Genomic DNA, 113,186 nt, shown 5'->3' on the forward strand with positions numbered 1-113,186 from the left:
GGTCGAGCGGAAATTGACCCCGAGTTCCTTCGCCATGATCTGCGCAAGCGTCGTCTTGCCGAGGCCGGGCGGCCCGACGAACAGCACATGGTCCAGCGCCTCGCCGCGATTCTTGGCCGCCTCGATGAAGATCTTCAGGTTCGCTCGTGCTTCCGCCTGGCCGGTAAAGTCGTCGAGCGTCTGCGGCCGCAGCGTCGCGTCGACATCTTCGCCTCGCTTGTCGGAAGAAATGAGCCGTGCGGCTTCGGTCATGTCAGAAGTTCCATTCCGGGGATGCGGTCTGCCGTTTTGGCATCAAAAGTTCTGGTGGTCGTGTAGCTGGCGTCATGGTTTCGAAGGGTCATGAATATTTTCGCAAATTCCACGTCCGAACGTTTCGTTTCCGCCAGCGCCTGCAATACGAGCGGCCCATTCTCGAACCGGATGTCCTGACTGTCCGGCAAGTCCGATATGCCTATCATGACCTAGCCTGTCGTCAGCAGCGTGACGCGATCGACATGGCCAGGGCCAATTTCCGGCGGTTGCTCCAGCAATGCCACGACCCCTGCGCTCTGTTCTTCGTCATATTTCAAGAGAAGACGCAAGAGATTGCGGGTGTCGAGTCCGATCATTTCCAACTCGCAGATGATCGATAGTAAGGAATCATGCCGTAAACAAGGACATCACCGCGACAGCTCCTTCAGGCCCAGCCGGATCAGCTTGGCGCTGTCGGCTCCCTCGCCGCCGTTCTTCAGGGCGGCGGCGACAGCGTTGGCCGCCTGATCGCGCGAATAGCCGAGGTTGGTGAGTGCCGAGACGGCATCCGCCACGGGTGCCGGCGCGACCCCTTCTCCGAGTTCCTGCTTGAGGCCGATCGACGCCCCGGCATCGCCGGCAAAGGCGGGCGCCTTGTTCTTCAGCTCCGTGACGATGCGCACGGCGACTTTCGGTCCGACCCCCGGCGCGCGCGAGACGGATGTCTTGTCCTGCAGCGCGATCGCGTTGGCGAGCTCGCCCGGCGTGAGTGTCGACAGGACGGCGAGCGCGACCTTCGAACCCACGCCCTGCACGCTCTGCAGAAGCCGGAACCATTCGCGCTCGAGCGCCGTCATGAACCCGAAGAGCTTGAGCTGGTCCTCGCGCACATAGGTCTCGATGAAGAGCACTGCCGCCTCCCCAGCGGAACCCAGCTTCGATAGGGTTCGCGCGGAGCAGAAAGCGACGTAGCCGACGCCATGCACATCGAGCACAACGTGATCCTCGCCGATCTCGTCGATCGTCCCTTTCAGCTTGCCGATCATTGGATATCTCGCATCTTGGGTAGGTCTCCGGCGTGATCAGTCAACGGTAGGAAAATACGATTGGCACCAAAGGGCACATCAGGAACAAACCTATCCGACCAGCGCCGCCAGCCGCCCGGTGATGCTCTGCCTGTTGTGCGCGTGGCAGATGGCGATGGCGAGCGCGTCCGCCGCGTCGTTGCCCTTGAACTCCGCCTTCGGCATCAGGACTTTCAGCATCATGTGGATCTGCTGCTTCTCGCCATGACCGACGCCGATCACCGCCTTCTTCACGGCGTTTGGCGCGTATTCGGCGACCTTCAGGCCCGCACGCGCCGGCACGAGCATGGCGATGCCGCGCGCCTGGCCGAGCTTCAGGGTGGCGGTCGCGTCCTTGTTGACGAAAGTCTGCTCTACCGCCGCCTCGTCAGGCTGGAAGCTGTGCACGATCTCCGCCAGACCATCGTGGAGTTGGCAAAGGCGCGACGCCAGGTCCATGTCGCCGTCGGACGTCACCGTACCGGACGCGACGAACCGCAGCGAATTGCCGAGCGTCTCGATGATGCCCCACCCGGTGCGACGAAGCCCGGGATCGATGCCGATGATGCGAATCGTGCCTTGCATGAAGCGACCCTATGCGTGATTGCGCCAACCTGCCAGCGAAAAGTGAACAAAACAAAAACATCCACACAGACCGCGTGTCGGATTACGCGCCTCTGGTCTGCAGGTCGCAATCAAATCTTGGATTTCAGAAAATTGAACCTACATGGGGCTGAATTCAGATTATCTCACGCTGAGGTCAGCCATGGTGCCCTTTTCAATCCTTGATCTTTCACCGGTCATCGAGGGCGGCACCGTCGCCCAATCGCTTGCCAACTCCCGCCGCCTCGCCCAGGAGGCGGAAGCCGAGGGCTACAAGCGCTTCTGGCTTGCCGAGCATCACGGCATGCGCGGCATTGCGAGCGCCGCGACCTCGCTTGTCATCCAGCATGTCGCGGCTGGAACGAACCACATCCGCGTTGGCTCCGGTGGGGTCATGCTGCCAAACCACTCACCGCTCGTGATCGCCGAGCAGTTCGGCACGCTCGCCGCGCTTTTCCCCGATCGCATCGACCTTGGCCTCGGCCGCGCCCCCGGCACCGACATGAACACCGCCCGCGCGCTCCGTCGCAATCTCGATGCGGCCTCCAACAGCTTTCCGCAGGATGTCGTCGATCTGATGGCGCTGCTCGGTCCCACCCAACCCAACCAGCAGATCGTCGCCGTGCCCGGCGCGAACAGCAACGTGCCCGTCTGGCTGCTCGGTTCCAGCCACTATTCGGCGCACCTGGCGGGCATGCTCGGCCTGCCCTTCGCCTTCGCATCGCATTTTGCGCCCGACATGCTCCTCTCCGCTCTGGAGATCTACCGCGAGCGCTTCGAGCCGTCGCAGTATCTCGACCGGCCGCACGCCATGGTCGGCGTCATGGGTACTGCGGCCGATACCGATGCCGAGGCCCAACACCTGTTTACCTCCATGCAGCAATCCTTCGTCGCGCTGCGCCGGGGCACGCCGACCGCCTTTCCGCCGCCGGTGGAGAGCATGGAGAACTTTTGGAGCGACTCCGAAAAGATCATGGTCGAACACACGCTGCAGTATGCCGTCGTCGGCGGGCCGGAAACCATACGCGAGAAAATCGCGGGCTTCCTCGACCTGACCAGGGCCGACGAGCTGATTGTTTCCATGCCGGTGTTCGACATGGAGGCACGGCTGAGATCGGTGCGCCTGTTCGCAGACGCCCGGCGGGCGCTGACGCCGGCCGCATGAAATGAGAAAGGCCCGGATCTCGCGGAGAGATCCGGGCCTTCGGATTGCTTCGGAAGCTGGCCTCAGGCCGAGAGCTTCGCCAGAACTTCGTCTGATACTTCGAAGTTCGAGTAGACGTTCTGCACGTCGTCGTCGTCTTCGAGCGTATCGATCAGCTTCATCAGCGACTGGGCCTTTTCCTCATCGACCGGCACCGTGTTCTGTGCCTTCCAGATGGCCTTGACGGTTTCAGCCTCGCCAAGCGTCGTCTCGAGCGCCTTGGAGACGTCACCGATGGCCTCGAAGCCGCAGATGATCGTGTGACCATCCTCATCGGTGCTGACGTCGTCGGCGCCCGCTTCGATCGCCGCTTCCATCACCGAATCTGCATCGCCGGCGGAAAGCTTGTAAGTGATCTCGCCAACGCGGTCGAAGGAGAAGGATACCGAGCCCGTTTCGCCGAGCGCGCCGCCCGCCTTGGTAAAGGTCGAGCGCACCGACGAGGCGGTACGGTTGCGGTTGTCGGTCAGCGCCTCCACGATGACGGCGACGCCGCCCGGGCCGTAACCCTCGTAGCGGACTTCCTCGTAGTTCTCCGCGTCTCCGCCGGCAGCCTTCTTGATTGCGCGCTCGATGTTGTCCTTGGGCATCGACTGCGCCTTGGCGTTCTGGATCGCAAGGCGCAGGCGCGGGTTCATTCCCGGGTCGGCCATGCCGGACTTCGCGGCGACGGTGATTTCTCGTGCGAGCTTGGAAAACATCTTGGAACGCACGGCGTCCTGACGCCCCTTGCGATGCATGATGTTCTTGAACTGTGAATGGCCAGCCATGGCACCCCTGTCTCTATTTGGCGCACGCTGAGCGTCTCTGTCGGAGGCGTCCGCACGCTATGTTCGTCTGTTCGGGAGGCCACGCGTCCCGGTCAGCCGGGTCCGGCAGCTCCAATTTTCGGAATGGCGCCTTATAGTTTCATTGCCGCCATCCGTCCAGCAGGGCGACAAAAAAGGAAGAAGGGGGACTTGGCGAGCCTGCCGGCACGCGCGGCCGGCGCGTTAAACCGCGCTCAGACTCCGGAAAGCACGTAGATCGTAGGCCGGCGCGGCAGCGATGTGGCGGAGACCGAAATCGTTGCGTTCTCCGCGAAGACCTTCTCGAAATCTTCGCCGAACATGTCGAGAAACTGACCTATCGGCGGGCCGCGGCGATGCATCGGCAGGATCAGGGCCGACCGCAGCCGGCTGACGACACGGCTCATGCTTTCAGCACCCATCGTCAGCCCGCCATCGACGGGCACCATCAGGACGTCGAGCCGACCGATGTCAGCATATTGCTTGTCCGTCAGCTCGTGATGCAGATGTCCGAGATGGCCGATGCAGAGCCCCGCAACCTCGAAGATGAAGATGGAGTTTCCATCCGGCTCCATCGCGCCTCCCCAGGCGCGGATGTCGGTGGTCACGTTGCGGATATAGGTATCGCCGACGACCACATCGTGATCGGCGGGTGCGTCGTCGTCCCCCCAGCCGTGGAGGACGAACTCGATGCCCGGCTCCGGCGACAGAGTGTAGTGGCTGGAGTGCGCCTTGTTCATCGTCACGACGGTCGGAAGCGACGGCGGCTTGTACCAGCCATTGTAGTCGGTGGCGATCTTCACCCCCGCGGGCGTCTCGATGAAGAAGGTCGAATGGCCGACATAGGTGATCCTGACAGAGGGGGCGTCCGCCTGGGCGAGCGTCATTCCCTCCCCCTGGAAGCTCGCGAACACCACTCCCGGCAGGCTTCTCGCGATCAGCTGGCATTGACTGACCATAGGTTGCCCATCCTGCGCCCGCACGGCGGACGGGGCGAGCCAGAACTGGCAGAACAGGACAAGTAGAACAAGGAACGGCATCGGCGGCATCAAGCGCTCCGGTCGTCGGCATTCTGGCGCGAACTATGCCCGTCGAGTGCCGTGCGGTCGAGGCTGCGCCATGCCGTCGGCGATCACAATCGTGTCACCATTCCACGGCCGCACGGTCCATTTGCCGGGAACAATGGAATGCATGGGACGTTCCCTGTCCGTACGCAATTGCAACCGCAGGAAGCCAAGGAGCACACGATGTCCAGCCTGACCAAGGCCCGCGAAAACCCCAAGGAACAGCTTTTCGACGAGATCGACAAGGTCAACGCCGGAATGCTTGGCGTCGAGGGATCTCACATGCACATGCAGCCGATGGCTCCGCAGCTTGACCGGCAGAGTGCCACCATCTGGTTCTTCACGAAGACCGATGCCGAGATCGTCCACGCGATCGGACCTGCCTCACGGGCGCATTTCTGCGTCGTCGGCAAGGACCAGGACTACCATGCCTGCCTTTCGGGACGGATTGAGGTGCGCAAGGATCCCGTCAAGATCGACGAGTATTGGAGTTCGATCGTGGAAGCATGGTTCGACCACGGCAAGAACGACCCTCAGCTGACGATGATCGCCCTGCGCCTCGATGACGCCGAGATTTGGGCATCGACCGGAAGCGCGCTGAAGTTCGGCTGGGAAATCGCCAAGGCCAACTTCAACCCCGACGAGGAGCCGGACGTCGGCGTGAAAGCACATGTGGTTTTCAACGAGATGCCGACTGCAGGCTTTCACCGCATGATCTGACGCAAACCGGAGCTCCGGGGCCGATATCGCAACCGCCTCGCGGTTCGGCGCGTTACCGCCAGAACTCCGGGACCGTCTCGCTGAGCCGCGGTCCCAGCCGCAACGGGCCGATCTTTTCCGCAAGCCCGGTGCGATCGGAAATCTCGACGCCGAGGCCACAAATGGTGGCGGGTCCGCTCGCTGCCTCGAAGCGACCCTTCGGCATCTTCGAGATAAAGCGGTTCAGCGGCTCCTCCTTTTCCATGCCGAGGGAGGAATCGTAGTCGCCGCACATGCCCGCATCCGACATGTAGCCGGTACCGCCGTTGAGAATCTGGCAATCGGCCGTCGGCACATGCGTGTGGGTTCCGACGACCACGCTGGCGCGTCCGTCGACAAAGTGGCCGAAGCACTGCTTCTCGCTCGTCGCCTCCGCGTGGAAGTCGAAGATGATGGCATCGGCCTGCTCCCCGAGCGGGCAGGAAGCGAGGATCGCCTCGCCCGTCTTGAAGGGATCGTCGAGCTCGGGGTGCATGAACACCCGTCCCATGACGTTTGCGACCAGCACGCGGGCGCCGTTTCGGGCGAAGAACAGATTGGAACCGCGCCCGGGCGTGCCGACGGGGTAGTTGGCGGGCCGCAGGAACTGGTCGTGGCGGCTCGCGAACGCGACCGCATCCTTCTGGTCCCATACGTGATTGCCCGTGGTGACGACATCGGCACCGGCGTTGATGGTCTCCAGGAAGATGTCCTCGGTGATCCCGAAGCCGCCCGCGGCGTTTTCGCCGTTCACCACCACGAAATCGAGCTTCAGATCGCTGACGAGACCCGGCAACCGGTTCCAGACAGCCGTCCGGCCGGATTTGCCCACCATGTCGCCGAGAAAGAGAAAACGCATCAGACCGCCTGAACCTGAAGATTGAAAACCCGGAAGCCGCTTTCGGTCAGCATGGCGTCCAGCGCCACGTCGTGCGGCTCATCCGGCACAGATGCCACTTCCTGGCAGTCGAATGCAATCCCGATAAGCTTCGGTTCCCTGCCCTTCTTGCGCAGACGGTCGATTGCTCTGTCGTAGTGACCGGCACCGTAACCGATCCGATGGCCCCGCCCGTCGAAGGCCGAAAGCGGCACGAGCAGCACGTCCGGATCAAGAACAGCCGCCTCGGGGCCGGGCCCTGTTGTTCCAAACCCGGTCTTGACCACTGGCTCACCGGGAAGCAGCTCGCGAAAGACGATCGTCTCGCGGTCGAGAATGACCGGCAGGCAGAGCCGCGCGCCGCGTTCCCTCAGCCGCGACATCAGCGGACGCACATCGGCCTCGGAGCGGATCGGCCAGAAACCGGAAATCACCATGCCAGGCTCTATATCGATGCGGTCGCCCGCGTGATCGAGCATGGCGAGGCTGCCCTCGATCCTGGCTTCGGCCGACATCTGATCCCGCAGTGCCAATCGCTCGTTGCGCAGAGCGGCTTTCTGTTCTTTCGGCGTCACGCGTCTCAAATCCCCGGCTGGCTTCTGGCCTTCCATATCGCGCCTGCCGGGTGGAGGGCAACCTCCACGCGGAGCGCAGTCCGGCGCGAGCATAGTGAATCACTGCTGCTTTCGCCGCTCAGGCCGCCTTGGCCCCGACGAGTTCGAGCATGGCCTGCGCCGCGCCTTCGTCGGTGATCAGTGTATTGCAGCCGATCCGCCGGATCGTCGCGCGGATGGCCTGTGCCCGATGCGCGCCACCGGACACGAGAACGATGTGGCGCGCCTTCTTCACCGTGTCGAGGTCGATCGACATGACGCGGTGGCGGATCGGGTGATCGATGGTGTGACCCTCGGCATCGAGGAAATTGCACATCGTGTCGCAGACGCAGCCGGCGGCAACGAGCTCCTTGAGTTCAGCGGGGTCGATGAAATCGCGCGACAGCGAACTCGAAGCCGGGCCGATGTCCCCGCAGCTGACAACAGCGATGTCCATGTTTTCCGCGCGCTCGAACAGGGTCTTCAGCCCGCATTTCTCGATCAGGCTGCGCTTGGTCTCACGCGAATCGACCAGAAGCGGGGCAAGGAACAGGTAGCACTCGGCGCCCAGCTGGCTGGCGAGCCGCCATGTATACTCGATCGGGTTGATGTGATGGGCCTCGACGACACCGCCCAGCAGCGAGACAATCTTCACGCGTTCCCGGCGCGCGGGACGGAAGCTCGCGAGTGATGCGGTGAGCGTTCGCCCCCAGCCGACTCCGATCGTACAATCGTCCGGGATCGCCTCGGTCAGAAACTGCCCCAGCGCCAGTCCGACGCCGTTGGCCGTGGCCTCGGCACTCGCCGCCGCCGGTACAACGATCGCCTCGTCCAGCCCGTAGGCCTTCTCCAGCCGGATCGCGAGCTCCACGCAGTCCCCGATCCCCTCGTTGATCCAGATCTGCACTTCGCTGCGCTTGAGGGCTTCATCCAGCATGCGAATGACCGTTGTCCGGCCGACGCCGAGCTTCTCGGCCACGTCCTTCTGGGTCATCCCCTGATTGTAATAGAGCCAGGCGGCCCTCAGCCTCAGCGAGGCGGATTCTGAGTAGGCCGTGTGCGTTTCCCGCCTGAGTTTTGCCATTTGGGGTTCCCATTGGTCGAGCAGTGATCGCACCCAGCCGGCGCGCATGAGAGCGTCATAGCATATCCAGCGACAATCGCGACATATGTTTGCACGGGCGATCAAAAGTGCTTGACTTTTACCCACCGCCAACACGATAGTCTGGCCTTGCAAGCTGGCGGTTTCTTCCGCCGGCCCACTTCCTGTAACGGCAAGCATGGCGGCGAAAAGGAAGCCGTTCGCTGTGCTGCCGTGACAGGAACCGGTAGACCGCCCAGACGTTTTCATTCCGATGACGGCGTTCAGATAACAGCAACGGGATTTCGAACATGACCTCCAAGCTTGAACAACTCCGCGCCATGACGACCGTGGTGGCAGATACCGGAGATATCGACGCCGTGCGCCGTCTGAAACCGGTCGACTGCACGACGAACCCGACGATCGTTCTGAAGGCCCTCGGCACACCGATGTTCGCAGACACCGTCAGCGAAGCCATTCGCTGGGGCCAGTCCCAGGGCGGCAATCGCGAAGGCGTAGTTTCCGCCGTCGCGGACCGCCTTGCCATTTCGGTCGGCGCAGCACTTTCCGAGCTCGTCCCCGGCCGCGTCTCGACCGAGGTCGATGCAGACCTCTCCTTCGACACCGAAGCCTCCATCGCCAAGGGCCGCGAGATCATCAAGGCCTATGAGGCACGCGGCATCACCCGCGACCGCATCCTGATCAAGCTCGCCTCCACCTGGGAAGGCATCCGCGCGGCGGAAGTCCTCCAGAAGGAAGGCATCGACTGCAACCTGACGCTCCTCTTCAACAAGGCCCAGGCGATCGCCTGCGCCGACGCCGGCGTGTTCCTGATCTCGCCCTTCGTCGGCCGCATTCTCGACTGGCACGTCAAGGCAAGCGGCAAGACCTTCACAGCCGAGGAAGATCCGGGCGTGCTGTCGGTCCGCGCGATCTACGACTACTACAAGTCCAACGGCATCAGCACGATCGTCATGGGCGCATCCTTCCGCAACACCGGCGAGATCGAGGCCCTTGCGGGCTGCGACCGCCTGACGATCAGCCCGGCCCTGCTGGAAGAGCTCGAAGCGGCCCAGGGCACGCTCGAGCGCAAGCTCTCGCCGGAAAAGGCAGTGAAGGTCTCGCCGATCAAGCTCGACGAGAAGGCTTTCCGGTGGATGCTGAACGAGGACGCAATGGCGACCGAAAAGCTCTCGGAAGGCATTCGCGCCTTCGCGAAGGACCTCGGCAGCCTGCGTGCGATGATCGACAAGGAAATGAAGGCGGCCGCCTGACGCCCGCCCCGATCCGCGAGATGAGATTCGGCCGCCCTTCGAGGCGGCCGTTTTCGTTTCAGTCGCGGGCGCGGGCGAAGACCCGCGTCAGCCATTCGATGAACACCCGCACACGCGGCGAAAGCTGCCGGTTGCGCGGATAGAGCAGCGAAACCGGCGTCGGCGTCGGCGGACAGTCCGGAAAAACCTCCACGAGTTCCCCCGATACGAGTGCCGATTGCGCATGATAGCGCGGGACCTGGATCAGCCCCAGGCCGAGCTTGGCGGCCGAGACATAGCTTTCCGCCGCATTGACCATGACGGTCGCGGGCAGCGTCACGTTGCGAACCTTGCCGTCGGCGAAGAACTCCAGTGGCAACAGCGCTCCCGTCGCAGAGGAACGGAAGCCCACCATGACATGCCCGGAGAGAGCGTCGGGATCATCGGGCATCCCGTGCCGCTCGAGGTAGGCGGGCGAAGCGAGCGTCACCTCGTCCAGCATCGCCACGCGCCGCGCGACCATGTCGCTTTCCTGCGGCTCTCCCACCCGCAGCACGCAGTCGATGCCTTCGCGAACCAGATCGACCAGCCGGTCGCCCTCACTCATGTAGAACTGGATATCCGGATAGGTGGAAAGAAACTCCGGCAGGCTGGGCAGCACGAAATGCCGCGCAAGCGTTCCGTGCACGTCCACCCGCAGGAGGCCCTTCGGCTTGACGCCCGCAAAGGCCCCCTCCGCTTCCTCGACATCGGCAATGATTGCAAGGCAGCGCTGGTAGTAGGCCTCCCCATCGAGCGTGGGGCTGACATGCCGGGTCGTACGTTGCAGCAGACGCACGCCGAGCCGGGCTTCGAGTTGCTTGACTGCATCCGTCACGGTCGAGCGCGGCAGCCCCGTATCCTCTGCGGCCAGCGTGAAACTGCGCCTTTCCACGACCCGCGAGAAAACCCGCATGGCTTCGAATCTGTCCATCTGATTGTTCGCATTATTCGGATAGCAATGCCGGATTGTGGCCGATTATCCGCAATCGGAAAAGAGGCATTCTCTCCTCATCGACCAACGAGGTCCGAAACGAAGGAGAACACCATGTCCAGCAACGCAAACCGCACCAGCGAAAGCAAGGTCGCCATCGTCACCGGCGCCTCCCGCGGCATCGGAGCTGCAATCGCCGAACGGCTCGCCGCCGATGGCTTCACGGTCGTCATCAACTATTCCGGCAATGCCGCCCCCGCCGAGGAGCTTGCCCGCAAGATCGAGGTCGCGGGCGGCAAGGCGCTGACCGCCAAGGCCGATGTCAGCGATGCCGAGGCGGTCCGCAGGATGTTCGACGCCGCGGAAACGGCATTCGGCGGCGTCGACGTTCTCGTCAACAACGCCGGCATCATGATGCTCTCCCCGATCGCCGACGCGGACGAGGCGAACTTCGACCGCCAGGTCGCCGTAAACCTCAAGGGTACCTTCAACACCCTGCGCGAGGCGGGCAAGCGGCTCAATGACGGCGGCCGGATCGTCAATTTCTCGACCAGCGTTGTCGGATTCAAGCTCGAAACCTATGGCGTCTATGCCGCCACGAAGGCCGCCGTCGAGACCCTGACCGCGATCATGGCCAAGGAGATGCGAGGTCGAAACATCACGGTCAACGCCGTCGCCCCCGGACCAACCGCGACCGACCTCTTCCTCAACGGCAAGTCGGACGAGGTCGTGGCTCGGATGGCGAAGATGAACCCGCTCGAGCGGCTTGCGACCCCGCACGATATCGCTTCCGTGGTCTCCTTCCTCGCTGGCCCCGACGGCGGCTGGATCAACGGCCAGGTCCTGCGCGCCAATGGCGGCGCGGTCTGAGGACGAACGCGGAGAGAGCGCTCAATCCCACGACCAGCATTTGGCCGCCCCCTTGGGTGGCCTTTCATTTCATCCGTGACGCGGCAGGTGCCCCAACCGACAATGCCGCAACACTTCGCAGCCGCATCTCGCGCAACACAAACAAAGGTTGTAGCCTTGGCGACGAATCTGGAACCGTCCCAGGGAACTGCATGGCTCGCCTTCTGCTGCTGACCGCATTGCTCGTCTTCGCCGTCCTGCCCCAGCCCTCCGGCGCCGCCCGGCAGCACTTCGGCGGGGTGTGGCGGCAGATCCATTCGAACGCCGGCGAATGCCGGACATGCAGGCTCGACATACGGCAGATGGGGCCGTCCCTTGCCATCATCGCGAACAACGGCTGGAGTGCGACGGGAGAGGCCGGCGACGCCGGCAACGCGGACCTTGCGCGCGGGAGCGGCCGCTGGAGGCCGAACACCAGGGCGACCTATGCCGGAAGCCCCTTCGAGATCCGCCTGGTCCTCAACGACGACTATCTCCACATGACGATGCACGTCGCCGCGAGGGAAGGAGGGCGCCGGACGATCCGCGCGATCTTCGAGAGAGCCACGACCTCGGGAACGTGACGCCTGCGGCGCCGACGAGGCAGCGCGAAGGGTCGGAAATGATTGAAGAAAGTGCGATCCACGACGACCGATGGAGATTTACGATCCTGGGTGCCTACAAACGTAGGTGGGCACCGTGTGACCAAGCCCACGAGCCTGGTCAGGGACAGCTCCCTTGGATCGAGTATGGCCCCAGGGATTGTGGTTCCTGTCGGGAAGCGCAGACCGCAGCTCAGATATAGGGGCAAATGCGGCTTCGTACCAGTGGGAAATCGACGTAATCAGTTCGCCGCAGGCTTGCCGTTCAGTTTCGCCGTCATTCCGCGGATCTGGGCGGTGATCTCGCCGAGCGCCAGTGCCAGCGTCTCCTCGCCCTGCGAGACCTCCGCAAGAACGGTCTCGCGACTGTGGCTGAGTTCCTCGACTTCCTTCTCGAGCCGGCCGAGGCGCCGCGTCAGCTCGTTTAACTCATCCATAACCATGATTCCGGCCATCACGGTAAGGCGCAGGTCGCCGATCTCCCCGAACTGGCCTTTGAGGTGACCGACATAGCGGTCGAAGCCCGAGGCGAGGTCCGTCAGGTGTTCCTCCTGCCCCTCCTCGCACGCCATGCGGTAGGCCTTGCCGTCGATTGTTACCGTTACCTGTGCCATCAACAGTGTCCTGGTTCGAGGTCCATCGCGAATGTCGTGGAGCCACTCAACGGTCGAGCACCGCTCGTATCGTTTCCATTGCCGTGACGAGCCTGCGGGAAACTTCCCTGTTCACTTCCTCGAGACGATTGGCCCGGAATTCCGACTGGTCGAGTTCCTGGGCGAGACGCGACCGGTCCACATTCACCCGCCGCACTTCGCCTTCGATTTCACCCTGGTCGCGCTCTCGGTCGAAGCGCATATCGAGAGCGTTGTCGAGGCCATGGACAGCCTTCTTCAACTCCTCGATCGCCGTCCTGAGTGTCTCTCCTGTCATAACAACGCCTCACAGGAACTTTTACGCGAGCACGAATCGCCGCCCCCGGCATCGGCTCCTAAAATGAGACAGTATTCAACAGCGGGCGGAAGCGTCAACAGCGGTAGAACCCGGCACCCGAACGCACCTGTGGATGGCCCTGTTTTCGCGACTGCCTGAACTTTGTTCATCGATCACTTTTGCACCCCCGAATCCGCTTCCAAAACCGGCAAAAACCGCGCAATTCGTTGACTCCCGCGGTGCACCTGCTATGTGTCAGCCGCTTCCTAACCGATGCCTCCCGAAGGCATGGGCCCTGACACCCAGAATCTTACGGAACAGTCATGATCTCTCGCGAAAAACACGACCGGATGGCGAACGCAATTCGCTTTCTTTCCATGGATGCCGTGGAAAAAGCCAATTCCGGACATCCCGGCCTTCCGATGGGAGCCGCGGATATCGCAACGGTCCTTTTCACCCGCTTCATGAATTTCGACCCGAAGGATCCGTCCTGGCCGAACCGCGACCGCTTCGTGCTGTCTGCCGGCCATGGCTCTATGCTTCTCTATTCGCTGCTGTACCTTACCGGTTACGAAGACATCACGATTGATGAAATCAAGAACTTCCGCCAGCTCGGCGCGCGCACGGCCGGCCATCCGGAATATGGCCATGCGGCAGGCATCGAGACCACGACCGGTCCGCTCGGCCAGGGCATTGCCAACTCGGTCGGCATGGCGATCGCAGAGCGCAAGCTGCGCGAGGAATTCGGCGACGACCTCGTCGACCACTACACCTACGTCCTCGTCGGCGACGGCTGCCTGATGGAAGGCATCAGCCAGGAAGCGATCTCGCTTGCCGGCCACCTCAAGCTCAACAAGCTCATCGTCTTCTGGGACGACAACAACATCTCGATCGACGGCCCGATCTCGATTGCGGACTCGACCGACCAGCACGCCCGCTTCCGCGCCTGCAACTGGAACACCATCGCCGTCGACGGCCATGACCCGGATGCAATCGCCGCAGCCATCGAACAGGCGCAGAAGTCGGACAAGCCGACCATGATCGCCTGCAAGACCGTTATCGGTTTCGGCGCGCCGAACAAGGCCGGCACGCACAAGGTTCACGGTTCGCCGCTCGGCGCGGACGAAATCGCCGCAACCCGCAAGGCACTCGGCTGGGAAGCCGAAGCTTTCGTGGTCCCCTCCGACGTTCTCGACGCCTGGCGCCTCGCCGGCCTGCGCTCCACCAAGGCGCACAAGGAATGGGAAGAGCGCCTGGAGAAGACCGAGGCGGAGAAGAAGGCACAGTTCACCCGCCGCTTCGCCGGCGACCTTGAGAGCGGCCTCGACCCGGCCATCCGCGCCTACAAGAAGAAGCTGGCAGAGACCAAGCTCTCCCCGGCAACCCGCAAGGCTTCCGAGGATGCGCTGGAAGTCATCAACGGCGTTCTTGCCGAGACCATCGGCGGCTCGGCCGACCTGACCGGCTCGAACAACACGAAGACCAGCCAGACGGCCTCGATCACGCCGACGGACTTCTCCGGCCGGTACCTCCACTACGGTGTGCGCGAACACGGCATGGCCGCAGCCATGAACGGTATCGCGCTCCACGGCGGCCTCATCCCCTACTCCGGCGGCTTCCTGATCTTCTCGGATTATTGCCGTCCGTCGATCCGCCTTGCCGCCCTCATGGGCATCCGGGTGATCCACGTGCTCACGCACGATTCGATCGGCCTTGGCGAAGACGGTCCGACCCATCAGCCGGTGGAACACATGGCGGCGCTGCGCGCCATTCCGAACCTGCTGATGTTCCGTCCGGCCGACGCCACCGAAACGGCGGAATGCTGGCAGATCGCTCTCGAGAACAAGCATCGTCCCTCTGGCCTCGCGCTGACGCGCCAGAACCTGATGGCCGTTCGCACCGAGTTCGAGGAAGAGAACCTTTGCGCCAAGGGCGCCTATGACCTCATCTCCGCCAGCGACGCGAAGGTCACGATCTTCGCCACCGGCTCCGAGATCGAGATTGCGGTCAAGGCATGCCAGGCGCTGACGGCCAAGGGCGTCGCCACCCGCGTGGTGTCGGTCCCCTGCTTCGAGCTCTTCGAGGAACAGTCCGAGGAGTACCAGAAGGCGATCATCGGCAATTCGCCGGTCAAGATCGCCGTCGAGGCTGGTATCCGTCAGGGTTGGGATCACTTCATCGGTTCCGACGGAATTTTCATCGGCATGCACACGTTTGGCGCTTCGGGCCCCTACAAGGACCTCTACAAGCATTTCGGCATCACGACGGAAGCTGTCGTGGCCGCTGCGGAAGCCAAGCTCGCCTGATCTCCATCGCAGGGCGCCGCCCCTCTGACGGCGCCCTGCCTTCAGCATAGTTTACTTTGACAGGGAGAGACCTGAAATGACCGTGAAAGTAGCCATCAACGGATTTGGCCGCATCGGCCGCAACGTCCTGCGCGCCATCATCGAATCCGGCCGCACCGACATCGAAGTCGTTGCATTGAACGACCTTGGGCCGGTCGAGACCAATGCTCACCTGCTGCGTTACGACTCCGTCCACGGCAAGTTTCCGCACACCGTGACCGTCACCGGCGACACCATCGACGTCGGCCGCGGCCCGATGCGCGTCACTGCGATCCGCGACCCGAAGGAACTGCCCTGGGGTGACGTCGATATCGCTCTGGAGTGCACCGGCCTCTTCACCACCAAGGAGAAGGCGGCTGCGCATCTCGCGAACGGCTCCAAGCGCGTCATCGTTTCCGCGCCCTGCGACAACGCCGACAAGACGATCGTCTTCGGCGTGAACCACGATACGCTGACCAAGGACGACCAGGTCATCTCGAACGCGTCGTGCACGACGAACTGCCTGGCGCCGGTCGCCTATGTTCTCGACAAGGCGTTCGGCATCGAGAAGGGCTACATGACGACGGTTCACTCCTACACGGGTGACCAGCCGACCCTCGACACGATGCACAAGGACCTCTACCGCGCCCGCGCCGCAGCGCTGTCGATGATCCCGACCTCGACGGGTGCAGCCAAGGCCGTCGGCCTGGTGCTTCCGCAGCTCAAGGGCAAGCTCGATGGCTCGGCCATTCGCGTGCCGACCCCGAATGTCTCGGTTGTTGACCTGAAGTTCGTGCCGAAGCGCAGTGTTACCGCCGAGGAAGTCAATGCCGCCATCAAGGCTGCGGCAGAAGGCGAACTCAAGGGTATCCTCGACTACGTGACCGGTCCGCTGGTCTCCGTCGACTTCAACCACGACAGCCACTCTTCGAACTTCGCCGCCGACCAGACCAAGGTCCTCGACGGCAACCTCGTTCGCATCCTTTCCTGGTATGACAACGAGTGGGGCTTCTCCAACCGCATGGCCGACACGGCCGTCGCGTTCGGCAAGCTGATCTAAGCAATGTTCAGGCCCCTCGCCCTCAGGACGGTACGCTGGCGTCCGCTTGAGGGCGAGGGGCTGGAACACCTGACGATTCGCCCGGTGAACGGCGGCATCCGCGCCGAAGGCGTCGTCATCGGCAGTCGCGATGCTGCAGCCTATGGCGTGAGGTACGAGATCGATTGCGACGAGACATGGTATGTCCGTTCGTTCTCGATCGCGGATACCACGGGCCGGCGCCTCGAGCTCCGCTCGGATGGTGCGGGCCACTGGCAACGGCCGGACGGAACGCGGCACGCAGGCGTCGATGGCTGCATCGATATCGACCTTTCCGGTTCCCCCTTCACCAACACTCTGCCGATCCGGCGCCTCGCGCTGAGCCCCGCGCACGGGCGAACGCGCCTGACGATGCTCTACGTGCCGTTCGACACCTTCGAACCTTTCGCCGACGTACAGTGGTATACCTGCCTGCGACCCGAAAGCCGCTATCTCTACGAAGCCGGTGACGGGAGTTTCCGCACCGAGCTTCCCGTGGACGAGGATGGCCTCGTCACCGACTATCCGACCTTGTGCAAAAGAATTTGACGGGAGAAGACCCCATGACCTTCAAGACCCTCGACGACCTCAACGACATCTCCGGCAAGCGCGTTCTCGTCCGCGTCGACCTCAACGTTCCCATGAAGGACGGCAAGGTAACCGACCTGACCCGCATCGAGCGCGTCTCCCCCACCATCCTCGAACTGTCGAAGAAGGGCGCAAAGGTCATCCTGCTCGCCCATTTCGGCCGCCCGAAAGGTGAACCCGTCGCCGACATGTCGCTCGGCCTGATCGTTCCCGCTGTAGCGGGCGTGCTCGGCAAGCCGGTCGCCTTCGGCGCGGACTGCATCGGAGCGCAGGCGGCAAGCGCCGTCTCCGCATTGAAGGACGGCGATATCCTGCTGCTCGAAAACACCCGCTTCCACAAGGGCGAGGAAAAGAACGACGCGGAGTTCACCAAGGCTCTCGCCGCAAACGGCGATATCTACGTGAACGATGCCTTCTCGGCGGCCCATCGGGCGCACGCTTCTACCGAGGGCCTGGCGCACCTGCTGCCCGCCTATGCGGGCCGCACCATGCAGGCCGAACTGGAAGCGCTCGAGAAGGGCCTCGGAAAGCCCGTTCGCCCGGTCGTCGCCATTGTCGGCGGCGCGAAGGTCTCGACCAAGATCGATCTCCTGACCAACCTCGTGAAGAAGGTCGACGCGCTGGTGATCGGCGGCGGCATGGCGAACACGTTCCTCGCCGCCCGCGGCACCAATGTCGGCAAGTCGCTTTGCGAGCACGACCTTGCGGAGACCGCCAAGCAGATCATGATCGAAGCGGCAAGCGCGGGCTGCGCCATCGTTCTTCCTGAGGACGGCGTGGTGGCGCGTGAGTTCAAGGCCGGCGCCGACAACGATGTCGTCGCGATCGACGCGATTCCCGCCGATGCCATGGTGCTCGATGTCGGACCTAAGTCCGTCGAAGCCATCGGCGCATGGATCTCGCGTGCCTCGACGCTCGTCTGGAACGGCCCGCTCGGCGCCTTCGAGATCACGCCCTTCGATGCCGCGACCGTTGCAGCGGCGAAGCACGCCGCAAGCCGCACGAAGGAAGGCGCCCTCGTTTCAGTTGCCGGTGGCGGCGATACCGTCGCGGCGCTGAACCATGCCGGCGTGGCGGACGAATTCACCTATGTCTCGACCGCCGGCGGCGCATTCCTGGAATGGATGGAAGGCAAGCCGCTCCCGGGCGTCGAGATCCTCCAGGCGAAGTAAGCTCAGAAACATCCTGAAAATCACGGCCGCACCTTTCGCGAGGTGCGGCCTTTTTCTTGGCCGAATGCATGCCTCGAAAGGACGCAGGTGCCGGAAGACTTATGCGAAAAGGACCGCGATACTCTCCGGAAATGCCGTGAGCGCGCCTTCCACACCTCGAGAAGCGTGGCAATCGCCAAAAATAGTGATGGAATTTCAAACGATTAAAAAAATTTAAATCGTTTCGCACAATCTGGCCGCGGTTTTAATTACAATTCTCTTCTGTTATCGCGTCGAATGGTTGCAAGGGAGAAACCTATGAGCGAAAGACTGGAAGACATCGCACTGGCCATGGTTGCCAACGGCAAGGGCCTGCTCGCAGCCGATGAATCCACGGCTACCATCAAGAAGCGCTTCGAAGGCATCGGCCTGGAATCGACGGAGACGTCTCGTCGGGACTACCGCGAGATGCTGTTCACCGCCGACGAGGCAATGCGCTCCTACATTTCCGGCGTCATTCTCTATGAAGAGACGCTTTTCCAGAAGGCGGCCGACGGTACGCCGCTTGCCGACGTCATCCGTGCGTCGGACAGCATTCCGGGTATCAAGGTGGATACCGGTGCAAAACCGATGGCCCTGTTCGCCGGCGAGACCGTGACAGAGGGACTTGACGGTCTGGCTGCCCGCCTGGCCAAGTACTACGAGGCAGGTGCCCGTTTCGCCAAGTGGCGCGGCGTCATCGCCGTCAGCGAACAGCTTCCGAGCTACGGCGCGATCAAGGCCAATGCCCAGGCGCTCGCCCGCTATGCGGCGCTTTGCCAGGAAGCCGGCATCGTTCCGATCGTCGAGCCGGAAGTCCTCATGGACGGCGAGCCCGGAAATCATTCGATCGCCCGGTCCGAGGAAGTGACCGAGGAAGTGCTCCGCATCACCTTCGCCGAACTGGCGGACCAGCGGGTGAAGCTCGAAGGCATGATCCTGAAGCCTTCCATGGTGATTGATGGCAAGAAGGTCCGCACGGCGTCCGTCGCCGAGGTTGCCGAGCGCACCGTGCGTGTGCTGAAGCGCACTGTCCCCTCCGCCGTCCCCGGCGTCGCCTTCCTTTCGGGCGGCCAGTCCACCGAGGAAGCGACAGCACACCTTTCCGCGATGAACGCAGGCCATGACCTGCCGTGGGCGCTTACCTTCTCCTACGGCCGCGCGCTCCAGACCGAAGCGCTCAACGCATGGGGTGGAAAGTCGGAGAATGTTGCGGCCGGCCAGCGCGCCTTTACCCACCGCGCCAAGATGTGCAGCCTTGCCGCAAAGGGTTCCTGGAAAAAGGACTTCGAGAAGGCGGCCTGATATCTGAAGCCTGCCGCTTACGAATGCCGACGAACCCGGTCTATTGGCCGGGTTCTTCGTTTTTGTACCCTTCTTTAGTCGCATGCGGCGGCATGGCACTTGCACTCTCGCCGCAGCGGCCTACATTTCAGGTGTGTTCAACGAAATGAAAGGAAGGTGATCCAATGTCTAATGAGATTTCGGACCTCGTCGCAGGCATGGGAAACGTGGTGAGCGAAACGAGGCAGCCCTCGTTCTGACCCAACCTTCCTTCGGACCCATAGGTCCGGGCCTATAGACAGGGCCAAAGCTCATGGAGGGCCGCCACAGAGCGGCCCTTTTTGCTGCGCGCTGACACGCAGGCGTCGCCTGTCACGGACGGATGAGGACGGTCAGCATCATCACCGCAATCGCCCCGACGGCAATCTTCCAGACATCCTTCCGGCGCCTGAGACCCGGCCATCCGATTGGCCGTAGCAGGTGGAGCACCATCACAAGCAGCAGCAGGACCGGCAGGATTTTCGACATACGAGTTCCCTTTTTGCCGTTCCTGTCACAACGGCGACATTTTTCCAAGCGATCAGCGCGTTATTTCCGGAGGAAGCCTCAGCCCACCCCCCAATAAATCGGCACTGGAAATCATGGCCTTAGCGGCATAGTTCTTTCTGATCTCGAATACTGCGGGAACACGATGCGACATAACCTGCTTTCTGTCTTCGCGCTGTTGCTTGGTACGCTGTTCCTGTTTCTCGGCAATGGTCTTCACGGCCTGCTGCTGCCGGTGCGCGGCGCGCTCGAGGGCTACCCAACCACGCTGCTCGGTCTTCTCGGCACATCCTGGGCCACGGGTTTCGTCCTTGGATGCCTGCTCGCGCCGACAGTCGTAAAGCGCATCGGCCATGTCCGCGCCTTTTCCGGGTTCTCGTCGCTGATCGCCATAATTGCGCTCCTGACCGGCATTCTCGTCGATCCCATCTGGTGGGTTGCCTTGCGCGCCTTTACCGGCTTCTCCACCGCCGGCACCTCCATGATCATCGAGAGCTGGCTCAACGAGCGCGCCACCAACGAGAGCCGCGGCGTCATCTTCTCGCTCTACATCGCGATCACCCTGTTCGGTGTGGTCGGCGGGCAGATGATGGTTCCCCTCGGAGACGTGAAGACGCCGATCCTCTTCATGGTCGCAGGCATTGTCTATTGCCTGGCGCTCTTGCCGACCACGCTGTCGACTGCGGCCTCCCCGCAACCGCTGAAGCAGGTCAAGCTCGACATACCCACGCTGTTCCGCACCTCGCCGATTGCGTGCGTGGGCATCGTGCTCATCGGCATCGCCAACGGTGCCTTCGGCACGCTGGGTGCCGTCTTTGGGAGTGACGCCGGCCTTTCGCCGAGTGCGATCGCGGTAATGATGGCGGTGACGATCTTCGCGGGCGCCGTCATGCAGCTTCCGGCCGGCCGCATCTCCGATCGCGTCGACCGCCGCTACGTGCTGGCAGCCCTCTCCGCCATCGGCGCGGTAGCGGGCCTCCTGCTCTTCGTGGTCCAGCCGAACGGGTTCACGCCCCTGCTGATCCTCATCGCCATCTACGGGGCCATGGCCAACGCGCTCTATCCGATCGCGGTCTCCCACGCCAACGACTTTGCGAACCCCGAAGACTTCGTGAAGGTCTCGGGCGGCCTGCTGCTTCTCTACGGCATAGGAACGATCATCGGCCCGACGATTGGCGGCCCGATCATGTCGTCCGTAGGCCCCTACTCGCTGTTCCTGGTCACGGCAATCGCACACAGCCTGATTACCGCCTACGCGATCTTCCGCAGCCGCCGTCGCGCCGCGCGCCCGGCGGCCACCCGCGACGCCTACACGACGATCAACCCCGGCACGCTGACGACGCCTGAGAGCCTGCAGCTTTCTCCCGCGCCCAGCAGTCACAGGCGACCGGCACAGAGAGCGAAGAGGAGCGAGAGTGATGAGCATCAACGACGACGATCGACCCATCAAGCGGCCCGCCCATGACATCGGATGCGACCTGTCCATGCTGTCGGTGGATGAATTGGCGAATCGCATCGAGCTCCTGAAGACCGAGATTGGCCGGCTCGAGGAGGAGAAGCAGCGCAAGGGTGCAAGCCGCGCCGCAGCGGAAGGACTATTCCGCTGAAATCGTCTTGCGAGACGGCCATTTCCGGAGGCTCGGCCCGGTGACGGCAGGCAGGATCAACGTAGAGTTAACCAGGCCTTAAGCTTTATGAGCTATTACTTGCATGTCCGGACTTTCCGGGTTCAGACATCTTCGCCGCTTGGGGATGGGTCTGATTTTTCTCCCTGTTTTACCTTGAGAGCCGCTTGTGCGGCTCTTTTTTTATGTCTTCGTCCGGGCTCCCTCCCTGAAGAGCGTAAACAATTGTGGAGATTAACCTTTTCTTAAGATCTCGCTTGCGCGAAATGGGCTATGGTATCATTCTGTGTGCATGGAACAGCCCGGCGGAACACTACCGTGCAACCGGCGTTACCTGACTTGTGATGCGTTTAACAGGGATAAGATCATGTCCGAACGGGGATTGAATACCGTCAGTTTTGCCGGCCACGCTGCGTCCTCCACGCAGTTCAAGTCTCTGTATGCGGAAGGCATGGGTCTGGTCGAGGAAACCGCGAGCTATCTCGACGGCGCCGGCCGCCAGGCCTCCAAGGTCCTGCCACGCATGGCATCCGTGCTCTACGCCGCAGAATCGATGCGCCTCACCACGCGCCTCATGCAGATGGCCTCGTGGCTGCTTCTGCAGCGCGCCGTCAACAATGGCGAGATGTCGCGCGAGCAGGTGATGTCGGAAAAGAACAAGGTTCGCCTCGACAGCTTCAACGTCGATCGCACCGCACCGGGCTGGGACGACCTTCCGGAAGCTTTCCGCAGCCTCATCGAGCATTCCCTGCGGGTGCAGAACCGCATCGCCCTTCTCGACCGGGAAATCTATCGTCCGCACGAGATGCCGACCTTCGTGCCCGACAACCAGAACAGCGTTCAGGCGCAGCTCAGCCTGCTGCAGACGGCATTCGCCAAGCACTGAGCAACGGTGCGCGTCGAACCTCTCGGACCCGGCCATTGGCCGGGTTTTTTGTTGCCCTCGCCAATGAAGCGGACACCGCGGATCGCCACTCGCCCCATGTTCTCAGACAACAAAAAAGCCCGGCAAAACCGGGCTCTTTCAGAATGCGACAATTTGAAGCAGGCCGTGGGTAACGGCCGCGAGCGCCTATTAGAGGCCGAGGCCTTCGAAGCGCTTCTTGAACTTGGAGACGCGGCCACCGCGGTCCATGAGCTGCTGGTTGCCGCCGGTCCAAGCCGGGTGCGACTTCGGATCGATTTCGAGGTTCATGGTTGCACCTTCGGAACCCCAGGTCGAGCGGGTCTCGTACTCGGTGCCGTCGGTCATCACGACCTTGATGACGTGGTAGTCGGGATGGATTTCAGCCTTCATGACAATGTTCCTGCTTGTTCCGGGGGCCATTTGTCGCATTCCATTGCGGCAGCCGGTCCAAAGACGTAAATGAAGCCGCAGTCGGCTAGAGCTACGGCTTCCCAATTCGATGGCGAGCCTATACATGAAGGCCGTCGCGATAACAAGAGCCGAAACTCAATTCGTGCCGGCAAGTACCGGAATCGAGGATAAATTGAGCGAAGAGAAGCAAGCTGACGCCCCGCAGAAAGTAGGGCGTAAGTCCATCCGGCCGCTGGTCAAGCTCACACCCTACATGAAGCGCTATCGCGGGCTCGTGCTCGGGGCGATTGTTGCGCTGGTTGTTGCCGCCATCACGACGCTTACGCTTCCGATGGCGATCCGGCGTATGATCGACCACGGCTTCTCGCAGTCGGACGCCGGCTTCATCGACACCTACTTCGCCATGCTCTTCGTGCTGGCGCTGGTCCTCGGCATTGCGAGCGCGCTGCGATACTACTTCGTCATTACCCTTGGGGAACGGGTCGTCTCGGATCTTCGCCGCGATGTCTTTTCCCATCTGACGACCCTCTCTCCCGCCTTCTTCGACCGAACCCATTCCGGAGAGATCGTTTCGCGGCTGACCGCCGATACGACGCAGATCAAGTCCGCCGTCGGGGCGACGGCATCTGTTGCCCTTCGCAACATCATCCTCTGTCTCGGCGCTATCGCCATGATGGTCTATACGAGCCCGAAGCTCTCGAGCCTCGTTATCGCCGCCATCCCCATCATCGTTTTCCCGCTCGTGGGCTTCGGGCGCTCCGTACGCCGCCGCTCCAGGGAAGCGCAGGATACGCTCGCCTCCGCCTCCGCCTATGCAAGCGAGGCGATCGGCGCCGCACGCACCTTGCAGGCCTTCAACGGTGAGGACTACGCGCGCGATCGGTTCTCGTCGTCGGTCGAGAAGGCATACTCGGCCGCCCGCTCGGCGATCGTCTCGCGCTCGCTCCTCACGGGCTTCGCCTTCGCCATGATCTTCGGCAGCGTCGTCGCCGTCCTCTGGTTCGGCGCGCAGGACGTTCTGAGCGGCACGCTTTCGGCCGGAACGCTCGGCCAGTTCCTGCTCTACTCCGTCTTCGCCGCCGGCAGCCTGGGCGCGCTCTCCGAAGTCTGGGGCGAACTCTCCCAGGCAGGCGGCGCTACGGAGCGGCTCTCGGAGCTGCTCGCCGAAGAGCCGGCAATCACCGCTCCTGCCAATCCGGTCGCACTGCCGGAGCCAGCGCGCGGGGCCGTGGAGTTCTCCGACGTCCACTTCTCCTACCCGTCCCGTCCCGGCTATCGCAGCGTCAACGGCCTTTCGTTCGCTATCAGGCCGGGCGAGACGGTTGCCGTCGTCGGGCCGTCCGGCGCAGGCAAGAGCACGGTCCTGTCGCTGATCCTGCGGTTCTACGACCCGGTATCGGGCACGGTGAAGTTCGACGGCGTGGATCTGCGCGACGCCGACCCGCACGAGCTTCGCAAACGCATAGCGATCGTCTCCCAGGAAGTAACGATCTTCGCTTCCACGATACGCGACAACATCGCCTTCGGCATGCCCGCGGCAAGCGACGAGGCGATACGGGCTGCCGCACGGGCGGCCCAGGCCGAGGAATTCATCGGGCGCCTGGAGTCGGGCTACGACACGATGGTGGGCGAGCGCGGCATCACGCTTTCCGGTGGCCAGCGGCAGCGCATCGCGATTGCCCGCGCAATCCTGAAGGACGCCCCGTTGCTGTTGCTCGACGAGGCAACCTCGGCCCTCGATGCCGAAAGCGAGACGCTGGTTCAAAAGGCTCTCGACGGCCTGATGGGGCATCGCACGACGATCGTCATCGCCCATCGCCTTGCGACGGTGCTGAAAGCCGACCGTATCCTCGTCATGGATCACGGCCACGTCGTCGAGGAAGGTACCCACCAGTCCCTCATCCGCCAGGGCGGGCTCTACGCAAAACTCGCGCGTCTGCAGTTCGACCACGGCGCGCAGGACATTCTCGCCGCGGTCCGGAACTAGAGCGCGTTGAGAAAGACCCGGGCAGCGGATCCGCGCCCGGAATTGCCTCAAGGCAAGCGGCTCGAGCAGTCTCGCGATTTGGAGAAGGCGGAGATGACCTGATGTCCGCAACTGCGGCCGCAGATGGGGGCCCCGGAATGGAGCTGGTGCCCGTCTCGCCCAGTGCGGAGACCGCCTACTTCTCGGTCAGCTTCAGTTCGATACGGCGGTTCGTGGCGCGGGCGGTGTCCGAGTCCGCCTGATCGATCGGCTGGAATTCGCCGAAGCCGGCTGCGACGAGCCGGTTGGCCGGCACGCCCCTGCTGATCAGGAACTTCACGACAGAGGTCGCGCGCGCGGAGGAGAGCTCCCAGTTGTCTGCATAGCGGCCGGTGCCCGAAAGGGGAACGTTGTCCGTGTGGCCGTCGACGCGCAGCACCCAGTTGATCTCGGCCGGTATCTCCTTGGCGAGATCGAGAAGCGCGGTTGCGAGCTTCGCCATCTCTACCTCGCCGGCAGGGTTCAGCTCGTTGCTGCCGGAGGGAAACAGCACTTCGGACTGGAATACGAACCGGTCTCCGACGATGCGGATGTTTTCGCGGTCCGAGAGGATCTCCCTGAGCCTGCCGAAGAAGTCCGACCGGTAGCGGTTCAGTTCCTGCACGCGTTGGGCAAGGGCCACGTTGAGGCGTCGGCCGAGATCCGCAATCTTGGCCTGCGACGACTGGTCCTTGGCTTCCGATGCCTGCAGGGCCTGTTCGATCGCCGCGATCTGGCTGCGAAGCGCCGAAATCTGCTGGTTGAGGATCTCGATCTGGCTCATCGCCCGGGCGCTCACTTGCTTCTCGGTATCGAGCGATTCCGTCAGCGTCCCGATCTGCGCATTGGCCGCCGCCGAGGCGCCGGACCCCTGGTCAAGAAGCTGCTGCAGGCGGGAACGCTCGCCCTCGGACTGGGCAAGGGAAGCCTGCAGGTTGGCAAGAGAATCCTCCAGATCCTGCTTCCCGCTCTTCTCAAGCGCCAGGAGTTGCGTGAGCTCGTTGATTTGGCTGGTCAGCCGGTTCAGAACATCGTCCTTGCCCGTAATCTCGCGGCTCAGGAAGAACTGCGCCAGCACGAAGACGCAGAGCAGGAACATGATCGAAAGCAGCAGGGTGGAGAGAGCGTCCACGAAGCCGGGCCAGTAGTCTATCGCCCGCTCGCTCCGGCGGTTGCGAGAGAGACCCATGCCTATTCGCCTCCAGCCCTGTCATGAATCTTGTCCTGCAGCCGCTCCTGCTGGCGATCGGATACGCCGGTGCGGCTCGCCAGGCGATCCAGCGTTCGGCGAAGTGCCTTGGCCTCTTCCTGCTGCGATTCGATCCAGTCGCGCAGCATCTGCTGCTCGCTGCGCATGTTCTTGACCAGCCCCTGGATGCCTTCTGCCAGGCTCGCCATGGCAGCACTTGAGCGGCTGTGTCCACCACCCTCCTGCGAAAGCTTGAGGATCTGCTCGGCCAGGGCGCGCATGTCGACCGAGTTGTCGGCAGAAATCTCCGCCACCGCCGGAACCTCCGCGCCGACATCGGTTACCGAGGAAAGCCAGTTTTCGAGTTCAGTATAGAAACGGCTCTGGGCCCGCCCGGCCTGCAGATCGAGAAAGCCGAGAATCAGCGATCCGGAGAGGCCGAAGAGCGACGTCGAGAACGCGGTTCCCATTCCCTGCAGCGGCGTCGACAGGCCTTCCTTCAGGGTCGTCAGGATATCGCCCGAGGTGCCGGCGCCCGCGTCGAGAGACTGGATCACGGTGTTGATCGACCCGATCGTGCCGAGCAGGCCCCAGAAGGTACCGAGCAGGCCGAGGAAGACGAGCAGGCCGATCAGGTAGCGCGAGGTGTCACGTGATTCGTCTAGCCGCGACGCAAGCGAATCGAGGATGGAGCGAAGCGCCGTCGTGGAGATCGCCATCGAGTGACGGCGGCCGATCAGCGCACGCATCGGCGCAAGCAGCACGGGGTTGCGGCCAACCTTCTCGGCGCTTCCTGCGGCACGGAAGGAGTTGAACCACCGGACCTCTGGCCTCAACGCCAGAACATGGTTGAAAACCAATAGGATACCGATGATCAGGACGCCGAGAATGAGGCCGTTCAGACCTGGATTGCTCAGAAATGCGGTATGCGCCTGCCGGAAAAGGATAGCGACGACAAACCCGACAATGATCAGAAAGATCACCATGATCCAGAAGAAGGACATGGGACTCGAGAGCTTGTGGGAGTATTCACTCCCCGACTCGGCCGACGCTCCCCATCCCGACAGTGTCAGCTTTGCCATATGTCCAGAGTCTCCTGCTGCCCTTAACGCCCGGAGACTAGAGGAAGATTGCGCCGAATTGAAGAGGATAGCTTTAACACCATCGCGATCATTTGCGCACATCCGCCGGCGCGGCTGAAGCCGCGCCGGGGCCTAGGCCGTCAGCGCTGCGGCACGGGGCGGTGCACGACCTCCATCAGCGCCTTGTGGATATGTTCGTTGCCTGCAACCATCGAGCCGGTTTCCAGCATGGCGTTGCCGCCGTTGAGGTCGGTGACGAAGCCGCCCGCCTCGCGGATGAGCAGGATGCCGGCTGAGATGTCCCAGGCCGCGAGGTCACGCTCCCAGAAGCCGTCGAAGCGGCCGGCCGCGACATAGGCGAGGTCGAGCGATGCCGCTCCCTGCCGGCGCACGCCGGCGACTTCACCCATCACGTGACGGAGTTCGATCAGGAACTTGCCGTGATTGCCGCGCCCGAGATGAGGAACGCCGCAGCCGACGACCGCATCCGACAGGCTCTTTCGCATGGCGACCCGAAGGCGCCGGTCATTGACGAAGGCGCCGCCGCCGCGTTCCGCGGTGAAGAGTTCGTCGGTGGCGGGGTTCAGGATCACAGCCGCGACGATCTCGCCGTTGCGCTCGAGCGCGATGGAGCTGGCGAAGCACGGTATGCCGTGCAGGAAGTTCGTGGTGCCGTCCAAGGGATCGACGATCCAGCGGTGCGCGCCGTCGGTTCCCTTGATCTCTTCGCTCTCCTCACCGAGGAAGCCATAGGTCGGGCGCGCCTTCAGCAGTTCCTCGCGGATAAGCTTCTCGGCCTTGCGGTCGGCCTGCGAGACGTAGTCGCCTGGTCCCTTGAGCGAAACCTGCAGGTTCTGCACTTCGCCGAAGTCACGCGCGAGCGACTTGCCCGCCTTGAATGCGGCCTGAACCATGACGTTGAGAAGGGCTGAGCGAGCCATGTGGCATGTCCTTTGGTCTATCGGGCAAAGGCGCACGAGCCCTGCCGAGAAGCTTTTCCGATGTCAGTCTGCGCGGCGCAGATAGGTGATTTCATTGGTATCGACGAGAATGCGCTCGCCCGCCTCGACGAAGGGGGGACCAGAACGCGTACGCCGTTTTCGAGAATGGCGGGCTTGTAGGAAGATGCGGCAGTCTGGCCCTTGACGACCGGATCGGCCTCGGCGACCGTCAGCACGACCTGGTCCGGCAGGGAAACGCCGATAGGCTTGTCATCGTAGAGCTGCACTGTGACCATCATGCCGTCCTGCAGGAAGGCGGCGCGATCGCCGACGAAGTCCTTCTGCAGTTCGAGCTGGTCATAGCTTTCGGTATCCATGAACACGAGGCCTTCGCCCTGCTCGAACAGGAACTGGAAGTCCTTGTTCTCCAGTTCGACGCGCTCCACCGTCTCGGACGAGCGGAAGCGCTCGTTGAGCTTCGTGCCGTCGATCAGGTTCTTGAGCTCGACCTGGTTGAAGGCGCCGCCCTTGCCCGGCTTCACCGTATTGCACTTCACGGCGGCCCAGAGCCCGCCATTGTGCTCGATAACGCTGCCCGGTCGGATTTCGCTGCCGCTGATCTTCATGAACTGTTTCCGTAGAGAAATGGATGCGGCGCGGCGCTTGAAATGCGTCTGGCCCGCAACTGCGGCCTCCAAGACCACAAATCCCCCGAAGTTTCAAGCCTCGGGCCTTGCGTTCAGGTGCCACACGCGCGATCCCGCCGCGGGAACGCCGGGCAATCGGACCCTCAAGAAGAGGAGCGGAACTTGTTGGCAGCGTCGATCGCCGCCTTCTGCTGCTCGTCGGTGAGACCCAGATAGAAATCCTCGAGACCCGGATCGTTGAGACCCGCGCGGCGCGACAGAACGAACCATTTCGCAGCCTCGATCGGGTTTTCTCGCGTCCCAATGGCATTGATGTAGAGATGGGAGAGACCGTTCTGCGCGGCAACGTTCCCGCCTTCCGCCGCCCTCTTCATCCAGCGGAAGCCTGCCTCGTAGTCACGCTTTCCCGCCGTCCCGTTCACCAACCAGACCGCGAGGTCGAACTGGGCGGTGTCGTAGCCGGCGCGTGCGGCCCTCAGCAGCCATTCGCGGGCCCGCTTTGTCTTCTCCGGGTCGAGGTTCTTCAGGTTGAGATAGATCTGCGACAGCGCATACTGGGCATCGGCGATCCCCTGCTCGGCGGACTTCTCATAGTAAGGGAGGGCGTCACGAAGACCCTTTTCACCCGGCGAATTGGCGACGAGCACCTGACCGTAGTTGAACTGGGCCGACGGATTTCCGAGGTCGGCCGCCTTCTTCATCATCTCGTCCGCCTTTTTGCGGTCCCGAGGAACAAACTTGCCGTCCATCAGCATGAGGGCGTACCGGAACATGGCAGCAGGATTGCCATGTTCGGCTGCCTGCACGTACCAGAAGGCCGCTTCCTTCTGATTGCGCCTCACGCCAAGCCCCTGCCACAGGACCTCCGCCACGAGCGTCTGCGCCGCCGGATCGCCGAGTTGGGCCCGGGGAAGGGCAAGCTCCATGGCCGTCAGGTAGTAGCCGCGCTGGAATGCGCCATAGGCATCGTCGACCTTGCCCGTGAACGGCTTTTCCTTTGGCAGCTCGGGCAACTCGGCACCCATGCGCTCGAGCACATTGATGCCACTCGACGCGCCATCGGGCTTTTCGCCGTCTTTCTCCCCGGCCTTGTTCGGATCTCCGTCCGCCTGCTTCTCCGCCTCGGGAATAGTCGCGCCGAGCTTGTCCGGTACGGTGACGCGACCTTTCTTGAACTCCTGGGGAAGGTCCGGCTCACCCGCCTGGATCGCCTGGCCGGCCTGCGCCAGAGCAGGCGCGGGGGCGAGCACGGATTGTGCTGCGAGAAGCGCCAGGGCGAGGCCTGCGACGGACGGGGAGTAGGACTTGATCATGCCGCTACTATTCTTCAAACCGTGGCGCTTTTTCGTCAAGAAGCGCGTTCGCCGTGGCCACGACCTGCGCCGCCCGGGAGGGGTCGGCAAAAACCGCCTGGCACAGCGCCACGAACTCCGCGCCCGTCTCGGCGACCGACACCACGGAATCGGGATCGGTTCCGCCCATGACGATGCAGGGGATCTCGACCATCGAGGCCCACCACTCGCCGAGCGCCAGGTTCTTCGGATGCGCTTCCGGCTTGATGTCTCCGCCGATCTTGCCGAAGAAGATGTAGTCGGGCTGCACCTCGCCGATCTCCAGCGACTTGTGACGATCCGTGGCGTTTCCGGCACCGATGATCAGCTTTGGCGAAAATTTCTCCACCGCCTCGGCGACAGAGGCCAGGTCACCCGTCAGGTGCAGGCCGTCCGCCTTGGCGCGCCCCGCGACACGACTGTCTCCCGCGATGAGCGCCGCTGCACCCGCCGCCTGGATCACAGGAACCAGGGCCTCCGCGTGCTTCTGGAAGACACCGTCGTCCAATCCGTACTGCGGAAGGATCACGGAGGCGACATCACCGCCCTTCAGTGCGTCCGCAAGCATCGTCTGGCGGGCAGCCAGGTCATCGCTTTCCGGAACGATCAGAACAAGACGGCAGCGATCGTCGATTTCACTCATCGGCTTTCCAATTCAACATGAGAGGTCACGCAGGCACACCGAGGCTCGTATTTCCCGCACAAAGCCGATAAACCGATTGCCGAACAGGATCAATTGCCCTTGATGGATATCGACCCCACCATATACCTGGCGGCCGTTCCGGCCGTCATTCTTGTCGGATTGACGAAAGGCGGAATGGGCGAGGCGCTTGCCCTGCTGGGCGTGCCCATACTCGCGATGGCCATCCCGCCCGCGCAGGCGGCGGCAATCCTCCTGCCCATCCTGATCGTGATGGACATGGTTTCGCTGTGGATCTGGCGCAGCAGCAACAACCGGCGCCTTATCGAGATCATGCTGCCCGGCGCGCTGATCGGCATCTTCGTCGGCTGGGCGACATCCGCCTACGTGCCGCGCGACGCCCTTCGCTTTATCATCGGCGTGATCACCATCCTCTTCGCGGTGCGGTATTTCTATACTCGCTGGCAGGCGCGCTTCGGCATCCTGGTCGCGCCGAAACCCCACCGCCTGGTGCCGGCCGTCTTGCTCAGCACGCTTTCGGGCTATGGCAGCTTCGTCGCGCATGCGGGCGGTGCACCCTTCCAGATCTACGGGCTGCCCCTGAAACTTCCTCCCCGCGACTATACGGGGGCCGCCGTCCGCTTCTTTGCAATCCTGAATGCGGTAAAGCTCATTCCCTATTTCGCGCTCGGCCAGCTCGACACCGCCAACCTCTACATATCGGCGACCCTCGTCCCCCTCGCAGCCATTGCAACAATGATCGGCGGCTTCCTGATCAAGCGCATGAAGCCGGAAGTGTTCTATCCGTTCATGTACACGATGGCCCTTCTCGCAGGGATCAAACTGGCGGCCGATGGTCTGATGGCGCTCGTCTGACACCATTGCACTCCCTCTCCGGAGGGAGTGCCGCAATGCGGTCTAGAGCGCGTTGTGGCTCATCAGCCTCATTCTGCCAGATGAATTTGTGTCAGGATCGAGGCTTTTGGCAAAGGCGTACCATAACGTACGGCTGCGCCAAAAGCCGACGAGAATGGCGCAAATCCATCCGGCCCAGAGGGTTGGTCGAAACCGGGCGCCCCCGGCGTCGAAGGGTTTGGCCGTAGCTGAGGCTACGACCTTCTCCCTTCTTCTGGCGGATCATCCCGGTTTGGACCAACAGAATGAGGCTGATGAACCGCAACGCGAACTAGTACGGAAGAACTAATGCGGCGATGCACAAATAGCTTGCCGACTTTGTTGCCTTGCCATAAATTTTTTAGCATGGCGAGCACGGATCCCTTTGCAGCGATTGCCGACCCGAACCGCAGATTTCTGCTGGAGGAACTTCGCCGCGCTCCGAAGACCGTCAACGAACTCTCGCAAGGCCTGCCGATCAGTCGCCCGGCGGTCTCGCAGCATCTCAAGGCCCTTCTCGACAGCAATCTCGTCAGCGTGACGTCCAAGGGGACGAAGCGGATCTACGCGATCAACAACAAGGGCTTCAACAGGCTGAATTTCTGGCTGGATCAGTTCTGGGTCTGAGCGCTTTCCGGTACCCGGAAAAAATAGCGCCCCGGCCGCCTGTCCTGACGGCCGGGGCTTCGAACCACTCGGCAACTCTAAAGGAAAGTGCAGCGGGCTTGGGACCCTCGCATGCGGCTCGATCTGTCGAGCCCTTCCCTAAATCTTACTCCTACCCTTCGCGGCCCCTGTCTCTTCTCGGAATGTACCGAACCTGCTCAATGAGTCGTTGAACGAAGTCTTTCAATTTCGTCCTTGATGCGCAGCTTCCTCCGCTTGATGTCAGCAATAAGCTGATCTTCCGAAGAAGGACGTGTCATCGCCGCGTGAAGTTCTTCCTCCAAGGCGACGTGCTTCTTCTCAAGCGTGGCAAGATGAGCCTCAATCGTCATGTGCCAGTTCCTTCCCTTATGTTCGCATCTGTTCTCATTCGTTCCAGATGATCCAGGTTGCAACAATTCGAGTGTGCCATGCTATTTTTCATTTGTCGAAGGCGAAATCGTGGCGAAGGATAACTTCCCGTTACCCCGGCTTTCGTGGTAGGAGCAGCGTTCGAACTGGCGGGTAACGGCATACGGCCGCCATCGGAAATGACGGGGAACGAAGAGCATGGCAGACCAGGAGCAGGCGGAATTGAGGCTTACCGTGGCGCGTTTGCGCCAGGAGCACGAGGACTATGACGCTGCTATCAACGCCATGATCCAGACCGGGTGCGAAGCACTCAGAATCCAGCGAATGAAGAAAAAGAAACTCGTGCTCAAGGATCGCATTTCCAAGCTCGAAGACCAGATCATTCCAGACATCATCGCCTGAACCGGAAACGCCGACGTTGAAGACAACAGAAACGCCACCCGTCGCTATCATCATGGGCAGCCAGTCCGACTGGGAGACGATGAAGAATGCGGCCGACACGCTCGATGCCCTAGGCGTCGACTATGAAGCCCGCATCATATCGGCACACCGCACGCCCGATCGGCTTGTGGAATTCGCAAAGGGGGCGCGGGCGGAAGGCTTCAAGGTCGTCATCGCCGGAGCCGGCGGTGCCGCTCACCTTCCGGGCATGACGGCGGCCATGACGCCCCTGCCCGTCTTCGGGGTCCCGGTCCAGTCCCGGGCGCTTTCCGGCAAGGACAGCCTCCTCTCGATCGTCCAGATGCCTGCCGGCATTCCGGTCGGCACGCTCGCGATCGGCAAGGCGGGCGCAGTCAATGCCGCGCTTCTCGCCGCCGCCGTTCTGGCGCTCGGAGATCCGGAGCTGGCCCACCGTCTTGACGAATGGCGCGAAGCACAGACCGCATCGGTCGCCGAATATCCCGTGGACGACCCCCTATGAGCGCGCGCACGATCGGCATCATCGGCGGCGGCCAGCTCGGCCGCATGCTGGCCATGGCCGCGGCAAGACTCAATTTCCGCACGGTGATCCTGGAACCGCAACCAGACTGCCCCGCAGCCCAGGTTGCCAACGCACAGATCACCGCTGCCTATGACGATCCGGCGGCACTCTCGAAGCTTGCCGAGATGTGCGATGTCGTCACCTACGAATTCGAAAATGTTCCGGTCGCCGCCGCCGACAGCCTGTCGCGCTCGGTACCCGTCTATCCCCCGCCCCGCGCACTCGAAGTGTCGCAGGACAGGCTGGTGGAGAAGCGCTTCCTGAACGAATGCGGCATCGAGACGGCACGCTTCAAGTCGGTCGACAGCCAGGACGAGCTCGAGACGGCGCTCGAGTCCTTCGGTGGCGTCGGCGTGCTCAAGACCCGGCGCATGGGTTACGACGGCAAGGGTCAGAAGCTGTTCCGCTCGCCGGCGGACGACGCCACGGGCGTGTTCGCGGAACTCGGCGGTGTGCCGCTGATCCTCGAAAGCCTCGTTCCGTTCGAGCGGGAAATCTCGATCATCGCCGCACGTGCGATCGACGGAACGATTGCCTGCTACGACCCGGCCGAGAACGTCCACAAGAATGGCATTCTCCACACGTCCACGCTGCCTGCAGGGGTAAGCGAGACCACGGTAGACCAGGGGCGCAAGGCCGCGCGCGCTATCCTTGACCACCTCTCCTACATCGGGGTCATCGGCGTCGAGTTCTTCGTCCTCGGGGACGGGACGCTGGTTGCTAACGAGATCGCGCCGCGTGTTCACAACTCCGGTCACTGGACGGAAGCAGCCTGCGCCATATCGCAGTTCGAGCAGCACATCCGCGCAATCGTCGGCTATGCCCTCGGCGACCCGCGCCGGCATTCGGACTGCGTGATGCAGAATCTCATCGGCGACGACATCGACAATCTCCAGGAATGGCTGGCGCGCCCTGACGTGCTCGTCCACCTCTACGGCAAGACCGAGGCTCGTCCGGGCCGCAAGATGGGCCACATCACCCAGCTTCTTTAGGCCGGAAAACCGCTTGAAATGCGGGATCTCCACGCAAAACCGGCTCCAAGCGGTTGACACGGGAGATATCAAGCGGTACATGCCTGCCAACCTAAAAGCGCGCCCGAAACGGCGCGTTTTTAATTGAGGAAATTTGGGCGATTCGAACTGCCCTTCAGAAACGCGGATCAGAAAAATGAAGATCAAGAATTCGCTCAAGTCGCTCAAGACCCGCCATCGCGAGAACCGTCTTGTTCGCCGTAAGGGCCGTATCTACATCATCAACAAGCAGAACCCGCGCTACAAGGCTCGTCAGGGCTGATGCGACGCGGATCACTTTGGTGATCGTAAAATATTGATTTGAAGTTTGACGCTGGCGGTCTACCATGACCGCCATGCGTTTTTTTGTACTGCCTGTTGTCTCGCTTTTCCTCCTTGCTGGCCCGGTGCTGGCCGAGGATCTCGCGGCCGCTCCATCCGACAATGCGTCTGCCGAGCAAGCCGCCACGTCCCTGACGACACCCGCCGAGCGGCTGAATTCCCTCTTTGTCGAACTGAAACGGGAAAACGACCCGAACGAGGCACGCGACATTGCCGAGCGGATCCGCCTTGAATGGCTGGATTCCGGGAGTGCGACCATCAATCTCCTGATGCAGTGGGCCGACAAGGCGATGGCGGAGAACAAGAACGCAATCGCGCTCGATTTCCTCGATGAAGCGATTTTGCTTGCGCCCGGATACGTGGAGGGATGGAACCGCCGGGCGACACTCCACTTCAAGATGGGCAACTACAGGAAGTCGATGGCCGACATAAACCAGGTGCTCGCCATCGAGCCTCGCCATTTCGGCGCAATCGCCGGCCTGGCGGCGATCCTGACATCCGCCGGCAAGGACGAGCTCGCCCTGGAAGCCTGGCAGCGTTTCCTCGACATCTACCCGTCCGAGAGACAGGCGCAGGAACAACTCGGCGAACTGGCCGAAAAGCTCGCCGGCAAGCGCACCTGACGGAGGCCCTCTGAGGGGCCACCGATGCCGGGGCAGCTAGATGTTCTATTTGTATCTGAAGAGCTGTTGGAAGCCCGCAAGCGGCCCCTCAGGGGCCGCCGCAGGAAGCGCGGCTATCAGACGCCGCTGACGCCGTCGGCGCCGATATAGGCGATGCGCAGCATGTTGGTTGCGCCCGGGGTGCCGAGCGGTACGCCGGCCGAAACGATCACCCGGTCGCCCGGCTTTCCGAAGCCTTCGTTGACGGTGATGCGGCAGGCGCGGTTCACCATGTCGTCAAGGTCCGTCGCATCGTCGGTGACGACGCAATGCAGGCCCCAGACGATCGACAGGCGGCGTGCCGTCTCGATGATCGGAGACAGCGCAAGCACCGGAACTTCCGGCCGCTCGCGGGCGGCGCGCAGTCCGGTCGTGCCCGAGGACGTGTAACAGACGATGGCGGAGAGCTTCAGCGTCTCCGCGATCTGCCGCGCTGCGAGCGAGATCGCATCCGCTCCGGTCGCTTCCGGGGGCGTACGCTGGGCGTAGATGATGCCCGGATAGAGCGGATCCCGCTCCACCTTGCTGGCGATCGCCGCCATGGTGGAAACCGCTTCCACCGGATAGTCTCCCGAGGCGGACTCTGCCGAAAGCATGATCGCATCCGCGCCCTCGAAGACCGCCGTGGCGACGTCCGAGACCTCTGCGCGGGTCGGAACAGGCGCGGTGATCATCGACTCGAGCATCTGCGTTGCCACGACTACCGGCTTGCCGGCGCGGCGGCATGCGCGCGTCAGCTGCTTCTGGATGCCAGGCACTGCCTCGAGCGGCATCTCGACGCCAAGATCGCCACGGGCGACCATCAGCGCATCGGAGAGCTCGATGATTTCGTCGATCCGTTCGATTGCCTGCGGCTTCTCGATCTTGGACATGATGCCGACGCGACCGCGGGCGACCTTGCGGACTTCCGCCAGGTCTTCCGGGCGCTGGATGAACGAGAGCGCCACCCAGTCGACGCTGCCCGTCGCAAGCACTGCGTCGAGGTCGGCGCGGTCCTTGTCCGTGAGCGCGCCGACGCCGAGCAGCGTGTCGGGAAGGCTCACGCCCTTGCGATCCGAAATCCTGGTGCCGGAAACGACGGTACAGACGATCGACTTGCCGTCCGTCGTCTCTGCGCGCAGGTGGAGCTTGCCATCGTCGATGAGCAGCCGGTCGCCGGGCTTGACCGCTTCGAGAATTTCCGGGTGCGGCAGGAACACGCGCGTCGTGTCGCCGGGCTCGTCCCTGTTGTCGAGCGTGAAGGTCTGGCCGGCAACGAGGTCGACCTTGCCCTCGGCGAACTTGCCCACGCGAAGCTTCGGGCCCTGAAGGTCGGCCAGAATGCCGATCGGCCGGCCGCAACGTGCCTCGACCGAGCGAATGCGCTGGATCAGCGTGCGCATCAGGTCGTGGCTGGCGTGGCTCATGTTTATTCGGAACAGGTCTGCACCCGCTTCGTGCAGCTTCTGGATCATCGGCTCTTCAGCAGAGGATGGTCCAAGAGTGGCGAGGATTTTGACTTTTCTGTTCCGCTTCATCAATTCTGGCTTTCTTGCGTACCTGGGGTATCGGAAAGCTGGACCATCCAGCTCCCCTGACGGCCCGTATCGTATTCCTTGAATCCCATGCGCTGGAAACCGCGGGCGAAGCAGTCCTGCACACCGGTGATCTTGAATTCGTTTTCCGCGACGCACATGTTCACGTTGCCGGTCCAGCGGCCACCGCGCGCAGCGTCCTCGGCGTAAAGGTAGTAGTAGCGAGACTGCAGCTCGCCTTCGATCAGCGTGGCGCAGGTCGTTGCCGGAACCTGCCACCATCCTTCGGTTATCCAGCCGTCCTTCGCCCTGTAGCCGATGGCCACGCCGACGAGATTCTGCGTACCGTTGCAAACCCGGAAATCCGCCCTTGCGGTATCGGGAGAGAGGAAGGTCATCAGACCTGCGAAAATGAACAGGGCGAAGGTGGCGATGCCACGCGCCTTCAACCGGGATGTATTATCGGAATATGCTCTCACGGTTTCCAATGGAACTCCGTTGATTTGATCACGCGCTTTTCTGCGACGGCGGGATTGGAATGTCAACGAAACTCTAATCGATTACACCCGCGTCGGCACTACGGCTGGTTCGAAGGGCACCCGCACGCACGCTTCCGCCTTGAAGTCCGATAGCCTGCATGCCATCAGAAGATCACAGGATTGTTTCAGCAGCAGGCATCATGCAGCACCATTCCCCTTTCGAGATCATCGCGGGCAACGCGGGCCGAGGGCTCGTGCTTTTGGGCGATCACGCGACCAATCACCTGCCCGAAAGGTATGCGAGGCTTGGCCTGCCGGAAAGCGCCTTCACCCGGCACATCGCCTATGACATCGGCGTCGAGGGTGTTCTGCGCGAGCTTGCCCGCCGTCTCGACGTTCCCGTCGTCATGAGCCGCTTCTCGCGTCTGCTGATCGACCCCAATCGCGGAGAAGACGACCCGACGCTGATCATGAAGATCTCTGACGGCGCCATCATCCCCGGGAACCATCCGATCACGCCAGAGGAATGGAACCACAGGCTCGATGCCTTTCACCGGCCCTACCACCGGGCAGTCGCCGAAACCATTCAGAAGGTTGGAGAGGAAAGCGGCAAGGCGCCCCTGGTCATTTCCCTGCATTCCTTCACGCCTTCGTGGAAGGGCGTCGCCCGCCCCTGGCAGGCGACCGTGCTGTGGGACGACGACCCGCGCGCCGTCCATCCCCTCATCGCCGCGCTGGAGGAGCCGGGCGACATCGTCGTCGGCAACAACGAGCCCTATGACGGCGCACTGCGGGGCGACACGATGTTCACGCACTGCGTGACGGCCGGCATTCCCCACGCGCTCATCGAGATCAGGCAGGATGAGATTGGCACGGACGAAGGCGTCGTCGCCTGGGCGGATCGCCTCGCGCCCATTCTCGAACGGTTGAACCGGAACGACGAACTGCACACATATCAGAACTTCCCCTCCCGGACCGGCCCCTACCCCGTCAGCGGCACGCCGGACAGAAAAGGCTGAAACGATGACCGAGCTTACGAAGGAACAGCAGATCGCGTTCGAGGCGGCCGCCTTCCGACGGCTGGTCGCCCATCTGCGCGAGCGCTCAGACGTCCAGAACATCGACCTGATGAACCTGGCAGGCTTCTGCCGGAACTGTCTGTCCAACTGGTACCGCGAAGCGGCGAACGAGGCGGGCGTGGGATTGGACAAGGAAGAGTCCCGCGAGATCGTCTACGGCATGCCCTATGAGGAATGGCGGGCGCTTCATCAGAAGGAGGCCTCGCAGGAGCAGAAGGCCGCATTCGAGCAGAACCGCCCGAAGGAATAGAAATCTTCGCGGGTGAAAATGCCACCACGCGACCGATAGGCCTTGATCTTGCCCGAACTTCGCGGCAGATCACGGCACACACCCACTCCACAGTCATCCCCATACAAGGAGAAGAGCATGTCCGATGCCCACGGCGTCGCCCGAGACCAGCTTCGTGCATTCATCGAACGCATCGAGCGGCTCGAGGAAGAGAAGAAGACCATCGCCGACGACATCAAGGATGTCTACGGCGAAGCCAAAGGCGTGGGCTTCGACACCAAGATCCTGCGGAAGGTGATCCAGATCCGCAAGCAGGACAAGGATGAGCGCATGGAGCAGGAGGCTATCCTCGACACCTATCTCCAGGCCCTCGGAATGGTCGACCTGCCCCCGGACGCCGAATAAGGCTTCTTCAAAAGTCGCCGGACATCCGGCACCGATCAGAAAAAACCCCGCGGAACCTGGTTCCGCGGGGTTTTCATATCTGTCTGACGATGCGTTCGATGGGGAACGGCTACCGCGTCAGTTGACGTCGGAAAACTTCCGCACTTCCATGAAGTTGACCGCCGTCCCGCTGAACCGGCCGGGATCGACCGATGTCGGGGTGTTCTGGAAGCCTGCGAGGTACACGGTGGTCGGCGCCTCACGCAGCGACTTGCTCACGAAACGCGGAGCCTTCACCGGCTTCGACAGCATCTCGACCCGGCCCTGCGTCAGTGCCCACTTCGAAATGACATTCTGCGTCAGCTTCGGCTCGGTCCGGATCGCGCCTCGCATCGCGGCGGTCGCATCCTTCTTCTTCGGCCTTGCTCCCTTGACCGGCACTTCTTCCGAAGCGGTTCCGTCGAAGGCGTCTATGCCTGCCAGCGAACGGCTCCGGCCCGTATCCTCAGAGACGAGCGCAGCCATCTCGACCGGCCGCGAACGGTTCGTTGCGGGATCGGCGAGCGCCACCTTGGCCGTCGCTTCCGCGGCCAGCGCATCCGGCTGATCAGTACCTGCCAGCGCTGCCAGTCCGGTACGATCGGCTGAAACGGGGCTCGCAACATCGGCGTTGGCGGCAGCCATCAGCGCGACCTCGGATGCAGGACGGAAGCCCGGCACCGGAACGAAGCCGAGTTCCTCGGAATCCTCGATCTCGGCCGCGGCGGTCAACGTTGCCGCAGCCTCTTCGCGCTTACCGAGAAGGACGGGCACCGGAATCTTGTAGCCGTTCAGGTCGGCATACTCGCTCGTGGGCTCGGCCGCCTGGGGCAGCGCCGCATCGAGCGCTTCAGCCGCTCCGCTGGCCGTCGGCGCCACGAGCGCCAGTTCGGTTGCCGCAGCACTGTTGTCCTTGAACGCCGGCCGGATGGCGGGAACGGGAGCGTTTATGGCGACCTCGGTCTGTACCGGCTCGGCCACAGGCTGGGATTCCGCATCCGCACCCGGATCGGCCGCGTTCATGATTGTACCGGCGCTTGCGCTTGCGGATGCCTTGACGGGCGTGCTTTCCTCGCCCAGCGGTTCCGCGCTGGCGATTGCCGTGGGTTCTTCATCCTCGTCGCCGCCTCCGCCGAAGAGTGCTGCGAAGAAGGTCTTGCGCTTGGGGTTCGCCTGGTCCTTGGATCCGCCGCCGGCGACCTGCACCGAGGAATCGCCGACACGGCGCTTGTAGTCCGCCACGGCCTGCTCATATCCCGGCAATGGCTTGCCGTCGGAAGGCAGGTGCATGGTCTTGCCATCAGGGAACAGCCGTACGAGTTCCTGGCGGTTCATGCGCGGCCAGGCGCGAACGCTGCCGACGTCCATATGGACAAAAGGAGAGCCGGAGGTCGGATAGTAGCCGACGCCGCCCACCTGGAATTTCATGCCGATTTCACGAAGGTTCTTCAGCTTCACGTCGGGCAGGTAGAAGTCCATCGCCTTGCCGAGCATGTGCTGGCTCTTCTTGGCGACGCCCTTCGAGCGCGAGCGAAGCATGGAGTTCGTCGCCGGCGAGCGATAGGCCGAGACGACGTGGATATAGTCGCGCGAACCGCTTTTCTGGTAAACTTCCCAGACGAGATCGAACAGACGCGGGTCCATCTTTGTCGGTTCGTTGCGGCGCCAGTCGCGCAGGAACCGGTTCAACTGCTGAAGACCCTTGGAGTCATAGCGACCGTTGCGCTTGAAAGTGATCTCCGCCTTTTCGCGGGTATGGACGAAATAGAGCTTCAGGCTGCGCGTTCCCGACTGCGCCTCGCTGGCGGAAGGAACCATCGCAGGTAGTGTCAGCGACGCAGCGAGCAGCGCCGTGGTAAATAGCCTCGGAGCCTTCTTGAGTGCAAAATCGCACAGGCTACGAACGGATATCTCCGGGAGCTTTATTGATGCGAACAAATTTGCCAACTCTATCCCCGTCCGACGGACACGACCCGCCTTGATGTCCCACATGACGACCAATTGCGGTAACAGCATGGCAAATCCGCCACAGTTGTCGTCGCTCCCCAGTTATAGTGAACATTCTACTAACAAGGGATAAACGACAACCGGAAAATGGTCGGAGGCTTGGAATATCAAGCGATTTCAGGCCGCATCCTTCAAGGGATGGTCTGGATCGATGCCATAATCCTTCAATTTTCGATAAAGTGTCGACCGTCCGATGCCTAATTTGCGGGCAACTTGACTCATCTGGCCGTGATAAAATTTCAAGGCAAAACGGATCAATTCCTCCTCGACATCAGCGAGTCGGCGCACATGGCCGCCACGATCGACGCTCGAAATTGCGTTTCCTTCGGACTGGGACGCGGACTGTCCCGCTGATTCGGACCCGTCCTCATCATGGCCCGACGAGGCAATCCGCTCACCGGAGACACTCACGCGCAGCGCTTTTGCTGAAGTCCAGGTTGCACCGCTTTCCTCCAGGACAGAGTATCCCGGCATCTGTGCGGCGATCTGCGGGAAGTCGGCGGCGACCAGTTCAGCTCCCTGACTGAGCACGACCGCACGGAAGATCGCATTCTCGAGCTGGCGGATGTTGCCCGGCCAGTCGTAGGCGGTCAGAAGGGCCATGGCGTCGGCGGAAACGGCGAGAGGGCTTGCAAGCCTCTGCTCGCCCGCAATGCGCTGCACGAAGGCACGCACGAGGACCGGAATGTCCTCCTTTCGCCGCCGCAACGCCGGAATGGTGATCGGAAAGACGTTGAGGCGATAGTAGAGATCCTCGCGGAAACGGCCTTCCCTGACTTCCTGGATGAGGTCGCGGTTTGTCGCGGAAATCAGCCGCACGTTGACCTTCTGCGGGAAGCGCGCACCGATCGTCTCGATTTCGCCCTGTTGTACGGCACGCAGCAGCTTGACCTGTACGTCGAGCGGCAGGTCGCCGATCTCGTCGAGGAACAGCGTGCCGCCATCCGCTTCCGCGAATTTGCCGGTATGCCGCTCGGTCGCGCCGGTGAAGGCGCCCTTCTCGTGTCCGAAGAGGATGCTTTCGACAAGGTTATGCGGGATCGCACCGCAATTGACCGTGACGAAGGGCTTGCCGGCCCGGTCGCCGGACGCCTGGATGGCTCGCGCCACCATCTCCTTGCCGACGCCAGACTCTCCTTCGAGAACGACCGGGATGTTGGACTGGGCCGCCCGGCGAGCGAGTTCGAGTACCCGTGCCATCTCGGGACTTGCCGACACGATGTCCTCGAAGTGGACCGTTTCGGTACGCCTGCTCCGGCCGGAACGATTGCGGCCATCGCGCTGGTCCATCTTGAGGGCATTGCCGACCGCAGTCGCCAGCCGCTCCGGTGAAACCGGCTTCACGACGAAATCGAAGGCGCCGGCGCGCATTGCCGAAACGACCGTCTCTATACCGCCCTGCCCTGTCTGGACGATGACGGGAATCGTGGCCTCGCGCTCTGCCAGCGCATCCAGGAAGGCGGATCCGTTCATTTCCGGCATCATGAGATCGAGCAGGATGACGTTGATCAGCCCTCCCTTTCGGTCGAGCACGTCGAGACCGTCACGGCCGTTTTCCGCCATGTGCGGAACATGACCGCTGCGCTCGATCATGTTCTTCAAGAGTCTGCGCTGGACCGGATCGTCATCGATGACAAGAATATGGGCCGTCATTGGAACCTCCTTGCCTGCGGCACGCATCATGCGTACTCAGGTGTCAGTGAACTTCGCGAAACTTGGCAGAAAGGGTTGAATATGCAGTTTTGAGAAAAACTTGCATTTTAACCAATCGGAACCGATCACAGTCCCGGCTTTTCGCGCCTGAAAAAGAAGAGAACCGACCATGAAATGCTTCCCACGTTTCGAACTCGCCGCGCATGCTCCTGCAGATGCGGGAGGCACGGGTGCCCAGCTCGGGAGCTGCCCTCCTGGAACCTGTCGGACCTCTATCCCGGCGCCGCGTCGCCCGAATTCACCGGCGACCTCGCCCGCGCGATGGATGATGCACTGGCGTTCGAGGCCCGCTGGAAAGGCAAGCTCGACGAGGCGGCAGGGACCTCCGGCGAAGCCGGCATTGGCGCAGCCGTGAAGGAATACGAGGCGCTGGAAGAGCTGCTCGGCCGTATCGCCTCCTTCGCGGGCCTCACCTATTTCTCCGACACGACCAGTCCGGCAAATGGCAAGCTCTACGGCGACGTGCAATCGAAGATCACCGACATCTCGACCCACCTCCTGTTCTTCTCGCTGGAACTCAACAGGATCGAGGACGAGCGCATTGCGCGCTGCCTTGCGGGCGATCCGCTGGCGGCACATTACCGGCCCTGGATAGAGGACCTGCGCAAGGACAAGCCGCACCAGCTCGACGACCGGACCGAGCAGCTGTTCCTTGAGAAGTCGATGACGGGAGCGGCAGCATGGAATCGTCTCTTCGACGAGACGATGGCCTCGCTGCGCTACGTGATCGACGGCGAGGAGATGCCGCTCGAAGTTGCCTTGAACCTGCTTCAGGATCCCGACGGCGCAACGCGCAGGAAGGCCGCCGAAGCGCTTGCCGCGACCTTCAAGGCCAACATCCGCACCTTCACCCTCATCACCAACACGCTCGCCAAGGACAAGGAGATCTCCGACCGCTGGCGGGGTTTCGAAGACATTGCCGACAGCCGGCATCTCGCCAACCGCGTGGAGCGCGACGTGGTGGACGCTCTCGCTGCCGCCGTGCGCGAGGCCTATCCGCGCCTTTCCCACCGCTACTACGCGATGAAGGCCAGATGGCTCGGCATGGAGCAGATGGACTACTGGGACCGCAACGCCCCACTGCCGGAGACGCCGAACGCGCTTATTTCATGGAACGAGGCGCGCGAGACCGTTCTTTCCGCCTATGGGGCCTTCCATCCGGACATGTCGGAAATCGCCGGACGCTTCTTCGACCGCAACTGGATCGACGCCCCGGTGCGCCCCGGCAAGGCGCCGGGAGCCTTCGCGCATCCGACCGTGCCCTCGGTGCATCCCTATGTTCTCGTCAACTATATGGGCAAGCCGCGCGATGTGATGACGCTCGCCCACGAGCTCGGCCACGGCGTGCACCAGGTTCTGGCCGGGGGCCAGGGGGCATTGATGTCCTCCACGCCGCTGACGCTTGCCGAGACCGCCTCCGTGTTCGGCGAGATGCTGACCTTCCGGAGCCTCCTGGACCGCACGCGGGACAAGGCCGAGCGCAAGGCAATGCTGGCGCAGAAGGTGGAGGACATGATCAACACGGTCGTGCGCCAGATCGCCTTCTACGAATTCGAACGCAAGATCCACGCCGCACGCAAGCAGGGGGAGCTCACCGCTGACGAGATCGGCGAACTCTGGCTCTCCGTCCAGAGCGAGAGCCTCGGACCGGCGATCCGCATTTCGGAAGGATACGAAACGTACTGGGCCTATATTCCCCACTTCATCCATTCGCCCTTCTACGTCTACGCCTACGCCTTCGGCGATTGCCTGGTGAACTCGCTCTATGCCGTCTATCGCGATGCCGAGACGGGCTTCCAGGAGAAGTACTTCGAACTCCTGAAGGCAGGCGGCACCAAGCACCATTCCGAGCTTCTCAAGCCCTTCGGGCTCGATGCGACCGATCCGTCGTTCTGGAGCAAGGGATTGTCGATGATTGAGGGGCTGATCGACGAGTTGGAGGCGCTCGATAAGGCAGGGTGACCACAGCGCAATAGCGGGTGTCGAACAACTGGGGCGGAATGCAGGGGCTGGGAATATGAGCGAGGATCGGCGCTTTGTCCTCTTCCGGGACGACAGCGAGAACCTGACCACGGTTTTCGCCGACCCCGTGCAGGTGGTCACGGTGCGATCGCGCGCGACCTTCGAGGAGGCATTCGCCACGCTCCAGCAGGCACATCGCGACGGGCTGTGGATCGCCGGCTTCATGAGCTACGAGGCGGGCGATCTCTTCGAGGAGAAGCTTGCAGGCTTCGCGATCGACGGACGCGCGACGCCGCTCATGAGCTTCGGCATCTTCGAGGCGCCCGCAGGCGACCATCCGCTCGCAGTACCTGTCCAGCGCACGGAAAACGAACCCTTCCTCACGGAGCCTCGGGCGGAGTGGGATTTCGAGGCCTATCGGCGCCGGTTCGACCGCCTGCACTGGCACCTGCGCCGGGGCGACTGCTACCAGGCCAACCTTGCCATGCCGATCCGCGCCCACTGGAAGGGTGATCCCGTCGCCGCCTTCTGGTCGCTGATCGAACGGCAGCCGGTGAAGTACGGCGCGCTGGTTTCGCTCGACGGGCCGACACTGCTGTCGCGCTCTCCCGAACTCTTCTTCCGCATCGACAGCGACGGCTGGATCGAAACCCACCCGATGAAAGGCACCGCACCGCGCGGCAAGGACGCCGCCGAGGACGCCGAGATCGTCGCTGCCATGCTCGCCGATCCGAAGTCGCAGGCGGAAAACCGCATGATCGTCGATCTCCTGCGCAACGATATTTCCCGGATCACCGAGGTCGGTACGCTGGATGTGCCGCGGCTTTTCGAGATCGAGACCTATCCCACGGTCCATCAGATGGTGAGCCATGTGCGCGCGAAACTCTCGGCCGATGTCACGATCCGCGACATCTTTGCCGCGCTCTTTCCCTGCGGCTCGGTGACAGGGGCGCCCAAGATGCGCGCGATGGAAATACTGCACGCGCTCGAAAGCGGGCCGCGTGACGCTTATTGCGGGGCGATCGGCCTCATAGCACCGGATGGCACGATGCGCTTCAACGTGGCGATCCGCACGATATCGCTTCACGAGGGCGGAGAGGCAGTCTTCAACGTCGGCGGCGGCATCGTCTTCGATTCGGTCGCGGAGGCGGAATACGAAGAATGTCTGCTGAAGGCCCGCTTCGCCGTGGGGGATCAATGGATATCTCGCTGATAGAGACGCTGCGCTTCGAGCCGGGCCTGGGATATGTCAGGCTCGAGAGGCATCTCGCGCGCCTCTCCCGCTCCGCGGCGGCGCTCGGATTGCACGGGGCGGACGAAGCCAGGGAAACGCTCGAGCGGACAGCGCGCGCCGCCACGTCGGAAGGGCCGCTCCGCGTGCGGCTCGAACTCTTCCCGGACGGCCGGATCGAGATCGCGACGGCGCCCTACGTTCCCCTACCCCCTGAGACCGTCTGGCGGGTGAGGATTGCCGCGACCCGCCTCGATTCCGCAAATCCGCTTCTTCGCCACAAGACCTCGCGCCGCGCCGTCTACGAGGCGGCCCGGGCGGAGTTTACGCCCGACGAGGCAAACGAGGTGCTCCTCCTCAACGAACGCGGCGAGGTCTGCGAAGGCACGATCACCTCCATATTCCTCGACGACGGCTCCGGCATCCTCAAGACCCCGCCCCTCGAATGCGGCCTGCTCGCGGGCATACTGCGCGAGGAACTGATCGAGACCGGCAAAGCCGCAGAAAAACCCCTCCCCGCCTCCGATCTCGCGCGATATCCGCTCTACCTCGGCAACTCGCTGCGCGGGCTTGTGAGGGGAACAAAAGTGCGGTAGCTCAAATCTCTAAATGGCTATCGGAGTATGGGATCACTTCACACTCTGCCTCCATCTCCGAAGAACACGCTAACCGCAACGCGAAATCGTTCTGGAGTAACAAGTCAGACTTTCGATCAATGCGCGAACCTCGTGCAAGAGATCGCTGTCTGTGTTCAGCAGACAGCTGACTTGCAGAGCTTGCTCGTTAGTCTATCGGTCCAGCCGGATTCAACGGCTGAAGCCCCGACCGGCTAACCGCAGTGCACAACGCCGCCTATCAGAGATCAACTCTGAGGTCGAGGGCTTCATGAAGCGGCCACCTCTGATCCGTTAGGAACGTTCGTGACAACACACACAAGTTGATTCGACTTTTTCCTGCGGCAGTCAATGCGGGTGAGCCTGGCGTCGGGGCAAAAGCGCCAAAAAAGTGCCAGCCAAGCCGCTGGTGACATAACAGTCAAATGGCTATGCCCATCATCGTAGCAGGCGATTACATGGTACTGTAGCGGTGATGATGAGGCGCACTTGGATATCACGGTCGGCAGATCCGAAGGCGTGAAGTGCTCCAGGACGTCGGCCGAACACGTAAGGTCCCCGCCGGGGATCTTATCCTTTGTGATGTTGGCCTTTCTGAACAGCACGTTTTTGGGACGTACTTCCAGAAGCGGAGACTTCGCCCAATCTACGGCGAAAACCTTGCGTACCTTGGAGGCCACAGATTTGGAGAAGGCGCCATTGCCGCAACCGATCTCGACAATAGTATCGGGTTTGGCCGCCAAGATCGAAGGCGTTTCGGCAACCAACCAGTTGTTTCCCCGATATCCCGCATCTTCGTCATGCAAGCGCTGGTAGTAGTCGGCGTCGATAGTAGAAAAACTGCTTCGGGGCCGGACTACCGTGTTGGCGATCAGGCTGGTGCGGGGTTCTTCCACCCTCCAGCCCGTTTTCGCCAACAGTTCTGCTTGCCTTGTCTCTGAATCAATAAATGCCTGATCAACTGGAGAGAGCATTCTTCGCCGCCTGGCGCGCTGCATTGTCCGAGCGCATCTGGAGTATGTAATCGATGGCAGCTTCGATCTCGATGAGCTTGCCAGTCTCTGGGTTCAGATAGACGGACTGATCTATGCAGGCCACTTGGAACAGTTCCTCGACCGTTCTTGTCTGTCTGCGTCTTTGGATCGGGCTTCGATCATCAGTCAATCCCCAACCCGAATAGAAAGGAGCCCCGAAAGTTATTACTTTCTTGCCGCGCATGAGGCCTTCAAAGCCTACCTGAGATGAGACGGTGTAGATGGTTTCGCAGCGGTCAATGATGGATCCGATAGTAACATTGTCGGGTAACACTTGAATCGCTTCGATGGTCCGATCTCTGTAAGAGTTCATTTTCCGCTGAATACTATCCGGATGCCGCTTGAAGTAGATCGGCTTGCCGGGGTTCTCTCTAACAGCAGCTTCGAGCATTTGCTGAAAGCTCTCGTCGTTGGCGCCGGCAAACTCGATTGAAGCGTCACCCTTCTTTTGGTCGATCACCAAAACCGCACCAGGTTTCATCGGAAACACGGGGCCCTCAACGTACTTGTTGTATTTGGTGATCTTCTCCGCGCAGATCCGGTCGATGACGGCTCGCGCGCGGCGCCGCTCTTCGTCGCTTTGCGCAAAAGACGGGTCGTTCAGCGTCCGCTCAACCCGCGATGGTTGACGGGCGTCGAAGTAGTATCCGAGATCATCGATCATGAAGCCCAGTGCACGGCGCTCGTTGAGGCTGGCATCTGGGTCAAAGTAGGACGCGAAGCCGCCGAAAAGTGCGACCTCAGTGAAATACAATGGGAGATCGTATAGGTAGGCAGTTTTTACGCATTCCCAGAACATCTCCTGCTTGATGCGCTGAGAAAGCAGGAACACAGCTTCCGGCAGCCGATCGGTGCGGAAGGCGAAGTTCGACGTTCTGGTGACCGTCTTGATGTTCTCGGCGTAGCCGCCTTCCATGTCCTTCCTGCTGACATTGGACATGATCATGCTGTTTGGTGACAGATTCTCTATCGCGGCATGAGCATTGAACGTCGGTGCGGCAGCAGCAGCGCGAGCGACCAGGATGGACTTCAACGTGACGTCGGAGTTTGCCATCGGAGGCGCTTTGGGAAGGCTTGGCGCGTTTTTTTTCGCAACACGATCGATTTGTCGAGCAAGTGTATTGAGTTTCTTCGCTGCCGCCCCGTGTTTTTCCTCCCCTGCTTCGACGCGTTTCTTTAGCTTTTCGACTGCGAGTCTGGTTTTGCGAACTCGACTTAAGCTGACAATAGTCGCGGGCAGAATGACCTTAATATATTGTCCAAAGGATACTTTCTTAGGCACTTTCGCATGCCTGCTCTTGGCGGGTCGTTTCGTCCCGGCCGCCTTATCTTTATTCGCCGCCTCAGGCGTCGTCGCGTCCGCAAGGTCCGGCTTTTCAATTTCGGCTGCGAAGGGCGTTAGCGGAAGGTAGTCAAACCACTCTTCTGACTTGGGGTGCTCAAGGGATATCCAGGGCTTTCTCTTGAGCGTGTAGTGAATGATGGCGGGATCACGAATGGCGTCTCTTGCCTGATCCTTACACATGAAATTTTCGACGCCAGCGACCTGATCAGGCCATCCGTCTACGAACATTGATCCGTGCACATTCCACTTAGGGGAAACGTACTTGATGGAATTGAAGAACAGCTCCGCGAGAATCTGCTGGTCGCCCAGCGTCAAACGATAGCGGTTGCTTTCGAGATATCGCTCAATCAGATCGCTAAAACCGATCGCGCGCATGAGATCGACATTCACCAGAAGCACGCCGGCATTCGGGTGCTTAGCGCTTTCAGGCAAGCCGAACTTCGCATTGTAGGTCCTGGATATCGTATCTTCGACGCCAGCAAAAAGGTTCCCGTCGAATCGAGTTGCGAACAGCTCGTCGATTGATGCCCGGATAATCAGATCACTATCGAGATACAGCACCTTGCGTGCATCGGCCGGGAGCAGCTTGTGCATGAGGAGGCGATAGTACGTGGCGATCGAGATCCCATCCGATGTCTTGATGTTTCTAAAAAGCTCGGCGTCGACAGGGATCTGGTGAAGCGTGAAAGGGTGAATCTTCTTCAAAGATTCGACATACTCTTCCAGCACTGTTGGGAGTACGTGATCCATTAAGAGGAAAACGCGGATGGGCGCTTTGCCTTTGTAGTTCTGGAGAATTGAGGCGAGAGTTACCGACGTAAATTTGATGTATCGCTCATCAGATGCGAAGACAAGGTCGACCGTGTCTTGAGTTGGTTCAATTTTCCCAGCGGCTCGTATGCGTTCAAAAGCCACAGGGCTTATGGCGAGAGACATTCATTGCTCCTCGGGTGTTTGTGCGTGCCGTGCATCTAGCCTGCCACTGTGAAAATTGAAAGAGGCAACACGGGCCACATGTGGCCAAGCCCTGAGTTTTGAGCTAGCTCTGTTGCTATCCAGCGTAGTTGGTTACTCTTGGCGTGCTACCGCGGAGGGCCGAGAGTTTTGGAGTATGAATACGGGCGCCTGCTGCGATGTTGGCTTCGATCGTTTCTATCCCAGATTCAATTCGAGTGACGTCGACACCATCCATAACTTCCAGGTTATAGTTCCACCATTTAAGCTTAGCGAGGGCGCGGCGGTGATCTTCTGGAAATCTCCAGCGGATCATCTTCGCTGGGACGCCGCCGACCACTGAGTATGGCTCGACGTCTTTGGTCACAACAGAAGAAGCTGCAATAATGGCTCCGTCGCCGATCTTGCACCCGCGCATAATGCTGACGCCGCGGCCGATCCAAACGTCGTTCCCTATGACGATCCTGTCGAGATTGCGAGACGACATCCATTTCGATTGAGCGTTCATAGCGAGTTCTTTGTTGCGATCCCAATACCGCTGCACCTGCTCAGATGGAAAGGTTCCGATCGCGTCATACTCGAAAATGATGTGTGCGGAGAGATGATCTCCGGGATGCTGGGTGATACCAAATTGCGCACCAGGGCCAATCATGCAGAAGCGACCAATGCTTTCGACATGGCGGATGACCGACTGCTCGCCGCCAAGAAAGGTGAACGCACCGATGCGTCTAACGTCATAAAGGCCCGCGCGAAGCTCGACCGGCTCTTCAACCACAATTTTGGTGCACCCAAACCGAAGTTTCACGTCACCTATAAGGCGAACGGCTACGGGGGCATCGCTGCTTTCTGTCGTCTCAGTCATCCCCGTTCCATAAACAAATTCATTCCAGCAATGAAGTGGGGGAAGTAGTTTTCAAAGTTTCCCACAACGAACGATGCAGTCGCCCGTCGAGATTCTCAATGTGCCGCGCCTAGATGACATCGGTGACCTCGTCCAAGAATTCTAGGACTTCTTCAAGGTCCGGTTCACACACACCAGCGAAATCATCGCCTGCAACAATCCGGGCGTTCACTTCGGCTACGAGATGTTGATGGTACTTCTCGAGGAGCTTCGTCGCTTTGGTGAGGAGTAGGTGATATTCGGCTGCAAGGGCATTATCAAATTGCGAGATGCTGGACACAGAAACCCCGAGCAAAGTCTGAAAATACTCGTGCGTATTTATCGCCCGTTTGCAACTGTGTCAAAGCTCCCGAAAGAGGGAGATTTCCGCTCTTTCGTGTTCAACCAGTAGTTCACCGATGCCGAAATGTACTGGCACGGGATGTACATCCTAGAGTTGTAAGCTCTCGCGCGCCTAACAAGGAATTCCTAATGAAACTTGTCACCAATCGGCGCGGGTATCTCCTTCGCGCGCCGGACCGAGGTCATACCTAGGCCCGGTCCATCGCGAGCTTCAAAGGGGTCGAGTTCGCCACCCTGGAGTGGGTAGGCTGTTTCAACATTCGACGGGCTTCTGGAGTCTATCGAAAATGTCCCGCCAACCGAAGCCGAGGTTCAGTATTACAATATTCAAGCACTGACGGGTAGAATCCAACGGTGCGGGAATCCCGATTCGAGGTTCCTTTTGCCGGATTTGCGAGCCTTATAGCGGTAGAGGCGAACGAACGCTACCCACTCCATATGCTGGGTCGTTGGTCTGACGGCCAAGGGAATTACTCGGAGAACTGGCGACTGCAGAGTGTTCGCGGCGGTAGGCATTCCGATGGCCAGGTATCACGAGTTCTTCCCCCTCATATCCCCACCACCGAGGCGCCGGCGGTGAGCCCCGCTCCGGCGGCGGTGAGCAGCAGTTTTTCGCCGTCCGCGAAGGGTTTGGCCTGGTTGGCGAGCGAGAGCGAGAGCGGGATCGTCGCGGCCGATGAATTTCCGTAGTGCTCGATGGTGCACACGGTGCACGGCGGATCGATGCCGAGATTGGCTGAGACCGCGTCGAAGATCCGCCTGTTTGCCTGGTGCGGCACGAAGCGGTCTATGCTGGATGCCTCCAACCCGGATGCCGCGAGCGCCCGCCCGGAGCACTCCGTCATCAGGCTGACGGCGCGGGAAAACACCTCGCGGCCGTCGCGCATGGTCATGAGGCACTCCTCGGCCGCCATGCCCGAGGCAAACGGCCGGTTGCTTCCGCCGGATGGAATGGTGATCAGGTCATAGCCCGACCCGTCGGCGGCGAGATCGCTGCCGAGAAGGCCGGTCCGTGGATCGGCGGACGGCATTAGCAGCACCGCGCCCGCCGCATCGGCAAAGAGCACCGCGCTCGCGCGCTCGGCGGGGTTGATGCGGCGGCTCAGTATGTTGGCGGCAACCACGAGCACCGGCCGCGCCTGTGTGCGCACGAAGCCGTCGGCAAGCGCAAGCGCATAGAGAAACCCGGAACAGGCGCCGGCGAGATCGATCGCCCCGGCTCTTTCGAGGCCGAGACGATGCGCAAGCAGCGGCGCCGACGGCGGCAGCAGATGATCCGGCGTCGAGGTGGCAAGCAAGGTGAGCCCGACATCCCGCCTGCTCACCCCCGCATTCTCGAGCGCCATCTCGCCTGCCTTCGCCGCAAGCCCGCTCAGCGTGTCGCCTTCTTCTGCCCAGTAACGTGTGCGAATGCCCGTCCGCCGTTCGATCCAGCCCGCTTCCAGCCCGAGCCTTTCCTCGATCTCCCAGTTCTCGACCCGCCGCCGCGGCACGGCGTGGCCGAATCCCGCAAGCCGGGAGGAACGCGGCGCGCCCATCACCGTCCTCGCGCGAAAAGCACCGCGCCCTCCGCGATCGCATCAAAGGCGCGGTCGAGATCCGCGGCGGTCACGCAATAGGGCGGCATGAGATAGATGACGTTGCCGAGCGGGCGGATGAGGAGCCCGCGGTCCCTGAAAAACGCCCTGAGTTTCGGCCCCGCTTCCGAGAGATAGCCCCCGGAGGGAACGACGAGATCGAGAGCGGCGATCGTGCCGGTCTGCCGGAGGTTCGAAAAGTGCGGATTGTCGGCGAGCCGCGCCAGCCTTTCGCGCTGCATCCCCTCGAGCAAGCGGATGCGTGCAAGCACCGGCTCGCTCTTCCAGATCTCGAGATTGGCGACCCCGGCGGCACAGGCGATCGGGTTGGCGGTGTAGGAGCTCGAATGAAAGAAGGTCTTGCGCCGGTCCGTCGAAAAATGCGCCTCGTAGATCTCGGCCGTGGCAAGCGTCGCCGCCAGCGGCAGGGCGCCGCCGGTGAGCCCCTTGGAGGTGCACAGGATGTCGGGCGCGACGCCCGCCTGCTCGCAGGCAAAGAGGCTCCCCGTGCGTCCCCAGCCGGTCATCACCTCGTCGGCGATCATCAGCGTGCCATGGCGTTCGGCAATCTGCTTGAGACCGGAAAGGAGCCCGGCGGTCGTCATCTTCATGCCGCCCGCACCGAGAACCAGCGGCTCGACCAGAAGTGCGGCCACTTCGCCCTTCCGGCAGAATGCCTCGAAGGCATCGAGCGTTTCCTGCTCGCGGCCCGTTGCGGGAAAAGGCAGCCTGTCGACGGCGAAGAGCAACGGCTCGTATGCGGCATTGAAGACACCACGCTCGCCGGTCGACATGGTGCCGATCGTATCGCCGTGATAGCCGTGTTCCATGACCACGATGCGGTTACGGGGGCGCCCCGTGTTGTGGAAGAAACCGAGCGCCATCTTCAGCGCCACTTCGACGGCGGTGGAGCCGCTGTCCGAATAGAACACATGCGCAAGGCCCTTCGGCGCGATCTCGACAAGACCGCGGGCAAGGACTTCGGCTGGCTCGTGGGTGTATTCAGCAAAGATGACCTGATCGAAGCGGGCCGCAGCGCGCGCGATCGCCTCCATGATCGCGCGGTGACGATGGCCATGGGTGATCACCCACCAGGAGGAGATGGCGTCGAGGATGCGATTGCCGTCCTCGTCGATGAGATAGGCGCCCTCCGTCTCGACGACCTGCCGCATCGGCGGCTCCAGCGCGTGCTGGGTGAACGGATGCCACACGGGCGAGCGGGTCATACGCGGACCTCATGAAAAGCGGCAATGTCGAAATTTTCGTGAAATGCCTCTCTCAGCGCTTCGGCGGTTACGGTTTCGAGTTGCGGCAGGCGCCCGAGCACCCTGACGCCGCCAAGCGCGGCGATGATGTGCTGCGTATCCGCCCGTTCCTCGCCGATGAAGGCGACGCCGAAGACGGGGATCGCCCGGCTTTTCAGCGCTTCCAGTGAAAGCAGGGTGTGATTGATGGTTCCCAGTGCCGTGCGCGCGCAGAGGATGACCGGGGCGCGCCAGCGGGCGAAAACATCGGCGAAGAGCACCCGCTCGGTAAGCGGCACCAGCAGTCCCCCCGCCCCCTCGATCACCAGCGGCGCGTCCGTGACAGGAATGTCCAGGCTTTCGGCCTCGATGGTCACGCTGTCGATCCGGGCCGCCAGATGCGGCGAGGCCGGCGTCTTCAGCCGATAGGCTTCCGGAAGGATTCTTTCGGGGGGCACCCGGCCGAGACGCTCGACGGTCTCGCTGTCCGTTTCCTCCTCCAGGCCGGACTGGACCGGTTTCCAGTAATATCCGGAAAGCGCGTCCGTCAGCGCTGCGGAAAACAGCGTCTTGCCGATGCCCGTGTCCGTGCCTGTCACGACGAAGGCCGTCCTCATGGGGCTTCCTCCGCCATGGCGGATGCAAGCCGGTCAAGCATGCGCAGGATCGTCTCTCTGTCCACATTGAGCGTGATCGCGATCCTCAGCCGGGCCGTCCCCTCCGGCACCGTGGGCGGCCGGATCGCCCGGATGTCTAAGCCTTCCGCCCGCATGCGCTCGGCAATGCGAACCGCCCGGCCATTGTCTCCGATCATCACCGGCAGGATCTGCGTTCCACTCGCCTTGACGCCGAGCCTCTCCGTGAGTGCACTGTTGGCAAACGACCGCAACGCATCGAAATCCGCGCGGCGTTCCGGCTCGTCGGCAAGCATCGTCAGTGCCTCCCGCACGGCTGCGGCGACCAGCGGCGACGGTGCCGTCGAATATATGAAGCCACGGGCGCGGTTCACGAGATAGTCGCAGGCCACGGCCGGTGCGGCGAGCAGCGCGCCCGAAACGCCGAGCGCCTTTCCGCATGTGTGGAGCACGATGACGTTGCCGCGCCGTTCCAGCCCCGCCGCAAGCCCACGCCCGCCGGGTCCGAAAACCCCTGTCGCATGTGCCTCGTCGATCACCAGCAGGCCTTCGTGCCGGTCGGCGATCGCGGCGAGCTCATCGAGAGGAGCGCGGTCGCCGTCCATCGAGTAGAGGCTTTCGACGGCGATCCAGGGTTGCCCCCTGCCCCCCTCCCTTCGCCATCGGACAATCGCGGCCTCGAAGGCCGAGGGATCGTTGTGCGCGACGGAAACCGCCGTGGCCTTGCTGGCGGAAATCCCCTCATGCGCGCTCGCATGGATCAGGGCATCGTGGATGATCACGTCGTCGCGCTGGGGAAGCGTCGAAAACAGCGCCACGTTGGCGGCGTACCCGCTGCTGAAGAAGAGCACCCTCTCCGCTCCAAAGTAAGCGGCGGCTTCCGCTTCCAGCGCCTCGTGTTCGGGATGATTGCCGCGAAGCAGGCGCGATCCTCCCGCCCCGACCGGCACGCCGCGCTCGATCGCTGCGGCGATCGCCGCCTTCAGCCGCGGCGCACTTGCGAGCGCCAGGTAGTCGTTGGAGGTAAAGTCGATACCTGCCTGCGCAACGAGCGCGCGTCGGCGCCCCTTGCCTTCAAGCCCCGCAAGCGTCTTGCGGTAGCGGGCAAGGGCGATGATACCTTCGGCATGTGGCGGCGCGCGCCAGCGGTCTTGCTCGGCCAGGCCGGAATCCGCGTCGGCGATCATGCGGCGTCACCGGGCTGCATCGGCTTCAGGCCAAGGCGACGGAAGAGCGCCGTGTCGTGATCCTCGCCCGGGTTGTCCGCCGTCAGCAGCGTATCGCCCACGAAGATCGAATTGGCGCCCGCAAAGAAACAGAGTGCCTGCATCTCGTCGCTCATCTCGGTGCGGCCTGCGGAAAGGCGAACATGGGATTGCGGCATCAGGATGCGCGCCAGCGCGATGGTGCGGACGAAATCGATCGGGTCCACGGGCGCCGCATCGGCGAGTTTCGATCCGGGGATCGGGATCAGCATGTTGATCGGCACGCTTTCAGGCGGCACAGGCAGGTTGGCAAGCGTGACCAGCATGGAGATCCGGTCATCGACCGTCTCGCCCATGCCGAGAATGCCGCCGGCGCAAACCTTGATGCCGGCCTCGCGCACGTTGGAGAGCGTCTCCAGCCGGTCAGCGAAGGTGCGTGTGGTGATGATTTCGCTGTAGAAGCGTTCCGACGTATCGACGTTGTGATTGTAGTAGTCGAGCCCGGCATCCGCGAGCCTTGCCGACTGGGCCGGGGTCAGCATGCCGAGCGTCATGCAGGTCTCCATGCCGAGCGCTCTGACGCCCTCGACCATGGCGACAATAGCATCCATGTCGCGGTCCTTGGGACTGCGCCACGCCGCCCCCATGCAGTAGCGCGACGCCCCGCCCGCCTTTGCCTGGCGCGCCTCAGCGATCACGCGCTCGACCTCCATCAGCTTCGAGGCCTTGAGCCCGGTCGGATAGTGTGCGGACTGGCTGCAATAGCCGCAATCCTCTGCACAGCCGCCCGTCTTGATGGAGAGCAGTCGGCTCATCTGCACTGCATTCGGGTCGAAATGGGCGCGGTGGACGCTTTGCGCCCTGAAGAGAAGATCGTTGAAAGGAAGATTATAGATAATTCTTGCATCTTCGATTGGAAGTTGCATCTCCGAGATTTTCGGGAGTTCCGGCTGTTGTAGGTCTCCCGTCGTCCGTTCCAGCATTTGCAACCTCTCTCCTGTCGCCGCAGCGGTTATAGATATATCTGAATATTATCTATAATTTTTCGGCACGCGCAGAAAGGCAAGCACCCAAAGGGCGAAAAAGCCAAGCAACACTACCATGGGGAGAGAATTTGACGCACGCGTGAGGGACGACCGCCGCAAAACCCGGCAGAACCGCCGTCCTCCGCGGCAGATTATTTAGCCGACGATCGCGAAGGCGTCGCGCGTCTTTCCGGCGGCATTCTTGATCGGCTTCTGGCCGATCCACTGAACATGGCGCTCGAGAACCGCAGCCGCCTTTTCCACGTTGCCCTGGCGCAGGAAGGTCAGGATCGCCCGGTGATCATGGTCGGTCCGCACTTCCCATTCGGATCGCCAGGTCGCGAACAGGAAGCGGGCACTGGCAGCGTGCAGATCGTCGATCGCGGCGAGCAGCCGCGGCATGCCGCAGGGAGCGAGAACCAGCCGGTGGAAGCGGCGGTTCGCCTCTTCCCAGGACCGCACGTCCCGCGAATTGTCGCCGGCGACCGTTGCCTCCTCCGCCTCGTCGAGGATGGAGGGCGTCAGGTGCGGTGCCGCGTGTCTCAGCGCCAGGACTTCGAGCGCCGCGCGCATCTGCGCGACCTCCCGCACCTCCTTGAGATCGAAGGATGCCACTCGGACGCCGCGCCGCGGTTCGCTGACCGCGAGCCCCTGGGCCTCAAGCCTGCGGAAAGCCTCGCGCACCGGCACATGGCTCGCGCCGAACTCCTCGGCGATATGGTCCTGCCGCAGTTTCGTTCCCGGCTCCAGCTGACCCGTTACGATCCTGTCGGCAAGAATTCGGCTGATGCGCCCGGCAAGTGTGTCTTCGTTGATTGCGATCATTTGCGATTGATAATTTGCGGGCACGAGTCTGTCGAGCCCGGTCTGTACATGCCGAGGCCGGAACCCTCCGTCTCTTCGGGAAGAGCGACATTCTGGACGAGCACATTGCTACCAGCTGTTGCGGGCCACACCTCCACGAAGCCTCCAACGGCGGCATTACATCTCCTGTATTTTCCGTACCTCTTTCGGCGGAGGAGACCACCAAAAAGATGAATCAGACTACTCCGCACCAGACAGAGAGACATGACTCCGTGTCAGCATAGGATTGCCGCCATTCCGACAAGTCTATGTCTCGATTTTGTCGAATAATTTCAAAGACCGTTAAGGCTTGCGGCAAGGTCATCACATTTCGTCTGCAATGCTCCAAAACACGACATGAGAGCATAAGATTTCTGCCTCAATTTTGCTTGAAGCGGTCGGCAGGATGCCGCCCGTTGACATCGACAGTGGATGCACGTCACGGCCTTTGAAACCAGTGCCTGGCTCCACGTCGGGGATAGGTGTTGATCCGGGACAGACTATCGCCCGTGCAGATAGGCACGGCGATCGCCCTCCGGCAGTACCCGACAATACATTTGATGAAGTCCATTTCCGGCACCAGGCATGAAAGCCTGCGCGACGTCGAGGCGTCTGCGTGCGAGATCGCTTGCGCGCTTTTGGCGATCCGGCCGGTGAACGAAAGGAGTGCGACCATGAGGGTCATCGCGCTGCTCGCTGCGGCAATTTTCGCCTTTGCAGCACCGGAAGTAGCCTCCGCCGGCATGCTTGCCCAAGCAAAGCAATATGCGGGCATGCATGAGGTGAAGAACAACGGCCGACTGCGCAAGATGCTCGGGATCAATCCCGCCCGCACTCCGTGGTGCGGTCATTTCATGGGCCTCGTGGCCCGTAAGTCCGGCCGAACGCCGCCCAAGGATTTCACATTCGCCCGGTCGTGGCTGCGTTTCGGTTCCCCGGTCCGCGTTGCCTATGCCAAGCCGGGCGACGTCGTCGTCATACGCAACGGACGCGGCTATCACGTGGGAATCCTCTCCCAGCTGACCAAGAGCGCCGCGAAGCTGATCGGCGGCAACCAGTCGGGACGTGTTCAGGAATCACAATTCAGTCGAGGCAGGATCGTGGCGATCCGACGATGAGGAGCGTCATCGGTGCGTGTCGGCTGGCCAACTCGCACCGGCGAAATGATTCCGCTCGGGTCCGCGAAACGCGGAATGCCCGACAGGCCTGTGTCAGGGCTTCGGAACGACGGTTGCAAGCTTGCGGAACGGCGTCAGGATTTCGAGCGTGCTTGCCACACCGATCGGAACGCGGACGATCGAGCCAGGCTTGATCTTCACCGGAGCGGAGTCGCCCTGCGTGTACATTGCTTCGCCTTCGCACACGACAAACGTCTCTTCGAGCGCCCGTCCGGGGTAGCGGTACATGCCGGGCTCGGCCTTCCAAACTGCAACGATGGTGCCGTTCTCCACGTCGTCCTGCCAGATCGGCCGGCGCCAGGATCCAGAATCACGGCCTTCCGCGGGAACGCCTGGAACGAGATCGACGTCGTCGGAAATATTGTAGATGGGCAGGGTCATGCGCTTTCTCCTTTGATTGCATGAATGGCATGGCGGCACGCTCCGCGCATAGCGGCGCGGGTAGCGGCTGGTCGATATTGAAGGTGGTTCAGGCGTGCGGCGGCAGTGGTGCCCCGGCAAGCCTTGTCCGGACCCAGTCCTTGACACGGTAGTAGCGAAGCGTCAGCGGCGGACCGTAGTTCATGTAGAATGGCGCAGCCGACAGCGGCTCGACCTTCAGGGACAGCTCCTTCTCCGGAACGCCCTTCGCCCATTCGGCCAGAATTCCGCCGAGCATGCTGCCAGTCGGAACCCCGCGGCCGGAAAGCCCGGTCAGCGCGACCACCCCCGGCGCGAGATCGTAGAGCCGCGGTACCGTGCGGTACTGCATGTCGAGTTCCCCGAACCAGAAGTATTCCCAGCGGATCTCTTGCTGGATCTGCGGATGCAGCCATTTCAGCCGGTCGCTCATCACTTTGCGGGTGTAGTCCATGTCGCGACCACGCCGCCCCATCGGGAACATCGAGGCAACGATCCGGCCTTCCGCATTGTACTTGTAAACGTAGATGTCGCCGCGCCCGTCATGGATCGTCGTGTTTTGCGGAAGCACCGAACGACGCTCGTCCTCTGAAAGCGGCTGCGTCGCGGCAACGAACACCTTGTGGATCTTGAAGGTGCGGTCGAGCTTCGGCCAGCCTCCGACCGTATAGGCCCCGGTGGCAAAGATCACCTTGTCGGCGACGACCGTTCCCTGATCCGTACCGACCGCCCAGACACCGCCCTCCGGCTTGCAGGAGGTGACCGGCGAGTACGTGTGGATGATGCCGCCTTCCTGGATCACCGCACGGGCAAGGCCCCGCGCATAGCCGAGCGGATTGAGATGGCCGGCCTCGGAATGGAACCACCCTGCATGGAAGCGTGGACTGCCGGTGATGGCCTGCACCTCGTCGCGGCCGAGCAGGCGCGTCTTCGCGCCGACCGCGTTGTACATGTTGACCTTCTCCTCGAGGCCGCGGATCGCATTGCCGTGCAACGCTCCCTGCACGTAGCCGTTCTGCTGCCACTCGCACTGGATCTGGTAACGGCGGATCATCTCGCCCACGCGGTCGTTGGCGCGGGTCTGGCGGGCGATCAGCCTCTCCGCCCATGGCTCACCGAGCATGCGGCGCAGTTCCGGCAGACTGTAGTGGGTGAAGGTCGGGGTGCAGTGGCCGGCATTGCGCCCGGAGCCGCCGAAACCGATCTCCTCCCGCTCGAGCAGCACGACCTTGACGCCGTCGCGGGCAAGCTCGAGCGCGGTGGTGAGGCCCGTGTATCCACCGCCGACGATGCACACATCGGCCTTGATACGTCCCTCAAGCGGCCGTGTTTCGGGCGCCGCGGTCGCCGTGGCGTACCAGAGCGACGCATCGAAAGGCGAAAACTTGGTCATCGGTTCCGCCCCTCAGTTGAGATCGCTGCGGGCGTCGAGTGCGTCGCGCAGCCCGTCGCCGATGAAGTTGAAGCTGGTGACAGCAAGCGTGATCGCAATGCCGGGCACGATTGCAAGCCACGGCGCGCTGTCCAGGTACTGCTGGGCACCGTTCAGCATGTTGCCCCAGCTCGGCAGCGGCGGTTGGATGCCGTAGCCGAGGAAGCTGACATAGGCCTCGAGCAGGATGGCGCGCGCCACGGTCAGTGTCGCGGCCACGATGATCGGCCCGATCGCGTTCGGCAGCAGTTCGCGGAACATGATCCAGCTGTTGGAGAGCCCGAGCATGCGTGCGGCAAGGACGAAATCGCGCTCCCTGAGGGACCGGACCTCCGCCTCGACCAGCCGCGCGATCTCCATCCAGCTCGTGACCGCGATAATGATGGTGATCATCAACGGGCTCGGCTTGACGAAGGCAGCAAGTGCAAGGAGCAGGAAGATGCTCGGGAAGGAGAGGAACGCATCGACGAAGCGCATCAGCACCGCCCCGACCCGGCCCCCGTAATAGCCGGCAACTACGCCGATCACCGTACCGATGAGCGTGCTGAGCAGCATGGCGAAGAAGCCGACCAGCAGCGATATGCGGCCGGCGTTGAACAGACGCGCCGCGAGGTCGCGCCCGAGCGGATCAGTGCCAAAGATGTGGTAGCCGGTAAAGGGCGGCGCGAAGCGGGCCCTCAGATCGATGAAAAGCTCGTCATAGGGCAGCAGATACGGACCGAACACGCAGGCGAAGGTGAGCAGCACGATCATCACCAGCCCGAGCATGGCGAGCCTGTGGCGAGCGAAGCGCCGCACGGTGCGGCTGCGCCACCAGCGTTCGGGCGGCTGCGGAAGGGCGGAGGAAAGCGTAGCGGTGGACATGGCGTTTCTCCTAACCGAGCCGGATGCGTGGATCGACGAATGCGACGAGCAGGTCGGCTAGAAGGCTGCCGACCAGCACGAGGATGGCGGAAAACATGAGGAGCCCCATGACCACCGGGTAGTCGTTGTAGCCGAGGCTGTCGAGAAACAGCCGCCCCATGCCGGGCCATGTGAAGACCGTCTCCGTCACCAGCGCCCCGCCGAGAATGGTCGGCAGCTGCAGGCCGGCAAGTGTGATCATCGGCAGCAGCGCATTGCCCACCACGTGCTTCATGAGCACCCGGCGAGGGCTCACTCCCTTGGCCTTCGCAGTTCGCACGAAGTCCTGGTTGATGACGTCGAGGGTGGCGGTCCGCATGTAGCGGCTCCAGACCGCGATGTTGACGAGTGCGAGCACGAGGCTCGGCATGATCAGGTGGATCGCGTAGTCCGAAAAGGAACCGTCGCCGATCGTGTACATGTTGCCGGCCGGAAGCCATTTGAGCTTGAGCGAGAAGACGTAGATGGCGACGAGGCCGAACCAGAAGGTCGGGATGGACAGCGCGATCATGGCGCCGACGGTGGCGCCGTAGTCGAAGAGGGAATAGCGCTTTGTTGCGCCCTTGATGCCGATCCAGGTGCCGATCAGGATGGATATCACCGTCGACGTGCCCATCAGCAGGAGGGTCGCGAAGAGGTGTCCGCTGATGATTTCCAGGACCGGGCGGCTGTCCCGGTAGGACTTGCCCCAGTCCCCCTGCACGAGATGCCATATCCAGTCGAGATACTGGATCGGAAGCGGGCGGTTCAGGCCCATCTGCTCGGCGATGCGGTCGAGCGCTTCCTGCGTCATTCCGGGCGTCAGCGTGTACTGGGACAGCGGACCGCCGGGGCGAGATTAAGCACGGCGAAGCCGATCATCGAAACAAGGACGAGCAGCACCAGGCTTTGCCAGAGGCGGCCGAGGAGATAGCGCAACATGAGAGTCTCCCGCTATTGGAGGACACCGGATGGAGGAATTTGCCGAGGATGGTCCCTCCTCCGCGCATGGACGCACGGAGGAGGGACCGCTCGTCTTACGCCCAGTACCAGGTGTTGATGTTCCAGGTATCGATGCGGTTGTTGATGTTGGGCGCGAAGCCCTCGACACCCACCTTGCGGCCGCGCACGGTCGCGTACTGGAACATCGGAAGGAACGGCAGGTCGGCGCGCACGATGTCCTGGAGCTTGAGATAGAGCGCCTTGCGTTCATCGGGAACGAAGAGATTGCCCGCATCCTTCAGCAACTTGTCGACCTCGGGGTTGGCATATTGCCAGGTGTTCTGGCCTGCCCCGCCCTTCGCAGCGCTCGACGTCGACATGAAGTAGTCGGACGTATCCGGGTCGGGGCCAGTCAGGAAGTTCAGGCCGACCACGACGGAATCGAACTGCGACATCATCCAGTATTCGCCCCACATGACGGCAGGCGGCAGGTTGGAGATCGTCATCTCGACGCCGATATCCTTGAACGACTGCTGCATGAACTGCTGCACCTGTTCGCGGATATGGTTGCCCGACGTCGTGGAGTTGGAGAAGGAGAGGCGCACCCCGTCCTTGGCGCGAATGCCGTCGGCGCCCGGCACCCAGCCGGCGTCGTCGAGAAGCTTCTTCGCCTTGTCGAGGTTGTACTCATGCTTGGGCAGGTCCGCATTGTAGTAGAAGGACTGCTGCGGCATGTAGCTTTCGGTCGGCGTGGGCAGGCCGTAGTAGAGCGCGTCGATGATCGCCTGCTTGTCGATGGCGGCATAGAGCGCCTCGCGCACAGCCGGATCCTTGAACTGCGGCCGCTCCATGTTGAAGGTGATGGATTCGATGGTCGCGGTCGGCACGACCTCAACGACCTTGCCTTCGAGCCCCTTGGCCTCGTCATAATGATCCGGCGTGATCCACTGCAGGCCGACGACGTCGATGTCGCCAGTCTTGAACTGGGTGTACATGACCGTCATGTCGGGAATGTACTTGATGATGACCCGCTCGAGATACGGGCCGTCGCCATAGTAGTCGGGATTGGCAAGGAGCTCGATGTGATCGCCCGCCACGCGGCTTCCCCACTTGAACGCACCCGTCCCGATCGGGGCATTGTTGTAGGCGGCCGTGTTCTTGTCCGCCTCGGCGCCGAGCGCGTGCTTGGGCACGATGAAGGTCGAGCCGAGGATCGACGGATAGGGAGCAAATGGCTGCGCCATCTTCCAGGTGATCTCGGTCGGCGAGACGACGGTGATGTCGCGGACATGCTCGTGCCCGGTCCGCCGCCAGCTGTTGAAGTTGGGATCGACCATCAGTTCGAGCGTGAACTTCACGTCTTCCGCCGTGAACGGCGTGCCGTCGTGCCACTTCACGTCGTCGCGCAGCTTGACCTTCCAGCTGAGGCCGTCTGCCGAAATGCCGCCGTTTTCGACCGTCGGCACTTCAGCGGCCAGCGCAGGCGTGAACTTGCCTTCCGGATCGACGTTGAACAGCGGGTCGAAAATCGCGAAGTGGACGCCTTCATCGACCTCGATGTGCAGCAGGTGCGGATTGAAGACCGTCGGTTCCTGCGAGAAGCCGACGACCATCTGTCCGGTCGGCTTGTCGGGCGCGGCGGCCATTGCGCGATCCTTGCCGAGCAGGCCGGGGATCACCAGGCCGGAAGCCCCGGCGAGCGCCAGCATGGAAAGGGCCTGGCGTCGGGTGGGATTGAGAATTGCGTTCGATTTATTCTCGGACATGACTGTTCCTTTGCTGTTGCACTCGACTGCTGTTCCAATTTTGATCTGCCTTCTTGCCGGGCAGTATGTAGTCGCGATGCCGGTCCTCCCGGCCCTTAAAACCCGCTGATCAGCTCGATCTTCGATCCGTCGCGGAAACGGGAGAACCGGAAGGCCTTTGGATCGACGATCGGCGGCCGCCCTGTGACGATATCGGCCATCAGACGCCCCGCCGCCGGCCCGATGCCGAAGCCGTGACCCGAGAAGCCGGTGGCGATATGGAAGCCGGGGATGCGGTCGATCGCGTCGATGACCGGCACCGCATCGGGGTGACATCGATGTAGCCCGCCCAGCGCTGGGCGATCTCGGCCTTTTCGAAGACCGGGAAGGCCTTCTTGAGATTGGCGAAAGCCATGTCGGAAAGCGCTTTCTTAGGCTTGGGATCGAGCACGCGGCAGTACTCGAAGGGGCTTGCCTCATCCATGGCCCAGCGGTTCGGAATGCGGGCCTCGTCGAAGAACCGCCCGCCGATCCGGAAGTTGAGCGACCGCCATTCCTTGCGGAGCGCTGGCAGGAAATCGAGAGCATAGCGGAAGGATTTCGGCACGATGTCGACCACGTTCTCGTGGCCGGAGGCAATCGTGTAGCCGCCGTCCTGGCGCTTGCGCACGGCAAAACCATTGGACCATAGCGCCTGGTCGGGACCGCCTTCGAGCGGCTTGGTGCGCAGCACCGAGTTCATCACCTTGAGTTGGGGCAGATCAAGCCCGAACATGCCGGAGAAGAGGCTCGACCATGCCCCACCGGCGAGCACCACGGATTTGCATGCTATCGCCCCGCGTTCGGTAATGACGCCGGAAATCGCTCCCGCTGCCGTTTCGATGCCGCGAACCGCGCACTCCGTGAGGATCGCAGCACCCTTGGCGCGGGCAGCTTCTGCGATGGCGGGGGCCGCCTTCTGCGGTTCGGCGCGGCCGTCCTCGGCCGTGTAGAGCGCACCCTTGAGGTTCATTTTCGAACCGGGGAACATCTTGTTGAACTCGGAACCGCTCAGCATCCGCGAATTGAGCTGGTATCCGTCGAGATTGCGGTTCCAGCGCTCGTGATTGGCGTATTCCTCGTCAGTCGCGCAGGTGAACATGATGCCCGCACGCTTGTAGCCGGTGTCGCGCCCGATGCGCTGGTCGAGCGTGCTCCAGATACGCAGCGCCTCGGCCATCAGCGGGACTTCGCGCGGGTCGCGCCGCGAGATGCGCACCCAGCCCCAGTTCCGGCTCGACTGCTCCTGCCCGATTCCGCCTTTCTCGCAGAGCGCCACCCGCAGCCCACGCTCGGAGAGTTCGAGCGCCGTCGACGTGCCGATGATGCCGCCGCCGATCACGACGACATCGACTTCCTTCGGCAGTTCCGCATCCCCGTGGACGGGAACGACATAGGGTCCGGGCATGTCAGAAAAACTCCTCTAGCTGGCAATTGATGGCGAACTCGGCGACGCTTGCCTCGTTCGGCAGGTCGAGGAGCATCGCGATGATGCGGGCGATGTCGGCGGGATCGGTCATGAGGTCCGCGGGCCGGTCGGTGATACTGAGCGCCATGTCGGTCGCGACAAAGCCCGGGCAAATGGCCGTTGCGCGGATGCCGAGGTCGAATCCCGTCTGCCGGATGGCATGGGAAAGCGCGACGGCGGCGAATTTGGACATCGCGTAGAGCCCTGATTTTGCGGACTTCACGCGCTTGCCGGAGAGCGAGCCGATGATGATCACGCGTCCGCGGCCGCTCTGGGCCAGTGGCTCCCAGGCCGCCTTCGCAAGCCGCCGCGGCGCCTTGACGTTGACCGCCAGCATCGCGTCGAGATCCTCGTCGTCGGCCTCGATCACCGTTTTCGGGATCATGATGCCTGCATTGGCGACGATCGCGTCGATGCGTCCGAAGGCGCCGAGCGCTGCCTCGAGCCAGAGCGCTTCGGCGCCGGGATCGGTTGCGTCATATGCGTGGAGATGAACGTCTCCGTTCACATCCCAGGCCGGCCTTTCGGGCTGGCGCATCCCGAGCGAAACACGCCATCCCTGTCGCACGAGCTCTGCAGCGGTAATGGCACCGATGCCGCGGCCGGCGCCGGATATCAGCGCGACGCGCGCACCCTTGCCGTTCTCTGACGTTTGCTGGTTCATCGTCACCGTCTCCTGTCTGATGCTCACGCTAGGCCGGCGATGCGACGATAGGCTCTACGCAGTATGTCCATCAGCTGCTGCTGGTCCTCGTCGGAAATGAAGTCGAAGAAGTCCTTCGACTGCGCGGTCACGAGCAGGCGAACCTTGGCTGCCAGCGCGCTGCCCCTGGGGGTGATGTAGAGTTCCTGGGCCCGGCTATCCTCGGGCGACACTTCCCGCCTGATGAGGTCGTGCTCCACCATCTGCTCCACGACGCGCCCCATCGCCGAGCGGTCCTTGAAGATCAGTTGGGCGATCACGGACGGACGAATACCCGGGTGGCTGTCGACGAGCAGGAGCGTGGTGATCTTGCCGGTTCCCTTTGCGACGTCGAGGCCTTCAAGCCGCTCGTCCAGGTCCCGCGAAACGGCAATATTGACGGTCCGGATGTAGAAGCTGAGCGTATCCTCGAGAACGTCGAGGTTTACGTCCTCGACGGAGGTCGGCGGCTTCTGGGCCCTGTCGCTCATTGACGTCCTTCCAATAAGGCAAGCGATATCAATATCTTGCGCGCGACCGCGCAAGACCGAAACGCTCTTCTGCGCCGTGTCCGTGCATTTGTTACAGCTGCATGAAACGGCCGATAGTGGACAATTGCAACTATATTTTTCGCGCAGTGCGCAGAAAAATCTTTCGGGCACAAAAATGCCCGCTCGTTAGGCACGGAGCGGGCATCAAAACAGGCATCGGGTTCGAATTTACGCAGTACCGGGCACGAGACCTATGCCTCGCCCCAGCGGCACTTCCTCCAGGGAAAACTCAGGCGGCCGGCTCCCACTCGCTGCCGGGTATCGCCGACACGAGCCGCTGCGTGTACTCATGCGCCGGAGCGCGGAAGATCTGGGATGGCGGCCCGTACTCGACGATGCTGCCCTTGTACATGACCGCAACTTCGTCGCAGATCTGGCTCGCCACCCGCAGGTCGTGGGTGATGAAGATCATGGCCACCTTCATTTCCTTCTGAACGCGGCTGAGGAGCTCCAGGATCTGCGCCTGGATCGAAACGTCGAGCGCCGAAACGGCCTCGTCCGCGACGAGCAGGACGGGATCGAACATCAGGGCCCGCGCAATGCCGATACGCTGGCGCTGGCCGCCCGAGAACTCATGCGGGAAGCGGTCGTAGGCACCCGCGTCGAGGCCGACGAGCTCGAGAAGGCGAAGCGCCTTTGCCTTGGCCTCCTGGATGGAGACGCCGTGGGCGATCGGGCCCACCGTCAGTACCTTGCCGATGGTATGGCGCGGGTTGAGCGACGCGAAGGGATCCTGAAAGACCATCTGGATATAGGGGCGCAACGAGCGGAAGTCGTCTTCCTTCATCTGCGCGATGTCCCGCCCGTCGAACAGCATCCGCCCGCCGTCGCTGTCCATCAGCTTCAGCAGGACCCGGCCGAGCGACGATTTTCCCGATCCGCTCTCGCCGACGACCCCGAGGGTGCGGCCCTTGTGGATGGTGAAGCTGACGTCGTTCACCGCGTGCACGGTACGTCCCTTCGAGAAGAGGCCGCCCGCCGAACGGTAGGTCTTGTTCAGCTTCTCGACCTCGAGCACCACCGGGGTCTCCTCTGCCCCGTCACGGTCGCTGGCGCGCATGCGCGGAACCGCCGCGATCAGCCTCTGCGTATAGGGATGCGAGGGATGGTTCAGAACCTTTTCTGCAGGCCCCTGCTCCACGAGGTTGCCCTTTTCCATGACGATGACGCGGTCGGCGATTTCTGCCACCACGCCGAAGTCATGGGTGATGAACATGACGCTCATGTTCTTCCGGCGCTGGATCTTGCGGATGAGCTCGAGGATCTGCGCCTGCGTCGTCACGTCGAGCGCGGTCGTCGGCTCGTCGGCAATCAGCACGTCCGGATCCAGCGCCAGGGCCATCGCGATCATCACGCGCTGGCGCTGGCCGCCAGAAAGCCTGAATGGATACTGGTGCTGCAGCAGCTTGGGGTCCGGCAGGCCCACTTCCTGGAGAAGCTCCAGCACCTTCGCGCGGCGCGTCTCCGCCGTTCCGACGCTGTGTGCTTCCATTACCTCCGAGATCTGGTCGCCAACGGTCATCAGCGGATTGAGCGCGGACAGAGGGTCCTGGAAGATGATCGACACCGCGCGGCCGCGCAGCCCCCTGAGGGTCTCCTCTTCCGCCTTGATAAGGTCGATGCCCTTGAAATGGATGCTCCCTGCGCTGACCTTGATGACCGGGGCAAGCAGCCCCATGATCGCGTTCGCCGTCACCGACTTGCCCGATCCCGACTCGCCGATGATGCACAGTATTTCGCCCGCGTTGAGATCGAAGGATATGTCCTTCACGGCATGGGCGCGCTCCATGTTGTTCGGGAGGCTGACGGTGAGATCCTTCACGGAAAGGATAACGTTCTCGGGTGAAGCGACCGCGGCCGAACCTGCATGCGACATTCCTGGACCCCTTTTTTCTGGCATTGGATGCGTTGCGCGCCGCGCAATCTCACGCAGATCGGACGCCTTTGCAACAGAAGGCAGGTCAAGCAAGATCGATGCCAACCCGGCCGCAGACATCCCCGCGAATGCAGCGCCCGGCCCGGACCGGGCCCCACAGTGCCCCGTTTTCTGCCCGGACCATTGCCTGTGCGCGAGATATCGGGCTACCTGTGCCATCCATTCCGGAGCACGCATGATTACGCCCGCCTACACGCCTTATGACGGATCGGCCCGCCTCTTCACCATTGGCGTTGCGCCCCTCGATCCCGCACGCTGGATCGAGCCGGATGACGATATGGAACGCTATCTTGCGGAAAAGGATAGGGTTCTTGCGGCTCACCGCAGCCAGGTCTTCGTCGAGGAGGAGGATACGCGCGGCGTCCAGGCCGAGGTGCTGTCTTTGCTGGCGGGCCATCTGCCGCGCCACCATCCCGGCCTTTACCGGAGGTGGGAAAACGCGATTGCCTTCGGCGACCGCGTGGTTCGGCTCGATGATCCCGACGTGCCGCCGCTGGTTTCCGCCGGTTCGCTCGTCCAGGACGATCTCGTCATCATGCGCCGACGCGAGACGGGCTGGCATCTCGTCGCGGGCTACGTGTCCTTCCCCTCCTCCTGGTCGCTTCCGGAGAAATTCGGCCGGCGGATGGAGGATATCCACCGCCCGGTTCCGGGCTTCGGCGAGGCGACGCGCAACGCCCAGCTCATCAACAGGATCTTCGACAATCTGAGGCCCGAGCAGCCCGTCCTGCGCTTCAACTGGTCGATCAACCCGGATGCCGACCTTTATTATCCGGTTTCCAAGGCGCACGGAGCGCTTCCTGCGGGGCATGAGCTGCGGCTGGACAACACCTTCGTGCGGGTGGAGCGCCAAACCCTGCGGCGCCTGCCGCTTTCTGGGGACATCCTGTTCACGATCCGGATCTACACCGACCCTGTCTCGGCGATCGGCACCCTGCCGGACGTTGCCGCGGCGGCCGCGACTTTCGCTGACCAGCTCGAGCAGCTTTCCCCTCCGCAGGCCGAATACAAGGGACTGACCGCGAGGCGCGCAAGGCTGGTCGAGCAGCTTCGGGCGCTTGCATCCGGCTAATATTGTCGCCGAGGTAGAGCGATGCACTCTTTATTGTGACAGGATTCTGTGCTCTAGGGCCTTCCGAGTGATAGCAAGGGCCCCCCGTGGCCCTATTTTTGCAACCAATTGGCACCCCATTCCGCAGGAGAGATAGAATATGGCAGACACCAGCTATCCGGTTTATGGCGAAATCACCGGCCCGATCGTCATGATCGGCTTCGGTTCGATCGGTCGCGGCACGCTGCCGCTGATCGAGCGCCACTTCAAGTACGACAAGAACCGGCTGATCGTCATCGAACCGCGCAAGGATGGCGCCGACGACGAGATCTTCGCGCGCCACGGTGTCCGTCACGTCACGGAGTATGTGACGAAGGAAAACTACAAGGACCTCCTGAAGCCGCTCATCACGGAAGGCGGCGGGCAGGCCTTCGTCGTCAACCTCTCGGTCGACACCTCCTCGCTCGACATCATCAAGTTCTGCCGCAAGCATGACGCGCTCTACATCGATACCGTCGTCGAGCCCTGGCTCGGCTTCTATTTCGACAAGGACATGAAGAACGCCGACCGCACGAACTACGCCCTGCGCGAGACCGTGCGCAAGGAGAAGGCCAAGAACCCGGGTGGCACGACGGCAGTGTCCACCTGCGGCGCCAACCCCGGCATGGTCTCCTGGTTCGTCAAGGAAGGCCTCGTCAACCTCGCAAACGATCTCGGCATCAAGCACGATGTCCCCGAGCAGGACGACCGCGAAGGCTGGGCCAAGCTCATGAAGAAGGTCGGCGTCAAGGGTATCCACATCGCCGAGCGCGACACCCAGCGCACCAAGCTTCCGAAGCCGCTCGACACCTTCTGGAACACCTGGTCCGTCGAAGGCTTCATCTCCGAAGGTCTGCAGCCGGCCGAGCTCGGCTGGGGCACCCACGAGAACTGGATGCCGAAGAACGCCAGGAAGCACAAGAAGGGCTGCAAGGCGGCGATCTACCTGGAGCAGCCCGGCGCGAACACGCGCGTGCGCACCTGGTGCCCGACCCCCGGCCCGCAGTACGGCTTCCTCGTCACCCACAATGAGTCGATCTCGATCGCCGACTTCTTCACCGTGCGCGACAAGGATGGCGATGTAACGTATCGTCCGACCTGCCACTACGCCTACCATCCGGCGAACGACGCCGTGCTCTCGCTACACGAGATGTTCGGCAACGGCGGCAATGCCCAGCCGGTGCACCACGTTTTGGATGAGAACGAACTCGTCGACGGCATCGACGAACTGGGCGTGCTGCTCTACGGCCACGACAAGAACGCCTACTGGTACGGTTCGCGCCTCTCGCTGGACGAAACCCGCCGCATCGCTCCCTATCAGAACGCAACAGGCTTGCAGGTGACCTCGGCTGTTCTGGCAGGCATGGTCTGGGCGCTCGAAAACCCGAAGGCCGGCATCGTCGAGGCCGACGAGATGGACTACCGCCGCTGCCTCGAAGTTCAGCGCCCCTATCTCGGACCGGTCGAAGGACACTACACGGACTGGACCCCGCTGGACGGCCGTCCGGGCCTCTTCCCGGAAGACCTCGACACCAAGGATCCGTGGCAGTTCCGGAACATTCTTTTCCGCTGATCTGATCCGTTTTCCGGTCAGGATACGCTCGCGGCCATGGTCGCGAGCGTTTTCGTTTCAGCGGGATAACATGGAGTTGACAGTCCCGCGGCCTTGCAATCACCACATGTTCGCGGCATGGTTCCGCGATGTTGCCGTGGCATGCGGCAGCCAAGACTACGGGAGATTTCGATGAAGCCCATGACCCTGGTAACCATCCTGACAGCCGCCGTCGCGTTGACCGCGTGCCAGTCGGAGCGGGCAACGCGCGACGTGCCGGTCGCCAGGGCGCAGCCTACCGGCGTCGAGGGCTCATGGGTCGATCCGAACGGCATCGTCTCCACCTTCTCCGCGGGTACCTTCACGACGCGCACGACCGATACGAACCAGTTGCTGGCGTCCGGCACTTATATCAATACCTCGCCGACCCTCGTCGAGATCAACATGACCTCGCTGGTGCGCAACACCCAGTCCAAGGTCAACTGCGCGCTGATCAACCCGACGCAGCTGAACTGCACAACGGATTCCGGCTCCCAGTTCTCGCTCGCCCGCAAGGCCTGACGGCCCTTCCACATCTGAGAGGGTTCCCCGGCCCCGCCCGCAGCGATCGTTGCGGGCGCAAACGGCTATTGTGCAGGCCTTTCCGGAGCTTAACCCTCTTCCCAACTTGCGTGGCCCCTCCCCCTTTTCCTCTTGAAGTTGCCACGGTCTGGTGAAACCATTCCGCTTCAGACGGGTTGTCCCCTCACAGGCGCTGAAGCGCGGAGGGCGATTGCCGAACCCTCGGATTTGGAGCGCCACGCCAGGCAACAGGAGAGCTTGCATCATGAGAATTGTTCGGACCAGCCTGCTGGCTGCCTCTATCGTCACGCTGTCCTGCGGAACGGCGCTCGCTGACTACGAACTCGACATCCTGCACATCAACGACCTCCATTCCCGCATCGAATCCATCAACAAGTTCGATTCGACCTGCTCGGCCGAGGAGGAAACCAAGAACGAGTGCTTCGGCGGCGTCGCCCGCCTCAAGACGGCAATCGATACGCAGCGGCAGAACCTTGCCGGCAAGAACGTGCTGCTTCTCAACGCCGGCGACAATTTCCAGGGGTCCCTTTTCTATACGACCTACAAGGGTGCCGCCGAGGCCGAGTTCCTGAACCTGATGAAGTTCGACGCCATGACGGTCGGCAACCACGAGTTCGACGACAGCGAAGACGGCCTGGCGCTGTTCCTCGACAAGGTGAAGTTCCCGGTCGTTACCGCCAATGTGGCTGCCGGCGCGAGCTCGAAGCTCGGCGACCGCGTGAAGCCTTCCATCGTGCTCGACGTGGGCGGACAGAAGATCGGCATCGTCGGTGCGGTGGCAAACGACACGAACGAGTTGTCCTCTCCCGGTCCAAACGTGCTGATCGGCGATGACGTCGCCGACATCACCGCAGCGATAGCAGAACTGAAAAAGCAGGGCGTCGACAAGATCATCGCCCTCACCCATGTCGGCTATCCGCGCGACCTTGCTGCGATCGCCAAGATACCGGACGTGGACGTGGTCGTCGGGGGCCATTCGCACAGCCTGCTCTCCAACACCGACGAGAAGGCCGAAGGCCCCTACCCCACGATGGTCGACAACCCCGGCGGCTACAAGGTTCCCGTCGTCCAGGCCGGTGCCTATTCGAAGTACCTCGGCAACCTGAAGGTCGTGTTCGACGACAAGGGCGTGGTGAAGGAAGCGACGGGCAATCCGATCCTCATCGATTCGAGCTTCAAGCCGGACGAGGCCGTGGCTGCACGCGTCAAGGAGCTTGCCGGCCCGATCGAGGAACTTAAGGGCAAGATTGTCGCCGAGGCGTCAGCCCCGATCGACGGTTCACGCGAAGTCTGCCGTTCCGGAGAATGCGCCATGGGCAATCTCGTTGCCGATGCCATCCTCGATCGCACCAAGGACCAGGGTGTCACCCTGGCCATCACCAATGGCGGCGGCCTTCGTGCATCGATCGACGCCGGCCCCGTTTCGATGGGCGAGGTCCTGACGGTGCTGCCATTCCAGAACACCGTCGCGACCTTCCAGCTCAAGGGCACTGACATCGTCACCGCGCTGGAGAACGGCCTCAGCCAGATCGAGGAGGCCGCCGGGCGCTTTCCGCAGGTCGCCGGCATGAAGTTCACTTTCGACAAGTCGAAGCCTGCGGGCAGCCGGGTCGTATCGGTCGAGGTGAAGAAGGGCGACACATTCGCGCCCCTCGATCCGGCCGCAACCTACACGCTCGCCTCCAACAACTACATGCGGGCTGGCGGCGACGGCTACAAGATCTTCGCGTCCGCGGCGATGAACGCCTATGATTTCGGCCCCGGCCTGGATCAGGTCGTAGCGGATTACCTTGCTGTGAACCGGCCCTACAAGCCCTACACCGACGGCCGCATTTCGCTGGCTGCCGCAACGACGACCGCTGCCGCTCCCGCGGCCGGTGCCGAAGTCGCGACGCCGGAGGCAAGACCCGCTGCCGCCGGATCGAAATACGTTATCGTCCGTGGCGATACGCTTTGGGCAATCGCAAGGATTGCCTATGGCGAGGGGCGGCTCTGGAAGAAGATTTCCGATGCCAACGGCAACCCGCGCCCGCGCGCCCTCGCGGTCGGTTCCGAGCTGGAGATCCCCGCCCAATAAGGACAATTTGTCTCCACTTATTATGCCGGTCCGGGCTTTCCCGGACCGGCATTTGTTTTTAGAACGATTATCAACTGCTCCCCGCCCACGGGAAGCCGCACAAACTGAATAGCGACAGACAGGTCACGATGAGCGACACCACAGCGAAGCCCGCGAACCATCCATCCATCTCCCATGGAAAGGTCGGCGTGCTTCTCGTCAACCTCGGCACGCCCGATGGAACCGACTATGCCTCGATGCGGCGCTACCTGAAGGAGTTCCTGACGGACCGCCGCGTGATCGAATGGTCGCGCTTCTTCTGGTACCCGATCCTGTTCGGCATCGTGCTCAATACGCGGCCCGGCAAGGTCGGCAAGGCCTACGAACTGATCTGGAACGAGGAGAAGAACGAAAGCTTCCTTCGCACCTACACCCGCAACCAGGCGGAACTGATGGCGAAGAGCTTTGCCGGACATCCTGAGGTCGTCGTCGATTGGGCGATGCGCTACGGCCAGCCGTCGATCGCCTCGCGCATGGACGCGCTGCAACAGCAAGGTTGCGAGCGGATTCTGGTGTTTCCTCTCTACCCGCAATATGCCGCCGCCACGACCGCGACCGTCAACGACAAGGCGTTCGAGGCGCTCTTGAAGATGCGCTGGCAGCCCGCCCTGCGCACGGTTCCGCCCTATCACGACGATCCCGCCTACGTCGACGCTCTGGCTGAGTCCATTACCCGTCATCTCGGCGGATTGGACTGGGAGCCCGAGGTGGTGCTTGCATCCTTCCACGGCATCCCGAAGTCCTATTTCGACAAGGGCGATCCCTACTACTGCCAGTGCCAGAAGACCGCGCGCCTGCTGCGCGAAAGGCTCGGCTGGTCGAAGGAGAAGCTGCAAGTCACCTTCCAGTCGCGCTTCGGCCCGGAGGAATGGTTGCAGCCCTATACGGACAAGACCGTCGAGAAGCTGGCACAGGATGGCGTCAAGCGCATCGCCGTCATAAATCCGGGCTTCGTCTCCGACTGCCTGGAAACACTCGAGGAGATCGCCGGACAGGCAGCCGAGAGCTTCCACCACAACGGTGGCGAGAAGTTTTCCCACATCCCCTGTCTCAACGATTCGCCGGAGGGCATGGCCGTTCTGGAGAGCGTGGTGCGCCGGGAACTTGCGGGCTGGATCTGACACTTCCGCCGCGGCGGCCCTCGGGTATCTTTTCGGTATCGCTCTAGAAGTTTGAAACTAGGACATCTTTTCGCTTCCGCGCGATTCCGTTTGGCTGCGGGATGATCTAGACTGGCTCGACGCAACCGTGGGGAGCTCGTTAACACCATGTCGCTGGGTGGACTGGATATTTTCGTTATTGCCTTGGTCGCGCTGGTCGTCCTTACGCTCTTCATGGGTGTGAGGACCATACCCCAGGGTTACAGGTACACGGTCGAGCGGTTCGGGCGCTACACGCGCACGCTCGAACCGGGTCTCAACCTCATCGTTCCCTTCATCGATCGCATCGGCGCGAAGCTCAACGTCATGGAGCAGGTGCTGGACGTGCCAACGCAGGAGGTCATCACCCGCGACAATGCCAGCGTGTCGGCGGACGCGGTCGCCTTCTACCAGATCCTGAATGCCGCGCAGGCGGCCTACCAGGTATCCAACCTGCAGAATGCCCTGCTCAACCTGACGATGACCAACATCCGCTCGGTCATGGGGTCCATGGACCTGGACGAACTCCTTTCCAACCGCGACACCATCAACGAGAAGCTTCTCCATGTGGTCGACGAGGCCGCCAATCCCTGGGGGATCAAGATCACCCGTGTGGAGATCAAGGACATCGCACCGCCGACCGACCTCGTGGACGCCATGGCGCGCCAGATGAAGGCGGAGCGTGAGAAGCGCGCCCAGGTGCTGGAGGCGGAAGGCGCGAGAAACGCGCAGATCCTGAGGGCCGAGGGCGCGAAGCAGTCGGCGATCCTCCAGGCCGAGGGCCAGCGCGAAGCAGCATTCCGGGATGCGGAGGCGCGGGAACGCCTGGCGGAGGCCGAGGCCAAGGCGACGCGCATGGTTTCCGATGCGATCGCATCCGGAAACCTGCAGGCAATCAACTACTTCATCGCCCAGAAATATACGGAGGCGCTGGTGTCCGTCGGATCCGCCCCGAACGCCAAGGTCGTGCTCATGCCGATGGAGGCCTCGGCGCTGATCGGTTCCCTCGGGGGCCTTGGCGCAATCGCACGCGAGGTCTTCGGTGACGGCAGCAACCCACCGGCTCCCTCGCGCGGGCGCGCTTCGACGCCGGCGACAGGCGCCACCGTGCGCAATCCATTCGAGACGCCGCCGCAGGGGAGCTGAACCATGATCGCACGGATCGCAACCGAACTCGGTCCCTGGGCGTGGTGGGTGCTGGGCATCGTGCTGCTGACCGCCGAAGTCCTGCTGCCGGGCGTGTTCCTGGTCTGGATCGGCATCGCCGCAGTCCTGACCGGCGCGCTGTCGCTCATTCTCTGGGAGTCGGCGTTGTGGAGCTGGCAGCTACAGTGGCTGGTCTTCGCGGCGCTGTCCCTCGCCTCGGTCCTGCTCGGTCGCCGGCTTGTCGCAAAAGGTGGGAAAGAAACCGACGAACCTTTTCTCAACCGGCGTGCCGATAGCCTCGTCGGGCGCACGGCGACGCTGGAACAACCCATTCGCGAGGGCCGCGGCAGGATCAGGCTGGACGACACAAGCTGGTCGGTTCAGGGACCCGACCTGCCCGTTGGCACACGCGTTCGCATTGTCCGCTCCAGCGGCCGCGAACTGACGGTTGAGCCTGTCTGATCAGGCGACGCCGATGCGCAGCAGATCGTGGAAGTGAACGATCCCGAGCGGGTAGTTCCCTTCGTCGGTAACGATCAGCGCCGAGATGTTGTGCTGATTCAAGAGGCCGAGCGCCGCAGTCGCCAGAGTAGTCGTCTTCACGGTCTTCGGGTTCTGCGTCATGATGTCGTCGACGAGCGCGTCCGCGAGGTTGCGCCCGATGTTGCGGGCAATGTCGCCATCGGTGACGATGCCGGCGAGCTTGCCGTCATCACGGACGACACCGACGCATCCGTAGCGCTTCTGCGCCAGCGTCATGACAGCCTCTGGCATCGGCGTGCCGAGCGGCACGAGCGGCATGTGCTCGCCGCTGTGCATGATGTCGCCGACATGCGACAGGCTCGCACCCAGCTTGCCGCCAGGGTGGAAGGTCTTGAAGTCCACGGCTGTGAAGCCGCGAGCCTCGAGCAGGGCGACCGCCAGTGCGTCGCCGATTGCGAGCTGCATGACGGTCGACGTCGTCGGCGCCAGCCCGTGCGGGCAGGCTTCCGCCGCCTTGGGCAGCAGCAGAACGATGTCGGCTTCGCGCGCCAGCGTCGAACTCGCACCGGAAGTGACGGCGATCAGCGGAATGGAAAACCGTCGCGAATAGGAGATGATACCGCGAAGCTCGGAGCTTTCGCCGCTCCAGGACATCGCGAAGATCACGTCGTCGCGGGTGATCATCCCGAGGTCGCCATGGTTGGCCTCGACGGGATGAACGAAGAAGGACGGAGTGCCGGTCGAGGCAAGGGTCGCGGCAATCTTCGCGCCGATATGGCCGGATTTGCCGATACCGGTCACGACGACCCTGCCGTTTCCTTCCGCGATTTGCTGCACGGCCTCGCAGAAGGGATCGCAAAGATAGCTCTCGAGCGCCTTGGAGAGCGCCGTCAGGCCATGTCTTTCGGTCTGAATCGTACGGACGGCAGAGGAGATCGCTCCGTCGCTGTCCACTTTCGCTTGTCTCTTGATCATGAGGCCCGATTACCGCTTTTGCGCCGTTCTGTCTATCCGTTACCGCGCAACATCGTCAACGACAACGCAGTCGCAGCAATCTTACGTTAACCATGTAGCTTTACGGTTGCGAAAGTAATTCGAAAGGTTGCAGGCCGCAACGATGGTGCATGAAAGCAGGAAGACAGCCAAGACCGGGCTCGCCCGGCTCGCCCGGCCCGTGGCCGGGTTTCTTCTTGCGAGCACGATTCTGATGCCGGCTCAAGGTGTTGCCCAGGATGCCGGTCTTTCCGCTTCGGCCGCCGATGCGCTTTCGGCCGCTACAACCGCGGGAACTTCCGGCGCCCCCATCGACGATGCCGACACCGACGCGGGCTATGGCACCAGCTCCCCTTCGCAGGGCGTGGCAAATACGGGGTTGATCACCCAGAATCCTGTGGACACTAGCCTCCCCGAGGGGGACCCCGGCAGGATTCTCGAGGAAACGGGGCGCGAAAACCTGCCCGAGAACACCGTCGACGGATTGCGCCCCAGCGGCGGCTTCAGCGACGAGCCACCGGGAATACGCTTCGGCACCTTCGTGCTGAAGCCGGCCCTATCCCAGGGTATTTCCTACGAGAGTACCAAAACCGGCTCTAGTACCGAAAGCCGCGGCTTCGCGCAGACCGGCCTCAACGGAACGCTGACCTCCGACTGGTCGCGCCATCAGCTGAGCGTGGTCGGTGAGGGCCGATACGAGCGAAACCTCTGGGGCGAAGGCGAGACGGAGCCCGAAGCAAACGTCGATGCCGACCTGCGTCTCGATCTCGCGGACGACGTAGTCGGCCACCTCACCGCCGGTTACAGCCTGGAACGGGAAGATTCGACCGATCCGAACGCGATTGCGGATGCGCAGGTGCAATCCGCGGTGCAGGACTTCTCCGTCGGTGCCAGCCTCGAGCGCGACTTCGGTCTGCTGCGCGGAAGGATCGGCGCCGAGGTGACGCGGGAAATCTATGGCGACGCCACGCTGGCGGACGGTTCCTCGCTATCGCTCTCGGATCGCGACAACACGGCCGGAACGGTTACCGCACGTCTGGGCTACGAGATATCGCCTGCCCTAATCCCCTTCATCGAAGCTTCGGTCGGCCGCACCGTCAACGACGACAAGCACGATTCGCTGGGCTACGAGCGCTCGTCCTGGACGACCGGCGGCAGGACAGGGATGGAGGTCGATCTCGGCGAAAAACTGCGCGGAGAATTGGCGCTCGGCTATGCGCGCGCAGCCTACGACGATTCGCGCCTGCAGGCGCTCGACGCCTTCACGCTGGACGGACTGGTGAACTGGTCGCCCCAGAGGGGTACCGACGTCGCCCTCGGGTTCGAGACCAAGATCGAACCTTCGACTGTCGCGGGCGAAAGCGGCTACATCTCCTACTCGGCCAACACCGACATTGCCCATGAACTGCGCGATAATCTCGTGGCAAGGCTTGCGGCGGACTATACGCTTCGCGACTTTCCGTCCTCGGGGACGCCCAATCAGAATGTCTATCTCGCCGGTGTCGGGCTCACCTGGGGCATCAGCCGCTATGTTGATCTGACCGGCGACGTGTCCTACGAACTGACCACGCAGCGCTCCACCCCGGACACAGGCGTGACGCGGGCAGGCGTCGGGCTCACGCTCAAGCGCTGATCAGGAGGGTGGCCGGAGCCGGCCACACTTGCGCGATGTCGCCCGCCGGGAAGACGGGCGACAGGAAGGCGCGATGAAGTCTAGCTTCAGATCCGCGACACCAGCTTCTTCAGCGGCTCCGCCACGACAGGGCGGATATCGGAACGTTCGAGGGCAAAAGCGACGTTGGCGAGGATGAAGCCATCCTTTGCGCCGCAGTCATAGGTCTCGCCGCGGAAATGGTAGGCCGCGAAGCCCTGCGCTTCGGCAAGCTTCACCATGCCGTCAGTCAGCTGGATCTCGTTACCGGCGCCGCGCTCCTGGGTGGCCAGGATCGGGAAAATCTCCGGCTGGAGAATGTAGCGCCCGTTGATGAAGTAGTTGGACGGCGCAGTGCCCGGAGCGGGCTTCTCGACCATCTTGGTGATCTTGAACCCGTCGCCCACCTTCTCGCCAACGCCGACGATCCCGTACTTGTGCGCCTGGTCCGGCGCGCACTCCTCGACGGCGACGACGTTGGCGCCGCTGTGCTCATAGAGCTCGACCATCCCCTTCATGCAGCCCTTCTCGCCCTTCATAATCATATCGGGGAGGAGAAGCGCGAAGGGTTCGTTGCCGACAAGTTCCCGAGCGCACCAGACAGCATGGCCAAGGCCGAGCGGCTCCTGCTGGCGCGTGAAGCTCGTGCTGCCTGCAACAGGCAGGATGCTCTCGAGCAGCGTGAGTTCGGCCGTCTTGTTTCGCTGCCTGAGGGTCTGCTCGAGCTCGACCTGGATGTCGAAGTAGTCCTCGATCACGGCCTTGCTTCGCCCGGTCACGAAGATCAGGTGCTCGATGCCGGCCTCCAGCGCCTCGTCGACCACGTACTGGATTACGGGCTTGTCGACCACTGTCAGCATTTCCTTGGGCACGGCCTTCGTGGCGGGAAGGAACCTGGTGCCGAGGCCGGCCACAGGAAACACGGCTTTGCGAACCTTGCGAATGTCAGACATCATCAACCTCGTTTGTCCCTTCCCCTCATGGGAATGGCATTTATGTTTCGGATTAGATTAGATTTGCTATTTTTTTGCAAAGGCAGACGAGGCCAATCTTTCATGGTAAAGATTTTGTTGACCTTGATTTCGTAGGATTTGCGTTCAACCGGATGCGTTTCGCGCGCTGAACTGAAAACTCGAAAAACGGAATCGACAGCCGATGAATCAGGATCGAAAGAATATTTTCCGCCGCTCCGCGCTGGCCCTTCTGCTCTCTGCCGGCCTCTTTGGATCGACCGGCGCAGCGCAGGCGAACTCCGGCTTCCAGACCTGGATTGCGAACTTCTACGCGACCGCCGCCAAGAGCGGCATCACCAAAGCCACCTATCAGAAGGCGTTTTCAGGCGTCAAGACGCCGGATCCGACGGTGCTGGAAAAGGCGGCCTACCAGCCGGAATTCAAGCATCAGATCTGGGATTATCTCGATTCCCGCGTCAATCCCTATACCGTCAAGATCGGGCAGGAGATGGGACGCAAGCACGCACGTACGCTTGCCGCGATCGAGCGTCACTTCGGAGTGGACAGGAACATCCTCCTGGCGATCTGGTCCATGGAATCGAACTACGGCGCGGTCCTCGACAAGGACGAGAAGTTGCACTACGTACCCCGTGCGCTGGCAACGCTCGCCTACGCCGATGAAAAGCGCTCCAAATATGCGCGCAATCAGCTAATCGCCGCCTTGAAAATCATCCAGAATGGCGATGTCCCCGCATCCGAGATGACCGGCTCATGGGCCGGAGCCATGGGACATACCCAGTTCATACCCTCGAGCTACCTGCTCTATGCGATCGACGCGGATGGTAACGGCCATCGCGACATCTGGAACTCGGTTCCCGATGCGCTGGCCACGGCAGCGAACCTTCTGCACAAGAACGGCTGGCAACCCGGCAAGACCTGGGGTTACGAAACCGTCATCCCGCAGGGCGGCACCAAGTATTCCGGCCAGACGAAGACGCTGGCGCAATGGGCGAAACTCGGCTTCAAGCGCCCGGGCGGCGGCAGCTTCAAGTTCCCGAACGACCGGGCCGAGCTCAAGATTCCGAGCGGCGGCAATGGTCCGGCATTCCTGATGACCAAGAACTTCTTCGTCATCAAGCGCTACAACGCATCGGATTCCTACGCGATGGGCGTCGGCATGCTCGCAGACCAGCTCTCCGGCTACGGCGGCGTCAAGCAACGCTGGCCGCGCCCGGATGGCGCCCTCGACATTTCCGAGAAGTTCGAGCTGCAGACCCGCCTGAAGGAACTCGGCTACTACGAGGGTGAAGTGGACGGCAATTTCGGCTCCGGTTCCAAGGCCGCGATCCAGGCGTTCCAGAACCGCATGGGCCTCGCCGCGGACGGCCAGCCGAGCCAGACCCTCCTGAACGCCCTGCGCCGTTGATCGGCGCAGGGACCTTTTCCGCTTTGCCTCGTCCCGTCCCTCTGCCATCATGGAGTACGGAGGAATGAGCCCGGCAGGCCATTCCTCACCTTTCTAGGTCGCGTCATGCGACAGCGGGAGCGCCGTTGATGTACCCGATCGGCCGCGTGATGCGGATCGTCTTGCTGATTGTCGTTGGAGCCCTTGCCGTCCCCGATCTAGGCATGGTGGCCCCCGCGAGCGCCCAGGAGCGCCCGCAGCGGAAAAACATCTTCCAGCTGCTCTTCGGCGGATTCCAGAAGCGTGAGGTCGTCCCGCAGAGACAGATCCAGCAGCGCCAGCGCAAGGCGGCAGTGCCCCGGGCGAAGAAGGCAAAGCCGGCCGTCGCCACGAAACCGGCTCCGGTCGTGATTGCCAAGCTGCCCGATGCAAAGGTCGTGCTGGTGGTCGGCGACTTCACGGCCGACGGCCTCGGCGAAGGCCTCGTGGCGGCTTTCGAACCGACCCCCGGCATCTCCGTCGAGGCTCGCACAAGCGGCTCTTCGGGCCTTGTGCGCGACGACTATCACAATTGGCCGGCGGAACTTCCTGTCATCATCGACGAGCTCAAGCCAGCGGTGGTTGTGATCTCTCTCGGTGCGAACGATCGCCAGCAGATGGCAGTCGCCGGAATCAAGGAGAAGTTCCGCTCGGACGTCTGGACCGCGGAATACGAGAAGCGCGTCTCGAACCTCGCCACAATCGTGCGCAGCAGGCAGATTCCCCTGTTGTGGGTTGGCATGCCGGCGTTCCAGTCCTCCTCGATGACCGCCGACATGATCACGCTCAACAACATGTACCGCGCGGGAAGCGAGAAGGCCGGCGGTGAATTCATCGACATATGGGACGGCTTCGTCGACGAGAACGGCAAGTTCGTCACCACCGGCTCCGACATCAACGGTCAGCAGCTTCGTCTTCGCGGCTCGGACGGCATCAACTTCACCAAGGCCGGAAAGCGAAAGCTCGCATTCTACGTCGAGAAGGAGATCCGCCGCATCCTCATCGATTCCGCCGCAAGCGGCGCCGATATCCAGGGAACGGGTGACCTCAAGGATCTGATCGTCACGGCGCCGCTGAAGAACGAGGAAATCATCAAGACTCAGCCGATCAGCCTGACCGATCCGGAACTCGACGGCGGCGCGGTGCTGCTCGGAAGCAGTGCCCCGGAGAAGGGAACCGGCAAGAGCCCCCGCGAACTGCTGGTCGACAGGGGTGAGGTACAGCCGGCGCCTGCGGGCCGCGTCGACGATTTCAGGCTGGACAAGACCAAGCCATCCTCGGACACCGCGAAGAACGTCGACGATTTGACGAAGGTTCTGCGCCAGTAGCCTTGCCTGGAGCATGTCCGGCAAGGCGCTTCACGGAATGTCCGAAAAGCGAAATCGCAAGCCCGTCTTCCAGAGGTGATCGCCTCTTCCGGGGCAGAACGTGTGCGAAAACAAGGATCCGGAGTATTTCCGGACGCAACGTCTCTGGAATTGCGCCAGCGTCGTCAGCGAACCCGAGGGATCGCGCCCCGCTTTGGGCCGGGGTCTGACCAATCGGCCAACGGCCGATTGAAGGGATGGCTCCGCATACGCCGAGCCATCCCGCATGGTTTTACTGCGGGAGCGTGGTTGTTCCCATCAGCGTTTCATCGATCGCGCGAGCCGCCTGGCGGCCTTCACGGATCGCCCAGACCACGAGCGACTGGCCGCGGCGGACGTCGCCTGCTGCCCAGAGCTTTTCCACCGAGGTCTGGTAGTCGCGGTCGTTGGCGATGACGTTGGACGAGCCGCGCTTGTCGGTGTTGATCGCCAGCTTGTCGCCGAGATCCTGCAGCACGCTGTCCGTGAACGGGCCGCGGAAGCCGATCGCGATGAAGGCGAGATCGGCCTTGATGATGAACTCCGTGCCGGCGATCGGCTTGCGGCGCTCGTCGACCTGGCAGCACTTCACACCCGTCAGGATGCCGTCCTCGCCGACGAATTCGAGCGTACCGACCTGGAACTCGCGCACGGCGCCTTCTGCCTGCGACGAGGAAGTCCGCATCTTCGTGGCCCAGAACGGCCATACCGCAAGCTTGTCTTCCTTCTCGGGAGGCTGCGGGCGGATGTCGAGCTGGGTCACCTTGACCGCGCCCTGGCGGAACGCCGTGCCGACGCAGTCCGACGCCGTATCGCCGCCGCCGACAACGACCACGTGCTTGCCGCCGGCAAGGATCGGGTCCGAGGGCCAGCCGACGCTGTCGACGTTTTCGCGGCCGACGCGACGGTTCTGCTGAACGAGATATGGCATGGCATCGTGAACGCCGGCGAAATCCACGCCCGGAATGCCGGCGTCGCGCGGCGTCTCGGAGCCGCCGCAGTAAAGCACGGCGTCATGCTCCGCGAGAAGCTCGTCCATCGGCTTGTCGACGCCGATGTTGACGCCGCAATGGAACGTCACGCCTTCGCCCTTCATCTGCTCGACGCGGCGATCGATGAAGTTCTTCTCCATCTTGAAGTCCGGAATGCCGTAACGCAGCAGGCCGCCCGCCTTCGATTCACGCTCATAGACGTGAACCTCGTGACCGGCACGGGCAAGCTGTTGAGCCGCCGCAAGCCCCGAAGGACCGGAACCGATGACCGCGACCCGCTTGCCGGTCTTGACCGTCGCCGGCTGCGGCACGATGTAGCCCATCTCGTAGGCCTTGTCGGCGATCGCCTGCTCGACCGTCTTGATCGCCACGGGCATATCTTCGAGGTTCAGCGTGCAGGCTTCCTCGCAGGGTGCCGGGCATACGCGGCCGGTGAACTCCGGGAAATTGTTGGTCGAGTGCAGGTTGCGGATCGCCTCTTCCCAGTTGCCGTTGTAGATGAGATCGTTCCAGTCCGGAATCTGGTTGTGCACCGGACAACCGGTCGGGCCATGACAGTAGGGAATGCCGCAATCCATGCAGCGTGCCGCCTGCTTCTGAACTTCCTGGTCCGACATGGGGATCGTGAATTCGCGGAAATGACGAATACGATCCGAAGCCGGCTGGTACTTCGCAACCTGCCGATCGATTTCCATGAAACCTGTAACCTTACCCATTGCTGTATCCTGATCTAAGCGTGTCTCGACAGGCGCCCTTGCGGGCGCGTGGAATGCCCCCGATCGTCCTCGACCAGGGGCACGCATGCGGGGGCCGGGTTACTCGGCCGCTTCCGCCATTTTCATCCGTTCCATGTCTTCGAGCGCCCTGCGGTACTCGACCGGCATCACCTTGCGGAACTTCGGCCGGAAGTCTGCCCAGTTGTCCAGGATTTCCTTGGCCCGGGGAGAACCGGTGTAGTGCAGGTGATTGGAGATCAGCTGGTAAAGCCGTTCCTCGTCATGCCGCGTCATGTCGCCGGAAACGTCGACCATGCCCTTGTGCATGAGATCGCCGCCATGATGGTGCAGCTTCTCGAGCATGTCGTCCTCTTCCGGTACCGGCTGCAGCTCGACCATCGCCATGTTGCAGCGGCGGGCGAAATCGCCGGCTTCGTCGAGCACGTAGGCAACGCCGCCGGACATACCGGCCGCGAAGTTACGGCCCGTCTGGCCGATGACCACGACGACACCCCCGGTCATGTATTCGCAGCCGTGGTCGCCCACGCCTTCGACAACCGCCACCGCGCCGGAGTTGCGCACGGCGAAACGCTCGCCGGCCACGCCGTTGAAGTAGCACTCGCCCGCGATGGCACCGTAAAGCACGGTGTTGCCGACGATGATCGATTCATGCGCCACGATCTTGGAGTTCTCCGGAGGACGCACGACTATGCGGCCACCCGAAAGACCCTTGCCCACATAGTCGTTGCCCGCGCCGATGAGGTCGAAGGTGACGCCCCGCGCCAGGAAGGCGGCGAAGGACTGACCGGCCGTGCCGTGCAACTTGACCGAGATCGTGTCGTCCTTCAGCCCCTTGTGGCCATAGCGCTTCGCAACCGCGCCCGAGAGCATCGCGCCCGCGGAACGGTCGACGTTCCTGATGTCCACTTCGAAGGCGGTCGGCGTCTTGGATTCAAGCGACGGCATCGCCAGTTCGATCAGCTTGCGGTCGAGGACGTCGGAGATCGGGTGGTTCTGCCGGGTCGTCCAGTAGGTCTCTTCCTTCGGCGCATCGACCTTGTGGAAGATGCGGCTGAAGTCGAGGCCCTGCGCCTTCCAGTGCGCGACCATGCGGTCCTTGTCGAGGAGTCCGGACGCACCGATGATGTCGTCCAGCTTGCGCACGCCGAGCGAGGCAAGGATTTCGCGCACCTCTTCCGCAACGAAGAAGAAGTAGTTGACCACATGTTCAGGGGCGCCCTTGAAGCGCTTGCGCAGAACCGGATCCTGTGTCGCGACACCGACGGGACAGGTGTTGAGATGACACTTGCGCATCATTATACAGCCGGCAGCGATCAGCGGCGCAGTCGCGAAGCCGAACTCGTCGGCGCCGAGCAGAGCCCCGATGATGACGTCGCGGCCGGTCTTGAGCCCGCCGTCGACCTGCAGCGCGATGCGCGATCTGAGGCCATTCAGCACCAGCGTCTGGTGGGTTTCGGCAAGGCCGATCTCCCACGGGCTGCCGGCGTGCTTCAGCGAGGTGAGCGGCGAAGCGCCCGTGCCACCGTCGAAGCCGGCGACGGTGATGTGGTCCGCGCGCGCCTTGGCGACGCCCGCGGCGACGGTACCGACACCGACTTCGGAGACCAGCTTGACCGAGATGTCCGCTTCCGGATTGACGTTCTTCAGGTCGAAGATCAGCTGTGCCAGATCCTCGATCGAATAGATGTCATGGTGCGGCGGCGGCGAGATGAGGCCGACACCCGGGGTGGAGTGACGGGTCTTCGCAATCGTCGCATCGACCTTGTGGCCGGGCAGCTGACCGCCTTCGCCGGGCTTGGCTCCCTGGGCGACCTTGATCTGCAGGACGTCGGCATTGACGAGGTAGTCGGTCGTCACGCCGAACCGGCCGGAAGCGACCTGCTTGATCGCGGAGCGTTCCGGGTTCATCGCGCCGTTGGCAAGCGGGGCATAGCGATCCGCTTCCTCGCCGCCCTCACCGGTGTTCGACTTTCCGCCGATCCGGTTCATGGCGATCGCAAGGGTGGTGTGCGCCTCGCGGCTGATCGAGCCGAAGGACATGGCGCCCGTCGAGAAGCGCTTCACGATCTCGGAGGCGGGTTCCACTTCCTCGACTGGCACAGGCTTGCGCCCGGCCGCCTCGGCGTCCTTGATGGAAAACAGGCCGCGGATCGTGTTCATGCGCAGCGACGAGGCGTTCACCAGCTCGGAGAATTCCGCATACCGGTCCTGTGCGTTCCCGCGCACCGCGTGCTGGAGCGAGGCCACGACGTCTGGCGTCCAGGCATGCCCTTCTCCGCGCATGCGGTAGGCGTATTCGCCGCCGATATCGAGCGTGTTCGTCAGGAGCGGGTCGCGGCCGAAGGCAGCCTTGTGGCGGGCATAGGTCTCGGCTGCGATCTCCTCGAGGCCAATCCCCTCGATGGTGGTCGCCGTTCCGAAGAAATACGCATCGACCAGCTTGGACGACAGACCGATCGCGTCGAAGATCTGGGCGCCGCAATAGGACTGGTAGGTCGAGATGCCCATCTTGGACATGACCTTGAGAATGCCCTTACCCACCGCCTTGATGTAGCGGTAGACGACTTCCTCGGCGTCGACCTCCTTCGGGAACTCGCCGCGCTTGTGCATGTCGAGCAGCGTATCGAAGGCGAGGTACGGGTTGATCGCCTCGGCCCCGTAGCCGGCGAGACAGCAGAAGTGATGGATTTCACGCGGTTCGCCGGTTTCGACGACGAGGCCGACCGAGGTACGAAGCCCCTTGCGGATCAGGTGGTGGTGAACCGCAGCGGTTGCCAGCAGCGCCGGGATTGCCACGCGGTCCGGACCCACCTGGCGGTCGGAGAGCACGATGATGTTGTAGCCGCCCTTGACCGCAGCCTCGGCGCGCTCACAGAGACGCTCCAGGATTTCCGGCATGCCTTCGGCGCCACGCGAGACATCATAGGTGAAGTCGAGCGTCTTGGTGTCGAAACGGTCTTCCGTGTGACCGATGGAACGGATCTTCTCGAGGTCGCCGTTGGTCAGGATCGGCTGGCGCACTTCCATGCGCTTGGCATGGGCCGCACCTTCATGATCCAGGATGTTCGGCCGCGGCCCGATGAAGGACACGAGGCTCATCACCAGCTCCTCGCGGATCGGGTCGATCGGCGGGTTGGTGACCTGCGCGAAGTTCTGCTTGAAATAGGTATAAAGCAGCTTGGTCTTGTCCGACATCGCCGAGATCGGCGTATCGGTGCCCATGGAGCCGATCGCCTCCTGCCCGGTGGTCGCCATCGGCGACATCAGGAGCTTGGTGTCCTCGATCGTGTAGCCGAAGGCCTGCTGGCGGTCGAGCAGAGACACGTCGCGGCGAAGCGCGCGGGGCTCGACCGGACGAAGGTCCTCCAGGATGAGCTGCGTGTTGTCGAGCCATGTACGATAGGGGTGCTTCGAGGCGAGCTCGGACTTCACCTCCTCGTCGGAGATGATGCGCCCCTTCTCCATGTCGATCAGCAGCATCTTGCCCGGCTGCAGCCGCCACTTGGTGACGATCTTGTCTTCGTCGACGGGCAGCACGCCCGCTTCGGATGCCATGATGACCCGGTCGTCGCTGGTGACGATGTAGCGCGCCGGCCGGAGGCCGTTGCGGTCGAGCGTCGCGCCGATCTGCTTGCCGTCGGTGAAGGCGACCGCGGCCGGACCGTCCCACGGCTCCATCAGGGCCGCATGGTATTCGTAGAAGGCCTTGCGCTGGGACGCCATCAGCTGGTTGCCGGCCCAGGCTTCGGGGATCAGCATCATGACCGCATGGGCCATGGAATAGCCGCCCCGCACCAGGAACTCGAGCGCATTATCAAAACAGGCCGTGTCCGACTGTCCCTCGTAGGAGATCGGCCACAGCTTCGAAATGTCTTCGCCGAAAAGCGGAGAGGAGACCGAGGCCTGGCGGGCCGCCATCCAGTTCACGTTGCCGCGCAGCGTGTTGATCTCGCCGTTGTGCGCCACCATCCGGTAGGGATGCGCCAGCTTCCACGACGGGAAGGTGTTGGTCGAGAAGCGCTGGTGCACCAGTGCCACCGCGGACTCGAAGCGCGGGTCGGAGAGGTCCTTATAGTATGCCCCCACCTGGTAGGCGAGGAACATGCCCTTGTAGACCACGGTCGAGGACGAGAGCGACACGGGATAGAAGTTGCTCTCCTCGCCCTTGTACTCGTCGTAAATGCGGTTCGAGATGACCTTGCGCAGTGTGAAGAGACGCCGTTCGAATTCGGCGTTCGTCGCCGCATCGCGGCCGGCGCCGATGAAGACCTGCACGTGGCGCGGTTCCGTGGCGACGATGTCCGGTGCCTTGGAGAGCGAGGAGTTGTCGACCGGGACATCGCGGTATCCGAGCAGGACCTGGCCTTCCTCGGCGACGACGTCGGCGATGACCTTCTTGAAATGCGAAATCAGCGCATCGTCCTGCGGCATGAAAATATGCCCGACGGCATATTCGCCGGCCTTCGGCAGAGTGACGCCCTGCTTTGCCATTTCCTCGCGGAAGAAGCGGTCCGGAATCTGTACGAGAAGACCCGCACCATCGCCCATGAGCGGGTCGGCACCGACGGCGCCGCGATGCGTCAGGTTTTCGAGCATGAACAGCCCGTCCTTGACGATCTGGTGCGACTTCTCGCCCTTGAGATGCGCGACGAAGCCGACGCCGCAGGCGTCATGTTCGTTGCGCGGATCGTAGAGACCCTGCCGTTTCGGGAGACCCGTTCGGAGCGCCGTCGTCTTGGCGTCCGTCGCAGTCGTCTGCGCGCGGTTCAAACCAAAACTCTTCGACGCAAAATCCGTCATAGTCGTCCCTCCTGTGCGCCCGGCATACTGCGGGCAGGCTTTCGCCCGCGTGCCGACCGGGTGCGTCCTCGCAATCCGGCCCCGCGGGCGTTATCGTTGCATGATCCTGATCCAGCCGCAAACCTAAGCTTCGCCCGATCAGGCAGAAATCATCGAAGGCCGCACACCTCGCAAATCGTCCGGATCGCTCGCGATCGGCGCCCTTGCGGAGTATCGCGACAACCTCTCCGGGGAGCAGTTCGTCGCGCTTTCGGCCTGTTCGACCGAAATAGGACAGCATGACTGTCCTATTTCGTAGGCTCTATGCCAGAAACGAATTGCGATCGCAAGAGGACATGTCCAAAATATTAATATGAAAGGACGAAAGATTACCGCTTCTTTGGGGATCTTGAAATTTTATTACGTTTTAGAGCCATCTGACTATCCGGAAATTTCAAAAATCGCGTTTCGCCAGACGGCGGCTCCGAAGCCCCTCTGGTCACCGGCACTCCCCCGCGCAAGATTCACTCCGGTGGAAAGGTTCCATTTGAACTTCCGTGGTTCTAAGGTCCGCACCGATCACAACCGGAGCCGGCCGATGCCGGATTGAAAGCATGCATTTTGCCTCTGACAACTGGGCGGGCGCCCATCCCCGCATTGCCCAGAGCCTTACGGACGCGGCCGGAGGTTTTGCCGCCGCCTACGGCACCAGCGATCTCGACAAGGCCGTCGAGCGGACCTTCTCCGAAATCTTCGAGCATGACGTCGCAGTCTTCTTCGTGGCGACCGGAACGGCAGCCAATTCGCTCGCGCTCGCGAGCTTCAACCGTCCCGGCGGTCAGATCTTCTGCCACCACGAAGCCCACGTGAACGTCGACGAGTGCAATGCGCCCGAATTCTTCGCCACCGGTGCGAAGCTCACCACTGTGCAAGGCATCGACGGCAAGATGGATCCGCATGCGCTTGCCGCGGCGATTGCACGCTTTCCGCCTGACTTCGTCCACGGCGGCCAGCCGATGGCCGTGACCATGACCCAGGCAACTGAGGCCGGCACCGTCTATACGCTCGACGAGATTGCCGCCATCGGCGCCGTTGCCCATGACGTGAAGCTGCCTCTCCACATGGACGGCGCGCGCTTCGCGAACGCCCTTGCTACGCTCGGCACGACGCCGGCGGAGATGACCTGGAAGCGTGGTGTCGACATCCTTTCCTTCGGCGGCACGAAGAACGGCTGCTGGTGCGCCGAGGCGCTCGTCCTGTTCGACACAGCGAAGGCGCGCGAGATGCACTATCTGCGCAAGCGCTCAGCGCAGCTCTTTTCGAAATCGCGCTTCATTGCCGCGCAGTTCGAGGCCTATTTCCGCGACGGGCTCTGGCTGGAGCTGGCCGGTCATTCGAACGAGATGGCGAGCCGGCTCGCCAAGGGCATCGCCGCCGCGGCCAGTGCGCGCCTCGCCTGGCAAACGGGCTCGAATGAGGTCTTTGCCATCGTTCGCAACGAAAGGATAAAGGCGCTCCATGCGAAGGGGGCCGTCTTCTACGACTGGCATCCGCCGGAGCACGTGAAGCGGACGATGGCCGAGGATGAGACGATGATCCGCCTCGTCACCAGCTTCGCGACCCGTCCGGAAGACGTCGACGCCTTCCTCGCGACGCTCTGATATCAGTCGGGGACAGCAGAAAGGCTGTCAGACGGCCCTGAGTTTGGCAAGCAACTCCTCCGACAGCGCCGCTGCCAGTGCGCTGTCGGCACCCCGGCGCGGTACGAGAACGAATTCCACGTCCTCGAGCATCGGCAGGCGACCTTCCGGCACCTCCCTCAGCCCCGCGGGCGCCATGCTTCTCGGTTGGACCAGTACCCCCATTCCGGCGCGGGCCACGGCCGTCAGCCCGCTCAGGCTGCTGCAGGTGCAGACGATGCGCCACGGAATATGTGCCCGGTCCAGCACCTCGATGGCGATGCCGCGGGTGATGCTCGGCGGCGGAAAGGCGATCAGCGACAGTGATGTCCCCGGCGCCAAAACCGCCTCTGGATCGCGCGCGAGCCAGACGAGCGCTTCCCGGTAGACGAGCCGCCCCCGGCTATCCCCCAGCCGGCGTTTGGCTAGGACCAGGTCGATCTCCCCATTGTCCTGCATCTGGTAGAGTGTGCCGCTGAGCGCCACCGTCAGCTCCAGATCGACAGAGGGATGCGCCCTGATGATGTCCTCGATGACCGCCGACAGGCGATTGGTCACGTAGTCCTCCGAAACACCCAGCCTCAGCCGGCCGCGCAGTCCTTCCTTGGCGAAGAGTGCCGACACCTCGCCGTCGATCGCCAGCATCCGGCGTGCATGGCCGATCAGCGCTTCTCCGTCCGGGGTCAGCGACAGGGTGTGGGTGTCACGGGAGACGAGCCGCCGTCCGACCGATGCCTCCAGCCGCTGCAGGTGCTGGCTGACCGTCGACTGGCCAAGCCCGAGCTTGGCTGCGGCGCGTGTAAAACTGCCCGTCTGCTCCAGGGCGACGAAGCTGCGCAGGTGCACGAGATCCAGCATGGCCAATCCAATTTCGCGATAACTGTTATTCCTTGCATTTCATATCGCAATAAGCGATCGGGAAGAAGACGTTGATTGCGGAGATGAGACAGTGCGACGGTTCCTACCCGACACCTTTACTATACTGCTGGTTCTGACCGTAGCGATCGCCTCGGTGCTGCCCGTCAGCGGAGAACCGGCGGCGTGGTTCTCCGTCGCCACCAAATGCGCGATCGCCCTTCTGTTCTTCCTTCACGGCTCGCGGCTCTCGCGCGATGTCGTGGTCGCAGGCATACTGCACTGGCGGCTGCACCTCGTCATTCTCGCCACCACCTTCGGCATATTCCCGCTGATCGGCATCGGCCTCGGCTATCTCGATGTCATTCCGCCGGCTCTCTATGCAGGGATCCTGTTCATCTGCGTGCTGCCCTCGACGGTGCAGTCCTCGATCGCCTTTACCTCCATGGCCGGAGGGAATGTCCCGGCGGCGATCTGCTCCGCTTCGGCGTCCAATATTTTCGGTATGTTCCTGACCCCGCTCCTCGTGGGTCTGCTCTTCACGGCCGGAGCCGGACAGGGCGGCTTTTCGCTGGACGCGCTGGAGCAGATCCTTCTGCAGCTTCTGGTGCCCTTCCTTCTCGGCCAGGTGCTGCAGCCCTGGATCGGCGACTGGATCCGCGCCCGCAAGAAGCTGCTCATGCCCGTCGACCGCGGCTCGATCCTGATGGTCGTCTACCTGGCGTTCAGCGAATCGGTGACCGAGGGCCTCTGGCATTCGATCTCGCTCCACGACATCGCAACTGTCGTAATCGCGGATATCGCCATCCTCGCGATCGTGCTGGTGGTAACCGCCCTCGGCAGCAGGCTTCTCGGATTTTCGCGCGAGGACCGGATCGCAATCGTCTTCTGCGGGTCCAAGAAGAGCCTGGCCAGTGGCGTTCCGATGGCGAGCGCCATCTTCGCCGGACAGAGCATCGGCGCCATCGTCCTGCCCCTGATGCTGTTCCACCAGATCCAGCTTATCGTGTGTGCCGTGCTGGCGCAGAAGTACGCGGCAGCGAACGCCCGGGCCGCACTCGGCGAGCCCGCTCCCGCACAATGAAAAACGGCGCCCCATGGGGCGCCGTCGCTAATTTGACCATTGTCAGGCTTGGCGGGACGAGACTTCGTCCGCACCGATGAAGACTTAAGCCGACTGGGCTTCGATCTGCTTCGGCTGCGCGCTGCCGGCGGCGATCTCGATCTTCCGGGGCTTCATCGCCTCGGGAATTTCGCGCACGAGGTCGATGTGAAGCAGGCCGTTCTTCAGCGAAGCCGAGCGAATTTCCACGTGGTCGGCGAGTTGGAAGCGGCGCTCGAAGGCCCGTTTCGCAATGCCGCGATAGAGGAACTGGCTTTCCTCGGCGGACTCTTCGGCCTTTTCGCCCTTGACCGTCAGCGCGTGCTCGCGCGCCTCGATCGAAAGCTCGCTCTCATCGAAGCCTGCGACGGCCATGGTGATGCGATAGGCGTTCTCGCCGGTCCGTTCGATGTTGTACGGCGGATAGGTCTGTGCCTGGTCGGGCTGGCCAAGGCTGTCCAACATGGTGAAGAGACGGTCGAAGCCGACGGTGGAGCGGTAAAGGGGGGAGAAATCAACGTGACGCATAGTGTCCTCCTGTGAGCGACGGGTTGCTGTCTGCATGGTGCCGACGCCCGATTTCCTGAGAGCGCGGTACCGGTTCATTCCGGACAACTGCCCCTATGTTGGCGACAGGTGTCCTTGGACGAGCCCTTTCGGCGCCCGTGACCAAGAGATGGGTATGCGTGAAAACCACGTCAAGACCCCTGGCCTTTCTTCAAGGTGAACCCTAGCTGAACGGCGGCTTCTGGAGCCGTTCAGGCTCGCCCTGGTAGAACTTGACCATCGGAAGCCCGCAAGCTTCCGCGACCGGAGAGCATCGTCCCTTCTCGCCGGTCAATTCGGGCCGGTATGCACGTTCTCACGTCCCCGCGTAGCGTGCATCCGGCTTTTTTCTTTGACGCCGCGGGATGCGCGCCCTATCCATTTGTGGTCAAAGCCCGCCGAGATCCCCGCACCCCATGGATTCGATCCTCCACGCCACGACCGACAATCCCGTTCCGGACAATCATTTCGCAGGGTTCTTCGAGGGAACACGAGGCGCGAAGGTCCGCTATGCCGTTTTCCGCGGCAAGGGCGCCAAGGCCAAGGGCACGGTCATCCTCGTTCATGGCCGCAACGAATCCATCGAGAAGTATTTCGAGACGATCCGCGACCTGACATCCAGGGGGCTCTGGGTCGCCACGTTCGACTGGCGCGGCCAGGGCGCCTCCGACCGTCTCATCGCCAGCAAGCCGTATGGACACATCCGCCGCTTCGCCGACTACGAGGAAGACCTGCTGCGCTTCATCGACCGGGTCGTGCTGCCCGATACGCGCCTGCCCTTCTTCATCGTGGCCCACTCGACCGGTGCCCTGGTGTCGCTCTCGCTCGCTCCGCGGCTTGCCAATCGCATCGAGCGGATGGTGCTGACCTCGCCGTTCATCGCAATCGCCGGTCAGGTGATGAGCCAGCGCTCGATCACCGTCATCTCCCGGCTCGCATCGCTCTTCGGTTTCGGGGGCAGGACCTTCCGGCGGGAAGCCGGACTGCCGGCCTTCGAAGGCAACGCGCTCACGAGCGACCGCGCCCGCTTCACCCGCAACTGCGCGATCCTTCGCGAGCATCCCGAACTCGCGGTCGGCCATCCGACGGCGAACTGGCTGAACGAGACGCTGAAGGTCATGGCCCGGGTCCGCAATCAGGATCACCTGACGCGCATCCATATCCCGACGCTTCTTCTCTGCGCCACGGCGGATCCCATCGTACCGAGAAGCGTGGTCGGTTCGCTCGCCCGCAACTTCCGTGCTGCGCGCCTCATCGAGATCGACGGCGCAAGACACGAGCTGTTCCAGGAAACCGACAGGCTGCGCGGCCAGGCGATGGCCGCAATCGAGGCCTTCATTCCTGGCAGCGATATCGAAGAATCGGAACTCGGCCTGTAGAAAAAGCGCCCGCCCGGCCTTCGCCGACGGACGACAGGCCGTTTGGCTTACGCCTTCAGCAACGCCATGGCCTGTTCGTGCAATTCGCGGCTGCCGGCAGCGACGATTTCGCCGCCCATCTCGGCCGGTCCGCCGTCCCAGGACGTGATGATCCCACCCGCCTGCTCGATCACCGGGATGAGCCCGCCGACGTCGTAGGCCTTGAGCTCGCATTCCACCACGAGATCGATGTGGCCTGCGGCAAGGAGCGCATAGGCGTAGCAGTCGCAGCCGTAGCGAGAGAGCCGGACCTTTTCCTGCACCGCTTCGAAACGGGTCTTGCGGCTATCGGTGAAGAGATGCGGCGACGTCGTGAACATGATCGCGTCGGAGAGCGCATTGCAGGACCGCGTCGACAGAACGCGTGATCCGTCGGGTCCTCTATAGTGCGACCGAGTGCCGTCTGCGAAATAGCGCTCGCCCGTAAAGGGCTGGTCGACGAGGCCCATCACGGCCTTGCCGTTCCGGTAGAGGCCGATCAGCGTGCCCCAGACCGGTACGCCCGAGATAAAGGCGCGCGTGCCGTCGATCGGATCGATGACCCAGACGTACTCGCGGTCGAGACCGACGGAACCGTGTTCCTCGCCGAGAATGCCATGGTCAGGAAAATGCTTTTCGATCAGAACCCTGATCGCGGTTTCGGCGGCCCGGTCGCCCTCGGTCACGGGATCGAAGCCGCCGGCCTCCTTGTTGACGATATCGGCACCGACGCGGAAACGGGGAAGCGTCTCGGCCTTGGCGGCGTCGGCAAGCATGTCGAAGAAGGTACGATCGGGAAGCATCTGGATCTCTGTCGGCGTGGATTTGCGCCTTCCTTAAAGCATCGCCTCGCAAAACGAAACCGGGAGTAGCCTCATTCCTTCGCCTGTCCTCTCGCGGGCTTCTCCGTCGCTGCAGTTCACTCCGGAGAAACTAATTTAACGCTGGCAAAAATCCTTCGCACATGCGCTTGACAATTGTGCGCCGCAACATTAATCTTTTCTTACAGTCACTCGTGGCTGTAAATACCCTCCTTGGGTGTTTCCTCCCTAGACTCAACCGCGCACACAGCGCGGTTTTTTTTGCCGGTGATTGCGGGAAGCGAATGCTGGCGCGCCTATTCGGCGGCAAGGGCCCGATCGGCCGAGAATTTCTCCACGTACTCGCAGAAGCTGGTGAGAAAAGCAGTGATGTTGCTTTGCACGAAGGCGAACTCGGGCTTTTTCTGCAGTGTCGTCTCGTTCACGTAGAGACCGCGATTGACCTCGATCTGCAAGGCATGCAGGCCGCGTGCCGGCCGGCCGTAGTGCTCGGTAATGAAGCCGCCGGCATAGGGCTTGTTGCGCACGACGCTGAAGCCCAGCTCCTCGAGCAGTTCCATGGCGGTGCGGGAAAGCTCCGCGGACGCGCTGGTGCCGTAGCGATCGCCGATTATGAAGTCGGGACGTTCGCCGCTGCCGGACACGCGTATGTTGCCCGGCATCGAATGGCAGTCGACCAGCACGGCGAAGCCGAAGGCGACATGCGTCCGCACGACCAGCGCCCTCAGGCAGGAATGGTAGGGCTTGTAGATGTTTTCGACCCTGTCGAGCGCCTCGGAGACAGGCAGGCGGCGCTGGTAGATCTCCATGTTTTCGGCGACCACGCGCGGAACCGTGCCGAGACCACCTGCAACCCGCATCGAGCTGACGTTCGCATAGGGAGGCAGCGATCCGTCGAACATGCGCGGATCGAGTTCGTAGGGCTCGCGATTGACGTCGAGGAACGCCCGCGGGAAGTGCGCGCAAAGCAGGGGCGCGCCGAGCTCCGGCGCCGCTGCGAACAGCTCATCCACGTAGTGATCTTCCGAACGGCGAAGCGAAAGCGCGTCCAGACGCGACTGTTCGACGAATCCCTGTGGATATCTTCGTCCGCTGTGGGGTGAGTTGAAGACGAGAGGAAGGTGCTGCGAAACGGGTTCCAGGACTTCGAAGAGGCTGTTTTCGCTGAGGTCCGGCGCCATCGCGGTCCTTTTTTACCATGTCGCAAACTGATCTGTTGATCTATGTTGCCAGCGCAGGCGCGCCGTGTCCATACTGCGCGCGACCTGGATCTGGGCCTTGCTTTGCCACATTCACCGGATATTTACCGGGATGCGGTTTCCTACCAGAATCGCCCCAGGGCTCTAGAAACATTTATTAACGGCCTTCAACTACATGCATCCAAAAATTCTCCTCGCCGAAGACGACAACGATATGCGCCGCTTCCTCGTGAAGGCACTCGAAAAGGCGGGCTATAAAGTTACGTCGTACGACAACGGCGCCAGCGCGTACGACAGGCTGCGTGAAGAACCGTTCTCCCTGCTTCTGACCGATATCGTCATGCCGGAAATGGACGGCATCGAACTCGCGCGGCGCGCGACCGAACTCGATCCCGATCTGAAGGTGATGTTCATCACCGGCTTTGCAGCCGTAGCCCTGAACCCGGATTCCAAGGCTCCGAAGGACGCCAAGGTCCTGTCCAAGCCTTTCCACCTGCGCGACCTCGTTGACGAAGTCAACAAGATGCTGGCCGCGTAAGGCGCGGAAAAGACCGCAAAACTTTCGCACAAAAAAGCTTCACAAAAGCTATTGACGCGGCTGAGGGTTTTGTGGTCTATGCGCCGACATCGGATGGGCGTGTAGCTCAGCGGGAGAGCACTACGTTGACATCGTAGGGGTCACAGGTTCAATCCCTGTCACGCCCACCATTCGAATTCAAGGGCTTAGCGAGAAATCGCTAAGCCCTTTCTCATTTCCGGGGACAGTTCCCGTCTCCTCGAAATCCCCGGTTCCGGCAGCACGGACCACCGGTCCCGAGGTAGCTCGCTTTAGCCGTCTGGCCGGTCCCCGCAGCGCCCCGAGAAAGGCAGCGCCGCGCGCTACGTCCCAGCCCGACGCGCCACCGATTCGCACGACATGCACGAGGCGATGACCACGCGCCGCGTGATTCGCACGAATCACCGTCCGCTTTGAGGAGCGCTCCACGGGTACCTGCATCCCCGGCTGCCTCGCACGCAGGCAGCCAGGGAAGATGGGGCGCTCCGCGGCACCGGTCAGGCTATTCTGCGGCCACCTTGTGGGCGCCCTGCGATTTCGGTGCCGGATGATGACGTGCAAGCTTTGCAGCCACCTTGCGCACCGTGTCGCCAACCTGCTTGGCCTCCTTGTCGGCACCGCTGTCCTTGAGCCAATCGGCGTAGGTCTTCCCGTAGTACTCGAAGTCCACGCGTCCAAGGGTCGTGGCCGACACTTCGGCCTCATCGACGAGGGCAGCCTCGAGATGCTTGGCAGCCTCCTCCGGCCGCTTCTTGGCAACGGCGAAGGCAGCGCGGCCGTCTATCGCCATGGCCTTTTCCGGAGCGTCGATGCGCAGCAGCCGGTAATTGCGCGTCATTGGCAGGGCGAGAGCAATTCGGGCATGTGCCGCTGCCCTCGAGTTCGGCAGACGCTCGACCAGCTCGAGCCAGGCGTTCCGCCCCGCGTCGAGTACGAGCGAACCGTCGAAGGCCATGACGCGTCCACCCTCGTCCGTGTAGACGCCCTGGGCGACATACTCTTCCTCATAGCTCTTCGGCGGCGCCACGCGCAGCTGCAGTTCGTTCGACAGCAGGTCGGCACCGTTGATCTGCATCGACATCTGCACCGTGTAGTGGCCGGGCTCGGCCAGATCCCACCCGTTCACACCGGCTGATACGAACAGGCTCTCGGTGATCTCCTGTCCGGGTTGCAGCACCATCGCGGCTGCGCGCCGGCACTGGTGTGCATAGGGCAGCCACTGGCGTGCGGGCTTGCCGGCCTTCTTCAGGATGACGACCATGCCTCCCGTGTCGAGAAGGATGTCGGAGGGCACGATCTTCGGCTCGGCAGAGATGTTGGTGAGCTTGATCTCCAGCACGACCGGCTCCAGGAAATCGTAGATCGGCTTCGCACGATCAACGCCGATTTCCAGGTCGAAGCCGTTCGCACCGAGCGTTGAGGCTCCCTCGAAGCCGTGATGGTCGAACCAGTCGGCATTGCCCATCTGGACGAACCGTTCGGGCGCATGACGCAGGAACAGAAGTTCGCTGTCGGTGAAGCGATACTCGAAATTGCTGAAGAACGCCGTTTCACCGCCGGCAACGAAATAGGGATAGTTCATGAAGCTGCGTGCTTCTGGCTCGGCGGCAAGCGGGATCCAGGGCGTGCCGAGATCCTTCTGCCAGGAATGGGCGAGATTGAAGGCGTGACCCATTTCGTGAATAGCCGTCCAGAAGTGCAGGCGCTTCACGGCCGCGGCAGGTGCCGGATCTCCCGCCGGCGCATTCGAGATGAAGCTGTCGTAGAAGATCGCGGTACCCTGGCGATGGTTTGGCCCGATGTCGTCGAACATGATGCCGCCGAGGTTCGGGCCGATGTCGTGCTGCTTGGCGAACAGCACCCACAGCGCCCATTGCGGCTTGTTGGCGAAGCGCGACCAGTAGGTCTGCATCGCGTCGTGCATCTCGGCATCGCTCCATGTCAGATTGACGTCGGGGCCGTCGGTCGGGATATCGCTGATGGCGGGGTTGCGCGTGGCGTCGAAGCCTGCGCGCCGATAGATCGTCTCGGTGGTCAGAACCTGGCATGGCAGGGTTGCCGGCCGGTTCGGGTGAGCGCATGTGTCGATATCGAGATCCGGGACAACGCCGCTCTCGTGATCGTACTCGAACTCGGCCGGGTGGAAGTAGTTCGAGGCAAAGCGATAGGTGCGCCTGCGTGGAAGGGCTCCACCGCCGCTGAACGTTACGGTCGCGCTACGACCGGACGCGAACAGGCTTCGCACTGCAGTGATCTTGACCGACGTGTAGGGGAAGGAGGCAACCGAGCCGTCCTTGTACCAGATGGTACCGGTCCAGGTGCGCGGACCGACCGCAACCAGGTTGGCGATCCAGTGTACGCGCAGCACGAAGCTTCTGTAGAGCGTGCCGCTCGCCGTCATCTGCGGATAGTTGCCGTCGACGTCGAGGCGCAGTTCTTCACGCTGGAAGACGATCGGAGAGAGCGCTTCGCTCCCGACCTCCGCCTCCAGTGCGGCCTCTACGCCGCCGAGGACAGGGTTGGTGGTTGGGTGGGTCAGCGAAGACCACTTGTAGAGACCGCTCGACCGCAGCAGCCAGGGCATCGCTTCGATCGGACCGGACAGGGCCTCTGCCTCAAACGCTGCTTTCAGGAGTTCCGCCTCGTCGGCGGCAAGCTCGTTCTGAGAAAACAATTCAACATTGGACATGATGACCTCCTCGAATGACTGACTGCCGGCAGCGCGTGCCGCCGGGTAGTCGCTGAAGATGATGCTGAGTGTTCCTTCGACTTGGTTCAGAGATAGCCGGGCAGGGTGAAGGGCCGGATGTCGATCTGGCCGCCGATCAACGAGACGGCAAGGGTGGGCTCTGCGGCACAATCGACCGAGAGCTCGCGCTTCAGGCTGCGTTCGGGCAGCGACACGCGCAAACTGCACTGTTTCGCCTCGACTTCTAGGCGTACGCGTTCGGCAAGTCCGATCTGATGGCGCGTCTTCACACCCTGTTTGCGAAACAGTTCGCGTCCATCGACCGCGATGACGACCTCATCGCCCTCGAAGCCTTCTTGAAGATCTACGGTTAGCGTAGGCAACGGTTCTCCCCCCTGCTCCGAATGCTAGGTCGGGAAAGGAAACGAACTCGGGAGTGCGCAGATAAGGTCTCGCGCAAGTGGGGCCGGAAGGGAAGACGTACACGGCCGCTTGAGAATTTCATTTCATTAAAATGTAATATAGCAAAATCTACTATTCGTGGCAAACCGTTTTGGTTCAATTCTTTAGAATTGCATCGCGGCAGCCATCAATTCGACACTTGCCGCCGCCCACCAAACCGCTGACATTCCCGCATTTTCCTGGAAGAGGACACGAGTGAAAACAACGGCCTGGGGTGCCATGACGAGCCTTCGGATCGCGGGACGTGCGAGGATAGCAGCGGCCCAAGGATTGCCACCGCTTCCGCCCGCATCGTGAGCAGGATTTACTGCGCCGGCCACGTGCTCCACGGCCGCAAGATCGTTACACCTGCTTCGAACGTTTTCGTTGCACTCCGGTATTGCGCGGCTCTGCTGTTGGTTGTGCGCCTCCGTACACATACGGCTTGGATCGCGCTTCCGTCTCGGCGCCGCAACGTCATTAAAATCAACTCCGTAAGGCTAACCTAATACTGTATTGCGTCTGCACTCGACTAAGACGTAGAATACATGAACTGACAGGAATACACCTCACACAATAAGTGCTGTAGTAGTGCTGGAGGGATACGACGTGAGCCTTGCTTTTCAAGGGAATCTGGCGGTCGACCCACCACTTTCACTGACGGACGAAGAGATCCGAGCGCAACCCGACCCCAATTGCAAGAGCGCCAGGTTCGAGACATCCGGCCAAGCCCGAAACTTCCTGACATTGGTGATGGAGGACGCGTTCTCCAATCATTGCATCGACGTCAATTCCACCGCCACCGATGTGTTTGGCCACAGCGATGCCTTCCGCGCGCAAACCGGTCCGGTGGAGCGGATGGGCACCTGGCGAGTTCGGCGTGAGGTTCTGAGTAAAAACGCCACGGCCGTTTCGTAGCCGTCGACGGATAAGTGACTGTGGGCCGCCCTGGTGCGCCGTTCAATGCGCTCCGGGGCTTTGGAAATGCAGGGAAGTTGATGCTGCCCCAAGCAAGTCAATGCGGAACGGCAGAGTCTACGCGATGATACAGGCGGGCGCCCTTCGTCCGCACTAAGATGAAAAGGTTACGGATTTCCGTGCCCCGAGGACACCGGAACCCGGAACGATCAACGGAGGATGGCCTTGTTTCTCGATTACTTCGCACTGGGCGTATTGTTCTTCATGGTGCTGACGCTGTTCTACGGCATCATCGCCATCCATGACATTCCCCACCTGATTGCCAAGAAGCGCAATCACCCGCACCAGGACGCAATCCATGTCGCCGGTTGGGTCAGCCTGTTCACCCTTCATGCCATCTGGCCGTTTCTCTTCATCTGGGCCACGCTTTACCGCGAAGACCGCGGTTGGGGCATAAGGACAGATGGGAAGCTGCCGTCCCAGGTCGAAGCCGGCGCCGAAATCGCGCGCCTCAAGGCGCGCATTGCCGAACTCGAGGGCGAGCCGCAGATGAGGGAGACCGCCTGATGGATCTCCTTCTCATCCTCACCTACACGGCGTTCTGCATCGCGATCTTCAAGATCTTCAAGATCAGGGTCAATCAGTGGACGGTATCGACCGCGGTCCTTGGCGGCATCTTCCTCATTTCCGGCCTCATCCTGATCATGAGCTACAACCACCCCTATTCCAGCGATGGGCGGATCTACTTCACGTCGGCCCCGGTCATCCCGGCCGTTGGCGGGCTGGTGGTGGAAGTGCCCGTGGCGGCAAACACGCCGCTGAAGAAGGGCGATGTGCTGTTCCGCATAGACCCCCGTCCCTACCAGTTCGTCGTCGACCAGAAGAAAGCGGCGCTCGCGGAGGCCGAGCAGGCAGTCCGCCAGCTGGAGGCGGGGATGGAGGCCGCCGATTCGAACGTGATCCAGGCAGAATCCGCGCGCGACCGGTCGCTGCAGGCATACGAGCGCTTCGTGGAGTCGAACGAGAACGCCAAGAAAAGCGGTAGCGGCCTGGTCTTCTCCGAACTGGACGTCGAGAACCGGCGTGGCATCTACCTGGGTGCAGAGGCCGCAGTAGGCACGGCCCAGGCCCAGGCATTGCAGGCCCGGCTCGCATACGAGTCCCAGATCAACGGGGTCAACCCGATGGTCGCCCGCCTGCAGGCCGAACTGAAGAATGCGGAATATGAGCTCGACCAGACGACGGTCCGGGCACCGAGCAATGGTTATGTCACGCAGGTCTTCCTCAGGCCCGGCATGATGGCCAATCCCCTGCCGCTGCGGCCCGTCATGGTCTTCATCAACCAGGAGGACAGGATGCTGGCGGCCGCCTTCATCCAGAATTCACTCCAGCGTGTGCGCGTGGGCGACGAAGCGGAGGTCGCTTTCAAGGCCATCCCCGGCAGGATCTTCAAGGCCAGGATCAGCGAGATCATCGACGTCATGGCTCAGGGACAATTGCAGCCGACGGGTGCGCTCATCGACCCGCAATCGCCGGAGCGTCTTCCGCCCGGGCGAACGCTCGCGCGCGTCGACGTGCTCGATGATCTCGGCGACTACCAGTTGCCGGGCGGTGTTGTTGCCGAGGTAGCGGTCTACACGGAGCACTGGCACCACGTCGCCATCCTCAGAAAGGTGCTGCTGCGCATGAGCAGCTGGATGAATTATGTGTTTCTCGAGCACTGAGGCGCCCTGAGGGCAGTCCTGTTGTTGCAAGCGCGCGTGGCGGTTCCGGTGCTTCCCCGGGACCCGACGCCGTCAATGTTGATGTAAGCAGAAGTGTCAAACGAAATGGCCCGTAGTTTCGATCTGCCGGTGTTCAGGGGGTTTGCGGGCTTGCGCGCAAGCTGGCTGGCGACCGATGTCTCCGCGGGCCTCTCGATTGCGGCGGTCGGCTTGCCGAGCGCGATCGCCTATCCCGCCATTGCCGGACTGCCGCCGGAAACCGGCCTCTACGCCAGCATCGCCTCGGTCATCGCCTATGCCGTCTTCGGTCCCTCCAGGCGGCTGATCGTCGGCCCCGATGCAGCCACGATGACGGTTCTGGCGGCGGCGATGACCGCGATCATCGCATCGACCCCCGCGACGGAGCCGGTGGATCGGATCTCCATCGCCGCCATACTGGCGATCGGCGTGGGCGTACTGTGTCTGATCGCGCGGTTGCTGCGGCTCGGCATGCTTGCGACTTTCCTCTCCCGTCCGATCCTCGTCGGCTTCTTCGCGGGCATTTCGCTCTCGATCCTGATCGGCCAGATCGGCCGCATCACCGGCGTTTCCATAAAATCGGACGGGCTCATTGCACCGTTCGTCGAACTCGCGAGCAAGAGCGCGTCGATCCATTGGCCTTCGGTCCTGCTCGCCGTTGGAATGTTCGCCGTCCTGCAGGCTGCAAGGGCGACGCGCCTGCCAGTCCCCGGACCCGTGATCGTCGTCGTGGCCTCCGTCTTCCTGTCGGCGATCTTCGATTTCAAGGGGCGCGGCATTGCAGTCGTCGGCGACATTCCGACCGGCTTCCCCAATTTCGCGATCCCGTCCCTGTCCACCTTTCCGGTCGACCAGCTGTTGTTCGGATCTGCCGCCGTTTTTCTGGTGAGTTTCGGTGCGGGCATCGTGACCGCCCGCAGTTTCGGTGCGCGCCTCGGAGATGACGTCGATCCCAACCAGGAGCTGATCGGGCTGGGATCGGCCAACATCGCGGCCGGGCTCTGCGGATCGTTTCCCGTCAGCATGTCGGACTCGCGCACCGCGATCAACGTATCGATCGGCGGCAGGTCGCAGCTCGCGGGTATCGTCTCGGCCACCGCGCTGATCGCCTCGCTGTTCTTTCTGAACGACGCGCTGCGCGTCCTGCCGATACCGGCGCTCGCCGCCATCCTCACCGCTGCGGCCATCAGTCTGATCGACGTCCCGGAACTGCGGCAGGTCTGGCGCATAAGCCGGATGGAGTTCGTCTTCGCCCTCATCACCATGTGGGGCGCGATCAGCTTCGGCGTTCTCAATGGTGTTGTCATCGCGATCGGCGCCACGCTGGTCTATGTCCTGCGCAAGATGATGTTCCCGCGCGACGCACTGCTCGGCCGCATTGCGGGCCGCGACGGCTTCTACAAGCTGCACCGTTTTCAGCAGGCCGAACCCGTCCCCGGCCTCACCATCTGCCTGATCGAGGGCAGTCTCCTGTTCTTCAACGTCGACCATGTCCGCAAGCGCCTGCACGAGATTGCCGAACGCCTGTCACCCGGCAGTCGCTGGTTCGTGCTCGATGCAGCCGCGATCGCCCAGATCGACAGCACGTCCGCCGCGATGATCGACGAGATCAGGGAAGACTTCGCCGAGCAGGGCATCGTCCTGGGCATTGCCGAATTGCACGCCGAGGCCAAGGACCTGCTCGACCGGGCGGGCGTGCTCGCGCGTGTGGGTCGGTCGATGATCTTCGAGGATCTCGACGACGCTCTGCGTGCGTTTCAGTCACAGGAAATCAACGAGATCATCAACGGCGGAACCGGCGGGGGCCGGGAGACCGCAGAGAGAGTGAGGGAGGCAGGGAATGAGCAAGGACCATGACAAGAAGCGTGACAAGGACCGCGAGAAAGACAACGAGAAGAGTGCCTTCGCCTCTGGCGAGGGAAGCGCCGGGAAGCTGAAGACCGAACAATACGAGAAGGAAATGCTTCGCCTGCAAGTCGAAATCGCCCACCTGCAGGCCTGGGTAAAGAAGTCGGGCGCGCGCATCGTCATCGTCTTCGAGGGACGGGACGCCGCCGGCAAGGGTGGTGTCATCAAGCGATTGACCGAGCGCGTGAGCCCGCGGGTGTTCCGCGTCGTGGCCCTGCCGGCACCGACCGACAGGGAAAAGACGCAGATGTATATGCAGCGCTACATCGCGCAACTGCCGGCTGCCGGTGAAGTCGTCATTTTCGACCGCAGCTGGTACAATCGCGCCGGCGTCGAGCGGGTCATGGAGTTCTGCTCCGAGAAGAAGGCGCGTCGCTTCCTGGAGCTCGCACCCAGATTCGAGGCCGCGATCGTGGAAAGCGGCATAACCCTGCTGAAGTACTTTCTCGATGTCAGCGAGGACGAGCAGGAGAAGCGGTTCCGTCGCCGCATCGACGATCCCTTGAGACAATGGAAACTGAGCCCGATGGATGTCGAATCCTATCGCCGCTGGTGGGACTATTCGCGCGCCTACAACGAGATGCTCAGCTTGACGAACAGCCCGCATGCCCCGTGGTGGGTCGTGCCCTCGAACGACAAGAAAGCCGCGCGTGTCAACTGCATTTCGCATATACTGAAATCGATCCCGTACGAGCGGGTGAAGTTCGATGAACCAGAACTTGGCAAGAGACAAAAGCGCCCGAACGATTTCGTCGATGACACCTCCGCCCGCAACATCGTGCCCAACGTAATGTAGTCGGCGCTACGCGCCCACGGGCCGCCGAGGCCCGCTCAATACCCGAACTCGATACCTGAATTTGCAAGTCCACCATTCATGAGATCAACGATCCGGGAGTCACAGAATGAGCGACACCAGCAAGACAGAACCGAAGGGAGCAGTCCCGAGCGCAGACGAACTGCGCCGCGAAATCCTGCAGAAGCAGCTGGACCAGCTGGAGAAGGAAGACAAGGTCAAGGATGTTCGGCAGAAGGAGCTTGCGAAATTTGCCGATGATTTCTTCCGCAAGCACGTGGGAGAAGAGGAACGGGCGATGATCAACAACGTCGTCAGGCGGGCCGTGGCCGATGGGAAACTGGAAGCGATGGTCTACTCCTTCCCTTCCGATTTCTGCACGGACAGCGGCCGGGCGATCAACAATGCGGATCCGGACTGGCCGCAGACTTTGCAGGGGAAGGCAAAGGAACTCTACGATCGCTTCAAGGAGGTGGCACAGCCCCAGGGCTATAAGCTGAAGGCCATGGTCATCAATTTTCCGGGCGGCGTTCCCGGCGACATCGGCTTCTTCCTGAACTGGGAGCCACCGGTCGAATAGCGGACGGTTTCAGGTCGGGCCGTACGGCTGCCTCGCGCCTATCGACGAGGCAGCCGAGGCGTTCGAACACGTCCTCGAAGAATTTTCGCGTGTCGTCCTGCTGGTTCGCCGCGGCATCAGATTGATTGCCGCCACGTTGCGCGCCTCGGATGAGCGCAGAAAACCGCCGGCACGAACGCCCCACGATGGATCATTTGGGTGATCGGCGGCCCGGGCCTTCCAAAACTTGCCACATCAGCCCATTATGGGCTCGCCGGTAGCCTGCTGCGTGGCCCACATTTGCCCGTGCGTGCAGCAAGCCACGCATGCATCTTCTCCACTTCGAGTAAAAGGCAGCTATGAGAGACATTCAGTTCAATGACACCATCGCCACGACGAGCAGCGTGCTTGAGAGCGCGCTCGACAATATCGACGGCGAGCACGTCACCCTTCGCGATCTGATCAGCGTCATGGGAGAACAGGGACTGTTGCTGCTTTGCGCGCTGCTTTCGCTGCCGTTCCTCTTCCCGGTATCGATCCCGGGCGTGTCGACGGCCTTCGGCGCCGGCATCGTGCTGATCAGCGCCGCGATCACTGCGAACCGGATCCCCTGGCTTCCTTCCGCGGTGGCGGACCGACAGATCCAGACGAGCCGCCTCAAGCCGACGCTGGAGCGCGGTCTCGGCCTGCTGCGTCGCATCGAGCGCTACGTGATGCCGAGAATGCCTGCGCTGACCAACGGCATTCTGATGAACCGCATCAACGGCCTTGCGATGATGGCGGCAGGCCTGCTGCTGATGCTGCCGCTGAGCTTCATACCCTTTTCGAACACATTGCCCGCGGTGGCTGTGCTCCTGTTCTCCGCCGGCATTTCTCAGCGTGACGGCCTGATCGTCGCCGGTGGCTTCGCAATGGTCGGCCTCACGGTGGTCTATTTCGGCGTCCTCGCCTACCTGGCAGTCAGCGCGGGCCAGAACCTGCTGTAAGTAGGGTTCCCGCAAGAGCGTTCAGCGCCTCTGCGACCGGAGTTCCTGCAAGACATGTCTCCCGGAAATGGTCACCAGACCCGGGAGACATGCGTGAGCTCGACGAGATGACTGTCGAGCGAACGCGTGGCCACCGGGCCGCAGGCGCTCCAACGAATAACACCCCATGATAAAGTGTTTCCGCCGGGATTTTCCAATCCCGGGAGGGCAACCATGCTCTGCGGATCTCATCATCCTCAGTGAACGATTTTGTGTGACCTGACATCGGCCTCCGGCGCTCGCCTCCCGTTATTGACTTTTGCAGACATTGTGCATAATTGCGTCGACTTCTCCCGTCACAGGAATTTCCCGATGCTCACACAGATGCCCGCCGTCCTTGTCCTGAACCCGAAAGACAATGTGGGCGTCGTGCCTGCGAACGTGGAAGCCGGCAGGCCTCTTGTCGCGGGCGTCGTTGCGGCCGAGCGAATCCCGCGCGGCCACAAGGTGGCGCTTGCCCCGATTTCCGAGGGCTCTCCCGTCCTGAAATATGGGCAGATCATCGGCTATGCCACGAAGGCGGTTCTTCCCGGCGAGCATGTTCACCTGCAGAACCTTGCGATCCTCGACGTCGAGCTCAAGCACGAGTTCTGCGTGGACAACGCCCCGCCCGAAATGGTCCCGCAGTCCCAGCAGCGCACCTTCGATGGCTACGACCGGGGCAACGGGCGCATCGGCACGCGCAATTTCATCGGCGTGCTCTCGACGGTAAACTGTTCCGCCACGGTTTCGCGCTATGTCGCGGAGCACTATGCCCGCAAGTTCCGCGAGACCGGACATGAAAACATCGACGGGGTCGTCGCCCTGACCTACGGCGGCGGCTGCGCGATCAACATGAAATCGGAAGGCGGCAGGATTCTTACCCGCACCTTCAAGGGCTATGCGCGCAACCCCAATTTCGGCGGCATCCTGATGATCGGCCTCGGCTGCGAGACCTTCCAGTACGGGCCGATGGTCGAAGAGGCAGGTCTCGAGGAAGGCAAGACCTTCCGCACCATGATGATCCAGAACCAGGGCGGCACACGCAGGACGATCGAGGCCGCCTGCGAGATGATCGACGACATGCTCCCCGACGTTGGCGCGATCAGGCGCACGCCACAGCCGCTCTCGGGCATCAAGCTCGCGCTCGAATGCGGCGGATCGGACGGCTATTCGGGGATTTCCGCCAATCCGGCGCTGGGGGTTGCCTCCGACATGCTGGTCAAGGAAGGCGCCACGACCGTGCTTTCGGAGACCCCGGAAATCTACGGCGCCGAGCACCTGCTGACCCGCCGCGCCAGCCGGCCCGAAGTCGCCGAGAAGCTCCTGTCGCGCATCGACTGGTGGCGCGAATACACGGCGAAGAACGATGCCGAGCTGAACAACAACCCCTCGCACGGCAACAAGGCCGGCGGCCTGACTACCATCCTGGAAAAGTCCCTCGGCGCCGTTGCCAAGGGCGGCTCCATGCCGCTCAATGCCGTCTATGAATATGCCGAGCAGGTGACGGAGAAGGGCTTCGTGTTCATGGATACGCCCGGCTACGACCCGGCCGCCGTCACCGGCCAGATCGCCGGCGGCTGCAACCTCGTCGCCTTCACCACCGGCCGCGGCTCCGTCTCGGGCTACAAGCCGGCGCCCTGCATCAAGATCGCCACCAACACGCCCATGTACGAGCACATCAAGGAAGACATGGACATCAACTGCGGCACGATCGTCGATGGCACCGAGACGATCGAGCAAGCCGGTCGCCGCATCTTTGAATTCGTCATCGAGACAGCGTCCGGCCGCAAGACCGCAAGCGAGGCCTACGACTACGGCGACAACGAGTTTGTGCCGTGGCAGGTCGGCGCGATCACCTGAGCACCGGGAAGGCAAGGCCGGACCTTCGGGTCCGGTCCAGCGACCGAACCGTGGAAAGCGCATGCACAGACGCAGGCGCCTGCTATGCGATGACGCCGCCGGGGCTCGTGTTCATCATCTCGGCATAGGCATCCGCCATCCCCTCGGTCTCCTGCAGATAGCGCGTTGCACCCGGGCGGGAGCGGACCATGTTGTACAGCGTGGCAATTGCCGGAAACCGCATGCACACAGTCCTCCGGTCGAGATACGCCACCCAGAAGCACAAGTAGAAATCGACAAGCGAGAAGCGGGATCCCAGCACATAGGGGCCCCTTTTTGCCAGCCTGCCATCCATCACGCCCAGGCGGCTGAGGACGAGCGATTTTGCCAGGTCCTGTATGCCGATGTCGTCCTCCCTTCTCAGCGAGAACCGGTGCGGAAAATGGAACCGCTTCATCTCGGGCTGTATGTCCCCGGCGATATGGAAGACCGTCGAGAGAAAGAGCCCCCGATCCGGGTCGGCCGATGAAGGGGCAAGATCTTCAAGCCGGTGCCGGTCGGCCAGGTAGACCATCAGCGCGGCGACTTCGTAGAGCACATCGCCTTCCGGCGTAATGAGCACTGGTATGAGACCGGCCGGGTTTACGGCGAGAAATTCCGCGGAGCGGTTTTCGCCGTTCAGAATGTCTATCTTCCTGAGTTCGTACTCTATCCCGCCTTCCTCAAGCACCCATTGGACGAGGGGTGCCCGGGTGAAGTCGCCTCCATAGAGAATGTACATCAGGCCCTCCCCGGGGTCGGGCGACGCATATGCGCGTATCGGCCCGCGTTCTCACAATACCATACCCGGTCGCGGTTCGGATTGGCCCACCTGATGATGACGGGTTCTGGTGCCCTCTCGGCGCCCGCCCGTGAGGCCGGAGGCAATTATACTGGACAACGGATCGATCCCGTGTCGGATTGGTAGAGCCTCGGTCGTCCTTGGGGTCTTCCGTTCTGTCAATTGAGAAGGATCACGACCATGCCGAATACCGTACGCCTGCACCGCGTTCTGGCGACAAGCCCCGAGAAGGTCTATCGCGCGTTCATCGAGGCGGATGCACTCGCCAAGTGGCTTCCGCCCAACGGCTTTACCTGCTCGGTGGAGTTCCTGGAGCCAAAGGTCGGCGGCAAGTTCAGAATGTCCTTCCGCAACTTCACGACAGGCAAGAGCCACGCATTTGGCGGCGAGTATCTCGATCTCGTGCCAGGCGAACGCCTGCGCTACACCGACAAGTTCGACGACCCCAGCCTTCCCGGCGAAATGGAGGTCGTCGTGAAGTTGAAGAAGGTGTCGGTCGGAACCGAGCTCGACATAACCCAGGCTGGTGTGCCGGACCTCATTCCGCCCGAGGCCTGCTATCTCGGCTGGCAGGAGTCGCTGCGAAACCTGGCAAGGCTCATCGAGCCGGACATCAACGAATAGCGCATCAGGATCGAGCAAAGATTGCCGGGCCGGGATCGCGTGGACGATCTGCGCGACCCGGTGCGAGCGGCCGAAAGGCGCGGGCGGATTACCAAGGCGAGCGGTCCCGCCGGGCCGTCGGCACCCGGCCGACGGCTTGTTCAGCCATGGCTTTTCTCAGTGCCCGATTTCGCTGGCATATCCCGGCCGCTCGGGCTCGCGCGACGAACGCATGTCCCTCACGCGCCCGATCACCTTCGAGAGTGAAATTGCGATGTGGTGCCTGAGCGCCTCGGACGCCGCATCGATATCGCCGGCCTCGAGCGCGCGGAAAATTACCAGATGCTCGGCGATGAACGGCTCGTTCGCAGGCATGGTGTGCGACACGCCCATGATGTGCTTGCTGACGTTCAGCATGAAGCGGGCGCGCCGTAGCGCGATCAGGATCTCCGGGTTCGGGCAATGGCCGAGGCAGGTGATGTGGAGATCGGTCTCCATCCCATCCATCTCCTCGATGGAAAGATCGGGATAGGCCGCAAGCGCGCGCTCGAGCCTTGCCGTCATTGCAAGCCGCTCGCCGGCTGGAATGAAGGGGAAAGCCTGCTTCAGCGCCACCGGTTCCAGAGCCACGCGAATGTCGTGCAGGTCCCGCATCCGTTTTTCGTCGAGAGGCACGATTGTCCAGCGCATGCGCTCGTCCTTTTCGACGATGCCGAGGCTTTCCAGCCGGGTCAGCGCATCGCGCGCCACCTGGCGGCCGACGCCGTGCACCCGGGCAAGCTCGATCTCGTTCACCCTGTGGCGGCCGAAGGCGGAGAGATGAACCATTTCCCGTTCGAGCGTCTCATAGATCGCTTCCCATCCGGCCGCCTTGCGCAGGCCCTGCGCCTCTTCCCCGATGCCGAACATTCCGGGCGTCAGCGCGACCTTGAGCGGCGCGGCCCTGCCCTTCCCCACCAGGAAGCCGCGCCCGTCGAAGCGCTTGATGAGACCCGTTTCCTCAAGCAGCATGAAGGCCTGGCGGACCGGCGTACGCGTGGAGGCAAAGATGCCGGCCACATGCCCCTCGAGCAGGAGCGCGCCTTCCGGCAACCGCCCCGTCGAGATGGCCTCGGCAAGGGTGTCCCTGATGCGGAGATAGAGAGGGCTGCTATCGGGATTGGCTGCGTCCATCGTGTCGGACCCGTGTTTCGGCATTCCACGCTCTGCGTTCATGAAAGCCGGACACTCCCACAAACGCACCCTGCCGACAACAGTCAAAACGCAACCCCGTGCGACAGGAAATTGCGTCGCCCCGCTAAAAAATCGTCATTCCTTTCGTGACGCGGCGAGTGTTTTGCGCTAGGGAACCCTGGATTGAGGCTGGCATGGCCGCCGTTTGACGCCCATATGCTCAGTCGTATCCGTTTTCGAGGAATGCACTCATGCCCGCATATCGCTCCCGAACCACCACCCACGGCCGCAACATGGCCGGTGCACGCGGCCTCTGGC

Annotated in this window: 105 protein-coding genes, 1 tRNA gene, 1 other RNA gene and 3 pseudogenes (2 of these 110 only partly in view); 53 read left to right on the forward strand and 57 right to left on the reverse strand. The window is 62.3% G+C overall.

What is annotated here, in order from left to right; genetic code table 11:
- The 4 genes from ruvB to ruvC form a co-directional block, all read right to left on the reverse strand.
- On the reverse strand, positions 1-252 hold the beginning of the coding sequence (gene ruvB / locus F3Y30_RS20250; RefSeq protein ID WP_203424445.1) for a Holliday junction branch migration DNA helicase RuvB. The gene continues 789 nt to the left of window position 1, outside the view; only the first 252 of its 1,041 coding nucleotides appear in the window; its start codon is at positions 250-252; its stop codon lies off the left edge, out of view.
- A 212-nt stretch (positions 253-464) separates the two neighbouring features.
- On the reverse strand, positions 465-611 hold the full coding sequence (locus F3Y30_RS20255; RefSeq protein ID WP_203424446.1) for a hypothetical protein: 147 nt from the start codon (positions 609-611) through the stop codon (positions 465-467).
- Between the two features lie 51 nt (positions 612-662).
- A complete protein-coding gene (gene ruvA, locus F3Y30_RS20260; protein ID WP_203424447.1) occupies positions 663-1,280 on the reverse strand; it encodes a Holliday junction branch migration protein RuvA in 618 nt (205 codons plus the stop codon).
- 90 nt (positions 1,281-1,370) lie between these two features.
- Entirely contained in the window at positions 1,371-1,883 is a 513-nt protein-coding gene (gene ruvC, locus F3Y30_RS20265; protein ID WP_203424448.1) for a crossover junction endodeoxyribonuclease RuvC, read from the reverse strand.
- Between the two features lie 181 nt (positions 1,884-2,064).
- On the opposite strand from ruvC, the gene F3Y30_RS20270 reads away from it, so the two are divergent.
- A complete protein-coding gene (locus F3Y30_RS20270) occupies positions 2,065-3,066 on the forward strand; it encodes an LLM class flavin-dependent oxidoreductase (RefSeq protein ID WP_203426707.1) in 1,002 nt (333 codons plus the stop codon).
- A 62-nt stretch (positions 3,067-3,128) separates the two neighbouring features.
- Here F3Y30_RS20270 and F3Y30_RS20275 read toward each other — a convergent pair whose 3' ends face one another.
- Positions 3,129-3,875, reverse strand: a complete 747-nt coding sequence (locus F3Y30_RS20275) for a YebC/PmpR family DNA-binding transcriptional regulator (protein WP_203424449.1) — start codon at positions 3,873-3,875, stop codon at positions 3,129-3,131.
- Positions 3,876-4,108: 233 nt separating this feature from the next.
- Positions 4,109-4,942 carry an MBL fold metallo-hydrolase gene (locus tag F3Y30_RS20280; RefSeq protein ID WP_203424450.1) on the reverse strand — a complete coding sequence of 278 codons (834 nt, stop codon included), beginning with the start codon at positions 4,940-4,942 and terminating at the stop codon, positions 4,109-4,111.
- A gap of 198 nt (positions 4,943-5,140) precedes the next feature.
- On the opposite strand from F3Y30_RS20280, the gene F3Y30_RS20285 reads away from it, so the two are divergent.
- Entirely contained in the window at positions 5,141-5,677 is a 537-nt protein-coding gene (locus F3Y30_RS20285) for a pyridoxamine 5'-phosphate oxidase family protein (protein ID WP_203424451.1), read from the forward strand.
- A gap of 52 nt (positions 5,678-5,729) precedes the next feature.
- Here F3Y30_RS20285 and F3Y30_RS20290 read toward each other — a convergent pair whose 3' ends face one another.
- The 3 genes from F3Y30_RS20290 to F3Y30_RS20300 all read right to left on the reverse strand — a co-directional run bounded on the left by F3Y30_RS20290 (position 5,730) and on the right by F3Y30_RS20300 (position 8,249).
- The gene (locus F3Y30_RS20290; RefSeq protein ID WP_203424452.1) at positions 5,730-6,554 is read right to left on the reverse strand and encodes a YmdB family metallophosphoesterase; all 825 of its coding nucleotides are present in this window, start codon (positions 6,552-6,554) and stop codon (positions 5,730-5,732) included.
- Positions 6,554-7,147: a 5-formyltetrahydrofolate cyclo-ligase gene (locus F3Y30_RS20295; RefSeq protein WP_203424453.1), complete on the reverse strand. Its 594-nt coding sequence runs from the start codon at positions 7,145-7,147 to the stop codon at positions 6,554-6,556. Before F3Y30_RS20295 ends, F3Y30_RS20290 begins: the two co-directional genes overlap by 1 nt.
- Before the next feature lie 118 nt (positions 7,148-7,265).
- Entirely contained in the window at positions 7,266-8,249 is a 984-nt protein-coding gene (locus tag F3Y30_RS20300) for a sugar-binding transcriptional regulator (RefSeq protein WP_203424454.1), read from the reverse strand.
- A gap of 308 nt (positions 8,250-8,557) precedes the next feature.
- On the opposite strand from F3Y30_RS20300, the gene tal reads away from it, so the two are divergent.
- Complete coding sequence (tal, locus tag F3Y30_RS20305) at positions 8,558-9,520, forward strand: transaldolase (protein WP_203424455.1); 963 nt, start codon at positions 8,558-8,560, stop codon at positions 9,518-9,520.
- 58 nt (positions 9,521-9,578) lie between these two features.
- Here tal and F3Y30_RS20310 read toward each other — a convergent pair whose 3' ends face one another.
- Positions 9,579-10,472, reverse strand: coding sequence for a LysR family transcriptional regulator (locus tag F3Y30_RS20310; protein WP_203424456.1), 894 nt, complete (start codon positions 10,470-10,472; stop codon positions 9,579-9,581).
- A 114-nt stretch (positions 10,473-10,586) separates the two neighbouring features.
- Between F3Y30_RS20310 and F3Y30_RS20315 the strand changes: the two genes are divergently transcribed.
- A complete protein-coding gene (locus F3Y30_RS20315) occupies positions 10,587-11,342 on the forward strand; it encodes an SDR family oxidoreductase (protein WP_203424457.1) in 756 nt (251 codons plus the stop codon).
- Between the two features lie 191 nt (positions 11,343-11,533).
- On the forward strand, positions 11,534-11,944 hold the full coding sequence (locus tag F3Y30_RS20320) for a hypothetical protein (RefSeq protein ID WP_203424458.1): 411 nt from the start codon (positions 11,534-11,536) through the stop codon (positions 11,942-11,944).
- Positions 11,945-11,995: 51 nt separating this feature from the next.
- On the opposite strand, the gene ssrS is transcribed toward F3Y30_RS20320, so the two are convergent.
- The 3 genes from ssrS to F3Y30_RS20335 form a co-directional block, all read right to left on the reverse strand.
- A non-coding RNA gene (ssrS, locus tag F3Y30_RS20325) (6S RNA) lies at positions 11,996-12,153 on the reverse strand.
- 51 nt (positions 12,154-12,204) lie between these two features.
- Positions 12,205-12,576 (reverse strand): cell division protein ZapA, encoded by a 372-nt coding sequence (locus F3Y30_RS20330; protein WP_203424459.1) that lies wholly within the window; start codon positions 12,574-12,576, stop codon positions 12,205-12,207.
- Positions 12,577-12,622: 46 nt separating this feature from the next.
- Positions 12,623-12,892, reverse strand: a complete 270-nt coding sequence (locus F3Y30_RS20335; RefSeq protein ID WP_203424460.1) for a DUF4164 domain-containing protein — start codon at positions 12,890-12,892, stop codon at positions 12,623-12,625.
- Between the two features lie 323 nt (positions 12,893-13,215).
- Between F3Y30_RS20335 and tkt the strand changes: the two genes are divergently transcribed.
- From tkt to F3Y30_RS20360, 5 genes are all read left to right on the forward strand, one after another.
- A complete protein-coding gene (gene tkt, locus F3Y30_RS20340; RefSeq protein ID WP_203424461.1) occupies positions 13,216-15,198 on the forward strand; it encodes a transketolase in 1,983 nt (660 codons plus the stop codon).
- Between the two features lie 76 nt (positions 15,199-15,274).
- Positions 15,275-16,276: a type I glyceraldehyde-3-phosphate dehydrogenase gene (gap, locus tag F3Y30_RS20345; RefSeq protein ID WP_203424462.1), complete on the forward strand. Its 1,002-nt coding sequence runs from the start codon at positions 15,275-15,277 to the stop codon at positions 16,274-16,276.
- A gap of 3 nt (positions 16,277-16,279) precedes the next feature.
- Positions 16,280-16,843 (forward strand): putative glycolipid-binding domain-containing protein, encoded by a 564-nt coding sequence (locus F3Y30_RS20350; protein WP_203424463.1) that lies wholly within the window; start codon positions 16,280-16,282, stop codon positions 16,841-16,843.
- Positions 16,844-16,857: 14 nt separating this feature from the next.
- Positions 16,858-18,054 carry a phosphoglycerate kinase gene (locus F3Y30_RS20355; protein ID WP_203424464.1) on the forward strand — a complete coding sequence of 399 codons (1,197 nt, stop codon included), beginning with the start codon at positions 16,858-16,860 and terminating at the stop codon, positions 18,052-18,054.
- 297 nt (positions 18,055-18,351) lie between these two features.
- Entirely contained in the window at positions 18,352-19,377 is a 1,026-nt protein-coding gene (locus F3Y30_RS20360) for a class I fructose-bisphosphate aldolase (RefSeq protein ID WP_203424465.1), read from the forward strand.
- Positions 19,378-19,728: 351 nt separating this feature from the next.
- Here F3Y30_RS20360 and F3Y30_RS20365 read toward each other — a convergent pair whose 3' ends face one another.
- Positions 19,729-19,884: a hypothetical protein gene (locus F3Y30_RS20365; RefSeq protein ID WP_203424466.1), complete on the reverse strand. Its 156-nt coding sequence runs from the start codon at positions 19,882-19,884 to the stop codon at positions 19,729-19,731.
- 163 nt (positions 19,885-20,047) lie between these two features.
- On the opposite strand from F3Y30_RS20365, the gene F3Y30_RS20370 reads away from it, so the two are divergent.
- The 3 genes from F3Y30_RS20370 to F3Y30_RS20380 all read left to right on the forward strand — a co-directional run bounded on the left by F3Y30_RS20370 (position 20,048) and on the right by F3Y30_RS20380 (position 22,413).
- Positions 20,048-21,367, forward strand: coding sequence for an MFS transporter (locus F3Y30_RS20370; RefSeq protein ID WP_203424467.1), 1,320 nt, complete (start codon positions 20,048-20,050; stop codon positions 21,365-21,367).
- Positions 21,321-21,509: a DUF1192 domain-containing protein gene (locus tag F3Y30_RS20375; RefSeq protein WP_203424468.1), complete on the forward strand. Its 189-nt coding sequence runs from the start codon at positions 21,321-21,323 to the stop codon at positions 21,507-21,509. The genes F3Y30_RS20370 and F3Y30_RS20375 overlap by 47 nt, the downstream gene beginning before the upstream one ends.
- A gap of 385 nt (positions 21,510-21,894) precedes the next feature.
- Positions 21,895-22,413 (forward strand): DUF1465 family protein, encoded by a 519-nt coding sequence (locus tag F3Y30_RS20380; RefSeq protein ID WP_203424469.1) that lies wholly within the window; start codon positions 21,895-21,897, stop codon positions 22,411-22,413.
- A 189-nt stretch (positions 22,414-22,602) separates the two neighbouring features.
- Here F3Y30_RS20380 and rpmE read toward each other — a convergent pair whose 3' ends face one another.
- Positions 22,603-22,824: a 50S ribosomal protein L31 gene (rpmE, locus tag F3Y30_RS20385; protein WP_203424470.1), complete on the reverse strand. Its 222-nt coding sequence runs from the start codon at positions 22,822-22,824 to the stop codon at positions 22,603-22,605.
- Between the two features lie 274 nt (positions 22,825-23,098).
- Here rpmE and F3Y30_RS20390 point away from each other — a divergent pair, with 274 nt between their 5' ends.
- Positions 23,099-24,832 carry an ABC transporter transmembrane domain-containing protein gene (locus F3Y30_RS20390; protein WP_246753004.1) on the forward strand — a complete coding sequence of 578 codons (1,734 nt, stop codon included), beginning with the start codon at positions 23,099-23,101 and terminating at the stop codon, positions 24,830-24,832.
- 175 nt (positions 24,833-25,007) lie between these two features.
- Here the strand turns inward: F3Y30_RS20390 and F3Y30_RS20395 are convergent, their stop codons facing one another.
- The 6 genes and pseudogenes from F3Y30_RS20395 to F3Y30_RS20420 all read right to left on the reverse strand — a co-directional run bounded on the left by F3Y30_RS20395 (position 25,008) and on the right by F3Y30_RS20420 (position 30,683).
- A complete protein-coding gene (locus F3Y30_RS20395) occupies positions 25,008-26,039 on the reverse strand; it encodes a peptidoglycan -binding protein (protein WP_203424472.1) in 1,032 nt (343 codons plus the stop codon).
- A gap of 2 nt (positions 26,040-26,041) precedes the next feature.
- Complete coding sequence (locus tag F3Y30_RS20400; protein ID WP_203424473.1) at positions 26,042-27,121, reverse strand: MotA/TolQ/ExbB proton channel family protein; 1,080 nt, start codon at positions 27,119-27,121, stop codon at positions 26,042-26,044.
- Between the two features lie 140 nt (positions 27,122-27,261).
- Complete coding sequence (locus F3Y30_RS20405) at positions 27,262-28,062, reverse strand: inositol monophosphatase family protein (RefSeq protein WP_203424474.1); 801 nt, start codon at positions 28,060-28,062, stop codon at positions 27,262-27,264.
- Between the two features lie 63 nt (positions 28,063-28,125).
- A pseudogene (efp, locus tag F3Y30_RS20410) lies at positions 28,126-28,688 on the reverse strand (elongation factor P).
- A gap of 164 nt (positions 28,689-28,852) precedes the next feature.
- Positions 28,853-30,022 (reverse strand): tetratricopeptide repeat protein, encoded by a 1,170-nt coding sequence (locus tag F3Y30_RS20415; RefSeq protein WP_203424475.1) that lies wholly within the window; start codon positions 30,020-30,022, stop codon positions 28,853-28,855.
- 7 nt (positions 30,023-30,029) lie between these two features.
- Positions 30,030-30,683 carry a thiamine phosphate synthase gene (locus tag F3Y30_RS20420; RefSeq protein ID WP_203424476.1) on the reverse strand — a complete coding sequence of 218 codons (654 nt, stop codon included), beginning with the start codon at positions 30,681-30,683 and terminating at the stop codon, positions 30,030-30,032.
- 102 nt (positions 30,684-30,785) lie between these two features.
- Here F3Y30_RS20420 and F3Y30_RS20425 point away from each other — a divergent pair, with 102 nt between their 5' ends.
- Complete coding sequence (locus tag F3Y30_RS20425; protein WP_203424477.1) at positions 30,786-31,556, forward strand: sulfite exporter TauE/SafE family protein; 771 nt, start codon at positions 30,786-30,788, stop codon at positions 31,554-31,556.
- A gap of 384 nt (positions 31,557-31,940) precedes the next feature.
- A complete protein-coding gene (locus F3Y30_RS20430; RefSeq protein ID WP_203424478.1) occupies positions 31,941-32,201 on the forward strand; it encodes a metalloregulator ArsR/SmtB family transcription factor in 261 nt (86 codons plus the stop codon).
- Between the two features lie 197 nt (positions 32,202-32,398).
- On the opposite strand, the gene F3Y30_RS20435 is transcribed toward F3Y30_RS20430, so the two are convergent.
- Entirely contained in the window at positions 32,399-32,572 is a 174-nt protein-coding gene (locus tag F3Y30_RS20435; RefSeq protein ID WP_203424479.1) for a DUF465 domain-containing protein, read from the reverse strand.
- Between the two features lie 217 nt (positions 32,573-32,789).
- Between F3Y30_RS20435 and F3Y30_RS20440 the strand changes: the two genes are divergently transcribed.
- The 5 genes from F3Y30_RS20440 (at position 32,790) to F3Y30_RS20460 (ending at position 35,548) form a co-directional block, all read left to right on the forward strand.
- Positions 32,790-32,993 (forward strand): YdcH family protein, encoded by a 204-nt coding sequence (locus F3Y30_RS20440; RefSeq protein ID WP_203424480.1) that lies wholly within the window; start codon positions 32,790-32,792, stop codon positions 32,991-32,993.
- A 52-nt stretch (positions 32,994-33,045) separates the two neighbouring features.
- Entirely contained in the window at positions 33,046-33,513 is a 468-nt protein-coding gene (gene purE / locus F3Y30_RS20445; protein ID WP_203426708.1) for a 5-(carboxyamino)imidazole ribonucleotide mutase, read from the forward strand.
- On the forward strand, positions 33,510-34,565 hold the full coding sequence (locus F3Y30_RS20450; protein ID WP_203424481.1) for a 5-(carboxyamino)imidazole ribonucleotide synthase: 1,056 nt from the start codon (positions 33,510-33,512) through the stop codon (positions 34,563-34,565). The genes purE and F3Y30_RS20450 overlap by 4 nt, the downstream gene beginning before the upstream one ends.
- Positions 34,566-34,740: 175 nt before the next feature.
- Positions 34,741-34,866 carry a type B 50S ribosomal protein L36 gene (gene ykgO, locus F3Y30_RS20455; protein ID WP_203424482.1) on the forward strand — a complete coding sequence of 42 codons (126 nt, stop codon included), beginning with the start codon at positions 34,741-34,743 and terminating at the stop codon, positions 34,864-34,866.
- A gap of 64 nt (positions 34,867-34,930) precedes the next feature.
- Complete coding sequence (locus tag F3Y30_RS20460; protein ID WP_203424483.1) at positions 34,931-35,548, forward strand: hypothetical protein; 618 nt, start codon at positions 34,931-34,933, stop codon at positions 35,546-35,548.
- A gap of 116 nt (positions 35,549-35,664) precedes the next feature.
- Here F3Y30_RS20460 and pyk read toward each other — a convergent pair whose 3' ends face one another.
- The gene (gene pyk, locus F3Y30_RS20465) at positions 35,665-37,104 is read right to left on the reverse strand and encodes a pyruvate kinase (protein ID WP_203424484.1); all 1,440 of its coding nucleotides are present in this window, start codon (positions 37,102-37,104) and stop codon (positions 35,665-35,667) included.
- A complete protein-coding gene (locus F3Y30_RS20470; RefSeq protein WP_246753005.1) occupies positions 37,104-37,499 on the reverse strand; it encodes a DUF1036 domain-containing protein in 396 nt (131 codons plus the stop codon). Before F3Y30_RS20470 ends, pyk begins: the two co-directional genes overlap by 1 nt.
- A 281-nt stretch (positions 37,500-37,780) precedes the next feature.
- On the opposite strand from F3Y30_RS20470, the gene F3Y30_RS20475 reads away from it, so the two are divergent.
- The 3 genes from F3Y30_RS20475 (at position 37,781) to F3Y30_RS20485 (ending at position 39,293) form a co-directional block, all read left to right on the forward strand.
- Entirely contained in the window at positions 37,781-38,599 is an 819-nt protein-coding gene (locus F3Y30_RS20475; RefSeq protein WP_203424486.1) for an N-formylglutamate amidohydrolase, read from the forward strand.
- Between the two features lie 4 nt (positions 38,600-38,603).
- Positions 38,604-38,909: a DUF1244 domain-containing protein gene (locus F3Y30_RS20480; RefSeq protein ID WP_203424487.1), complete on the forward strand. Its 306-nt coding sequence runs from the start codon at positions 38,604-38,606 to the stop codon at positions 38,907-38,909.
- A 117-nt stretch (positions 38,910-39,026) separates the two neighbouring features.
- Complete coding sequence (locus F3Y30_RS20485; RefSeq protein WP_203424488.1) at positions 39,027-39,293, forward strand: DUF2312 domain-containing protein; 267 nt, start codon at positions 39,027-39,029, stop codon at positions 39,291-39,293.
- 117 nt (positions 39,294-39,410) lie between these two features.
- Here the strand turns inward: F3Y30_RS20485 and F3Y30_RS20490 are convergent, their stop codons facing one another.
- Both F3Y30_RS20490 and F3Y30_RS20495 read right to left on the reverse strand, forming a co-directional pair.
- Positions 39,411-41,129 (reverse strand): DUF882 domain-containing protein, encoded by a 1,719-nt coding sequence (locus F3Y30_RS20490; protein WP_246753006.1) that lies wholly within the window; start codon positions 41,127-41,129, stop codon positions 39,411-39,413.
- Positions 41,130-41,435: 306 nt separating this feature from the next.
- Complete coding sequence (locus F3Y30_RS20495) at positions 41,436-42,971, reverse strand: sigma-54 dependent transcriptional regulator (protein ID WP_203424489.1); 1,536 nt, start codon at positions 42,969-42,971, stop codon at positions 41,436-41,438.
- 174 nt (positions 42,972-43,145) lie between these two features.
- Here F3Y30_RS20495 and F3Y30_RS20500 point away from each other — a divergent pair, with 174 nt between their 5' ends.
- The 3 genes from F3Y30_RS20500 to F3Y30_RS20510 are packed head-to-tail and all read left to right on the forward strand — an operon-like array spanning position 43,146 to position 46,820.
- Entirely contained in the window at positions 43,146-44,993 is a 1,848-nt protein-coding gene (locus F3Y30_RS20500; RefSeq protein ID WP_203424490.1) for a M3 family oligoendopeptidase, read from the forward strand.
- A 55-nt stretch (positions 44,994-45,048) separates the two neighbouring features.
- Entirely contained in the window at positions 45,049-46,206 is a 1,158-nt protein-coding gene (locus F3Y30_RS20505; RefSeq protein ID WP_203424491.1) for an aminodeoxychorismate synthase component I, read from the forward strand.
- Positions 46,191-46,820 carry an aminotransferase class IV family protein gene (locus tag F3Y30_RS20510; protein WP_246752819.1) on the forward strand — a complete coding sequence of 210 codons (630 nt, stop codon included), beginning with the start codon at positions 46,191-46,193 and terminating at the stop codon, positions 46,818-46,820. Before F3Y30_RS20505 ends, F3Y30_RS20510 begins: the two co-directional genes overlap by 16 nt.
- Before the next feature lie 287 nt (positions 46,821-47,107).
- Here F3Y30_RS20510 and F3Y30_RS20515 read toward each other — a convergent pair whose 3' ends face one another.
- The 10 genes from F3Y30_RS20515 to F3Y30_RS20560 all read right to left on the reverse strand — a co-directional run bounded on the left by F3Y30_RS20515 (position 47,108) and on the right by F3Y30_RS20560 (position 57,925).
- A complete protein-coding gene (locus tag F3Y30_RS20515; RefSeq protein ID WP_203424493.1) occupies positions 47,108-47,812 on the reverse strand; it encodes a class I SAM-dependent methyltransferase in 705 nt (234 codons plus the stop codon).
- Entirely contained in the window at positions 47,796-50,153 is a 2,358-nt protein-coding gene (locus tag F3Y30_RS20520) for a glycosyltransferase (protein WP_203424494.1), read from the reverse strand. The genes F3Y30_RS20515 and F3Y30_RS20520 overlap by 17 nt, the downstream gene beginning before the upstream one ends.
- A gap of 115 nt (positions 50,154-50,268) precedes the next feature.
- Positions 50,269-51,033 carry a CatB-related O-acetyltransferase gene (locus F3Y30_RS20525; protein WP_203424495.1) on the reverse strand — a complete coding sequence of 255 codons (765 nt, stop codon included), beginning with the start codon at positions 51,031-51,033 and terminating at the stop codon, positions 50,269-50,271.
- A gap of 109 nt (positions 51,034-51,142) precedes the next feature.
- Positions 51,143-51,352 carry a hypothetical protein gene (locus tag F3Y30_RS20530; protein ID WP_203424496.1) on the reverse strand — a complete coding sequence of 70 codons (210 nt, stop codon included), beginning with the start codon at positions 51,350-51,352 and terminating at the stop codon, positions 51,143-51,145.
- A 610-nt stretch (positions 51,353-51,962) separates the two neighbouring features.
- Positions 51,963-52,952 carry a beta-ketoacyl-ACP synthase III gene (locus F3Y30_RS20535; RefSeq protein ID WP_203424497.1) on the reverse strand — a complete coding sequence of 330 codons (990 nt, stop codon included), beginning with the start codon at positions 52,950-52,952 and terminating at the stop codon, positions 51,963-51,965.
- Positions 52,952-54,217 carry an adenosylmethionine--8-amino-7-oxononanoate transaminase gene (locus tag F3Y30_RS20540; protein WP_203424498.1) on the reverse strand — a complete coding sequence of 422 codons (1,266 nt, stop codon included), beginning with the start codon at positions 54,215-54,217 and terminating at the stop codon, positions 52,952-52,954. Before F3Y30_RS20540 ends, F3Y30_RS20535 begins: the two co-directional genes overlap by 1 nt.
- A complete protein-coding gene (bioD, locus tag F3Y30_RS20545; protein ID WP_203424499.1) occupies positions 54,214-54,852 on the reverse strand; it encodes a dethiobiotin synthase in 639 nt (212 codons plus the stop codon). The genes F3Y30_RS20540 and bioD overlap by 4 nt, the downstream gene beginning before the upstream one ends.
- Positions 54,849-55,988, reverse strand: coding sequence for an 8-amino-7-oxononanoate synthase (locus F3Y30_RS20550; protein WP_246753007.1), 1,140 nt, complete (start codon positions 55,986-55,988; stop codon positions 54,849-54,851). Before F3Y30_RS20550 ends, bioD begins: the two co-directional genes overlap by 4 nt.
- Before the next feature lie 65 nt (positions 55,989-56,053).
- Entirely contained in the window at positions 56,054-57,001 is a 948-nt protein-coding gene (gene bioB, locus F3Y30_RS20555; protein WP_246752820.1) for a biotin synthase BioB, read from the reverse strand.
- Between the two features lie 255 nt (positions 57,002-57,256).
- Entirely contained in the window at positions 57,257-57,925 is a 669-nt protein-coding gene (locus F3Y30_RS20560; RefSeq protein ID WP_203424502.1) for a GntR family transcriptional regulator, read from the reverse strand.
- A gap of 692 nt (positions 57,926-58,617) precedes the next feature.
- On the opposite strand from F3Y30_RS20560, the gene F3Y30_RS20565 reads away from it, so the two are divergent.
- Complete coding sequence (locus F3Y30_RS20565; protein ID WP_203426710.1) at positions 58,618-59,061, forward strand: TIGR02594 family protein; 444 nt, start codon at positions 58,618-58,620, stop codon at positions 59,059-59,061.
- Positions 59,062-59,154: 93 nt separating this feature from the next.
- On the opposite strand, the gene F3Y30_RS20570 is transcribed toward F3Y30_RS20565, so the two are convergent.
- The 9 genes and pseudogenes from F3Y30_RS20570 to F3Y30_RS20610 form a co-directional block, all read right to left on the reverse strand.
- Positions 59,155-59,502 (reverse strand): cupin domain-containing protein, encoded by a 348-nt coding sequence (locus F3Y30_RS20570; protein ID WP_203424503.1) that lies wholly within the window; start codon positions 59,500-59,502, stop codon positions 59,155-59,157.
- Between the two features lie 88 nt (positions 59,503-59,590).
- The gene (locus F3Y30_RS20575; RefSeq protein ID WP_203424504.1) at positions 59,591-60,913 is read right to left on the reverse strand and encodes an FAD-binding oxidoreductase; all 1,323 of its coding nucleotides are present in this window, start codon (positions 60,911-60,913) and stop codon (positions 59,591-59,593) included.
- A 12-nt stretch (positions 60,914-60,925) separates the two neighbouring features.
- Positions 60,926-61,816: an ABC transporter permease gene (locus tag F3Y30_RS20580; RefSeq protein WP_203424505.1), complete on the reverse strand. Its 891-nt coding sequence runs from the start codon at positions 61,814-61,816 to the stop codon at positions 60,926-60,928.
- A gap of 10 nt (positions 61,817-61,826) precedes the next feature.
- Positions 61,827-62,776 (reverse strand): annotated as a pseudogene (locus tag F3Y30_RS20585) (ABC transporter permease).
- Between the two features lie 95 nt (positions 62,777-62,871).
- On the reverse strand, positions 62,872-64,542 hold the full coding sequence (locus F3Y30_RS20590; protein WP_203424506.1) for a peptide ABC transporter substrate-binding protein: 1,671 nt from the start codon (positions 64,540-64,542) through the stop codon (positions 62,872-62,874).
- A gap of 95 nt (positions 64,543-64,637) precedes the next feature.
- A pseudogene (locus F3Y30_RS20595) lies at positions 64,638-65,968 on the reverse strand (FAD-binding oxidoreductase).
- A gap of 1 nt (position 65,969) precedes the next feature.
- Positions 65,970-66,692, reverse strand: coding sequence for an SDR family NAD(P)-dependent oxidoreductase (locus F3Y30_RS20600; RefSeq protein WP_203424507.1), 723 nt, complete (start codon positions 66,690-66,692; stop codon positions 65,970-65,972).
- 23 nt (positions 66,693-66,715) lie between these two features.
- A complete protein-coding gene (locus tag F3Y30_RS20605) occupies positions 66,716-67,201 on the reverse strand; it encodes a MarR family winged helix-turn-helix transcriptional regulator (RefSeq protein ID WP_203424508.1) in 486 nt (161 codons plus the stop codon).
- Positions 67,202-67,490: 289 nt separating this feature from the next.
- Positions 67,491-69,137: an ABC transporter ATP-binding protein gene (locus F3Y30_RS20610; RefSeq protein ID WP_203424509.1), complete on the reverse strand. Its 1,647-nt coding sequence runs from the start codon at positions 69,135-69,137 to the stop codon at positions 67,491-67,493.
- A gap of 235 nt (positions 69,138-69,372) precedes the next feature.
- On the opposite strand from F3Y30_RS20610, the gene F3Y30_RS20615 reads away from it, so the two are divergent.
- The 7 genes from F3Y30_RS20615 to F3Y30_RS20645 all read left to right on the forward strand — a co-directional run bounded on the left by F3Y30_RS20615 (position 69,373) and on the right by F3Y30_RS20645 (position 77,284).
- Positions 69,373-70,269 carry a DUF3445 domain-containing protein gene (locus F3Y30_RS20615; RefSeq protein ID WP_203424510.1) on the forward strand — a complete coding sequence of 299 codons (897 nt, stop codon included), beginning with the start codon at positions 69,373-69,375 and terminating at the stop codon, positions 70,267-70,269.
- 139 nt (positions 70,270-70,408) lie between these two features.
- Complete coding sequence (locus tag F3Y30_RS20620) at positions 70,409-71,860, forward strand: homospermidine synthase (RefSeq protein ID WP_203424511.1); 1,452 nt, start codon at positions 70,409-70,411, stop codon at positions 71,858-71,860.
- 171 nt (positions 71,861-72,031) lie between these two features.
- The gene (gene omp10, locus F3Y30_RS20625) at positions 72,032-72,400 is read left to right on the forward strand and encodes an outer membrane lipoprotein Omp10 (RefSeq protein ID WP_203424512.1); all 369 of its coding nucleotides are present in this window, start codon (positions 72,032-72,034) and stop codon (positions 72,398-72,400) included.
- Between the two features lie 262 nt (positions 72,401-72,662).
- A complete protein-coding gene (locus F3Y30_RS20630) occupies positions 72,663-74,498 on the forward strand; it encodes a bifunctional metallophosphatase/5'-nucleotidase (protein WP_203426711.1) in 1,836 nt (611 codons plus the stop codon).
- 128 nt (positions 74,499-74,626) lie between these two features.
- Positions 74,627-75,658 carry a ferrochelatase gene (hemH, locus tag F3Y30_RS20635; RefSeq protein ID WP_203424513.1) on the forward strand — a complete coding sequence of 344 codons (1,032 nt, stop codon included), beginning with the start codon at positions 74,627-74,629 and terminating at the stop codon, positions 75,656-75,658.
- Positions 75,659-75,811: 153 nt separating this feature from the next.
- The gene (locus tag F3Y30_RS20640) at positions 75,812-76,822 is read left to right on the forward strand and encodes an SPFH domain-containing protein (protein ID WP_203426712.1); all 1,011 of its coding nucleotides are present in this window, start codon (positions 75,812-75,814) and stop codon (positions 76,820-76,822) included.
- Positions 76,823-76,825: 3 nt separating this feature from the next.
- Complete coding sequence (locus F3Y30_RS20645; protein ID WP_203424514.1) at positions 76,826-77,284, forward strand: NfeD family protein; 459 nt, start codon at positions 76,826-76,828, stop codon at positions 77,282-77,284.
- On the opposite strand, the gene F3Y30_RS20650 is transcribed toward F3Y30_RS20645, so the two are convergent.
- Positions 77,285-78,280 carry a KpsF/GutQ family sugar-phosphate isomerase gene (locus F3Y30_RS20650; RefSeq protein WP_203424515.1) on the reverse strand — a complete coding sequence of 332 codons (996 nt, stop codon included), beginning with the start codon at positions 78,278-78,280 and terminating at the stop codon, positions 77,285-77,287.
- Positions 78,281-78,422: 142 nt separating this feature from the next.
- Here F3Y30_RS20650 and F3Y30_RS20655 point away from each other — a divergent pair, with 142 nt between their 5' ends.
- Positions 78,423-79,931, forward strand: coding sequence for an outer membrane beta-barrel protein (locus F3Y30_RS20655; protein WP_203424516.1), 1,509 nt, complete (start codon positions 78,423-78,425; stop codon positions 79,929-79,931).
- 86 nt (positions 79,932-80,017) lie between these two features.
- Here the strand turns inward: F3Y30_RS20655 and galU are convergent, their stop codons facing one another.
- Entirely contained in the window at positions 80,018-80,902 is an 885-nt protein-coding gene (gene galU / locus F3Y30_RS20660) for a UTP--glucose-1-phosphate uridylyltransferase GalU (protein ID WP_203424517.1), read from the reverse strand.
- Between the two features lie 202 nt (positions 80,903-81,104).
- On the opposite strand from galU, the gene F3Y30_RS20665 reads away from it, so the two are divergent.
- Together F3Y30_RS20665 and F3Y30_RS20670 are read left to right on the forward strand one after the other, a co-directional pair.
- Positions 81,105-82,328 carry a lytic murein transglycosylase gene (locus F3Y30_RS20665; protein ID WP_203424518.1) on the forward strand — a complete coding sequence of 408 codons (1,224 nt, stop codon included), beginning with the start codon at positions 81,105-81,107 and terminating at the stop codon, positions 82,326-82,328.
- Positions 82,329-82,456: 128 nt separating this feature from the next.
- Positions 82,457-83,674 (forward strand): DUF459 domain-containing protein, encoded by a 1,218-nt coding sequence (locus tag F3Y30_RS20670; RefSeq protein WP_203424519.1) that lies wholly within the window; start codon positions 82,457-82,459, stop codon positions 83,672-83,674.
- A gap of 271 nt (positions 83,675-83,945) precedes the next feature.
- On the opposite strand, the gene F3Y30_RS20675 is transcribed toward F3Y30_RS20670, so the two are convergent.
- Positions 83,946-85,400 carry a glutamate synthase subunit beta gene (locus tag F3Y30_RS20675; protein ID WP_203424520.1) on the reverse strand — a complete coding sequence of 485 codons (1,455 nt, stop codon included), beginning with the start codon at positions 85,398-85,400 and terminating at the stop codon, positions 83,946-83,948.
- Between the two features lie 99 nt (positions 85,401-85,499).
- A complete protein-coding gene (gene gltB, locus F3Y30_RS20680) occupies positions 85,500-90,221 on the reverse strand; it encodes a glutamate synthase large subunit (RefSeq protein ID WP_203424521.1) in 4,722 nt (1,573 codons plus the stop codon).
- Between the two features lie 593 nt (positions 90,222-90,814).
- On the opposite strand from gltB, the gene F3Y30_RS20685 reads away from it, so the two are divergent.
- The gene (locus F3Y30_RS20685; RefSeq protein WP_203424522.1) at positions 90,815-91,861 is read left to right on the forward strand and encodes a low specificity L-threonine aldolase; all 1,047 of its coding nucleotides are present in this window, start codon (positions 90,815-90,817) and stop codon (positions 91,859-91,861) included.
- A gap of 27 nt (positions 91,862-91,888) precedes the next feature.
- Here the strand turns inward: F3Y30_RS20685 and F3Y30_RS20690 are convergent, their stop codons facing one another.
- Positions 91,889-92,737, reverse strand: a complete 849-nt coding sequence (locus F3Y30_RS20690) for a LysR substrate-binding domain-containing protein (protein ID WP_203424523.1) — start codon at positions 92,735-92,737, stop codon at positions 91,889-91,891.
- A 91-nt stretch (positions 92,738-92,828) separates the two neighbouring features.
- Between F3Y30_RS20690 and F3Y30_RS20695 the strand changes: the two genes are divergently transcribed.
- Complete coding sequence (locus tag F3Y30_RS20695) at positions 92,829-93,818, forward strand: bile acid:sodium symporter family protein (RefSeq protein WP_203424524.1); 990 nt, start codon at positions 92,829-92,831, stop codon at positions 93,816-93,818.
- Positions 93,819-93,902: 84 nt separating this feature from the next.
- Here F3Y30_RS20695 and F3Y30_RS20700 read toward each other — a convergent pair whose 3' ends face one another.
- On the reverse strand, positions 93,903-94,364 hold the full coding sequence (locus F3Y30_RS20700; RefSeq protein WP_203424525.1) for an Hsp20 family protein: 462 nt from the start codon (positions 94,362-94,364) through the stop codon (positions 93,903-93,905).
- Between the two features lie 434 nt (positions 94,365-94,798).
- Between F3Y30_RS20700 and F3Y30_RS20705 the strand changes: the two genes are divergently transcribed.
- A complete protein-coding gene (locus F3Y30_RS20705; protein ID WP_203424526.1) occupies positions 94,799-95,761 on the forward strand; it encodes an alpha/beta hydrolase in 963 nt (320 codons plus the stop codon).
- 47 nt (positions 95,762-95,808) lie between these two features.
- Here the strand turns inward: F3Y30_RS20705 and hisN are convergent, their stop codons facing one another.
- Both hisN and F3Y30_RS20715 read right to left on the reverse strand, forming a co-directional pair.
- Positions 95,809-96,582: a histidinol-phosphatase gene (gene hisN / locus F3Y30_RS20710; RefSeq protein ID WP_203424527.1), complete on the reverse strand. Its 774-nt coding sequence runs from the start codon at positions 96,580-96,582 to the stop codon at positions 95,809-95,811.
- A gap of 314 nt (positions 96,583-96,896) precedes the next feature.
- Positions 96,897-97,781, reverse strand: a complete 885-nt coding sequence (locus tag F3Y30_RS20715; protein WP_203424528.1) for an N-formylglutamate amidohydrolase — start codon at positions 97,779-97,781, stop codon at positions 96,897-96,899.
- Between the two features lie 193 nt (positions 97,782-97,974).
- Between F3Y30_RS20715 and cpdR1 the strand changes: the two genes are divergently transcribed.
- Positions 97,975-98,337, forward strand: coding sequence for a response regulator CpdR1 (cpdR1, locus tag F3Y30_RS20720; RefSeq protein ID WP_203424529.1), 363 nt, complete (start codon positions 97,975-97,977; stop codon positions 98,335-98,337).
- A gap of 95 nt (positions 98,338-98,432) precedes the next feature.
- Positions 98,433-98,507 (forward strand) — tRNA-Val (locus tag F3Y30_RS20725).
- Positions 98,508-98,857: 350 nt separating this feature from the next.
- Here F3Y30_RS20725 and F3Y30_RS20730 read toward each other — a convergent pair.
- Together F3Y30_RS20730 and F3Y30_RS20735 are read right to left on the reverse strand one after the other, a co-directional pair.
- The gene (locus tag F3Y30_RS20730; protein WP_203424530.1) at positions 98,858-101,044 is read right to left on the reverse strand and encodes a hypothetical protein; all 2,187 of its coding nucleotides are present in this window, start codon (positions 101,042-101,044) and stop codon (positions 98,858-98,860) included.
- 86 nt (positions 101,045-101,130) lie between these two features.
- On the reverse strand, positions 101,131-101,427 hold the full coding sequence (locus tag F3Y30_RS20735) for a hypothetical protein (protein WP_203424531.1): 297 nt from the start codon (positions 101,425-101,427) through the stop codon (positions 101,131-101,133).
- A 667-nt stretch (positions 101,428-102,094) separates the two neighbouring features.
- Here F3Y30_RS20735 and F3Y30_RS20740 point away from each other — a divergent pair.
- From F3Y30_RS20740 to F3Y30_RS20775, 8 genes are all read left to right on the forward strand, one after another.
- Complete coding sequence (locus F3Y30_RS20740) at positions 102,095-102,403, forward strand: hypothetical protein (protein WP_203424532.1); 309 nt, start codon at positions 102,095-102,097, stop codon at positions 102,401-102,403.
- Between the two features lie 225 nt (positions 102,404-102,628).
- A complete protein-coding gene (locus F3Y30_RS20745; RefSeq protein ID WP_203424533.1) occupies positions 102,629-102,970 on the forward strand; it encodes a DUF3302 domain-containing protein in 342 nt (113 codons plus the stop codon).
- On the forward strand, positions 102,970-104,127 hold the full coding sequence (locus F3Y30_RS20750; RefSeq protein WP_203424534.1) for an HlyD family secretion protein: 1,158 nt from the start codon (positions 102,970-102,972) through the stop codon (positions 104,125-104,127). The genes F3Y30_RS20745 and F3Y30_RS20750 overlap by 1 nt, the downstream gene beginning before the upstream one ends.
- A gap of 105 nt (positions 104,128-104,232) precedes the next feature.
- Positions 104,233-106,002 (forward strand): SulP family inorganic anion transporter, encoded by a 1,770-nt coding sequence (locus tag F3Y30_RS20755; protein ID WP_203424535.1) that lies wholly within the window; start codon positions 104,233-104,235, stop codon positions 106,000-106,002.
- Positions 105,986-106,849, forward strand: coding sequence for a polyphosphate kinase 2 (gene ppk2 / locus F3Y30_RS20760; protein ID WP_203424536.1), 864 nt, complete (start codon positions 105,986-105,988; stop codon positions 106,847-106,849). The genes F3Y30_RS20755 and ppk2 overlap by 17 nt, the downstream gene beginning before the upstream one ends.
- Positions 106,850-106,955: 106 nt before the next feature.
- Positions 106,956-107,426, forward strand: a complete 471-nt coding sequence (locus F3Y30_RS20765) for a hypothetical protein (RefSeq protein WP_203424537.1) — start codon at positions 106,956-106,958, stop codon at positions 107,424-107,426.
- A gap of 338 nt (positions 107,427-107,764) precedes the next feature.
- Positions 107,765-108,391 carry an exopolysaccharide biosynthesis protein gene (locus F3Y30_RS20770; RefSeq protein WP_203424538.1) on the forward strand — a complete coding sequence of 209 codons (627 nt, stop codon included), beginning with the start codon at positions 107,765-107,767 and terminating at the stop codon, positions 108,389-108,391.
- 351 nt (positions 108,392-108,742) lie between these two features.
- Entirely contained in the window at positions 108,743-110,272 is a 1,530-nt protein-coding gene (locus F3Y30_RS20775) for an altronate dehydratase family protein (RefSeq protein WP_246752822.1), read from the forward strand.
- 82 nt (positions 110,273-110,354) lie between these two features.
- Here the strand turns inward: F3Y30_RS20775 and F3Y30_RS20780 are convergent, their stop codons facing one another.
- Positions 110,355-111,032 (reverse strand): glutathione S-transferase family protein, encoded by a 678-nt coding sequence (locus F3Y30_RS20780; protein ID WP_203424539.1) that lies wholly within the window; start codon positions 111,030-111,032, stop codon positions 110,355-110,357.
- Positions 111,033-111,272: 240 nt separating this feature from the next.
- Between F3Y30_RS20780 and F3Y30_RS20785 the strand changes: the two genes are divergently transcribed.
- Positions 111,273-111,716, forward strand: a complete 444-nt coding sequence (locus tag F3Y30_RS20785) for an SRPBCC family protein (RefSeq protein ID WP_203424540.1) — start codon at positions 111,273-111,275, stop codon at positions 111,714-111,716.
- 156 nt (positions 111,717-111,872) lie between these two features.
- On the opposite strand, the gene F3Y30_RS20790 is transcribed toward F3Y30_RS20785, so the two are convergent.
- The gene (locus F3Y30_RS20790) at positions 111,873-112,910 is read right to left on the reverse strand and encodes a GntR family transcriptional regulator (protein WP_203424541.1); all 1,038 of its coding nucleotides are present in this window, start codon (positions 112,908-112,910) and stop codon (positions 111,873-111,875) included.
- Positions 112,911-113,119: 209 nt separating this feature from the next.
- Here F3Y30_RS20790 and ilvD point away from each other — a divergent pair, with 209 nt between their 5' ends.
- Positions 113,120-113,186, forward strand: partial view of a dihydroxy-acid dehydratase gene (gene ilvD, locus F3Y30_RS20795; RefSeq protein ID WP_203424542.1) — the 5' end (the start) only. The gene runs 1,769 nt beyond the window's last position; the window shows 67 of its 1,836 coding nt (coding positions 1-67); it begins with the start codon at positions 113,120-113,122; its stop codon lies beyond the right edge, outside the window.

The organism is Sinorhizobium sp. BG8 (genome assembly GCF_016864555.1).
Classification (GTDB): domain Bacteria; phylum Pseudomonadota; class Alphaproteobacteria; order Rhizobiales; family Rhizobiaceae; genus BG8.

Excerpts from the sequence above, each read along its gene's own strand:
- omp10 (WP_203424512.1), top strand. The coding sequence starts at position 72,032 with ATGAAGCCCATGACCCTGGTAACCATCCTGACAGCCGCCGTCGCGTTG.
- F3Y30_RS20470 (WP_246753005.1), bottom strand. The coding sequence starts at position 37,499 with ATGACCTTCCTCTCTCCCGATACCGCAAGGGCGGATTTCCGGGTTTGC.
- hemH (WP_203424513.1), top strand. The coding sequence starts at position 74,627 with ATGAGCGACACCACAGCGAAGCCCGCGAACCATCCATCCATCTCCCAT.
- F3Y30_RS20360 (WP_203424465.1), top strand. The coding sequence starts at position 18,352 with ATGAGCGAAAGACTGGAAGACATCGCACTGGCCATGGTTGCCAACGGC.
- F3Y30_RS20540 (WP_203424498.1), bottom strand. The coding sequence starts at position 54,217 with ATGACCCGCTCGCCCGTGTGGCATCCGTTCACCCAGCACGCGCTGGAG.
- F3Y30_RS20755 (WP_203424535.1), top strand. The coding sequence starts at position 104,233 with ATGGCCCGTAGTTTCGATCTGCCGGTGTTCAGGGGGTTTGCGGGCTTG.
- F3Y30_RS20575 (WP_203424504.1), bottom strand. The coding sequence starts at position 60,913 with ATGACCAAGTTTTCGCCTTTCGATGCGTCGCTCTGGTACGCCACGGCG.
- gltB (WP_203424521.1), bottom strand. The coding sequence starts at position 90,221 with ATGACGGATTTTGCGTCGAAGAGTTTTGGTTTGAACCGCGCGCAGACG.
- F3Y30_RS20375 (WP_203424468.1), top strand. The coding sequence starts at position 21,321 with ATGAGCATCAACGACGACGATCGACCCATCAAGCGGCCCGCCCATGAC.
- F3Y30_RS20765 (WP_203424537.1), top strand. The coding sequence starts at position 106,956 with ATGAGCGACACCAGCAAGACAGAACCGAAGGGAGCAGTCCCGAGCGCA.
- ppk2 (WP_203424536.1), top strand. The coding sequence starts at position 105,986 with ATGAGCAAGGACCATGACAAGAAGCGTGACAAGGACCGCGAGAAAGAC.
- F3Y30_RS20580 (WP_203424505.1), bottom strand. The coding sequence starts at position 61,816 with ATGTCCACCGCTACGCTTTCCTCCGCCCTTCCGCAGCCGCCCGAACGC.
- galU (WP_203424517.1), bottom strand. The coding sequence starts at position 80,902 with ATGTCTGACATTCGCAAGGTTCGCAAAGCCGTGTTTCCTGTGGCCGGC.
- F3Y30_RS20685 (WP_203424522.1), top strand. The coding sequence starts at position 90,815 with ATGCATTTTGCCTCTGACAACTGGGCGGGCGCCCATCCCCGCATTGCC.
- F3Y30_RS20500 (WP_203424490.1), top strand. The coding sequence starts at position 43,146 with ATGCTTCCCACGTTTCGAACTCGCCGCGCATGCTCCTGCAGATGCGGG.
- F3Y30_RS20350 (WP_203424463.1), top strand. The coding sequence starts at position 16,280 with ATGTTCAGGCCCCTCGCCCTCAGGACGGTACGCTGGCGTCCGCTTGAG.
- tkt (WP_203424461.1), top strand. The coding sequence starts at position 13,216 with ATGATCTCTCGCGAAAAACACGACCGGATGGCGAACGCAATTCGCTTT.
- F3Y30_RS20380 (WP_203424469.1), top strand. The coding sequence starts at position 21,895 with ATGTCCGAACGGGGATTGAATACCGTCAGTTTTGCCGGCCACGCTGCG.
- F3Y30_RS20480 (WP_203424487.1), top strand. The coding sequence starts at position 38,604 with ATGACCGAGCTTACGAAGGAACAGCAGATCGCGTTCGAGGCGGCCGCC.
- ruvC (WP_203424448.1), bottom strand. The coding sequence starts at position 1,883 with ATGCAAGGCACGATTCGCATCATCGGCATCGATCCCGGGCTTCGTCGC.
- F3Y30_RS20310 (WP_203424456.1), bottom strand. The coding sequence starts at position 10,472 with ATGGACAGATTCGAAGCCATGCGGGTTTTCTCGCGGGTCGTGGAAAGG.
- F3Y30_RS20750 (WP_203424534.1), top strand. The coding sequence starts at position 102,970 with ATGGATCTCCTTCTCATCCTCACCTACACGGCGTTCTGCATCGCGATC.
- F3Y30_RS20675 (WP_203424520.1), bottom strand. The coding sequence starts at position 85,400 with ATGGGTAAGGTTACAGGTTTCATGGAAATCGATCGGCAGGTTGCGAAG.
- F3Y30_RS20700 (WP_203424525.1), bottom strand. The coding sequence starts at position 94,364 with ATGCGTCACGTTGATTTCTCCCCCCTTTACCGCTCCACCGTCGGCTTC.
- F3Y30_RS20775 (WP_246752822.1), top strand. The coding sequence starts at position 108,743 with ATGCTCACACAGATGCCCGCCGTCCTTGTCCTGAACCCGAAAGACAAT.
- F3Y30_RS20405 (WP_203424474.1), bottom strand. The coding sequence starts at position 28,062 with ATGGCTCGCTCAGCCCTTCTCAACGTCATGGTTCAGGCCGCATTCAAG.
- F3Y30_RS20515 (WP_203424493.1), bottom strand. The coding sequence starts at position 47,812 with ATGCTCTCTCCAGTTGATCAGGCATTTATTGATTCAGAGACAAGGCAA.
- F3Y30_RS20330 (WP_203424459.1), bottom strand. The coding sequence starts at position 12,576 with ATGGCACAGGTAACGGTAACAATCGACGGCAAGGCCTACCGCATGGCG.
- F3Y30_RS20645 (WP_203424514.1), top strand. The coding sequence starts at position 76,826 with ATGATCGCACGGATCGCAACCGAACTCGGTCCCTGGGCGTGGTGGGTG.
- F3Y30_RS20435 (WP_203424479.1), bottom strand. The coding sequence starts at position 32,572 with ATGACGATTGAGGCTCATCTTGCCACGCTTGAGAAGAAGCACGTCGCC.
- tal (WP_203424455.1), top strand. The coding sequence starts at position 8,558 with ATGACCTCCAAGCTTGAACAACTCCGCGCCATGACGACCGTGGTGGCA.
- F3Y30_RS20665 (WP_203424518.1), top strand. The coding sequence starts at position 81,105 with ATGAATCAGGATCGAAAGAATATTTTCCGCCGCTCCGCGCTGGCCCTT.
- F3Y30_RS20600 (WP_203424507.1), bottom strand. The coding sequence starts at position 66,692 with ATGAACCAGCAAACGTCAGAGAACGGCAAGGGTGCGCGCGTCGCGCTG.
- F3Y30_RS20460 (WP_203424483.1), top strand. The coding sequence starts at position 34,931 with ATGACCGCCATGCGTTTTTTTGTACTGCCTGTTGTCTCGCTTTTCCTC.
- F3Y30_RS20770 (WP_203424538.1), top strand. The coding sequence starts at position 107,765 with ATGAGAGACATTCAGTTCAATGACACCATCGCCACGACGAGCAGCGTG.
- cpdR1 (WP_203424529.1), top strand. The coding sequence starts at position 97,975 with ATGCATCCAAAAATTCTCCTCGCCGAAGACGACAACGATATGCGCCGC.
- F3Y30_RS20425 (WP_203424477.1), top strand. The coding sequence starts at position 30,786 with ATGGATATCGACCCCACCATATACCTGGCGGCCGTTCCGGCCGTCATT.
- F3Y30_RS20395 (WP_203424472.1), bottom strand. The coding sequence starts at position 26,039 with ATGGGTCTCTCTCGCAACCGCCGGAGCGAGCGGGCGATAGACTACTGG.
- F3Y30_RS20535 (WP_203424497.1), bottom strand. The coding sequence starts at position 52,952 with ATGGGCGCGCCGCGTTCCTCCCGGCTTGCGGGATTCGGCCACGCCGTG.
- F3Y30_RS20300 (WP_203424454.1), bottom strand. The coding sequence starts at position 8,249 with ATGGCAAAACTCAGGCGGGAAACGCACACGGCCTACTCAGAATCCGCC.
- F3Y30_RS20560 (WP_203424502.1), bottom strand. The coding sequence starts at position 57,925 with ATGATCGCAATCAACGAAGACACACTTGCCGGGCGCATCAGCCGAATT.
- F3Y30_RS20590 (WP_203424506.1), bottom strand. The coding sequence starts at position 64,542 with ATGTCCGAGAATAAATCGAACGCAATTCTCAATCCCACCCGACGCCAG.
- F3Y30_RS20690 (WP_203424523.1), bottom strand. The coding sequence starts at position 92,737 with ATGCTGGATCTCGTGCACCTGCGCAGCTTCGTCGCCCTGGAGCAGACG.
- F3Y30_RS20420 (WP_203424476.1), bottom strand. The coding sequence starts at position 30,683 with ATGAGTGAAATCGACGATCGCTGCCGTCTTGTTCTGATCGTTCCGGAA.
- F3Y30_RS20505 (WP_203424491.1), top strand. The coding sequence starts at position 45,049 with ATGAGCGAGGATCGGCGCTTTGTCCTCTTCCGGGACGACAGCGAGAAC.
- F3Y30_RS20790 (WP_203424541.1), bottom strand. The coding sequence starts at position 112,910 with ATGAACGCAGAGCGTGGAATGCCGAAACACGGGTCCGACACGATGGAC.
- F3Y30_RS20255 (WP_203424446.1), bottom strand. The coding sequence starts at position 611 with ATGATCGGACTCGACACCCGCAATCTCTTGCGTCTTCTCTTGAAATAT.
- bioD (WP_203424499.1), bottom strand. The coding sequence starts at position 54,852 with ATGAGGACGGCCTTCGTCGTGACAGGCACGGACACGGGCATCGGCAAG.
- F3Y30_RS20285 (WP_203424451.1), top strand. The coding sequence starts at position 5,141 with ATGTCCAGCCTGACCAAGGCCCGCGAAAACCCCAAGGAACAGCTTTTC.
- F3Y30_RS20270 (WP_203426707.1), top strand. The coding sequence starts at position 2,065 with ATGGTGCCCTTTTCAATCCTTGATCTTTCACCGGTCATCGAGGGCGGC.
- F3Y30_RS20320 (WP_203424458.1), top strand. The coding sequence starts at position 11,534 with ATGGCTCGCCTTCTGCTGCTGACCGCATTGCTCGTCTTCGCCGTCCTG.
- F3Y30_RS20415 (WP_203424475.1), bottom strand. The coding sequence starts at position 30,022 with ATGATCAAGTCCTACTCCCCGTCCGTCGCAGGCCTCGCCCTGGCGCTT.
- F3Y30_RS20670 (WP_203424519.1), top strand. The coding sequence starts at position 82,457 with ATGTACCCGATCGGCCGCGTGATGCGGATCGTCTTGCTGATTGTCGTT.
- F3Y30_RS20280 (WP_203424450.1), bottom strand. The coding sequence starts at position 4,942 with ATGCCGCCGATGCCGTTCCTTGTTCTACTTGTCCTGTTCTGCCAGTTC.
- F3Y30_RS20450 (WP_203424481.1), top strand. The coding sequence starts at position 33,510 with ATGAGCGCGCGCACGATCGGCATCATCGGCGGCGGCCAGCTCGGCCGC.
- F3Y30_RS20730 (WP_203424530.1), bottom strand. The coding sequence starts at position 101,044 with ATGTCCAATGTTGAATTGTTTTCTCAGAACGAGCTTGCCGCCGACGAG.
- F3Y30_RS20490 (WP_246753006.1), bottom strand. The coding sequence starts at position 41,129 with ATGGTTCCTTCCGCCAGCGAGGCGCAGTCGGGAACGCGCAGCCTGAAG.
- F3Y30_RS20290 (WP_203424452.1), bottom strand. The coding sequence starts at position 6,554 with ATGCGTTTTCTCTTTCTCGGCGACATGGTGGGCAAATCCGGCCGGACG.
- bioB (WP_246752820.1), bottom strand. The coding sequence starts at position 57,001 with ATGCAACTTCCAATCGAAGATGCAAGAATTATCTATAATCTTCCTTTC.
- ykgO (WP_203424482.1), top strand. The coding sequence starts at position 34,741 with ATGAAGATCAAGAATTCGCTCAAGTCGCTCAAGACCCGCCATCGCGAG.
- F3Y30_RS20650 (WP_203424515.1), bottom strand. The coding sequence starts at position 78,280 with ATGATCAAGAGACAAGCGAAAGTGGACAGCGACGGAGCGATCTCCTCT.
- F3Y30_RS20620 (WP_203424511.1), top strand. The coding sequence starts at position 70,409 with ATGGCAGACACCAGCTATCCGGTTTATGGCGAAATCACCGGCCCGATC.
- rpmE (WP_203424470.1), bottom strand. The coding sequence starts at position 22,824 with ATGAAGGCTGAAATCCATCCCGACTACCACGTCATCAAGGTCGTGATG.
- F3Y30_RS20440 (WP_203424480.1), top strand. The coding sequence starts at position 32,790 with ATGGCAGACCAGGAGCAGGCGGAATTGAGGCTTACCGTGGCGCGTTTG.
- purE (WP_203426708.1), top strand. The coding sequence starts at position 33,046 with ATGGGCAGCCAGTCCGACTGGGAGACGATGAAGAATGCGGCCGACACG.
- F3Y30_RS20510 (WP_246752819.1), top strand. The coding sequence starts at position 46,191 with ATGGATATCTCGCTGATAGAGACGCTGCGCTTCGAGCCGGGCCTGGGA.
- F3Y30_RS20430 (WP_203424478.1), top strand. The coding sequence starts at position 31,941 with ATGGCGAGCACGGATCCCTTTGCAGCGATTGCCGACCCGAACCGCAGA.
- F3Y30_RS20355 (WP_203424464.1), top strand. The coding sequence starts at position 16,858 with ATGACCTTCAAGACCCTCGACGACCTCAACGACATCTCCGGCAAGCGC.
- F3Y30_RS20780 (WP_203424539.1), bottom strand. The coding sequence starts at position 111,032 with ATGTACATTCTCTATGGAGGCGACTTCACCCGGGCACCCCTCGTCCAA.
- F3Y30_RS20390 (WP_246753004.1), top strand. The coding sequence starts at position 23,099 with ATGAAGCGCTATCGCGGGCTCGTGCTCGGGGCGATTGTTGCGCTGGTT.
- pyk (WP_203424484.1), bottom strand. The coding sequence starts at position 37,104 with ATGAAGCGGAACAGAAAAGTCAAAATCCTCGCCACTCTTGGACCATCC.
- F3Y30_RS20275 (WP_203424449.1), bottom strand. The coding sequence starts at position 3,875 with ATGGCTGGCCATTCACAGTTCAAGAACATCATGCATCGCAAGGGGCGT.
- F3Y30_RS20610 (WP_203424509.1), bottom strand. The coding sequence starts at position 69,137 with ATGTCGCATGCAGGTTCGGCCGCGGTCGCTTCACCCGAGAACGTTATC.
- F3Y30_RS20605 (WP_203424508.1), bottom strand. The coding sequence starts at position 67,201 with ATGAGCGACAGGGCCCAGAAGCCGCCGACCTCCGTCGAGGACGTAAAC.
- F3Y30_RS20475 (WP_203424486.1), top strand. The coding sequence starts at position 37,781 with ATGCAGCACCATTCCCCTTTCGAGATCATCGCGGGCAACGCGGGCCGA.
- F3Y30_RS20520 (WP_203424494.1), bottom strand. The coding sequence starts at position 50,153 with ATGTCTCTCGCCATAAGCCCTGTGGCTTTTGAACGCATACGAGCCGCT.
- F3Y30_RS20365 (WP_203424466.1), bottom strand. The coding sequence starts at position 19,884 with ATGTCGAAAATCCTGCCGGTCCTGCTGCTGCTTGTGATGGTGCTCCAC.
- F3Y30_RS20495 (WP_203424489.1), bottom strand. The coding sequence starts at position 42,971 with ATGACGGCCCATATTCTTGTCATCGATGACGATCCGGTCCAGCGCAGA.
- gap (WP_203424462.1), top strand. The coding sequence starts at position 15,275 with ATGACCGTGAAAGTAGCCATCAACGGATTTGGCCGCATCGGCCGCAAC.
- F3Y30_RS20785 (WP_203424540.1), top strand. The coding sequence starts at position 111,273 with ATGCCGAATACCGTACGCCTGCACCGCGTTCTGGCGACAAGCCCCGAG.
- F3Y30_RS20400 (WP_203424473.1), bottom strand. The coding sequence starts at position 27,121 with ATGGCAAAGCTGACACTGTCGGGATGGGGAGCGTCGGCCGAGTCGGGG.
- F3Y30_RS20615 (WP_203424510.1), top strand. The coding sequence starts at position 69,373 with ATGATTACGCCCGCCTACACGCCTTATGACGGATCGGCCCGCCTCTTC.
- F3Y30_RS20370 (WP_203424467.1), top strand. The coding sequence starts at position 20,048 with ATGCGACATAACCTGCTTTCTGTCTTCGCGCTGTTGCTTGGTACGCTG.
- F3Y30_RS20565 (WP_203426710.1), top strand. The coding sequence starts at position 58,618 with ATGAGGGTCATCGCGCTGCTCGCTGCGGCAATTTTCGCCTTTGCAGCA.
- F3Y30_RS20570 (WP_203424503.1), bottom strand. The coding sequence starts at position 59,502 with ATGACCCTGCCCATCTACAATATTTCCGACGACGTCGATCTCGTTCCA.
- F3Y30_RS20315 (WP_203424457.1), top strand. The coding sequence starts at position 10,587 with ATGTCCAGCAACGCAAACCGCACCAGCGAAAGCAAGGTCGCCATCGTC.
- F3Y30_RS20715 (WP_203424528.1), bottom strand. The coding sequence starts at position 97,781 with ATGGCGCCGGACCTCAGCGAAAACAGCCTCTTCGAAGTCCTGGAACCC.
- F3Y30_RS20485 (WP_203424488.1), top strand. The coding sequence starts at position 39,027 with ATGTCCGATGCCCACGGCGTCGCCCGAGACCAGCTTCGTGCATTCATC.
- F3Y30_RS20335 (WP_203424460.1), bottom strand. The coding sequence starts at position 12,892 with ATGACAGGAGAGACACTCAGGACGGCGATCGAGGAGTTGAAGAAGGCT.
- ruvA (WP_203424447.1), bottom strand. The coding sequence starts at position 1,280 with ATGATCGGCAAGCTGAAAGGGACGATCGACGAGATCGGCGAGGATCAC.
- hisN (WP_203424527.1), bottom strand. The coding sequence starts at position 96,582 with ATGCTTCCCGATCGTACCTTCTTCGACATGCTTGCCGACGCCGCCAAG.
- F3Y30_RS20655 (WP_203424516.1), top strand. The coding sequence starts at position 78,423 with ATGGTGCATGAAAGCAGGAAGACAGCCAAGACCGGGCTCGCCCGGCTC.
- F3Y30_RS20525 (WP_203424495.1), bottom strand. The coding sequence starts at position 51,033 with ATGACTGAGACGACAGAAAGCAGCGATGCCCCCGTAGCCGTTCGCCTT.
- F3Y30_RS20705 (WP_203424526.1), top strand. The coding sequence starts at position 94,799 with ATGGATTCGATCCTCCACGCCACGACCGACAATCCCGTTCCGGACAAT.